The 115,343-nt window shown below is 51.2% G+C and carries 89 protein-coding genes and 1 pseudogene (1 of these 90 running past the window's edge); 38 read left to right on the forward strand and 52 right to left on the reverse strand.

Features of this window, described 5'->3' with window-relative positions; translation table 11 throughout:
- Positions 1-174: 174 nt before the first annotated feature.
- The 4 genes from AC07OI_RS00005 to hyoA form a co-directional block, all read right to left on the reverse strand.
- Positions 175-531, reverse strand: coding sequence for a hypothetical protein (locus tag AC07OI_RS00005; RefSeq protein ID WP_495255858.1), 357 nt, complete (start codon positions 529-531; stop codon positions 175-177).
- Positions 532-596: 65 nt separating this feature from the next.
- Positions 597-14,174 carry a carbohydrate-binding protein gene (locus tag AC07OI_RS00010; RefSeq protein WP_495255859.1) on the reverse strand — a complete coding sequence of 4,526 codons (13,578 nt, stop codon included), beginning with the start codon at positions 14,172-14,174 and terminating at the stop codon, positions 597-599.
- A 460-nt stretch (positions 14,175-14,634) separates the two neighbouring features.
- Positions 14,635-15,300 carry a hypothetical protein gene (locus tag AC07OI_RS00015; RefSeq protein WP_495255860.1) on the reverse strand — a complete coding sequence of 222 codons (666 nt, stop codon included), beginning with the start codon at positions 15,298-15,300 and terminating at the stop codon, positions 14,635-14,637.
- Positions 15,301-15,395: 95 nt separating this feature from the next.
- Complete coding sequence (gene hyoA, locus AC07OI_RS00020; RefSeq protein ID WP_495255861.1) at positions 15,396-19,775, reverse strand: NACHT domain-containing antiphage protein HyoA; 4,380 nt, start codon at positions 19,773-19,775, stop codon at positions 15,396-15,398.
- A 1,002-nt stretch (positions 19,776-20,777) separates the two neighbouring features.
- On the opposite strand from hyoA, the gene AC07OI_RS00025 reads away from it, so the two are divergent.
- The gene (locus tag AC07OI_RS00025; protein ID WP_495255862.1) at positions 20,778-21,098 is read left to right on the forward strand and encodes a hypothetical protein; all 321 of its coding nucleotides are present in this window, start codon (positions 20,778-20,780) and stop codon (positions 21,096-21,098) included.
- A 636-nt stretch (positions 21,099-21,734) separates the two neighbouring features.
- Here the strand turns inward: AC07OI_RS00025 and ttcA (AC07OI_RS00030) are convergent.
- Positions 21,735-22,670: a tRNA 2-thiocytidine(32) synthetase TtcA gene (gene ttcA / locus AC07OI_RS00030; protein ID WP_495255863.1), complete on the reverse strand. Its 936-nt coding sequence runs from the start codon at positions 22,668-22,670 to the stop codon at positions 21,735-21,737.
- 366 nt (positions 22,671-23,036) lie between these two features.
- Between ttcA (AC07OI_RS00030) and ttcA (AC07OI_RS00035) the strand changes: the two are divergent.
- Positions 23,037-23,786 (forward strand): annotated as a pseudogene (gene ttcA / locus AC07OI_RS00035) (tRNA 2-thiocytidine(32) synthetase TtcA); the annotation flags it as partial.
- Positions 23,787-23,844: 58 nt separating this feature from the next.
- On the opposite strand, the gene AC07OI_RS00040 reads toward ttcA (AC07OI_RS00035), so the two are convergent.
- The 7 genes from AC07OI_RS00040 to phnG are packed head-to-tail and all read right to left on the reverse strand — an operon-like array spanning position 23,845 to position 29,669.
- A complete protein-coding gene (locus AC07OI_RS00040; protein ID WP_495255864.1) occupies positions 23,845-24,990 on the reverse strand; it encodes an alpha-D-ribose 1-methylphosphonate 5-triphosphate diphosphatase in 1,146 nt (381 codons plus the stop codon).
- Complete coding sequence (phnL, locus tag AC07OI_RS00045; RefSeq protein WP_495255865.1) at positions 24,987-25,706, reverse strand: phosphonate C-P lyase system protein PhnL; 720 nt, start codon at positions 25,704-25,706, stop codon at positions 24,987-24,989. Before phnL ends, AC07OI_RS00040 begins: the two co-directional genes overlap by 4 nt.
- 7 nt (positions 25,707-25,713) lie before the next feature.
- Entirely contained in the window at positions 25,714-26,508 is a 795-nt protein-coding gene (gene phnK, locus AC07OI_RS00050; protein WP_495255866.1) for a phosphonate C-P lyase system protein PhnK, read from the reverse strand.
- On the reverse strand, positions 26,505-27,398 hold the full coding sequence (locus AC07OI_RS00055; RefSeq protein WP_495255867.1) for an alpha-D-ribose 1-methylphosphonate 5-phosphate C-P-lyase PhnJ: 894 nt from the start codon (positions 27,396-27,398) through the stop codon (positions 26,505-26,507). Before AC07OI_RS00055 ends, phnK begins: the two co-directional genes overlap by 4 nt.
- A 17-nt stretch (positions 27,399-27,415) precedes the next feature.
- Positions 27,416-28,567 carry a carbon-phosphorus lyase complex subunit gene (locus AC07OI_RS00060; RefSeq protein ID WP_495255868.1) on the reverse strand — a complete coding sequence of 384 codons (1,152 nt, stop codon included), beginning with the start codon at positions 28,565-28,567 and terminating at the stop codon, positions 27,416-27,418.
- Positions 28,558-29,205 (reverse strand): phosphonate C-P lyase system protein PhnH, encoded by a 648-nt coding sequence (gene phnH / locus AC07OI_RS00065; protein ID WP_492705114.1) that lies wholly within the window; start codon positions 29,203-29,205, stop codon positions 28,558-28,560. The genes AC07OI_RS00060 and phnH overlap by 10 nt, the downstream gene beginning before the upstream one ends.
- Positions 29,202-29,669 carry a phosphonate C-P lyase system protein PhnG gene (gene phnG, locus AC07OI_RS00070; RefSeq protein WP_495255869.1) on the reverse strand — a complete coding sequence of 156 codons (468 nt, stop codon included), beginning with the start codon at positions 29,667-29,669 and terminating at the stop codon, positions 29,202-29,204. The genes phnH and phnG overlap by 4 nt, the downstream gene beginning before the upstream one ends.
- 118 nt (positions 29,670-29,787) lie before the next feature.
- Between phnG and AC07OI_RS00075 the strand changes: the two genes are divergently transcribed.
- On the forward strand, positions 29,788-30,996 hold the full coding sequence (locus AC07OI_RS00075; RefSeq protein WP_495255870.1) for an alpha-D-ribose 1-methylphosphonate 5-triphosphate diphosphatase: 1,209 nt from the start codon (positions 29,788-29,790) through the stop codon (positions 30,994-30,996).
- Positions 30,996-32,267 (forward strand): phosphonate metabolism protein/1,5-bisphosphokinase (PRPP-forming) PhnN, encoded by a 1,272-nt coding sequence (gene phnN / locus AC07OI_RS00080; RefSeq protein WP_495255871.1) that lies wholly within the window; start codon positions 30,996-30,998, stop codon positions 32,265-32,267. Before AC07OI_RS00075 ends, phnN begins: the two co-directional genes overlap by 1 nt.
- 46 nt (positions 32,268-32,313) lie before the next feature.
- On the opposite strand, the gene AC07OI_RS00085 is transcribed toward phnN, so the two are convergent.
- From AC07OI_RS00085 to AC07OI_RS00115, 7 genes are all read right to left on the reverse strand, one after another.
- Entirely contained in the window at positions 32,314-32,892 is a 579-nt protein-coding gene (locus tag AC07OI_RS00085; RefSeq protein ID WP_495255872.1) for an HD domain-containing protein, read from the reverse strand.
- 21 nt (positions 32,893-32,913) lie between these two features.
- Positions 32,914-33,747 (reverse strand): phosphonate ABC transporter, permease protein PhnE, encoded by an 834-nt coding sequence (phnE, locus tag AC07OI_RS00090; RefSeq protein ID WP_495255873.1) that lies wholly within the window; start codon positions 33,745-33,747, stop codon positions 32,914-32,916.
- Positions 33,728-34,708: a phosphonate ABC transporter substrate-binding protein gene (phnD, locus tag AC07OI_RS00095; RefSeq protein ID WP_495255874.1), complete on the reverse strand. Its 981-nt coding sequence runs from the start codon at positions 34,706-34,708 to the stop codon at positions 33,728-33,730. Before phnD ends, phnE begins: the two co-directional genes overlap by 20 nt.
- 27 nt (positions 34,709-34,735) lie before the next feature.
- Entirely contained in the window at positions 34,736-35,581 is an 846-nt protein-coding gene (phnC, locus tag AC07OI_RS00100) for a phosphonate ABC transporter ATP-binding protein (protein WP_495255875.1), read from the reverse strand.
- Positions 35,582-35,762: 181 nt separating this feature from the next.
- Positions 35,763-36,179, reverse strand: coding sequence for a DoxX family protein (locus tag AC07OI_RS00105; protein WP_495255876.1), 417 nt, complete (start codon positions 36,177-36,179; stop codon positions 35,763-35,765).
- Positions 36,180-36,397: 218 nt separating this feature from the next.
- A complete protein-coding gene (locus tag AC07OI_RS00110) occupies positions 36,398-37,300 on the reverse strand; it encodes a pirin family protein (RefSeq protein ID WP_495255877.1) in 903 nt (300 codons plus the stop codon).
- Between the two features lie 39 nt (positions 37,301-37,339).
- Complete coding sequence (locus AC07OI_RS00115; RefSeq protein WP_495255878.1) at positions 37,340-37,942, reverse strand: FMN-dependent NADH-azoreductase; 603 nt, start codon at positions 37,940-37,942, stop codon at positions 37,340-37,342.
- 129 nt (positions 37,943-38,071) lie between these two features.
- Here AC07OI_RS00115 and AC07OI_RS00120 point away from each other — a divergent pair, with 129 nt between their 5' ends.
- On the forward strand, positions 38,072-39,034 hold the full coding sequence (locus tag AC07OI_RS00120) for a LysR family transcriptional regulator (RefSeq protein WP_492705097.1): 963 nt from the start codon (positions 38,072-38,074) through the stop codon (positions 39,032-39,034).
- Positions 39,035-39,059: 25 nt separating this feature from the next.
- Here the strand turns inward: AC07OI_RS00120 and AC07OI_RS00125 are convergent, their stop codons facing one another.
- Positions 39,060-39,707 carry a DUF4272 domain-containing protein gene (locus AC07OI_RS00125; protein ID WP_495255879.1) on the reverse strand — a complete coding sequence of 216 codons (648 nt, stop codon included), beginning with the start codon at positions 39,705-39,707 and terminating at the stop codon, positions 39,060-39,062.
- 153 nt (positions 39,708-39,860) lie between these two features.
- Here AC07OI_RS00125 and AC07OI_RS00130 point away from each other — a divergent pair, with 153 nt between their 5' ends.
- Complete coding sequence (locus AC07OI_RS00130) at positions 39,861-40,430, forward strand: GNAT family N-acetyltransferase (protein ID WP_495255880.1); 570 nt, start codon at positions 39,861-39,863, stop codon at positions 40,428-40,430.
- 466 nt (positions 40,431-40,896) lie between these two features.
- Here the strand turns inward: AC07OI_RS00130 and AC07OI_RS00135 are convergent, their stop codons facing one another.
- From AC07OI_RS00135 to AC07OI_RS00165, 7 genes are all read right to left on the reverse strand, one after another.
- A complete protein-coding gene (locus tag AC07OI_RS00135) occupies positions 40,897-41,961 on the reverse strand; it encodes a branched-chain amino acid ABC transporter permease (protein ID WP_495256339.1) in 1,065 nt (354 codons plus the stop codon).
- 12 nt (positions 41,962-41,973) lie between these two features.
- Positions 41,974-43,005 carry a branched-chain amino acid ABC transporter permease gene (locus AC07OI_RS00140; protein ID WP_492705091.1) on the reverse strand — a complete coding sequence of 344 codons (1,032 nt, stop codon included), beginning with the start codon at positions 43,003-43,005 and terminating at the stop codon, positions 41,974-41,976.
- A gap of 16 nt (positions 43,006-43,021) precedes the next feature.
- Entirely contained in the window at positions 43,022-43,747 is a 726-nt protein-coding gene (locus AC07OI_RS00145; protein ID WP_492705089.1) for an ABC transporter ATP-binding protein, read from the reverse strand.
- A complete protein-coding gene (locus AC07OI_RS00150) occupies positions 43,740-44,537 on the reverse strand; it encodes an ABC transporter ATP-binding protein (protein WP_495256340.1) in 798 nt (265 codons plus the stop codon). Before AC07OI_RS00150 ends, AC07OI_RS00145 begins: the two co-directional genes overlap by 8 nt.
- Before the next feature lie 2 nt (positions 44,538-44,539).
- Complete coding sequence (locus tag AC07OI_RS00155; RefSeq protein ID WP_495255881.1) at positions 44,540-45,739, reverse strand: substrate-binding domain-containing protein; 1,200 nt, start codon at positions 45,737-45,739, stop codon at positions 44,540-44,542.
- Between the two features lie 120 nt (positions 45,740-45,859).
- On the reverse strand, positions 45,860-46,732 hold the full coding sequence (locus AC07OI_RS00160; RefSeq protein WP_492705083.1) for an alpha/beta fold hydrolase: 873 nt from the start codon (positions 46,730-46,732) through the stop codon (positions 45,860-45,862).
- A 24-nt stretch (positions 46,733-46,756) separates the two neighbouring features.
- Complete coding sequence (locus tag AC07OI_RS00165; protein WP_492705081.1) at positions 46,757-49,051, reverse strand: TonB-dependent receptor; 2,295 nt, start codon at positions 49,049-49,051, stop codon at positions 46,757-46,759.
- 412 nt (positions 49,052-49,463) lie between these two features.
- Between AC07OI_RS00165 and AC07OI_RS00170 the strand changes: the two genes are divergently transcribed.
- The 3 genes from AC07OI_RS00170 to AC07OI_RS00180 all read left to right on the forward strand — a co-directional run bounded on the left by AC07OI_RS00170 (position 49,464) and on the right by AC07OI_RS00180 (position 51,790).
- Positions 49,464-50,372: a LysR family transcriptional regulator gene (locus AC07OI_RS00170; RefSeq protein WP_492705079.1), complete on the forward strand. Its 909-nt coding sequence runs from the start codon at positions 49,464-49,466 to the stop codon at positions 50,370-50,372.
- A gap of 99 nt (positions 50,373-50,471) precedes the next feature.
- Complete coding sequence (locus AC07OI_RS00175) at positions 50,472-51,053, forward strand: sigma-70 family RNA polymerase sigma factor (protein WP_492705077.1); 582 nt, start codon at positions 50,472-50,474, stop codon at positions 51,051-51,053.
- Positions 51,050-51,790: an anti-sigma factor gene (locus AC07OI_RS00180; RefSeq protein ID WP_495255882.1), complete on the forward strand. Its 741-nt coding sequence runs from the start codon at positions 51,050-51,052 to the stop codon at positions 51,788-51,790. Before AC07OI_RS00175 ends, AC07OI_RS00180 begins: the two co-directional genes overlap by 4 nt.
- A 491-nt stretch (positions 51,791-52,281) precedes the next feature.
- On the opposite strand, the gene fahA is transcribed toward AC07OI_RS00180, so the two are convergent.
- Both fahA and hmgA read right to left on the reverse strand, forming a co-directional pair.
- Positions 52,282-53,613: a fumarylacetoacetase gene (gene fahA, locus AC07OI_RS00185; RefSeq protein WP_495255883.1), complete on the reverse strand. Its 1,332-nt coding sequence runs from the start codon at positions 53,611-53,613 to the stop codon at positions 52,282-52,284.
- Positions 53,614-54,933 carry a homogentisate 1,2-dioxygenase gene (hmgA, locus tag AC07OI_RS00190; protein ID WP_495255884.1) on the reverse strand — a complete coding sequence of 440 codons (1,320 nt, stop codon included), beginning with the start codon at positions 54,931-54,933 and terminating at the stop codon, positions 53,614-53,616.
- Positions 54,934-55,086: 153 nt separating this feature from the next.
- On the opposite strand from hmgA, the gene AC07OI_RS00195 reads away from it, so the two are divergent.
- Both AC07OI_RS00195 and AC07OI_RS00200 read left to right on the forward strand, forming a co-directional pair.
- Complete coding sequence (locus AC07OI_RS00195; RefSeq protein ID WP_495255885.1) at positions 55,087-55,992, forward strand: LysR family transcriptional regulator; 906 nt, start codon at positions 55,087-55,089, stop codon at positions 55,990-55,992.
- 131 nt (positions 55,993-56,123) lie between these two features.
- Entirely contained in the window at positions 56,124-57,260 is a 1,137-nt protein-coding gene (locus AC07OI_RS00200) for an alpha-hydroxy acid oxidase (protein WP_495255886.1), read from the forward strand.
- A gap of 16 nt (positions 57,261-57,276) precedes the next feature.
- Here the strand turns inward: AC07OI_RS00200 and AC07OI_RS00205 are convergent, their stop codons facing one another.
- Both AC07OI_RS00205 and AC07OI_RS00210 read right to left on the reverse strand, forming a co-directional pair.
- Positions 57,277-58,554: a carbohydrate porin gene (locus AC07OI_RS00205; RefSeq protein ID WP_495255887.1), complete on the reverse strand. Its 1,278-nt coding sequence runs from the start codon at positions 58,552-58,554 to the stop codon at positions 57,277-57,279.
- A 286-nt stretch (positions 58,555-58,840) separates the two neighbouring features.
- Positions 58,841-59,323, reverse strand: a complete 483-nt coding sequence (locus AC07OI_RS00210) for an Hsp20 family protein (RefSeq protein WP_492703661.1) — start codon at positions 59,321-59,323, stop codon at positions 58,841-58,843.
- A gap of 255 nt (positions 59,324-59,578) precedes the next feature.
- On the opposite strand from AC07OI_RS00210, the gene AC07OI_RS00215 reads away from it, so the two are divergent.
- On the forward strand, positions 59,579-60,130 hold the full coding sequence (locus tag AC07OI_RS00215; protein WP_492703662.1) for a thymidine kinase: 552 nt from the start codon (positions 59,579-59,581) through the stop codon (positions 60,128-60,130).
- Positions 60,131-60,182: 52 nt separating this feature from the next.
- Here AC07OI_RS00215 and AC07OI_RS00220 read toward each other — a convergent pair whose 3' ends face one another.
- A complete protein-coding gene (locus tag AC07OI_RS00220; protein ID WP_495255888.1) occupies positions 60,183-61,781 on the reverse strand; it encodes a cytochrome C in 1,599 nt (532 codons plus the stop codon).
- Between the two features lie 256 nt (positions 61,782-62,037).
- Here AC07OI_RS00220 and AC07OI_RS00225 point away from each other — a divergent pair, with 256 nt between their 5' ends.
- The 5 genes from AC07OI_RS00225 to AC07OI_RS00245 all read left to right on the forward strand — a co-directional run bounded on the left by AC07OI_RS00225 (position 62,038) and on the right by AC07OI_RS00245 (position 66,646).
- Positions 62,038-63,549, forward strand: a complete 1,512-nt coding sequence (locus AC07OI_RS00225) for an ATP-binding protein (RefSeq protein WP_492703664.1) — start codon at positions 62,038-62,040, stop codon at positions 63,547-63,549.
- 4 nt (positions 63,550-63,553) lie between these two features.
- Positions 63,554-64,246, forward strand: coding sequence for a response regulator (locus AC07OI_RS00230; protein WP_495255889.1), 693 nt, complete (start codon positions 63,554-63,556; stop codon positions 64,244-64,246).
- A gap of 113 nt (positions 64,247-64,359) precedes the next feature.
- Positions 64,360-65,754, forward strand: a complete 1,395-nt coding sequence (locus AC07OI_RS00235; RefSeq protein WP_495255890.1) for an ABC transporter substrate-binding protein — start codon at positions 64,360-64,362, stop codon at positions 65,752-65,754.
- Positions 65,755-65,846: 92 nt separating this feature from the next.
- Positions 65,847-66,239 carry a MerR family transcriptional regulator gene (locus AC07OI_RS00240; protein ID WP_495255891.1) on the forward strand — a complete coding sequence of 131 codons (393 nt, stop codon included), beginning with the start codon at positions 65,847-65,849 and terminating at the stop codon, positions 66,237-66,239.
- Between the two features lie 2 nt (positions 66,240-66,241).
- Positions 66,242-66,646 (forward strand): carboxymuconolactone decarboxylase family protein, encoded by a 405-nt coding sequence (locus AC07OI_RS00245; protein WP_495255892.1) that lies wholly within the window; start codon positions 66,242-66,244, stop codon positions 66,644-66,646.
- On the opposite strand, the gene AC07OI_RS00250 is transcribed toward AC07OI_RS00245, so the two are convergent.
- Both AC07OI_RS00250 and AC07OI_RS00255 read right to left on the reverse strand, forming a co-directional pair.
- The gene (locus AC07OI_RS00250; protein ID WP_492703669.1) at positions 66,643-67,101 is read right to left on the reverse strand and encodes an Lrp/AsnC family transcriptional regulator; all 459 of its coding nucleotides are present in this window, start codon (positions 67,099-67,101) and stop codon (positions 66,643-66,645) included. The genes AC07OI_RS00245 and AC07OI_RS00250 overlap by 4 nt on opposite strands.
- Before the next feature lie 87 nt (positions 67,102-67,188).
- Positions 67,189-67,764 (reverse strand): DUF3455 domain-containing protein, encoded by a 576-nt coding sequence (locus tag AC07OI_RS00255; RefSeq protein WP_492703670.1) that lies wholly within the window; start codon positions 67,762-67,764, stop codon positions 67,189-67,191.
- Between the two features lie 398 nt (positions 67,765-68,162).
- Here AC07OI_RS00255 and rlmF point away from each other — a divergent pair, with 398 nt between their 5' ends.
- From rlmF to AC07OI_RS00275, 4 genes are all read left to right on the forward strand, one after another.
- Positions 68,163-69,158 carry a 23S rRNA (adenine(1618)-N(6))-methyltransferase RlmF gene (rlmF, locus tag AC07OI_RS00260; RefSeq protein WP_495255893.1) on the forward strand — a complete coding sequence of 332 codons (996 nt, stop codon included), beginning with the start codon at positions 68,163-68,165 and terminating at the stop codon, positions 69,156-69,158.
- A gap of 225 nt (positions 69,159-69,383) precedes the next feature.
- Complete coding sequence (locus AC07OI_RS00265) at positions 69,384-70,628, forward strand: nitronate monooxygenase (protein WP_492703672.1); 1,245 nt, start codon at positions 69,384-69,386, stop codon at positions 70,626-70,628.
- Positions 70,629-71,081: 453 nt separating this feature from the next.
- Positions 71,082-72,482 (forward strand): ammonium transporter, encoded by a 1,401-nt coding sequence (locus tag AC07OI_RS00270; RefSeq protein WP_495255894.1) that lies wholly within the window; start codon positions 71,082-71,084, stop codon positions 72,480-72,482.
- The gene (locus AC07OI_RS00275) at positions 72,479-72,883 is read left to right on the forward strand and encodes a hypothetical protein (RefSeq protein ID WP_495255895.1); all 405 of its coding nucleotides are present in this window, start codon (positions 72,479-72,481) and stop codon (positions 72,881-72,883) included. Before AC07OI_RS00270 ends, AC07OI_RS00275 begins: the two co-directional genes overlap by 4 nt.
- 74 nt (positions 72,884-72,957) lie before the next feature.
- On the opposite strand, the gene AC07OI_RS00280 is transcribed toward AC07OI_RS00275, so the two are convergent.
- Together AC07OI_RS00280 and AC07OI_RS00285 are read right to left on the reverse strand one after the other, a co-directional pair.
- Positions 72,958-73,968 (reverse strand): DUF2804 domain-containing protein, encoded by a 1,011-nt coding sequence (locus tag AC07OI_RS00280; protein WP_495255896.1) that lies wholly within the window; start codon positions 73,966-73,968, stop codon positions 72,958-72,960.
- Positions 73,969-74,028: 60 nt separating this feature from the next.
- Complete coding sequence (locus tag AC07OI_RS00285) at positions 74,029-74,601, reverse strand: hypothetical protein (protein ID WP_495255897.1); 573 nt, start codon at positions 74,599-74,601, stop codon at positions 74,029-74,031.
- A 242-nt stretch (positions 74,602-74,843) separates the two neighbouring features.
- On the opposite strand from AC07OI_RS00285, the gene AC07OI_RS00290 reads away from it, so the two are divergent.
- The 6 genes from AC07OI_RS00290 (at position 74,844) to AC07OI_RS00315 (ending at position 82,246) form a co-directional block, all read left to right on the forward strand.
- Positions 74,844-76,145, forward strand: a complete 1,302-nt coding sequence (locus AC07OI_RS00290; protein ID WP_492703677.1) for a TolB family protein — start codon at positions 74,844-74,846, stop codon at positions 76,143-76,145.
- A 104-nt stretch (positions 76,146-76,249) separates the two neighbouring features.
- Complete coding sequence (locus tag AC07OI_RS00295; RefSeq protein WP_495255898.1) at positions 76,250-77,023, forward strand: FadR/GntR family transcriptional regulator; 774 nt, start codon at positions 76,250-76,252, stop codon at positions 77,021-77,023.
- 284 nt (positions 77,024-77,307) lie between these two features.
- Positions 77,308-78,219 carry a 5-dehydro-4-deoxyglucarate dehydratase gene (gene kdgD / locus AC07OI_RS00300; protein WP_495255899.1) on the forward strand — a complete coding sequence of 304 codons (912 nt, stop codon included), beginning with the start codon at positions 77,308-77,310 and terminating at the stop codon, positions 78,217-78,219.
- Between the two features lie 24 nt (positions 78,220-78,243).
- A complete protein-coding gene (locus AC07OI_RS00305) occupies positions 78,244-79,821 on the forward strand; it encodes an aldehyde dehydrogenase (NADP(+)) (RefSeq protein ID WP_495255900.1) in 1,578 nt (525 codons plus the stop codon).
- 147 nt (positions 79,822-79,968) lie between these two features.
- Positions 79,969-81,342 (forward strand): MFS transporter, encoded by a 1,374-nt coding sequence (locus AC07OI_RS00310; protein WP_492703681.1) that lies wholly within the window; start codon positions 79,969-79,971, stop codon positions 81,340-81,342.
- A 1-nt stretch (position 81,343) separates the two neighbouring features.
- A complete protein-coding gene (locus AC07OI_RS00315; RefSeq protein WP_495255901.1) occupies positions 81,344-82,246 on the forward strand; it encodes an SMP-30/gluconolactonase/LRE family protein in 903 nt (300 codons plus the stop codon).
- Positions 82,247-82,349: 103 nt separating this feature from the next.
- Here the strand turns inward: AC07OI_RS00315 and AC07OI_RS00320 are convergent, their stop codons facing one another.
- The 5 genes from AC07OI_RS00320 to AC07OI_RS00340 form a co-directional block, all read right to left on the reverse strand.
- On the reverse strand, positions 82,350-84,233 hold the full coding sequence (locus AC07OI_RS00320) for a glycoside hydrolase family 28 protein (RefSeq protein ID WP_495255902.1): 1,884 nt from the start codon (positions 84,231-84,233) through the stop codon (positions 82,350-82,352).
- 33 nt (positions 84,234-84,266) lie between these two features.
- A complete protein-coding gene (locus AC07OI_RS00325) occupies positions 84,267-86,984 on the reverse strand; it encodes a pectinesterase family protein (RefSeq protein ID WP_495255903.1) in 2,718 nt (905 codons plus the stop codon).
- Positions 86,984-87,805, reverse strand: coding sequence for a rhamnogalacturonan acetylesterase (locus AC07OI_RS00330; RefSeq protein WP_495255904.1), 822 nt, complete (start codon positions 87,803-87,805; stop codon positions 86,984-86,986). The genes AC07OI_RS00325 and AC07OI_RS00330 overlap by 1 nt, the downstream gene beginning before the upstream one ends.
- 73 nt (positions 87,806-87,878) lie before the next feature.
- Positions 87,879-90,572, reverse strand: coding sequence for a TonB-dependent receptor plug domain-containing protein (locus AC07OI_RS00335; RefSeq protein ID WP_492703686.1), 2,694 nt, complete (start codon positions 90,570-90,572; stop codon positions 87,879-87,881).
- Between the two features lie 248 nt (positions 90,573-90,820).
- Positions 90,821-91,522: a FadR/GntR family transcriptional regulator gene (locus AC07OI_RS00340; protein WP_492703687.1), complete on the reverse strand. Its 702-nt coding sequence runs from the start codon at positions 91,520-91,522 to the stop codon at positions 90,821-90,823.
- A gap of 400 nt (positions 91,523-91,922) precedes the next feature.
- Between AC07OI_RS00340 and garD the strand changes: the two genes are divergently transcribed.
- Together garD and AC07OI_RS00350 are read left to right on the forward strand one after the other, a co-directional pair.
- Positions 91,923-93,500: a galactarate dehydratase gene (gene garD / locus AC07OI_RS00345; protein ID WP_495255905.1), complete on the forward strand. Its 1,578-nt coding sequence runs from the start codon at positions 91,923-91,925 to the stop codon at positions 93,498-93,500.
- 56 nt (positions 93,501-93,556) lie between these two features.
- A complete protein-coding gene (locus AC07OI_RS00350; protein ID WP_492703689.1) occupies positions 93,557-94,378 on the forward strand; it encodes an NAD-dependent epimerase/dehydratase family protein in 822 nt (273 codons plus the stop codon).
- Positions 94,379-94,428: 50 nt separating this feature from the next.
- On the opposite strand, the gene AC07OI_RS00355 is transcribed toward AC07OI_RS00350, so the two are convergent.
- The 4 genes from AC07OI_RS00355 to AC07OI_RS00370 all read right to left on the reverse strand — a co-directional run bounded on the left by AC07OI_RS00355 (position 94,429) and on the right by AC07OI_RS00370 (position 99,424).
- On the reverse strand, positions 94,429-95,463 hold the full coding sequence (locus AC07OI_RS00355; RefSeq protein ID WP_495255906.1) for a bifunctional nicotinamide-nucleotide adenylyltransferase/Nudix hydroxylase: 1,035 nt from the start codon (positions 95,461-95,463) through the stop codon (positions 94,429-94,431).
- 33 nt (positions 95,464-95,496) lie between these two features.
- Positions 95,497-97,200 (reverse strand): NAD+ synthase, encoded by a 1,704-nt coding sequence (locus AC07OI_RS00360; RefSeq protein ID WP_495255907.1) that lies wholly within the window; start codon positions 97,198-97,200, stop codon positions 95,497-95,499.
- 26 nt (positions 97,201-97,226) lie between these two features.
- The gene (gene pncB / locus AC07OI_RS00365; protein ID WP_495255908.1) at positions 97,227-98,417 is read right to left on the reverse strand and encodes a nicotinate phosphoribosyltransferase; all 1,191 of its coding nucleotides are present in this window, start codon (positions 98,415-98,417) and stop codon (positions 97,227-97,229) included.
- Between the two features lie 143 nt (positions 98,418-98,560).
- Complete coding sequence (locus AC07OI_RS00370) at positions 98,561-99,424, reverse strand: cysteine hydrolase family protein (protein WP_495255909.1); 864 nt, start codon at positions 99,422-99,424, stop codon at positions 98,561-98,563.
- A 426-nt stretch (positions 99,425-99,850) separates the two neighbouring features.
- On the opposite strand from AC07OI_RS00370, the gene AC07OI_RS00375 reads away from it, so the two are divergent.
- The 5 genes from AC07OI_RS00375 to AC07OI_RS00395 all read left to right on the forward strand — a co-directional run bounded on the left by AC07OI_RS00375 (position 99,851) and on the right by AC07OI_RS00395 (position 103,213).
- Positions 99,851-100,402 (forward strand): RNA 2'-phosphotransferase, encoded by a 552-nt coding sequence (locus tag AC07OI_RS00375; RefSeq protein ID WP_495255910.1) that lies wholly within the window; start codon positions 99,851-99,853, stop codon positions 100,400-100,402.
- Positions 100,403-100,963 (forward strand): protein-tyrosine phosphatase family protein, encoded by a 561-nt coding sequence (locus AC07OI_RS00380; RefSeq protein WP_495255911.1) that lies wholly within the window; start codon positions 100,403-100,405, stop codon positions 100,961-100,963.
- Positions 100,960-101,514, forward strand: coding sequence for a riboflavin biosynthesis intermediates N-glycosidase (gene ybiA / locus AC07OI_RS00385; RefSeq protein WP_495255912.1), 555 nt, complete (start codon positions 100,960-100,962; stop codon positions 101,512-101,514). The genes AC07OI_RS00380 and ybiA overlap by 4 nt, the downstream gene beginning before the upstream one ends.
- A gap of 172 nt (positions 101,515-101,686) precedes the next feature.
- Positions 101,687-102,568 carry a CmcJ/NvfI family oxidoreductase gene (locus AC07OI_RS00390; protein ID WP_495255913.1) on the forward strand — a complete coding sequence of 294 codons (882 nt, stop codon included), beginning with the start codon at positions 101,687-101,689 and terminating at the stop codon, positions 102,566-102,568.
- A 12-nt stretch (positions 102,569-102,580) separates the two neighbouring features.
- Positions 102,581-103,213: a 2-hydroxychromene-2-carboxylate isomerase gene (locus tag AC07OI_RS00395; RefSeq protein ID WP_492703698.1), complete on the forward strand. Its 633-nt coding sequence runs from the start codon at positions 102,581-102,583 to the stop codon at positions 103,211-103,213.
- 13 nt (positions 103,214-103,226) lie between these two features.
- Here the strand turns inward: AC07OI_RS00395 and AC07OI_RS00400 are convergent, their stop codons facing one another.
- Both AC07OI_RS00400 and AC07OI_RS00405 read right to left on the reverse strand, forming a co-directional pair.
- The gene (locus AC07OI_RS00400) at positions 103,227-104,624 is read right to left on the reverse strand and encodes an MFS transporter (RefSeq protein ID WP_495255914.1); all 1,398 of its coding nucleotides are present in this window, start codon (positions 104,622-104,624) and stop codon (positions 103,227-103,229) included.
- Positions 104,621-105,475: an alpha/beta fold hydrolase gene (locus AC07OI_RS00405; RefSeq protein WP_495255915.1), complete on the reverse strand. Its 855-nt coding sequence runs from the start codon at positions 105,473-105,475 to the stop codon at positions 104,621-104,623. Before AC07OI_RS00405 ends, AC07OI_RS00400 begins: the two co-directional genes overlap by 4 nt.
- A gap of 137 nt (positions 105,476-105,612) precedes the next feature.
- Here AC07OI_RS00405 and AC07OI_RS00410 point away from each other — a divergent pair, with 137 nt between their 5' ends.
- On the forward strand, positions 105,613-106,194 hold the full coding sequence (locus tag AC07OI_RS00410) for a TetR/AcrR family transcriptional regulator (protein WP_495255916.1): 582 nt from the start codon (positions 105,613-105,615) through the stop codon (positions 106,192-106,194).
- 76 nt (positions 106,195-106,270) lie between these two features.
- Here AC07OI_RS00410 and AC07OI_RS00415 read toward each other — a convergent pair whose 3' ends face one another.
- The 4 genes from AC07OI_RS00415 to AC07OI_RS00430 form a co-directional block, all read right to left on the reverse strand.
- Complete coding sequence (locus tag AC07OI_RS00415) at positions 106,271-108,076, reverse strand: family 2A encapsulin nanocompartment cargo protein cysteine desulfurase (RefSeq protein ID WP_495255917.1); 1,806 nt, start codon at positions 108,074-108,076, stop codon at positions 106,271-106,273.
- Complete coding sequence (locus AC07OI_RS00420; protein WP_492703703.1) at positions 108,051-108,980, reverse strand: family 2A encapsulin nanocompartment shell protein; 930 nt, start codon at positions 108,978-108,980, stop codon at positions 108,051-108,053. The genes AC07OI_RS00415 and AC07OI_RS00420 overlap by 26 nt, the downstream gene beginning before the upstream one ends.
- 108 nt (positions 108,981-109,088) lie before the next feature.
- The gene (epsC, locus tag AC07OI_RS00425; protein WP_423005480.1) at positions 109,089-110,045 is read right to left on the reverse strand and encodes a serine O-acetyltransferase EpsC; all 957 of its coding nucleotides are present in this window, start codon (positions 110,043-110,045) and stop codon (positions 109,089-109,091) included.
- A 31-nt stretch (positions 110,046-110,076) separates the two neighbouring features.
- Complete coding sequence (locus AC07OI_RS00430) at positions 110,077-110,565, reverse strand: rhodanese-like domain-containing protein (RefSeq protein WP_495255918.1); 489 nt, start codon at positions 110,563-110,565, stop codon at positions 110,077-110,079.
- Positions 110,566-110,799: 234 nt separating this feature from the next.
- Between AC07OI_RS00430 and AC07OI_RS00435 the strand changes: the two genes are divergently transcribed.
- A complete protein-coding gene (locus AC07OI_RS00435; RefSeq protein ID WP_495255919.1) occupies positions 110,800-113,109 on the forward strand; it encodes a sensor histidine kinase in 2,310 nt (769 codons plus the stop codon).
- A gap of 34 nt (positions 113,110-113,143) precedes the next feature.
- Here AC07OI_RS00435 and AC07OI_RS00440 read toward each other — a convergent pair whose 3' ends face one another.
- On the reverse strand, positions 113,144-114,415 hold the full coding sequence (locus tag AC07OI_RS00440) for an O-acetylhomoserine aminocarboxypropyltransferase/cysteine synthase family protein (RefSeq protein ID WP_110254869.1): 1,272 nt from the start codon (positions 114,413-114,415) through the stop codon (positions 113,144-113,146).
- 405 nt (positions 114,416-114,820) lie between these two features.
- Between AC07OI_RS00440 and AC07OI_RS00445 the strand changes: the two genes are divergently transcribed.
- Positions 114,821-115,300, forward strand: coding sequence for an outer membrane lipoprotein (locus tag AC07OI_RS00445; protein WP_492703706.1), 480 nt, complete (start codon positions 114,821-114,823; stop codon positions 115,298-115,300).
- Between the two features lie 18 nt (positions 115,301-115,318).
- Positions 115,319-115,343, forward strand: the 5' portion of a protein-coding gene (locus tag AC07OI_RS00450; protein WP_495255920.1) for a hypothetical protein. Its footprint extends 593 nt past the window's final position; only the first 25 of its 618 coding nucleotides appear in the window; it begins with the start codon at positions 115,319-115,321; the stop codon falls past the right edge of the window.

Consider the following 115,343-nt stretch of genomic DNA (forward strand, 5'->3'; position numbering starts at 1 on the left):
AAATTCGAACCGTTGACAATGGGCGGCTAATGGGTGACCCTGTCAGTTTGATCCACCTTCCACTTCCTGGCGAAGGCGGCCTCCCGGTCATACGACGGGGTCAATTTTCAGTGCAAACAACACACTTGACTTCGCCTCAGTCCCGGCCACCATCGTAATGACGCCCCCTCTCCCTCAGCTTTTCCCTTTCATTCCATCACGAACTTCATAAATTTCCTTTAACGTTAAATTAAAAAAAACTAGCCAGTTTGCATTTCCAGATGTACCAACAATCTCATTTTTTAACTTAACAAATGAAGAATAAGGACCATACAGTTTCAATTCTGGATTTAGAGGGGATGCTTCATGAAATTGACCTGCAAACAATTTTTGACTTGTCTCACTTTCAAGATTGGCCCAGATATCTTTCGCCTGAAGAAAAATATCTTCACGCTCGTTAACCGGAAATTCCGATAAATTAATTGATATAACCCCCCATTGAGGCTGGTTATATACTGTCAGGTCGTCGGTATCTTCGGCAGAATAAGTCATTCCGCAATTCTTGCAAGTACCAACGCCAGTCTCTATCTGGCTACCGCATATGTCGCATTGACGAATCATGAATTTGGTTTCAAAAAATAAGTTCGAGTTAAATTATACTTTTGTCGTGCTTCTTCTAATGTCATCGCACCTCCACCAATCTGTGGATCATAAAAATAAAATTTCCCATTTGGCAGTACTTGCCCATAGAGAACATGGCCTCCGTTTTCTGTTTGAGCATATACTGCGTAATTACCTACAGGTGCACCTTCAGCGGCAATAGGTGTTTTCACTGCAGTGGTGTTCGTCGCCCTCTCAATATAACTTACAGATTGACTTTCCGAAAGGGCTGCATCTCTTCCCGCGTTTGCAACTTTTAATTCAATTTGTTGTGCCGTAACTAAATCTTCTACGCCATTCTTTTCCAATTTATTTAAAACGTTTGCAGAAACACAAGCCGTACAATTATCCATACGACCTGCAGGATTAATTAAATTTGGCTTTCCTGCTCCATTTGCAGCACCAATCACTTCTTCAGCTTTAATCACTGTGTTGGAAACAGTTCTTACAACTGCCAATATTTCCGCACCTGTCTCAACAATCCTAGTAACAATCTTAATTCCACCACTGTATGCAAATGGACTAAAAATCTCACCGCCAACATTACCTAATTTTTGCGCATCATTCGCAGGATGGAACACCTCACCGTTTGTCCAATTTTTTGTAGTACTTCTCGCAATATCATATGCTTGCAATGGATCATAACCAGCATCAATCAGCGCTTGCATCTGTGCGCCTTCAGAAGTAGTTATTGCAACGCTTGCTACGAATTTAGTTGTGCCGTTGACTAGGCCTTCACCAAATCCGATACCGACATCCCCCACCTTTGACATTTGGTCTTGGTGCGTCATGTTAGAGGTGTTTGCAGTTTCCACGGTTCCATAAAAATCTCCCGATGGATTGTCAATTGGAACTGTCACCGTTTGAGCTGCATTATTGAGATTAGTGTTAATCGTACTTGTATTACCCTGGGTGGTTTGCACCTCATTTTTCGCGGCTTGCACATCTGCTTTTGTTCCAGTGTGCTCCCACCTTTGAATGGTTGTATCAACAATAACGACATTTCCTCCTGTATTGCTGCCAGTGCTGGAAACATTTTGAATTTGATCCAATCCATTATTGATCGTACTCAAACTACTTCCATCAACCTGAATATCAATCCCATTGAGCAAACTACCAATATCTCCGACATCAACTGTATCGATATCCGAGTTTTGTATCAACAATCCATTGCCACTACCACCCTCACTGTCAGTATCATCACCGCCACTATCACTATCACCACCTAATTTGCCAGCATTAATATTGCTCATTATGAGACCAGCTTCTTCTCGCGTAACAACGCCACTATCAATTAACTGTTGAATTTCCGCCGGATCACCACCTGCAATAATTCCACCAATATACAAGTCTCGACTGCCTCCCCCACCTTCCGTATATTCATCCCTCCACTCCTGGTGGAACATGTTCGTACCATCAACATCCTTTGATGAATTACCAATCTTGATGCGTATGTCTTTCAAAGCCGGGTCATTGAATCCGTCAAGTACATTATCCTTTGTCAAGGTAGTAAGCACATTCGTTTGGGCAATCGCATCCAATACGTCGCTTGCCCCGGTCACATTGCTCACATCCGTCCCACCCAACGTCGGATTAACAAAATTACGGTTTCTCTCCGCTAACATGGCATCCGTCCTGTCCTGCGCCGCATCCGCAGTCCCCAGGCTCACCGCATTCTGGTAATTGTTCACCGCATACACCGCATTCCCCGTCACATTCGCATTGGCCGCATTTTTCGCTTCCACATTTGCTTTAAGCGAAACACTAGCCACGGTTGCCGCAGCAAGCGTCCCCGCCGGTGCAGGTGGCGCCGTTGGTGTCGTCGGTTGCAAAGACGCGATCTTCGCATTGATGCTATTGATCTGCGCTTTTAAACCATCGATATAGGTCGTCCAAGCCACAAGAGTAGAAGCTGCCGTCGGATTGGACGCCGTCAGTTGCTGCAACTGCGTAGTTGCCTGTGCCAACAAACCAGCGCGGTAATTCAGTTCTGCTTGCAGCATGCCGAGGTCGTTGGAGTCAACAGCTGGAGGCAAAGCTGGTGGCTGCGGCAATGTCGGTGTTGTTGGCGTGGTCGGATTCGTCGGGTTTGTTGGATTAGTTGGATTCGTCGGATTGCCCGGATCGGTTGGCGGTGTCTCTCCCAGCAATACAGAAATCTGCGCCCTGATGCTGGTAATTTGATTTTGCAAGTCAGCAATATAGGTCTGCCACGCAGCGATTGCTACCGCCGCATTCGACGGATTGGTTTCCATGATTTGCTGTAACTGCATCGTTGCAGAGGTGTACATGCCAATGCGGAAACCCAGCGCTGTCTGCAGTGTATCCATAATCGTTGATGTGACTGGTGGCATTAAAGCCGGTGGCATCGGTGCCTCGCCTTCACCTGTGGTAGCCGCGCTATTGCTGTCCAATGGCGGTGGGCCACCATCGGTCAGTGGAGTGTTGCTTTCTGTGCTGCTCATACTCATGGCCCGCATCATCATAGGCGCAGGACTGAGGTCCTCACCATCATCTTCTGCAACCAGATTCACCTCACTGCTATCGATGACTTCAGTGACCTCACTCTCATCACCGGCCTCATCCACCGCCATCATGCTAAACATGCCGCGGGCTGCAAACAAAGCCGATGTTGTTGGTGCTGAAGCTTGCGCCGTTGGTGCCGGAGCCGGCTCCACCCACACATCCGTCTTACCCGTCCCATTCCCGCTATTGGCCGCAAAGTTATTATGGTTCGCCCCCGTCCAGCTATTAAACACCTGGCCGTTCACGATCAGGTTACTCGTCGCTGTATTGGCCTGCTCACTGATAAGGACCTGACCACGCGCATCCGTGACTTGATGCTTGTAAGACGTCACTGTCGTGTTGTTCGTGAACCTCTCTTCATGCTTGACCTGGGTTTTCTGGCCATTGACGTCATAGCTGATTTGCTGGGTGACCCAGCTATTGAGCGTCGACCAGTCACCATTGGTGTAAGTAGACTTGATCTGACTTTGCAAATACCCTTCACCCAGAATCAGGTCGAGGGCGACGTTGACGCTATTACCAGTCATGTCACTGCTGCTATAACCACGTAAGTGTCCCGCCGCATCGTAGTTACTGTAGCGGCTTGATTGTGTACTTTGTCCTTGCACGTTGTAGCTCAAGTCTCTCGTGAGCAGTCCATTGGCATCGTAATAATGCGCTTTTCTGGTGTTTGCTTCCGCAAAGGCGGCAAGCTGGATATCCTGCAAAGCCTGCAGATAGCCTTCCGTTAAATTGCCGTTAATCCCTTCCTGCAGCAAACGCCCCGCACCGTCATACATACGTTCATCCACAACCGTCGCAAAGTATTGCGGCAAACGATTCCCCTGCTGGTCATAACTGGCGACAGCCACTTTGCTAACCCGGTTCGCGACGTCATAGCTGAAGTAACGGGTAATCATGCCTTCCCGCACGATATAGGTGGTGCGGCTGGTATCTGGCTGGCCGTTGGTACCCAGCGGTATCTGGGCGACCAACTCTTTGCCCCAGGCAGTGTCGCTGGCAACATTGCCATTCTTGTCGTAAGTCAGCAGATGTCCCTGACTTGCCGTCAGACTGCTCTGGTCGGCGGTGCTGCTGGTGCCTTCGACCAGGGTCTGCCTTTGCATGCTGTCATAGGCATAGCTGTTGTTGTGGACAATGGCATTGGTTTGTACCGTTTCATGGCTGACGGTATGGCTGCTGCCACTGATGCTGACCTGGCGTGTCGTTGTCCCCGCTGTCTGTGCTACCTGGATATTGACTTCATGGCTGAGGTTACCGGCTTTGTCGTACTCAAGCACACTGGTATAGCCCTCATCCAATGCTTCGATGAGGGAAACCTGGCCCTGGGCGTTGTAGCTCAGGCGGGTGTTTTGCAGGCTGATATCAGCCTGGATAGTTTGTTCCCTCGTGTGCTTACCTGCCAGGTTATAACTGTACAGGGTGGTCTTGTCGGTAGCCAGGTCACGAATCTGGGTGACTTGCCCTGCTTCGTTGTAGTGGTAGTTGAGGTTCTGGCCACGGGTATTGGTTTGTTGCAGCAGTTGGCCAGCGCTGTCATAGCGGTAGGTGTAGGTGGCACCACCGATGTCTTTGTGGCTTTGCAGTTGGCCCTGGACATTATATTGCCAGGTGCTGATGTTGCCGATGGCATCGCGGTGGGCGATCTGGTTGCCCTGGGCATCATAGGCATACTGGTCATACTGGCCCATGGGTTTGGTCGTGAGGATGAGATTGCCACGCAGGTCGTAACCATATTTGGTGGTTTCGCCATTGGCATTGGTCTGGGCGGTAACACGTCCTGCTTCATCGTAGCTGGTGCGACTGACGAGGCTTTGGATTTTACCGGTCACATTGCCGGTCTCGGTGCTGTAGACGCCAACCAGGTCGCTGGTAGAGGTAATCAGACGGCCCAGTTTGTCATACTGGTAGCGGATGTGGTTGCCATTGGCGTCGGTCAATTGAACCTGTTTACCAAAGTTGTCGTAAGCGTGGCTGACGATGCCGCCATCAGCATGGGTTTCCTTGATCAACTGACCGCTGGCATCATAGGCCATACGGTTGACGTTGCCATTGGCATCGCGGTTGGCGATCTGGCGGCCCAGGCGGTCGTAATAGATTTCAGTAATGGCGCTGTTGACGCTTTGCTGGCCCGCCGCATCCGGGCTGATCTGGCGGATCAGCTGGTTGTTGGCATCGTACTGGAAGGTCGTGACACCGTTGTAGCCATTGAGGTCACTGCGGCTGGTGAGGTTGCCCCAGCGGTCGTAGCTTTGGCGGATGACGGGCGTTTGACCATCGCGGGTCGGCAACGTCAGGGTGACGGCACGGCCCAGGGCATCGTACTGGCTGGTGCTGCGGCGCAGACCGGCGACGCTGTCTGCCTCGTGGGCGGTACTGATGTTGGCCAGCGGGTCGCCATTGCCCAGGTTGAGGCTGGCGGTGCTGATGCCAGCGCTGCTTAAGCTAACTGTCTGACGGCCCTGTACGTCGTATTGCATGACACGGGTGACGCCACCGCTATTGGTGCGCCAGAGGTGACCAGCATTGTCATAATCGAAAGTAGCTACATCCTGGCCATTGCTGCGTTCGCGGATGGCTTCATCGAAGGCGTTGTAGATGACTTCATTGCGCACTACCGCTGCCTGGTTCTGGTTGACGGTATTGAGCTGGCTGCCGTTGGCACTGAGTTGTACATTGCTGCCTGGTGTGATGCTGGCGGTGCGGCGACCCAGGGCATCGTATTCATAGGCAGTGAACAGCGTGTGTACGCTGCCATCTGCGTTGGTCACGCCTTGCCATTGCTTGCGCAGGTGGTTTTGTGCATCGTAGGACGCAAAGTGGTTGATGCCATTGGCGTCGGCATTTTGCACGACATTGCCGCGCACATCATAACGCGCCAGGCTGATGTGGTCATCGTTGCTGATGCTGATCGAGGAATAACTATACTGGCCCACGGAACTTGCAGCATTGGCATAGTCACGCTTGGTAACGACATTGCCATAAGCATCGCGGCTGTATTCTGTCAGTGTGATCAGAGTGGCGCCAGCTTCTGTCGTAGTCCCTGGCTCTGCCACTGCTTTGAGGCGGTTGAGGACATCGTAATAGCGGTAGCTGCGGTTACCTTGAGCATCAGTGCTGCTGATGACATTGCCCAGGGCATCGTATTCAACGCTGGTCGTGACATTGCCACGGCTGCGCTGGCCGGTGCTGATATCGTTGGTACCATCACTGAACCCGACGTTGATGCGGGTCTGGCTGACCTGGCGGTTGGCCTTGTCATAGGCAAACAGTGTCGTACGGTCATCACTGCTATTGATTGGGAAGACCAGTTTGCCATCTACATTGACGCTGCCTGCATTGGCATATTCCGTGCTGCTGCTGACATTGCCCTGTGCATCGTAAGTCCTGAAGCTGACGTAGCCGAGTGCATTGATGCTGGCGGTTCTTTGGCCTTGCTTGTCATAGAAATAGCGGCTCACTGCCCAGCTGTCGTTTGCCGGATTGCTGAGTAAGGCAGTCTGTGACAGGTTACCAAACACATCGTAGCTATAGCGGGTGACTTTGGAGGCCAGTACGCTGGTTTCATTGACCCCGCCACCGTTGACCCAGGTGGCAGGTTCAGTAGTTTCTACCGCACGGCCGAGTTGGTCGTAACGGCTGGTGGTAGTCCTGTCCTGGCTATGGTCTACACCAGCCAGTGCCGTGGTGACCTGGCTGCTGACTGGTGCCTTGCCTGCCTGGCCGCTGAGCGTACTGGCACTGATGGCTGTGGCATAGCGGGTTACTGAGGTTGTGTTACCAAAGCTGTTGCGGCTATAGCCGGTGACGTTGCCAAGGGCATCAATGTCATAGCTGACGCGGCCCAACTTGTCATAAGTGCGGTAGCTGTAATTGCCAGCCACATCGCGGCTGGCAGTGACATTCCCAAAGCTGTCATAGGTGACTGAGGCTTCCAGGGTGACGGACTTTTCTGATGCGAATGCCAGGCTGTTGGCACCGTTGACTGCCAGGGTGTCACCAGCACCATCATAGACATTGGTGGTCTGGTAAATGGTCCTGGTCTGGCGGCCCAGTGCATCGTATTCAAAGCGGGTGACGCGCTGCTCTGGGCGGCCTGCTGCTTCGGTACGACTGGTGAGGTTGCCGAGTGCATCGTAGCTCATGCGGCTGACGAGGGCTGCACTGACCGTGGTGCCTATCTGCAATTTGCCACCTGCATCCAGGGTGACACTGGCCATGCTGACGACAGGCGAGGTTTCGCTCAACAAGCGGCCAGCAGCATCGTAGTCATACGTCCAGGTGGCACCGATTTTATTGCTATAGCTGATGCGGTTACCCAGGCCGTCATAACTGAAACGTTCTGTATTGTTCAATGCATCGGTATGGGCGATCAAGCGGCCATCGGCATTGTACTGGTAGGTCTGTATCTGGTCTGCCGCGTCCGTTGCCGGTACAGCATTGCCAGCATTAAGCGGTGCTGATCCATTCTGCGTGGCCGCTGGCAAGGCCTTGGCGTATTCTGTGGATCTGACCAGGCGACCGAGGGCATCATAACTATAGCCCTTGACATAACCGAGGGCATCGATGCTGAACTGCACACGACCACTGGCATCATAGACCTGGCGCTGGACATGGTCGTTGAGGGGATCGGACTGCAGTAAGCTGCGTACCGTTGCTGACGACACCACTGCTGGCAGATTGGCCGTATTGATGGTGTGGGCATAGCTGATCGTGCCAACCAGGTTGCCATTGGCGTCATAGCGGTTTTCTGCTACAGCGCCTTGGCTGTCGATCGTGAACAGGAGCCGGCCTGCACTGTCACGGGTGTAGCGCACATTGCGGTCTTGCGTGCTGTCAGCCTGCACCTGGCTGGCAATCTCGCTGCTGTTCAGTTGGGTGTTCGCATTAGGTGCGGCTATGGTATTGGCATAGGCAATACGTTGTGCCAGTTGACCATTGGCATCATAGATGTAGTGACTGACGCTACCATCGGCATTGACCTGGTAAGACAGGCGGTTGGCATCGTCGTAGCTCATCAGGGTGACGCGGTCGGCATCACTGGCTTGCACTGTTTCTGCCGCGGCGTTTGCAGCAATAGTCTTGGCGTAACTGACTTGTTTGGTGAGGTTGCCGTTCTTGTCGTAGACCAGATGGGTAACGGCACCATTGGCATCGACACTCCAGCTCAGACGGTTGGCGGCATCATAAGTACGGTGGACATGGGCGTCATGGGCTGCATCGGCCAAAGCTGCTGTGGCTGTTGCCAGCGCGCTGGCCGTCATTGGTGTATTGGCTGGCAGTGAGGCGGCGTAACTGACGACATCAACGACGTTGCCATTGGCGTCGTAGCTGGTTTTGGTGACAGTACCGGTGCCGCTGACGACGTACACTGGACGATTCAGTGCGTCGTAGACGGTTTGTACGCGCTGGTCATGGGCAATATCAGGCACCACAGTTGGCGTGGTGCCGGGAACCCAGCTTGCCAGCGAGATTTCTTTGGCGTAGCTGATGCGTTCTGTGACGTTGCCATTGGCATCATAGGTATAGCGGGTGACGCTGCCAGTGCCATCGATGCTGAAACGGACATGGCCATCTTTGTCATACACACGGCTTTGCTGGACATCGCGCAGGCTGTCTGCCTGTACTCTGGTCGCGATGTCGGCGATTGTTGCTGTCTCGCTTAAACCTGTCAGGGAAATCGCGGTGGCATAGTTGATGACGGTGGTGACGCGACCTTCCTTGTCGTAGGCGTTTTTCTGGACTGCGCCACTGGCATTGACGGTGTAGATCAGACGGTTACTGCTGTCGTAGACATAGCGGGTCAGGTTGCCATTGGCATCGCGTGCCGCCACGACATTATTATTGTCATCGTACTGATAGCTACGGGTGATGTTCTGGCCTGCCGGATCAGTGTGTTCAGCAATGCGGCGGCCCAGGGCATCGTAGTCGTACTGGACGACATTGCCTGCGGGGCTGGTGACGATCAGTACCTGGCCACGCTGGTCATAGCTGTAGTAGGTGATGGCATTGAGACCTGTTGGATCAACCACCTGGCTGATGACCTGGCCTTTGAGGTCGTAATTAGTCAGGGTGACGATGCCATTGGCGTCCGTCATACGGATTTGCTGGCCTTTGGCATCGTACTGGTAGCTGGTGGTCAGTGCCAGGCCATTGGCGTCGACTGTACGGGACAGCAGACGATTAGCGGCATCATAGTGGTAGCTGACTTTGTTGCCATTGGCGTCAGTGGTTTCGATCAGGCGGTTGGCGTGGTCATAGACATTGCTGACGCTGTTCAATTCACTGGCAGAACTCAGCAAGGCACCGTTAGTGTCGTACTGGTAACTGGTGACATGACCATTACCATCGGTGACGCTGCTGGTTTGTCCCTGACGGTTATGGATGCTGCTGACCTTGACGCCTTCTGCCGTGGTGATGGTGACACCACGGTGGACGGTGTCGTAGGTGTAGGTCACGGCATTGCCGTTGCCATCGGTCTGGCTCAGGATGCGGCCTATGGCGTCATAACTGATAGTGCGTTGTACATGGCTAGCGTCAGTGCCACCAACGGCACGGCCCAGGCGGTCATAGCTGACCAGGCGTTCATTGCCATTGCCGTCGACTGTGCGGGTGACACGGCCAAAGGCATCGTACTCGACACTGGCAACGACTGATGCACCCAATGGGTCTGTAGTGGAACCAATTTGCAGGCCACGGTGATCATAACGTGCCAGTTGGGTCAGGCTGTGATTGGCGTCAATGGCGCTGGTGCTGCTGATACGTTCACCAAAGGCATCATAGCTAAAGCTGGTGACGGCACCGAGTTGGTCGGTCACGCTGGCTATCTGGCCGGCAGCGTTATAGCTGATGCTGGCCTGGCTATCAAGGGCACTATTGGCAATGCCAGCAAGCGCTGTGCGCAGATTGCTGTCAACCAGTCCACCATTCATGCCTGCCAGGCTGGACAGACGGCTACCATACTGGACTGTGCTGATCAGTTGGTTCAACTGGTTGTATTTGCGTTCCTGCACTTCACCGAGGGCATTGATGGTGTGCGTCAGGTTGCCGCTCTGGTCATAGTAGAACAGGGTTTTATTGCCGTTCGGATCGGTCATGCTGACGCGGCGGCCAGCCGTATCATAGCCATAGCTGCTGCCATACTGGGCCCAGATGGCATCGATTTCTGACTGACTCTGGTTACCGGTCAATAGGGAACTGCCGAGGCCAGAGAGGGTGGCGATGACGCGGCCTAAGGAATCATAGCGCTGGTTGCTGATGCGGATGTCGCCTGTACCGACAGCATCGATGACTTTAACGAGGTTACCGGCGACATCGTACTGGTATTGCTTTTGCGTGCCTTCGGCATTGGTACTGGTGATGACACGGTTGAGGGCATCATAGGTCTGGCTATTGGTCTGGTCTTCTGCATGGACTGCAGGACGCAAACTGGCCAGAGTGGATGTCGCAGTGACCGGGGTTTTAGCTTTGTTGATGTAGCGTGTGCTGCTGAGGGCATTGCCATTGGCGTCGTAACGTATTTCGGTCAGATAGCCTTCGGCATCGACATTGCCTACCAGTTGGCCTTTGTTGTCGTAGATGGCGTAGCTGTGCTGGTCGGCGGCATTGGCAGACGGAATGAGGCTGGCGAAGTTGCTGCTTGTGACAGCGACGTTGACTTTAGTGGCGTAGCGGATGACTTCAACGCGGCGGCCAGCGCTGTCGTAGCGGTATTGGCTGAGATAGCCTTCGCCATCAACAGTACCTGTGACCTGGTTGTTGAGGTCATAGAAGTAGGTCACGTTTCTGTCATCGGCATGCGCGGTCACAACAACATCCTGGGCACGAGTATTGACTGTCAGTGTTGCAGTGTTGATGAGCGTAGCTCTTTGTACTGTCGCCAACAAGTTGCCTGCGCCGTCGTACTGGTATTCAGTAACAGCACCAGCAGCGCTGACTGTTTTACTCAGGTGACCAGCGGCATCATAAAAGTTGCGGCTGATGAGGTCATTGGCGGAACTGGTCAGCATGGGCAGCAGGTCGTAGAAGACGCGGGCTGGTGCTGGTGGTGTGACTGGTGGCGTCACGGGTGGGGTATCAGGTGCGACGCCTTGCTCTGCCCACACGTAGGAAGACTCTGCACCTGGTGTTTCGCCTTTGTTGAACCATTGGGCCAGCCACAGGTGGCCGTTGTAGCTGATGGTCTCGCCACCGATGTAGGTGACGCCTGCTCCCCATGGGGCATAGGTGCCAGCTTCCGGGGCCTGGGCCCAGACCTGGGTCTCACCCGGTATATCGCCATGGGTAGGCCAGCGTGGTGTCCAACGCTGTCCATCATGGATAACGATCTGGCCTTCGACATATTCAGGGCCAGCGGACCAGGGTGGATTGCTGCCAGCAGGTACTACCTGACTCCAGACATGCTCTACACCGGGTGCATAGCCAGGCGTGGTGGTCCAGTTGGCTTTCCAAAGCTGCCCATCGTGGGTAACAAGCTGGTTGACGACATACTCAACACCTGCCATCCACGGACGTACCGTGCCTGGTGCGGGTACTTGTGTCCAGACCTTGTCGACACCCGGTACATTGCCTAAGGCAGTATCCCAGCGGGCAAGATACACTTGTCCTTCAAAGCTAACGGTCTGGCCTTCCAGGTAATATTGGCTTGCTGACCAGGCTGCAACGCTGCTGGCAGGTACGACTTCCAGCCAGAGAGCATTGCTGGCCGGTTCGCTACCCTGCGTATTGCTACGTGCCTGGTACACCTTGCCGTTGTAGGCAACCTGGTCACCCATCAGATAGGCAGTGGCGACGTTCCAGTCTGGCGTACTGACTGGCTGCGAGCCTGATGCAGGTGCCGCTGGATTAGCGGGGGTTGTTGGCGCAGTCGATGTTGGTGTGCCTGGCGTGGTTGGCGTTGTTGGTGACGAAGGCTGAGTAGGTGCCGTTGCTGGTACAACCGTATCGGTGTTGCTGATCAGTTTGGCGATCTGCGCCGTATTCAACGCCACGCTATGTTGTATGGTCTGGATGCGCTGGCCGAGGGCATTGTAGACATACTGGGTGACTTTACCATCCCCATCGACCATGCCTTGCAGATTACCGGCGGCATCGTAGATATACAGTTGCTTGACACCCGTTGCATCGGTGCTGACGCTGAGGCGACCGAGGGCGTCATAGCGGTAGGTGCTTTGTGCCTGGCCACCAGCGATGACGGAGATCAACTGACCTGCTGCATCATAGACGGCGGTATCGATGCGGCCATTGGCCTGGGTCTGGGTGATGGTGTGGTTGGCATCATCATAGAGATTGATGCTGCTGTGCCCCAGGGCGTCGGTGGTCGACAGGACACGGCCTAAACCATCATAGGCATAGCTGGTCTGGTTATTGTCGGCATCGACTTTGAACAGGAGATTGCCACTGGCGTCATAGCCATAGCTGCTGGTGGATTGCTTGCCATCGACGATACCATTGCCGTTCGCATCGACAGCGCTATAGCTGGTCATGCTGGTGAGTTGACCACGGCTATTGTATTGGTAGTCAGTGCGGCTGGTCTGGGCTGGGTTTTGTGCGGCGGCCCAGGTTTCCAGTTGGGCCTGGCTCAGACTTTGGCTGGTGCTTAAGCCAGTGAGATTGTAGCCGGCTGCCGGGTAGACGATGCTGGCAATGCGCTGCCCCAGATTATTGTAGCGGAATTCGGTGACGCTGCCCTGGGCACTGACGACGAAACGCGGGTTCAGGTGGGTGTCGTAAATGGTGCGGGTGGTTTCGGGCAGGCTGGCGGCCTGGCCATTGGCCGCAGGTGTACGGTAGACCGTGGATGTCAGTACCTGGTGCTGATCACCATAGGTACGCTCGACACGGTCACCCAGGCTGTCAGTCTGGCTCAGCAGGTTGCCATGGGTATCGTAGGTGTTGACGGTGCTGTTGCCGAGGGCATCAGTCGACTGGATGAGTTTGCCCGCAGCATCATATTGGTACTGAACCTTTTGGATGACGCCATCGACAGCGGGACCGGTAATTTGGGTAAAGCGCTGTTTGTCGTCGTAGGTATAGGTATTTTTATTCCCTAAAGGATCGGTGACGGTGGTGCTGCGGGTCGCGAGATCGTAGCTGAATGTGGTGACACGACCCAGTGCATCGGTCATGCTGGCGATGCGGTCTGTGCCTTCGAGTTTGATATAGGTAAAGCTCAGTTGTGTACCATCGGTCTGGCTGATGCCATTAATCAGGTTGCTGTTGCCGACATAGCTGTAGTTGGTGACATAGATATTGCCATCGGTGATGCTGTTGTCTGCCGGGCTCAGGTCAAGCTTGACTTGGGTCAGGCGGTTTTGGGCATCGTAGCCGTAGGTGGTGTTGCTTTGGATGCTGCCGTTGGCGAGCGTGATTTTTTCTTGGGCGAGATTGGTGCCGACATAGCTGAATTCGACTTTGTCGCCATTGGGGCTGGTGATGCTACTGAGGTAGTCGCCTGTATAGGCATAGGTGGCGCTGTTGCCATTGGCGTCACTTGATGAGGTCAGACGCCATGTGTCGCCATGGGCGGCGTAGCTTTCTGTGCTTTGGCTGGCAGGATCGGTCCAGGTCCAGCTCGTGGTACCTGCATCGTACTTCAGTGTGTCAAATTTACCGGAACCGGCGCGGGCAACATATGCATTGCTGGTGGCATCAAAGTCGTAGGTCTGGACGGAGTTGTCGGCACCAATGCGCTGGATGCTGCTACCGGCCTGGTTAAGGGTGCCGGTAACATTGACGAGGCGGCGGTAGCCGTTGATCCACCAGCCGTCGGCGTTGTCGTCTGTGAATGTGCCTTGGCTGTTGTAGGTGCGGACGACCGCAAGGTCATTGCCGCGACTGGCGAGCAGGCCGTCTTTGTCTTGGAGGATGAGGTTGCCGGTGGCGATGTTGACGATGCTTTGTTCATTCGTTTTGCCCTGGCTGGCGGAACCTAAATTACCGCGTTGTCCGAGGTTGGACGAAGATGCTAAGTTCAGGCCTGTGCTGTTGCCGCTGACGATCGCTACCATGTAAATCCTTTACGTTCTGACTATGAGTATTCACACAACGACGCTAATTCTCTTACAAGCGCCGTTTCTTGAAGCAATAGTCCAAACATTCGGGAATTTGTTTAGGTGAAATCGGAAATAAATTGAAAATCCGTTTTTAATTCTTAAAACAAGCTAAACACATATGGATCGTTAATTACAAACAGAGAAAACTCAAAATAACGTTCGGCATGAAATTTAAGGAAAAGTGAGGCAACAGCACGCAGAAAGCATTGTTAATCCAATATTTAATGATGTTTAGGCACCCATCGTAAGTTGGATTGAGGCGGGGCGTATGGCGGAAGAGATGACAGTTGTGACTAGTTGCATTGGCGCGAATGAGGCGTTTGTTACGTCGCTTCGCTCCTCAGCAAACGCCTCATTCACCAAAAAAACAATAATAAAGAATGCAATTAAGATATCTAATGCAGTCATTACAGACCTATATTCTTGCAATATGGGAACTATGGGCAAGACCAGTAAGTTTTATTGATCCGGTCAATCGTCTCCGGCACAGATGGTCAACTTCACCGGAATATGCATCAAGATACGGCAATATTTGATCATCATGTTCATGCAAAACTATCACATAGGGAAACATCGACGTTTGCTTCTTGAAGATGAGGGTAAAGCCATCGCCATAAAGGTAAATACCTTTCAGACAGTGAGTCCAGCCAAATGATTTTTGCCCAAGGCCTGTGTGGCGGCAAATAAGTATATTGTCGCAAAAGGCATATTCAGCAAAATGAGGTGTAGCCCTCTTTGCCATTTTTAGCATATAACCCGCGACTTTCTGAGAAAGCCAATTCAGCAAAAAGCTTTGAGTTCTGCCTTGTTCTTGCTTTGCATTGTTGCGCCAGAACTGCCATGTCGACATGACAAAGAACGCTATACAACCAAAGTTAAGTAAATATGCGTATTTAGAGGGATTCCAACATAAAAGCAACACCGACAGTATAACGGAGGTTAAAGGAATCAAGCGACTCAGTCGAATATTTAGCCATGGTTTGCTTCGCGAAAGGTGCTCACTGAGAGCAGCACTAACGTCTGCTTCTATGTCAATGATTGCCTCGGGGTTAACTTTGCTGGTGATATGCAATTGCTTCATTGCTTCGTATGCAAGGATAGATTTGTTATGGGATTCGGCGATTCTTTTACTCGTCTCCTACCTTGCAAATAATTACCAAGGTTGAGAACTAACAGCTATTCCAATTTTTTAGGTCGCCTTGGCACTAAGTTAGATGACTCCGTTGAATTAAAGCAAGTCGTGACATCGATAAATGCGATGTCAGGTTGCGGCCCTGTGTGAGATTCACGGCGAATATTAGCGGCCATTTCACGGAGATGGCGCACAAGACCATCTACCTTTACGAACTTCTTATTTGCCAATCTCCACCCTCGCGGCCGCGGTTTCTGGTGCACAAGCAACAGAACGCCATGCCTTGCACCTTGGGCACGCAAATACTGCTTACAAAGCTGGTTAATTAGGGCGGCTTCTAGTTCTGGCAAGGTCCAACTCTCTATAACCTTGATTTCGGTTGGGACGCTTGCATTGCTAACGTTTGCTATGAAACGCAAATCTGGCTCCTTTTCTTCTGCAACATGCGGTTCACGTACTACCGAATAGACGTCTCTACCAACTTGCTTAAGTCGGTCCGCCATCCAATTCTGGACATCAACTTCTTTCGGCAGCAAACACAAAGTTTTGCCTTGCTGAAAATCTCCGTGGATAAGCTCATGTTGCATATCTTCGAGACGCCGAAGTACCAATAACTGTAATTCCTGTGACGTCTTTGGACTGGCCTCAAATTGACGTTCGACTTGGTAAGCCTCACCAGCTACCCAAGCGGAAGGTTCAGCATCTTTTGCTGCACGTTCGTATGCCAAAGCGCGTAAGCGGGACTCTTTAATCGGAAAATTTGGAGCACCTATCAGTTTCATGATTGTCTCGAATGCCACCTCACCCGGTGAATCGACCAGGGCCTTGAATACCGCCGAACGGGCTTCTTGTGCATTGTCACGTGCGTCCGGTGAGTATACACCGCGGCCAGCACGATCATGATCGTCCTCTATACGTACCGTACGGAAGGACATCAAAACAAGACGCTTCAACGATTCAAGATCAATCTTTTCGGTCTGCGGCACTACTCGCGGCCAACGTACGCCAAAAATTTGAGGTAGCGCCAGTTCAACAAGTGCAGTCTGTTCAAACTCGCTAAGTTGATCTAACTTAGAAGTCAGTGAATCTGTCGCGCCACGGGCATTAATCGCATAAGCAGTGCCCAGGTACAGTGCACAGATCTGGGGGTCATCAATATGATTGAATCTATCAACTGCTAGCGAATACAAACCACCTTTTCCGCTTTCAGACAATCCATGCACAAGAATTGGTAACAAGAAGCGAAGAACTTGATGGCTCAGGGCTATACGAGACTGTAGCTCCTGCAATAGTGTTGGTGCGATTAAATGGGCAAGGCTATCAGCGCGTCGATAGACATCTTCCAAAGTTTGATGGTGAATGCCCGGTTTAGGGTTGTTCAGCTCGCTAATGGCTTCTTTTGTAAGAACTTGCTCGACTGCTATGGGCCACGCTTCAGCAAGCGAATCAATCCAGGCTGGATAGCCGTTGATTTCGAGCGTCGCATACTCGGCTGCACGAATTGCGTGCTCCATTGTCAACTTGCTTGCCCATCCCTGTGTACAAGAAGCTTCAATGGAAATTCCTGCGATTCCGATACAATCATAGTTTTTAATATAGTTGTATTCATCTGGCGGACGCTCACTTCTAAGTGTTGGCTTCCAATTTCGCCAAGTTGCTGATAGACCAGCAGCAAACGCCTTCGTCACCTCCTGACCAAGAATTTCAGCAATCGGTGCGATGCTGGCAATCGCATAGTTTGAACTGCCTCGGGTGGACTGACGCAGAAGTCGCCAAAGATCATAAATACGATGATCAACGCTTTCAGGGGTTACCGGCGCCAACGCATAGAGACCCGCAGGAGTTGCCTGCAATTCAGAGACAAAATCTATCCATGATTGCATCTGCTGTCTTCTTCTCTCATTGTTTACGCGTGTAGCTTCGGCGAGTTCTACTTCCAACTTGATTTCTTCCGCAGATTTAATCCAAGGTTTCATCCTGTCGGCAAAAATCTCTTGCATATCGCTGTCTTTGGCAGCAACTTCAGCGATACGTGCAACGAACGCTTTGCGTTGTTCTTCTAGTGTTGGGCAGAGGCTCAGGGCTACACTAATGACCAACTGCCGCTCAGATGTGCAAGGACGTAATGGACCATCAATCAACAACCAATCAATGTCATCTACCAAAAGTCCATGTGGCCAGCCGTGGCGCCTCAACTGGTAAATATCGAGCGATGGTCTGTCAGAAGTGCTATTTCGATTGCCAAAATGCTCCACTGCACGCAAAAAAGTTGCCCTGCGACGCGCCGATGTGAGGTTCAGCAGTTGAATTGCGTTAGTCCCATCGTTACGATGTCGAGGAGGCCAATTCAATTCTTTATCACCCAGCCTAAAAACGGCATCAATAGCTGCAATGGGCGCGATATCTGGAGGGGACAAAATCAGGAGTTTTTCAGTTGCGGTCGCAAGTGACGATGCAAACTGTAAAAATTTTGATGAGTTGTCGCCCATGTCAAGGTCATTTATTTCATCTCCAAGCAGGCTCAAGAAGCCTTCAATCAACCTGGTCAAGTCGGTGGTTGTTATTAATCTTGCGACCAATTCACTTCCATACCATTCCAGATTGAACCCGCCACCTTCTCCATCTCCAAGTGCTACGATGCTTAGGATAGTAAGCAAATCTTCAACCTCAATCAGTGTAGGAAACAAGTTATCGACTGCTTCCCATACGACGGCCGGCGGTATTGATTGACAATTTTGCTTAATATAGCTGGCGTATTTTTCTTTTTGGGAATTGTTACCTATGGCAACTATCGCTCGGCCAGCAAAAATTGCAATGTAAAGATCGGAATCTTGACCGAAACAAGCAGAATCGACAATATCGATGCAATCGTTGAGTTTTCCAAGCCAAATTAAGCGCAGAACGAATCGCCGAATCTCAACATTGGTCATCTCGGCCGTCCAGATGCTAATCAACATCGGAGAAATATCTGGCTGCGCAAATCGAGTCAGACTGTGCGAGTCCAACATCGGTATCTCCATACCTTTGCGCAACTGCTCAATGAATGAACCCAGTACAGCTTGTCTGATCGGCGCAGAAAGACTTGCTGGATCACCGGCAGTTAAAAGGAGAAAAGGAGCACGCCTTACAACTTCACTCGCCACACTGTCGTCCCAAAGACTCAACCAAGCTGCGGTTTCGAGCATTGAAGGCTTGATCAATTCGATCTTGTAAGTACATGAAAATAGCAAATCATGCAGCCGGCGTTGAGGCATATTCACTTTTTGCAATCGCTGCAACCAGCGCGCAGTTAAATACGCTCTGACGACACCCTCATTGTCATTGTGTAACCTAGCCCGACCAAAGGTCGCAGGATCAAATGCCGGACGCATCAAAAGCAATTGTCGATCTTCAGGAGACCAGTCCGGTAACACATCCCTGATCGAAAGCGCTATCTGACAGTCTTCAACTGGAGATTCGTTGTCCGGTATTGCGATAATCGTTTGCCGCCCAAACACCATTGCTGCACCAATACGTTCAAGCCCTTGCCGAGCCCGTACATCATCTAAACGATCACGGCGTGCACGCGCTAAATCGTGCTCACGAACTCGATCAGCCAGGCTGGCTTCAATCATTTCTGCGAAACGGCCGAGACGGCCATTGACACGCCAATAATCGACGATCCAGTTAAGGTCGAGTGGGCGCAGCGCAAATTCCCACATATTCGCGACTTGAATTGCTTCTACAAGTTGATCGGAATTAAGTACTTTTTTTTCCGTTGCGTAGGCTTGAACTCTCTTGATATCTAGTGGCGCCATGACGACGATTAAAGAAGTCTCAGCGGGCGGTGGATCAACGAGTTTTTCATGGCCCAGAACGCCACGGATAAGAGTTTCAAGAGTAGAAACGGACTCAACTTGGGATTCAAGCGGGATTGGCAATATCTCTTTCAACCAGCGCGCGTCGCGTACGAATTCCCAATCGGTATGACGGCCGGAGAGGATGATGTGCGCCCGTCCTTCTGCACCAACTATACCATCGGCGATTTCTGACAGGGCTCTCTCAAGTCGTACGTTGTTTAGCTTTCCTTCATCAATCGAGTCAATGAAAAACCATCCTGGTTCAGTACCGCTTTGCCAAGTGACAAGCCTTCGCCGATCCGCAGGCAGTAAGGCTCTTTCTAACCCGAATTGACCAACGTTCTGAACAGTTGCGTAGAAAGCAAACTTTCCCAAAGCTGATTGCTCGCGTGCTTGCTCTGTCAATTCTTCGGTTTTACCACTTCCGGCTTCTGCCAAAATGACAACACGGCGCCTGGTAAGTAGATCCCTCCAGCCAAGCATTCCGCCGAACATCCCTGCCGTACTCCGCAGTAGCGAGTGTGCAAGGGCGTCCTCGTCTCCACTCCATTCATAAAATTGGCGATCAAGGGGAATTGTAGTCACTCAATTGTCTCTCTATCGAATTGGCCGGTGCCGTACCAAGCTACATTATCAACTATGAAATGGCGCAACGTATCAAAGATATCACCGCAAATATGCCATGGAATGTGGAAGAGCAGGATGCTTAGGTAGTAGGATATGCCTATGCCAATACCTAGACGTTTACGTAAACGAAATGTGCAACCGGACCGGGAAAATTGGCTACAACGAAATATCGACTTCCCCATCCAGGAAACGAAAGTGGAACTTTTCCTCAATAAGAGGATTTCCCAGCACTGTATGTGTTAGTTTAATGACAAACTTCTGTTTGTCGCTTGATGACGGAGTGTCCGCTGTAGTGGCAACAAGGCGAGATATAGTAGCAAGAGTGGGGCCACATGTCATTCCCGCTTGAACGTGGTGTTGGGGTTACCCAACTCAGTGATTCTGAGATTATTTCAGAACATTGCGGGCGCCGTTCCGACAATATTTCACCCAAAGCCGCTTATTCAAGCGGCTTTCTTTCTCGGCTCATATGTCACGCGCGGTCTTGTTTCCCAATTTTTTTGCCAAACTGTGAACCAAGTAAGGTCAATTTACAGTGCAAATCCACAGATTAGTACTGGAAGGATATTAGGTTTAACACCTCGAATCTGAGATCCAATAATTCTGGCATAGCAGAATTATTGTTAAAGTACGACCTTTTTCCCTCGAAAATTCTACGATAATGGAATTTAAGAAAATAGATAACTGCGTTTAAATCCGGTGCGTCGATAATAGCTTTGTGTTTTCGATGATGTCAGTACACCTGATTCACTTGCTGGGAAAGTTCGGTCATGTCGTTACCTAGATGATGACGATGGTGTCCCAAATAGGCCCAATGCAATTAGCTGGCCGCTTAGGCTAAAAGGCTGTCGCCAGACATACCTTATCGAGTACTGTCGGAAAGTGTATGTTTACGTCGATACTTCCCTCTACTTAGTCTTACGCGATGTGCCAAGGGCAAACATTTACCGAATCACCAAGATGGAAGATCACTTTTCAGCACGCTTTATAGAAGATCCTAAAGGGTTCGCTATGTTGCACGAACGATTGAAGGAAGTTGGATATGTGACTGAGGATGATGAACCCTTTCTAAATCGTCCGACCCACAACAGTCTGAATGAGGATCGATATCAAAAAATATTTGAGATGCATTACCCTTCAGACCACACAGAAATCAAAGCTGCTGCGTGGGCCTTTGACGCAGGTACAGGCTTCCCCTTTTTTTATGTCATATATGATAGAGCGAGGTTTGAAAACTTAGAATCAGTTGAGAGCGAACTTAAACAGATGGGAATTCTGTGACCTTAGCGCCGGGCAGTGTTGCGAGAGGTGCTGAGACGGTTTGAGTAGAATCTGTCACGAATGGGCCAGCGTCGAGTAATACCTAATAGTGCCAAGTCAATCACTTCCACCGCTACTCGTCAAGAAAGGTACGGTTGTGTGCTAAACGCGAGTCACAATCGATGCAAATTATCGGACAAAGGGGGTCAATTTTCACGGCAAATCAATTACATTGCTGGAGTGATCGTCAATGCCCAAGTTTCTGCTTGTCGTACGCGATGGAATGACTGAGAGCGTCGTAGAACTTGACTCTACTCATGAAATTGAAGTTACTACGAGATTCAAAATGGCATGGCTGCCAGCAATCTCTATTGGAAGCTGTGATCATACGGCGCTGGAATTCACACCTGCGAATTGACTGGGCCTATGACCAGCGGCGGAGTTCGCCTGGAAGAATGAGGTGGATCAAACTTATTTATCAATTCAGCTGACAAACGAACAACATGAGGCACAGTATTGTAAGATTGCCTGCTGAATTGATGCAAAAATTGAGGATGACAAAAATCTCCATGAGTTGAAAGTGCAGTAGCTAAAAGTAGGTACCAGCGATTCTCTGTTTAGCACATTACATTTAAAAGTTTTTTCAAATTCAAATAATTATATTAATTGAATAACTTTAGAACTGTCTGTACTTTCGTCTTTGTCGAAAAGGACATCACCTGTAAGCTCAAAATTAGTCTTCAACTTAAAATCATCAAAATCAAATAAATTCCGGTCCAACATCTGTGACGGCTTTATGTTAGACATGGCAGTCATCATACTTTTGATCCAAAGCGGATTAGTTTTTTCCCATTCGTCCAACATAGATCTCATCGCTTGTCTTTGAAGATTCGGCTGAGAACCACACAAGTTGCACGGGATTATTGGGTAGTCCATAGCTTGCGAATACTTCTTAATATCAGCTTCACGGCAATATGCCAGCGGGCGTATGACGATATTCTTGCCATCATCGGCAATTAGCTTTGCAGGCATTGTTTTTATACTTCCGCCGTAGAACATATTGAGCATAAAAGTATGCAAAATATCATCGCCGTGATGACCAAGGGCGATTTTGGTAGCACCAATTTCCTCAGCCGTCGAATATAAAATTCCTCGTCTTAACCTTGAGCAAAGTGAGCAAGTAGTCTTACCAGGCTCAATTTTAGATTTGACAATACTATAGGTATCTCGTTCGACAATTCTGTATTCTATTCCTAGCTTTTTTAAATATGTAGGAAGTACTTGTTCCGGGAAACCTGGCTGTTTCTGATCCAAGTTCACTGCAACTAATTCAAAATCAATAGGTGCAACAGATTTGAGGTAAATCAATGTATCTAACATTGTAAAGCTGTCTTTCCCTCCAGAAAGACAAACCATTATTCGGTCACCTTCTTCGATCATATTGAAGTCAGTTATGGCTTTGCCTGCTGCCCGTCTAATTTTCTTCTCAATGGAATCAAAACGTCTTGAGTGCTTTATAAGCAGTTCATTTTGCGGTTCTCCTGAAGACTCCAACTTTATCTCAGGCCTAATATTTAAAACGTCAAGTTCCATTTTGAAAAACTTTAATAGGATTAATACCAAGAAATAATGCAGAGATTCGAATTTTCATGCATCACCCAAAAGCGCATTGTCTCATGGCATACCATCAGTTCAAAATTTGAGTATGTAAATACCTTTAAAAGGCCAAAAATTGGTCATTTAATTAATTAAAGAATATAGTCGTTGTGAATTTGCAACTCATGCAAATTTTATAGAAATGCCGAATATGTAAAGATTCATTGAAACTTTAGCGAATCACGTCAATCCTTCCAGATATCAAAGTATTGTAAACTTCAATAAAGACAATTTCATATATTTTAATATGCAAAAAGCGATAATCGGGGAAAATTCCATCGAGAATCTATGCAGATATGTGTAGACAGTTATGCCCTGCTGGATATACTGATGACACTGCGCGAACGTGCCCCCATCAATTTCGATATTGTCGCGGTCAATCTCGATCAAAAGCAACCGAACTTCCCTGACCATATCCTGCCAGCCTATCTGGAAAAATTGGGCATACCCTATCATATAGAAAACCAGGATACCTATAGCATAGTCAAACGCCTGATCCCTGAGGGCAAGACGACTTGCTCACTGTGCTCACGCCTGCGCCGTGGTATTTTGTACCGAGTGGCTGATGAACTGGGGGCCACCAAGATCGCGCTTGGCCACCACCGTGACGATATCCTGGAAACTTTTTTCCTGAACATGTTCTTTGGTGGCAAACTCAAAGGCATGCCCGCCAAGCTGCAGTCTGACGACGGCAAACACATCGTCATCCGCCCTCTGGCCTATGTCAAAGAGTCGGATACTGAACGCTATGCCGAAGTAAGAAACTTCCCCATCATCCCCTGCGATTTATGCGGCTCACAAGAGAATCTGCAACGCAAGCAAATCAAGGGACTGATGCGTGAATGGGACAAAAAATTCCCTGGCCGCGTGGACAATATCTTTGCATCATTATCGACCGTCGCACCCTCACATCTGATGGACAAGAACTTGTTCAACTTCAAGGATTTGAAAATCGATGGTGAGGCGAATCCGAATGGTGACATCGCTTTTGATGATGAGCCTTGCGCGACACCGGCTGCGGGTGTGATTTCTTTGCACCTAGATCAGGATTAAGCTGTAATTTGTAAAAACACAGGCTGCTTGCTGGCAGCCTATGTTTCATTCAAAACTATCAAGCTATTCTGTTGCCCGCTTTCCATACCCCCATGACTACGGGTATGCCACTGACAACGCGTACACGCATGTAGTCAGCCCGCAATCCCACAGCAATCTCCCCTCTGTCATGCAGACCTACCATGCGCGCCGGATTGCGTGTCACGGTCGCCATAGCCTTGGGCAAGTTAAAGCCTTCATTTTGCAGCAGGAAAGCTGCATGCAAGAGGCTGGCTGGTACATAGTCTGAAGAGAGTACATCCAGCAAATCCAGCCTGGCCAGTTCTGCTGCCGATACATTGCCGGAATGTGAGCCACCACGCACCATATTTGGTGCGCCCATGATGATGCCCAGGCCCTGTTCACGGGCAGCCCTGGCAGCAGCAACGGTGGTGGGAAATTCAGATATCGTCACGCCATCATCGACGCCTTCGTCCACATGTTCCACCGTTGTGTCGTCATGCGTAGCCAGCGGTACAGGCACATCCAGTTCACGGCAACTGGCGACGATGGCGCGGCGGTTGGATGCTGCATAAGCCACTTGCCTCACCAACAAACGTTCCAACATAGAATCGACTTTTTCTTCACTCCAGCCACGCTTGCCGGATACATAGATGCGGTAATGGGTCAGGTCTGTCCATTGCCTTTGGCCTGGTGTATGGTCCATCAGGGAAACCAGCTTCAGGCGCTCGTCATGCAGATAAGGGGCGAACATGTCCAGCAAGCCTTCTTCTGCCAGCTCCAGGCGCATGTGCAGGAAGTGATCTGCACGCAAGATGCCTGAGTCTGCGGCCATGCGCAAACCCTGGGTGCATGATTCGAGAGTGTCATTGCGCAGGCTGTCTGAATCGATATCACCAACTGAAATTGCATCGAGCACAGTCGTGATGCCGGATGCAGCGATCTGGGCATCATGCGCCAAAATAGCAGGCAGTGTAGGCCAGACTACCTTGGGGCGCGGCATCAGGTGTTTTTCGAGATTGTCGGTATGCAGCTCTACCATGCCGGGCAAGAGATAATCGCCTTGCCAGTCATCTGCATCTGTGACACTGGAAGCCCGTGCGGCTTCAGTCAAATCAGCTATCCTGCCCTGCTCTACCAGCATGGAGCCAGTGATGACTTCATCGGCCAATACAATTTGTGCGTTTTCTATTCTGTTCATCATGCCGCCACCAAGGAGACTGCTGCAGGGATGGAAAAAATTCTGGTTGCTAACGCCTGACGCACCACTTCATCATGGAAGATGCCGACGACAGCAGCGCCGCGTTCGCGTGCTGCATTGATCATGTCGATAACAGTAGTGCGATTGGCTTCATCCAGTGAGGCAGTTGGTTCATCAAGCAAGAGTATGGGGTAATCGCAGATCATGGTGCGTGCAATATTCACGCGCTGTTGTTCACCACCAGAAAAAGTCGCAGGCGGGATTTGCCACAGGCGCTTGGGTATGCGCAGGCGTGACAATAATTCTTCTGCCCGTTCATAGGCAGCCTGCTTTTCCACGCCGCGCATGAGCAAGGGTTCCGCCACCAGATCGAGCGTGCTGATGCGGGGTATCACACGCAGGAACTGTGTCACGAAACCCAGGGTACTATGCCTGACTGCCAGCACCTGTTGTGCAGGTGCCGATTGCACATCGACCCAGCCACCGTCATCCGCATCACCCTTATGCCAAACATTTACGCTGCCACTGCTAGCACGGTAATTCGCATACAGGCAGCGCAGCAGGGTACTCTTGCCTGCACCTGAGGGCGCATGGATGACTACACATTCACCAGCATCCACCTGTATGTCGATTTTGGAAAGGATGGACATTTCCTGCCCGCCTTGCAGATGCAGGGTAAAGTCCTTGGAAAGACCTTCAACTACGATACGTTTCAACATGTGCTCCTCAAGCCTGCAAGACGGATGACACCAGCAACTGGGTGTAAGGATGCTGCGGATCATCGAGCACCTGATCAGTCAAACCCTCTTCGACTACCTGCCCCTGACGCATGACCATGAGACGGTGCGCCAGCAAACGTGCCACCGCCAAATCATGGGTGACGATGACAGCTGCCACCTGCAATTGCGATACCAGCTGACGCAATAAATCCAGCAGACGGGCCTGCACGGAAACATCGAGGCTGGCCGTCGGCTCATCCATGAAAATCAGACGCGGTTTGGTCACCAGGTTGCGGGCGATCTGCAAACGCTGTTGCATGCCGCCTGAAAAATCACGCGGCAAGTCATCTATGCGGGCAGCATCAATTTCCACCCTGTGCAACCAGTCCTGCGCTTCGGCGCGTATCTGGCCATAATGGCGGGCACCGACGGCCATCAGGCGCTCACCGACATTGGCACCGGCAGAGACTTCTACCCGCAAGCCATCCCTGGCACTCTGGTGGACAAAGCCCCAGTCTGTGCGTGCCAGCAAGCGGCGACGTGCCTCGCTGATGGTGAACAATTCCACCACGCCTTCATCGCGGGTATTGAACAAGACTTCGCCCCGCTCTGGCTGTAACTGGCCTGCCAGGCAATTCAGCAATGTGGATTTTCCGGAGCCGGATTCACCGACTATGCCCAGCACTTCACCCGGATACAGGCTCAGGTTGACTTGTTCGCAAGCCGTCTTGCCACCATAAAATTTACTGACATTGCGTGCCTGTAGCAGGGGCAGGACATTATTGACATCGTTATTGCTCATGCCTGTTCTTCCCTGCGAGTACGGCAATAATCAGTATCACTACAGACAAACATGCGTGACCCCTGGTCGTCGACGATGACTTCATCAAGGAAGCTGTCATTCGCATCACACATGGCACAGCGGTGATCCCAGTCTTCTATCTCGAATGGATAATCTTCAAAGTCCAAGCTCTTCACAGGCGTGTAAGGTGGCACGGCATAGATGCGTTTTTCGCGACCGGCACCGAATAATTGCAGAGCGGGATTGTTATCCATCTTGGGGTTATCAAACTTGGGTATCGGTGAAGGGCGCATCAGATAGCGCTCGTTGACGATGACAGGATAATCATAAGCAGTTTCTATCTTGCCCAGCCTGGCAATATCTTCATACAGCTTGACGCTCATGAGGCCATAGTCGGCCATCGCATGGTATTTGCGTGTCTCGGTTTCGCTGGGTTCCAGCCAGCGCAGGGGTTCAGGGATAGGTACCTGATACACCATGATCTGGCCTTCAGCTAAAGGTGTTTCCGGGATGCGGTGGCGGGTTTGTATGACGGTCGCTGCTGTGGTTTTCTCCGTCGTCGCCACACCCGTGGTGCGACGGAAGAAGCGGCGTATATTGACCGCATTGGTAGTATCGTCAGACCCCTGATCGATGACTTTCAGGACATCATCCTGACCTATGATGGCAGCAGTGACTTGTATGCCGCCTGTGCCCCAGCCATAAGGCAAGGGCATTTCGCGCCCGCCGAATGGCACCTGGTAACCGGGTATGGCAACTGACTTCAGAATCGCCCGCCTGATCATGCGCTTGGTTTGCTCATCGAGGTAGGCAAAGTTATAGCCAGCTTCAGGCTCAGCCCTGGCAGGCGCGGCTTGCTCTGTAGTCTCTTGATATTCCTGAGTTTCCATGGTGTCCATCTCCATCATCATGCAGCCTTCTTGCCGGATTTTTCAGCGACTTGTTCATCTGCTGCTTCAAGCTTGCCAGCTTCAGCAGCCTTGGCATCAATGGCTGCGCGTATGCCACGCAAGAGGCTGAGTTCGGCCTGGAAATCCACATAATGCGGCAGCTTCAGATGCTGCAAAAAGCCAGATGCTTCTACATTGTCGGCATGGTAGAGGACGAATTCTTCCATCTGTGCCGGTGCTGTGATTTCTTCTTTCAATTCACTGGCGCGCAAGGCACGATCTACCACGCCCATGGCCATGGTCTTGCGCTCGCAATGACCAAAGCCCAGGCCATAGCCGCGTGTGAACTTAGGTGCTTCATTTTGAGAACCGACGAACTGGTTCACCATCTGGCATTCGGTGATGTCGATTTCACCGATGTCTATGGCAAAACCCAGTTCTTCAGGCACGACTTGCACGCTGACCTTGCCATAACGTATCTCGCCAGCAAAGGGATGGTTGCGGGCATAACCGCGCTGGGTGGAATAGGCCAGCGCCAGCAAGAAACCTTCATCACCACGTGCCAGGCTTTGCAGGCGCAGGGCACGGCTGGCGGGGAATTGCAGAGGTTCACGTGTCAGGTCAAAAGGCTCGGGATCACCTTCAGGTATCAGTTCAGGTTCGATTAAACCTTCTGCATTCAAGAAGTCGAGTACACGCGGGCAAGCTTCTGCTGTTATGTTTTCCTGCGCCACAGGCTCAGACTCACCACTACTCATGGCTTCTGCCGTCAGTGAAAAATCGAGCAGGCGCTGTGTGTAATCATAAGTAGCCCCCAATATCTGGCCACCCGGCACATCCTTGAAAGTCGCCGAGATGCGTCTTTGTATCAGCATATTGGCGGTATCCACAGGCACGGTCGCCATCAGGCGTGGCAAGGTTGTGCGGTAGGCACGCAGCAGGAAGATGGCTTCGATCAAATCACCACTGGCTTGCTTGATGGCGAGTGCCGCCAGATCTTTGTCATACAGCGATGCCTCACCCATGACGCGGGCCACGGCCAATGACATTTGCTCACGTATCTGGGCGATGCTGAGTTCTGGTACAGCAGTATCGCCACGGCGCATTTTCGCCAGCGCTTCATAGGACTGCGCAATGGCTTTTTCGCCACCTTTGACGGCTACGTACATGGCAACTCCTCAGACTGCACTGCTGCTATCTTGCTGGTGCGTGGTAAACCCAGTACTGCGTCGCCACTGCAAAAAATCACATCCACACCTTGCGGGAAAGCGGCATGATTGATCTGCCATTTGCTGACAAAATCTGCGGGCAAGCCACTGATGCATATGCTGCGCTTATCCTTGATACCGGGGCCAGTGAGCTGGTATTCAGTACCATTGGAAAAATCATCCACTTGTATCAGCAAGGTCGCGGACTTGTCCGGGTAAGTCATGCTGCCCTGGGCAAAGCCCTGCAAATCCAGTTGCAGTAATGAGCTACCCAGTACTGCAAAATTTGCTGAGGATTTTTCATGTACCAGCGGCAGGCCACAATGGAAGCGCAGATAAGTACGCACCGCATCATTATCCAGCTCATCTGCCAACCAGGCTGTGGTTTCATAATCCATCAGGGCCAGGCAGGCTGCTGCTGTCGCCATATGCAGAGGAGCAGGGGCTTGCAGGTTCACCCTGAGTTGCTGGATAGTGCCAGGCTCTGACAAGGCTTTCAGCAAACTACGGAAAACAGTCTGCGCATCCTGAACCGTGTCTTCCCATGCGGGCAAAAGTTGCTGCATGGATGACGCTGCAGTTTCCAGTGTATATGTCATGCATCTTCTCCTCTGACCATGGTCATGAATTCCACCCTGGTGGCTTGCGCTTCAGCCTGTAATTGTTCACGCTTCCGTTGCAACAACAACTCCAGTGGCTTGATGACATTTTCTTCGACCACTGGCCTGTGCTCGCCTTGCATCAGGGCATCAAAAATCGCAGCCCATTCTGCATGACGCTGGTCGCGGCCAGCCACATAGGCCACGCCAGTTTCACCCGTCGCCAGACGCAGGGCGCAGCGCGTCACGGACATTTCACCGAGATTGAACTGGCTGCCACTGCCACCGGTTCTGGCACGCACCATCGCCAGGCCAGTCTCAGGTTTTCTTAACCATAAATAGGAAGGCAGTTCACCGAACTGGCGCGCACTGGCAGCCAGTTCTGGCGCAGGCGTTTTCGCCAGTATGGACATCCAGCGGGCACGCTCTTGCTGGGCAGAGTTGGGGGTTTGGTCAGCATTCATAGCCCCACATTACAGCAGGCTTACATGAAGTCTTGATGACATCTGAGCTAGAATTTTCTTGTCAATTTCCAGTCACATTTCGGGTTTATGATTTGTCATCGCGACCAAGGGGATCAGGATGGAAACGCATATCGCAATACAAGGTGGCAAGTATCTGCAACAAGACCAGAACGGTCACGCTGGCTGGTCTGAAGACAGCCTGTATCTGCAAGGTTTACACATTGCCAGCACAGGCAGCAATCACTTCCAACACCATGACAAGCAACAGTTTTTTGATGCCACAGGTTTGCTGATACTGCCCGGTCTGGTTGATATCCATGGTGATGCTTTTGAGCGCCAGTTACAGCCGCGCCCGGCCACCAGTTTTTCCTACGATATTGCCTTCGCCGACACAGACAGACAACTGATCAGCAATGGCATTACCACCGCCTGCCATGGCCTGACCTTTTCATGGGAAGGTGGTTTGCGCGGACGTGAAGCAGCACTGGCCACACTGGAACAAATCGCAACACAAAAGTCCCGTGTGCATGCCGATCATCTGATACATCTGCGTTTTGAAAACCACCATCTCGATGGCTTGCATGACGCATTGAACTGGATAGAATCTGGCCTGATTGCTTTCTTTGCCTTCAATGAACACCTGCCATCCATCCTGAAAAAAAGTACTTCCCCAGAAAAACTGGTGACCTATGCTGAACGCGCACGTTGTGACGTTGCAGGCTTTCTGGAACGTCTGCACAAGGCGCAATCACGCTCACCCAAAGTAGCGCAGACGATCAGCCAGTTGGCTGCAGCTTGCCGCCAACACGGCATCGCCATGGCATCGCATGATGATGAAACTCGCATGGACAGGGAGCGCTTCCAGGAACTGGGCGTCGATGTCAGTGAATTCCCCAAGACAGAAGAAGCCTTGCAGGCGGCTAAAGCCCTGGGCAACCATGTCGTCATGGGTGCGCCAAATGTCTTGCTCGGTGGCAGCCATTGCGGTGGCTTATCAGCCAGCGATGCGATACGCCGTGGCCTGTGTGACACGCTGGCATCTGACTATTACTATCCAGCCTTGCTGCATGCGCCTTTCCACCTGGAACAGGAAGATGTTTGCAGCCTGGCGCAGGCATGGCAACTGGTATCATTGAACCCTGCCCGCGTACTGGGCTTGCATGACAGGGGCAATATCGCTGCTGGCCAACGCGCCGACATTCTCATGATAGAAAAACAGGCTGATGGCAGTCCGCGTCTGATCGCCACCATCGCAGCAGGCAAGCTGGTATTTTGCGCCGAGCCGCAACGCCTGCAATATCAACAGCCTCTGGAACTGGCAGCCTGATGCGCTACGCCCTCTACTTTTCCCCGGCACCGGACAGCCCATGGTGGCAGGCCGGTGCCAACTGGTTGGGACGCGATCCCATGCACGCAGGGAAAATACCACAAGCACACATTAACGGCGTGCCAGATATCCTGCTCAGCCAGCTCACAAGTGAAGCCCGACGTTATGGTTTTCATGCGACGCTGAAAGCCCCATTCAACTTGCTCGAAGGCTTCCAGGAAGCAGACCTGATACAGATGGCCAGCGCTTTTGCCCAGGTGCAGCCCGTCATCAGCATCCGGGAAATGCAGATACGCATGATGGGTAACTTTCTGGCAATGCGCCCGCAAGGTGATGAAGCCGAAATCAATGCTCTGGCCATGCGGTGTGTCAGTTATTTTGACTTGTTACGCCGCGCCCCTGATGCGGCTTATCTGACCAAGCGCCGTCATGCCGGTCTCAGTGCAAGGCAGGAAGCGCTATTACAGCAATGGGGTTACCCATACACGGAAGAAGAATATCGCTTCCACCTCACACTCAGCGACGACTTGCTGGATGTGGATGTGGATGCCGATGCACAATACGCCTTGCGCAAGGCAGCAGAACAGCAGTTCTCGCGCCTGCTCGACAATGCACCTCTTGACATTGATGCGCTGACGATATTCCGTGAAGAGCGACCTGGTGCGCCTTTGAATTTCTGGATGCGCTTCCCCTTCCAGGCCAGGGTGCAGCAAAAATCCCTGCCTGCCGCTGGCCGCCTGTATTTCGTTGTCGGTCCTTCAGGCGCTGGCAAGGATACCCTGCTGCACTGGGTCAAAGAAAACCTGCCAGTCAATGCAGCACTGGAATTTGCGCAGCGGGCCATCACCCGCCCCGCTCACGACAGTGAAGCGCATGAAGTATTGAGTCAGGAAGCGTATTGGCAAGCCGCTGCCGCCGGTCACTTTTGCATGCAGTGGCAAGCTAATGGGCTATGCTATGGCATACGCAGGAATATCGAGGCCAAGCTCAAATGCGGCCAGGATGTCATCGTCAATGGTTCGCGTGAATACCTGCCACAATTGCGCCAGCTATTCCCGGATGCGCGCATTATCTGGATCATGGCTGACCCTGAGCAAATCAGGCAGCGCATGGAAAAACGCCAGCGTGAATCTGGTGCAGCCTTGCTGAATCGTCTTGACCGCGGACTGAAATTTACTGTGCCTGATGACCAGGATATTATCTGCATAAACAATAGCGGCCCTATACATGTGGCTGGACAGAAGCTGCTAAAGATATTTGCCAAAGAATAGTCAGAGACTATCACATGGTAGTCAACAGGCACTGCTTTAGTCTGACTTATGCTGTTTCTGTCTGGGCGAATTCCAGACTCAGCTTTTCCATCATCACGACGAAGACTTGCAAGTCCACAGTCTTTGCACCGACTATTTTTGCAGCGTCATCCCAATGCCGCAACCTGACTGCATCTTCTGCATATTCCTGGCCTATGAATTCAGTTGCTTGCGTCACTGAGTATGGACCACCCTGCCAGATCAGGCTGCGCTGTGACGCATGGGACAAACCAGACCAGTACAGGGGATCTGCCGCGCACAAGTAACGCTTGGCATCGACATGCATGCGTATGGGTTCTGTCACATCCCTGTTAAACAATTCTGCCAGCAACAACGCTGCCAGTTCGCCGTGCGGGAAGGTCTCATCCGTTTCATCGTCAGCCATATGTGCCAAGTCATGCAAAAGCGCGGCGATGACCAGGGAATCGCTTGCACCTTCTTCCATGGCCAGGCTGGCGCATTGCAAAGCATGCTCCAATTGCGTGATCGCTTCGCCGCCATACAAACCACCGGCACGGTTTTGCAACCAGTCTATGACTTGCGGGAGGTTGATCCCTTGAACAATTTGGTGTTTCTGTGTTTGCATATCAGCTATATCCGCTATATATCAGATAAAAACTTTTCTGAGACGGGAAGAAATCACATCTATCATGCTGACGGTCAGCACAATCATCAATAAAACGGCACAGGTTTGTGCATACTGAAAAGCGCGTATGACTTCCCACAAGATCACGCCTATACCACCGGCACCAACCATACCGACCACAGTGGCAGAACGTACATTTGATTCAAAGCGATACAGAGCGAACGATACCCACAGCGGCATCACCTGGGGCAGGACACCATAGACTATTTCTTCCAGCGCATGCGCACCAGTGGCACGTATGCCTTCTACTGGCTGCGGATCTATCGCCTCAACGGCTTCAGAAAACAGTTTGGACAAGATGCCGGTCGTGTGCACAAACAAGGCCAGTACACCGGCAAAAGGACCAAGGCCAACGGCCACCACAAACAGCATGGCGAATACCATTTCATTAATGGCACGCGCAGCATCCATCAGGCGCCGCACAGGCTGACTGACCCAGGCTGGTGCAATATTCGACGAACTCAGCAAACCCAAAGGAATTGCACAGACCACGGCCAGAGCTGTGCCCCAGGCCGCAATCTGTAAAGTCACCAACAGCTCTTGTAAGTAAATTCGCCATTCATGAAAATCTGGCGGAAAAAAACTGGCAGCATAAGTCAGCATATTGCCGCTGTCGCGCAACAATTCCAGGGGGCGCATATCAGCGCCCTGCCATGACATGGCAAGAATGGCGAGGACTATGCCCCAGACCAATAATTTACCGGTGTCACGCTTCGGTGCTTCCGGCAAATTCATGACGACTTGCGGGCGGGCTGTTGGTGTGCTGTTCATGCTATCAAGACTTGGCGATGTCATTCAGCTTGCGGTTGATGTCGTCAAGCTTGGCTTTCTTTTCCTCTGCGTTCAGGGCAACGTCTGCTTCAATCTTGACTTTTTCCTTGAACAACTCAAGCTGACGGATAGGTTTCAATTGAGCATTGCTGGAATCCTGAAAACCACCCAAAGTCAGCTTGTTCAGCTGCGCTTTTTCACGTGTTGCGTCAGCGCCATTCTTGCCATAGCTGATAAAGAAATCCTTGATCTTGTTTTTAACATCGGCTGGCAAGTCTTTACGCCATACCAGCGGATCAGCAGCGATCAGAGGTGATTTCCAGATCTGACGCAATTGACTGGCTGTTTCTGGCTGGCGCGCCTTGATACGATCCAGCACATCGGAACTATGGACGGCTGCGTCTACCTGTTTGTTGGCTACGGCCAGGATATTGGTTTCATGATTGGCACCACGCACAGTCTTGAAAGCTGTCTTGGGATTCACATTGTTTTGCGCAAAAACATAATAGCTGGGCACCAGGAAGCCAGAAGTAGAGTTTGGATCACCTATGCCAAAATTGAGGTTTTTGGCATTTTTCAAGACGTCTTCCACAGTTTGATAAGGGCTGTCTTTATGCACGCTGATCATGCTGTAATAACCCAAAGTACCATCGGCATTCACCGTTTGCGTAAACACTTCAGAATTGGCACGGTCAACAGCTTCGATAGCCGATTTGTTACCCACCCAGGCGAAATGCACTTTATTGAAACGCATGCCTTCGATAACGCCGGCATAGTCAGGAGCAAAGAAGGCATTGATCTTGATGCCCAGTTTTTTGCTCATATCATCCAACACTGGCTGCCAGTCTTGTTTCAGGTTTTGTGAAGACTCGGTAGAGATGATGCCAAAGTTCAAAGTCTTGACTGCATCTTCTGCCATGACAGCATTGGCAGTTGCGGCCATCACCAGGCCCAGGGTCAGACTGCGCACGAATTGACGAAACATGGAAATACTCCTGAAGAGAAAAGAAACTCAGGCGGCAGCCGCGAGAGTGGGTAAAGAGAGGGTATCGGCAACAGGTGTGGCGTTAGCAGTATTGACTGGTACAGGATTGAGCAATTCTTCTGCCTCAGCACCATACAGGTCGCGCAACATGGCCACCGTCAGTTCGCTGGATGGGCCGTCATAGACGACACGGCCACGCGAGAGTGCAACAGTGCGCGGGCAAAAACGAAAAGCCACATCAACCTGGTGCAGAGATACCACCACCGTCGTACCATCCTGGCGATTCAAATCAGCCAGGGTCTGCATGACGCGGCGTGCAGATTCAGGGTCCAGCGAGGCTATTGGTTCATCTGCCAGAATGACCTTGGCTTGCTGAACTATGGTGCGGGCAATCGCTGCACGCTGTTGCTGTCCGCCAGACAAGGCCGATGCGCGCTTGTAAGCATGTTCAGCGATACCCACACGCGCCAGCGCGGCCAGACCCAAAGCTTTTTCTTCTTTTGTAAAAATACGGAAACAACTGCGCCACAGCGGGATGCGGGCGATGCCACCAGTGAGAACATTGGTCAGCACAGGCAAACGTCCGACCAGATTGAATTGCTGGAATACAAAGCCGATTTGCGAACGCAGGTGACGTATCTGCCTGCCGACTACCCCATTCGCCTGCAAGACCTGCTCGCCGAGACGAATATCATTCTTGTCGGTATTGGCTGTGATCAGGCCAGAGATATGACGCAATAAAGTTGATTTTCCAGAACCGGAAGCACCGATGAGCGCGACCATTTCACCAGGCTTGAAAGTCAGAGCAATATTATCCAGCGCCTGATAGCCACCTTTAAAGGTTTTGGAAATCCCGTTGATTTCTATCTTCATCGCATTTACCCCGCCTGGACAATTGAGCTAATCCACGGGAGTATTGGACAAGAATATGTCAGGCGTATGAAGGCAAGATTACAGGACGATGAAACGACGACATTCCCACACAAAAAACAGCGAATTTGCCGTCAGACAAATCCGCTACTTCAACTATTGCAATTGAGAAAAATATTCCTGATCAGGCTTTGCGGCCATCCAGACTCCAGCCGTCACTACCATGTATCAGGACATACAACAGGCCACCCGCCATGGAGATATTCTTCATGAAATGTATCATCTGGTTTTGCGCCGCATCTGCTGGAACACCCCAGAAATTATGGAAGATGAAAGCTGCTGCCAGTGTGAACAAGATCATTGCCGCTGCAGCCCAGCGTGCACGCCAGCCAACGATGACCATGAGGCCACCACCCAGTTCCACCACGATGGCAGCAATTGCGCCCAACGCTGGCAAAGGCAGTCCCTTGCTGGCGATATAGCCTACGGTTTGCTCAAAGCCGGAGATCTTGCTGGCACCGGATGCCACGAAGATCAGGGCGATCAAGACGCGGGCTATGAAGGAACCGAAAACGGGTCCTATGGTTTCTGTTTGTTTCATTTTGTTTTCCTTACATGTAGATTTTTATTATCGGTAGTGAGAGCCTGGCTTCGTAGGTTGGGCTACGGTTTACCAGCCCAACACTGGGCTTTTAATAACGTATGCGTGTTTCCGGGGCCGAGTGTTGGGTTGATGAAGCGTAGCCTAGCGAGGCCTGGCCCAATCTACAAATAGCCACCGCTTCGTCAGCATGACGAGATCGTTTAAAGCAACTCTCATCAATCAACATCCACCAACTTACCCTCGCGAAAATCGCTAATCGCTTTAAAAATTTCCGCCTGACTATTCATCACAAACGGCCCATACTGCACGATGGTTTCACCCAAGGGCTGACCGGCAATTAACAACAACCTGCTATCGACTTTGGCATCAATCACCACTCCATCCACATCCGGCGATTTTTTCAATATCGCCATGCGTTGCACTGGTACCTCACGCTCGTCTATCTGCACGTCGCCTTCATACACATACACAAAGGCATTAAAACTGGCAGGCAGACTGTGACTAAAACTGCTACCGGCTGGCATATGTATATCCAGATACAGCGGTTGAGTGACTTCACGCTGCACGGCACCTGCCACGCCATGACTGCTACCGGCGATGATGCGTACCTTAATGCCAGCTGCTGTCAGCAATTCAGGGATGGTGTCGCTCTGGATGTCGCGGTACCAGGGGGCGATCATCTTGTCTTTTGCTGGCAGGTTCAACCAAAGCTGGAAGCCTGCCATGCGGCCTTCTTCCTGTTCCGGCATTTCTGAGTGAATCACGCCACGACCTGCCGTCATCCATTGCACGCCACCGTTTTGCAACAGGCCTTCATTACCTGCACTGTCGCGGTGGCGCATGCGGCCCGCCAGCATATAGGTGATGGTTTCAAAACCACGGTGCGGATGACTGGGGAAACCGGCGATGTAGTCACCTGCCTCATCACTGCCGAAAGCATCCAGCATGAGGAAGGGGTCCAGCCGGTATTGCAGTGGCTGCGTCAATACCCGTGTCAGCTTGACACCGGCACCATCTGAAGTAGGCTGCCCGGCGACCAGTTGCTCTACCGTGCGCGATTTGCTCACGATTTCAGCCTGCTGAACTGTGTTGCTTGCAACTACATCTGTCGTTTCCATGATCCATCGTCCTCGTAATTGGCCCGTTAATGTTGTCGATTAAGCAGGCAGTAAATCATTAATTTGCTGGTGTGCTGAAGCCAGTGATGCTTTTTCTGCATCCGGGCCCATGGCCAGGCCTTCTGCATAGACAAACTCTACATCGGTCATGCCCAGGAAACCAAAGAAGGTTTTCAGGTAGGGCATTTGTGTGTCATTTGGTGTATTGCGATACAGGCCGCCACGTGTCAGTACTACATACACTTTCTTGCCAGTCAGCAGACCTTCAGGGCCATTGGCGGTATAACGGAAAGTCACCTGTGCGCGGGAAATCGCATCTATCCAGTTTTTCAATTGAGCAGAAATACCAAAGTTATACATCGGTGCGCCAAGTACTACTACGTCTGCTGCCTGGATTTCAGCAATCAGGGCATCATCCAGAGCAACGCGGGCTTGCTGTTCTGCTGTGCGCTGGTCTGCCGGAGTGAACAGGGCTTGCAATGCTGTTTCATCAAGTATGGGGTGGGGTTTACTGCCCAGGTCACGTACATTCACGGTGGCACCAGAAGATGTTTCCAATAAAGCCTCAACCAGGCTATTTGCCAGTTGCGTGGAATGAGAAGCTTGAGCACGGGCGCTGGAGTTGATTTGCAGGATGTTCATTTTGTGTTCCTTTCAGATAAAGAGTTGATGGACGTACTTTAATCGTTCCAAAAATATTCCGGAAGGCGTTAAAATGGATATCATTGTTCCAAAAATAGGAAAATAGAGGATCAGTATGAGGATGCGATCATGACCCTGGAAGCCAATGACCTTTTGCTATTTGCCCGCGTGGTTGAAGAAGGCAGTTTCAGCAAGGCGGCAGAGAAGCTGGGGGTGCCCAAATCGACCTTGTCGCGCCGCATATCTGCTCTTGAAGCCGAGCTAGGTGAGCGCCTGATCTTGCGCACCACCCGCAAGCTGACGGTAACTGACTTGGGACAAAGTGTCTTGCAGCATGCACAACATGTGCAGGAAGAAGTAGATGCAACGCTGGCCCTGACCCAGCACAGGCAGGCAGAGCCGAATGGCAGACTGAAAGTATCGATGCCTGGTGATTTTGCCAATCATCAGATGGGTGAATTGTTATCTGATTTCATCAGCAAATACCCTTCCGTGAACCTGGAGCTGGATTTGTCACCACGCCGGGTGGATTTGATAGGAGAGAATTTTGATGTGGCCATCCGGGTGGGTGACCTGCCGGATGACGCTTCACTTGCAGCAAGGGGACTGGTGCGCTTCAGCATAGGCCTGTATGCCTCACCCGCCTATTTGAAATTACATGGCGCGCCCGCAGAACCAGAAGCCCTGATGGAGCATGATTGCCTGCGCCTGACGGCACGTAATGGCGAACCTTCGATCTGGCGCATGGAAAAAGATGGTGCGGTCTGGGAAGGCATACCTCCTGGCCGGGCCAGCGCCAACTCACCCGAATTGCTGACGCGCCTGGCTGTTCGCGGCAAAGGCATCATCATGCTGGCGGATCATTTCGCTGGTCAGCATGTACACAAGGGTGAGCTGGTGCCCTTGCTGGAAGACTGGAAACTGCCTGAAATCACTGTCTGGGCAGTATTCCCTGGCCGTCGTCTGATGCCTGCCCGCACACGGGTTTTCCTGGATTCCTTGCAGGCTGAATTCTCGGGCCCACGTTGCCAGAAGATGCTGGAAGAAGTCAATGATTGCAAGACTGGACGTATAAGCATCAAGTCTTATTGAGCATGCTTATTGACCAGGACTTAGGTCAAGTTTCGGTACTGACCTTGTCCCAGTCATTTTCTTCTTCATACTGGCATAGCCAGTTAGCCGCCTGGTGCCATTCGCGCACCGCATCTGCATTCAGATTGCCGGGTGCATCCCGCCCAGTGATATGTGCGTGGCGAACTGCCCAGTGCAGGCGATACAATAAGTCCGACCAGTCCAGTACCTGTCCCTTGCGGCGCGGCTTCATGGCTGCCTGTAAACGCTCGGGCGCTTCCATCGCATGCGGGAAGAATTTCAGGATTTGCTTGAGGTTTGCTACTTGCGTAGGTACCGCCAGCTTGTCGGTCAAACCCGCAGCCCATGCCAGGAAATACAGAGCTTCCTGCCTTTGCAGAAATTGCGTACGCAATTCTTCAGTGATGTTATCTGCAAACAGAAATGCGTTTTCCTGCGCTGACAAACAAGCAGCCAAACCATGCGCCTCCAGATAGGAGCGATAGTGTGCCACATCACCACCAGTAGCTACCGCAGTCACCGCCCACAAGACCAGCATGCGCTGCATCAATTCTTCAGGCGTGCGCAGTTCCACTTCTTCATCAGACTCAATCACATGCAATTGCACATTGATGCGGATACCACGTTTATGCAATTCCAGTTCGGAAGCTTCTTTGCGTTGCTCTGGGCTCATTATTTCTTCAATATTGTTAATCAATTCACTCGCTGATAACGAGCAGACGGATTATCCCAGATTTTGCTCTGTTAAGGAGTTACGGAACAGCGCAACTCCATGCCTCTACAGGCATTAGAATGTCTGATTGTTACCTGTTATTGCAAAGCTTATATGCCTGAAACCAAAACCTTCCCCGCCCTACAGACCGCCAACTACCAACTACGCCGCATCGTCGCCACCGACATGCCCGCAATTTTTCGCGGATTATCCGACCCGCGTGTTACTGAATATTATGGCATCAGCTATGACACCCTGGCATCAAGCCAGGAACAAATGGACTGGTATGAACAGGTCTGGCTGGACGGCTCAGGCCTGTGGTGGGGCATTTGCAGCAAAGAGGAACCTGAACAATTAATAGGCACTTGCGGCCTGCACGAATGGGAACAGGAACACCATTGCGCCGAAACCGGCTTCTGGCTTTCGCCCGACCACTGGGGCAAGGCTGTCATACCGGAATGCCTGGACGCCATGATCACTCACTGCTTCCAGCACCTGGGCCTGCACCGCTTGCAAGCCATGGTAGAGCCAGAGAATATCGCCAGCTGGCGCTTGATAGAAAAACTGGGGTTCCGGCTTGAAGGAGTGTTGCGAGAGTGTGAATTCAAGCATGGGCGCTATGTTGATCTTAAATGCTATTCCTTGCTGGACAGGGAGTTTGGTTTTAAGCAGGATAGCCGCTGATTTGCAAGGACGGCAGGCCAGGCTTTGTATGGGGAGTACGCAGCTGGCCTGCCGCTTGCAAAAAGCTAAGGGACAAAATCACGTGAATCGGTGGTGTTGCTTTTGGGTTTGACATTGCTGTTGCTGTTGCTGTTAGCAGTTCCCATGTGTCGATGCCGTTTGTGCTGTACAGAAAATGGATCAAGAAGGACCGCTGTTTGAGCAAAGCGAGTTTCGGGCCTTCCCATTTTTTGTATTGCACAAACGGGAACCCCGCAGGGGCGACTACGCCTGGGTCGCCTTTCTTTGAGTACTTTCTTTGGCGACCAAAGAAAGTACTTCGGCCGCCGGGCCGAGACCCGGCTTGTATCCACGTAGGGCAATCGCTTTAATCAAAGTACGGCAATACAACGAACGCCATTGGGCTCCAGCCTACGCTGGAGCGACGACATGTAGATTACAACTCATCGACATGCAATGCCACCAATCAATTCCTCTTCCCACTACCTCTCAATTTCCCCACTATCCCCACTGGAAAGAAATAAATCGACACCACAAACAATACCCCCAACCACAACATCCACCGGTCCGGATGCAAAGCACTCGCCAGCACTGGCACGTCAGCCAAAGACGACGACGCCACCCCCATCAAACTCTTCAAATAATTCTGCGCAAGTATGAACAAGGTCGCCCCAACCACCGCCCCATACATCGTCCCCATACCGCCTATCACGACAATCAATAAAATGTCTGTCATGACTTCAAAACTCAGCATAGTCTTGGGTCCTACATAGCGCAGCCACAAAGCCATCAGGGCACCCGCCATTGCCGCAACCAGCGCCGCGATGCAATTCGCCAGAATGCGGTAATACACAGTGCGGTAACCCAGTGCCTCGGCACGAAAATCATTTTCGCGTATGGCCTGCAAGACCCGGCCAAAAGGTGAATTGACAACGCGCAGCAAGAACAGGAATAACAGGGCGCAGCCTATGAACACGATGTAATAGGTAATCACCTTGCCATCGACAACGCGACCAAATATCTCAGCCTCGAACAGGCGGTAAGCAGGTGACAGCAAAGCAGGCGCGCTGAAAGTCTTGCCGTCTTCACCGCCTGTAAAATCTGACAATTGCGATGCCAGCACAGCAAAGGATGAAGCCACCGCCAGCGTGATCATGGCATAGAAAATCGCTCTTACACGCAAGGCAAACAGGCCGACGATCAGGGCCAGTACCAGCGTCACCAACAATGCTGCCAGCAAACCCAGAGCAGCCAGCCCCCATGATGGCGTGCCACTGGCCAGCGCCAGACCTATACCGTATGCGCCTATGCCAAAAAACATGGTGTGAGCAAAAGAGACTATGCCGGTGTAACCCAGCAACAGGTCATAAGATGCAACCAGGACGATGTAGACGCAGATGGTGGCAGCAGTGTTCAAAGGCCGCGCACCGCTGGTGATGAAGGGCGCGCAAGCCAGTCCGAAAAATATCGCCACCAGGATCAGCGCCAGCCAGCGGTTACGCGGAAAATCATCCGACAGGATTTGTTTCATTGCATTCATGTCTTAACGCCTTACCACGGTGTACAGGCCAGTCGGACGCCACAGCAACACGGCGATCATCAGCAAGATATTCGACACCAGCGCCAGCTTGGGCACCAGGAAGCCGGCATAATTGGCCACCAGTGCCATCAGCAAGGCGCCAATGAAACAACCACCGACCGAACCCAGGCCACCAATGATAATGACGATAAACACCATGACCATGATGTCACCGCCCATGGCTGCAGTCAGGCTCTCTTTATACAAACCCCACATGACACCACCGAGGCCAGCCAGTGCCGAACCGGCAGCAAACACCAGCACGAACAGGCGGCGTATGCGGTAACCGAGCGCTTCCACCATCTCGCCATTTTCTACCCCTGCCCGTATCAGCAGACCCAGCTTGCTGCGGTTCAACACCAGGAACATGGCAACAAATACCAGCAAGCCAACCACGACTGCAATCAGGCGGTATTTTTCTATGGCGGCATCACCCAGCAGGATGGAGCCACGCAAGCTGGTCGGCAGGGGCAGCGGGATTTGCTCTGCACCCCAGATGACATTGATCATCTGTTCTGCGACTATCATGCCGCCCATGGTGATGAGGATTTGCTTCAGATGCTGGCCATATACGGGCATGATGATAACGCGCTCGAACGCCCAGCCCAGCAGACCGGTTGCCAGCATCGCCAGCAGGATAGCCAGGCCAAGTGCCGTCAGGTTCATGAGCAGCGAATCAGCTTCCATCCAGCCATGCATGGGCAACAAAACCAGCGTGGCGACAAAGGCACCGACGGATACAAAAGCACCGTGACCAAAATTCAATACATCCATCAAGCCAAAGATCAGGGTCAGGCCGCTGGCCATGATAAAGATCATCATGCCCATGGCCAGGCCTGCGACGGTCAGGGTGATCCAGGTCGGGAAACTGCCCACCAACGGCAGCATCAGCAAGGCCAGGGCCGGCACCAGTACCAGCGGCCAGATATCGCGTGGCGCTGTCGGCAGGCTGGCAACTTCTGGCTTTGCGGTATTGTCCAGAACAGTATCTGTCATTATTCTTCCTCTTGCTTTATTGATGCGCAGCCAGTGACAGGCCCAGCAAGTGCTGTTGCAAGTCATTGTCTTCAGCCAGTGCCTGCATGCCGCCGGTATGGACGACACGGCCATCATCCATGACGGCCACAGTATCCCCCAGCTTGCGCACGAAATTGAAATTCTGCTCGACCAGCAAGATGGTGGTGTCGCTAGCTTTCAATTCATTGAAGGCGGCCATCAGGCTAAGGATGATGGCGGGTGCCAGGCCCTTGGTCGGTTCATCCACCAGTATCAATTTGCGCGGCTCAACGATGGCACGGGCAATCGCGACCATTTGTTTTTGGCCACCGGACAGATTGCCTGCCGGGTAGTTCCAGAATTTTTTCAAGGCCGGAAAAAAGCCGCATATCCATTCAACACGCTGATTATCGAGCGGACCATTGCGTGCGGCCAGCAGCAGGTTTTCCTTGACTGTCAGGTCTGAGAATATCGCCATGCTTTCAGGTACATAGGCAATGCCCAGCTGGGCAATGTCTGGCGTTGCCATGGCAGTGATATCGCGGCCATCGAAATGTATCTTGCCCTGGCTGGCTTTCCACAAGCCCATGATGGTGCGCAAAGTAGTAGTCTTGCCTGCGCCATTACGCCCCAGCAAAACCGAGAGACCGCCACGCGGCACCTGCATGTCCACGCCTTGCAGGATATGGTATTCACCGATATGGGTATGCACACCGGCCAATGTCAGTAAAGCTTCAGACATGTTGCTCTTCCTTGGTTTCCGGGGCAACGCCCAGATAGGCTTCCTGCACGATGGCCGATGCCATGACACTGACAGGTTCACCATCTGCCACCAGCGCGCCGTTATGCAGGACGATGATGCGGTCAGCGAGTGAACGTACAACATCCATCTTGTGTTCTACCAGCAAGATGGTTTTCTTGCGTTCTGCCTTGACCTGATGGATCAGGTCCAGCACTACCGGCACTTCATCAACACTCATGCCTGCCGTGGGTTCATCGAACATCATGATTTCAGGCTCCAGCGCCAGCAGGATCGCAACTTCTAATTTGCGCTTGTCGCCATGTGAGAGTGCGGCGACTTTGTCTGATTTGCGGTCTGCCAGTGCAACCTTTTGCAAATAATGCTCTGCACGTTTCAACAGGCTGGCATGGGATGACCATAGAGAAAAAATATTCAAACCCAGGCCTGCCCTGCTTTGCACAGCCAGACGCACATTTTCTATGACTGACAAATTAGGAAAGAGATTGGTCAGTTGAAAAGCCCGGCCTATACCTCTGCACGTGCGTTCAGCCGCCCCCTTGCTGGTGATGTCCACACCAAACAGATGCACGCTGCCTGCACTGGCAGGCAGTTGCCCAGACATCAGGTTGAAGTAAGTGGTTTTACCCGCACCGTTAGGGCCGACGATGACAGTCAGGGTGCCGGGATAAAAGTCTGCCGTTACCTGGTTGACGGCCACATGACCGCCAAACCTTATGCTGAGATCACGTGTAGATAGCGATGGTGCACCACTCATAGCTTCGCCTGCCATCATCAGCGCTTGTTCTTGACCGGGACTGGCAATTCGCTGGCGGGTATTTCCCTGACCAGTTCCAGCAAATCCCATTCACTCTTCTGGTCTTTCTTGATCTTGAAATGGTACATGGATTGCATGGCCTGGTGATCTTCCTTGCGGAAATTCATCTTGCCTTTAGGTGTGTCAAATTCCATGCCTTCCATTGCCGTGATGAGCTTTTCAGTATCAGTGGACTTGGCTTTATTAATCGCGGTGTACACTGCACTGGCGGCAGCAAAACCACCAGCGGTGAAGAAGTCAGGCGGTGCTTTGAAACGCTTGGTATGTTCGGCCACCAGCCAGTCATTCATCTTGTTTTTAGGGAAGTCGTAGTAGTAATAGATCGTGCCCTGGGTACCTACATAAGTCTTCCAGTTTTTCATGACGGGAAGGATATTGCCACCGGGAGCCAGAGTAATGCCGAAGCGTTCCGGCTTCATGTCAGCCAGCTTGTTCATGGGATTGGGACCCGCCCAGATGATTTGCAAGACTCGCGGTTCTGGCTTGTCTTTCAGCACATCAAAAATGCGCTGAGCCGCTGCGGTAAAGTCGGTCGTGTTTTGTGCCGCATATTCTTCATGGACTATCTTGGCCTTGGCACCGACTGCACTCAATGCATCCTTGGCTGCTTTCACGCCATCACGGCCAAAAGCATAATCCTGCGCCAGGAAGGCAATACTGCCACCGGACTTGATGGTGCTGGCAGCAGCCAGGCCATCCTGCATGGAATTGCGGCTGGTGCGGAAGATGTAGCGGTTCCATTTTTCACCTGTAATCGCATCAGCCACTGCCGGTTCTACGATGAGTACCTTTTTATATTCTTCTGCCACTGGCAGCATCGCAATCGCCGAACCAGAAGAACTGGTGCCGACTGCGATATCAGCCTTGTCATCACCAAAGGCTTCGGCCAGTGCAGTGCGTCCCAGGTCAGGCTTGCTTTGGTCATCCTTGACGATGACCTTGAGCTTGCGACCATTGATTTCCATCTTGCCGCCGGTCAGGTATTCCAGGCCCATCATGAAGCCGGTTTCGGTTTCCTTGGCATAGGCTTCCAGTGCACCGGTCTTGCCTGCGATCAGGGCAATTTTCAAATCTTGCGCCAGACTGCTGGCTGAGGCGAATACGCTGCTCAGGGCCAGACTCAGACAGACGAGTTTAAAGCTGTTTTTTTGTTGCATTTTGTCTCCTGCTAGTTTTACGTTGTGGTCACTGTGGTCACTGTCATATTACGCAGATGTTGTAGACGGCATTTTCCATGCTCTTTTTTTGACTGTGCCCATAAGCATACTGCAAATCGCCTAATCCACTGTGGCTAAAAATTCCCTGATGGCTTTTTGTGCCTGCGCTTCCATCAGCATCGGTGCGTGGCCTACGCCATTCACTTCGGCATATTGCATGTCGGGTGCCAGGTCTTGCATATAGGCGAGTTGTTCAGGTTCGACCAGATCCGACAAATCGCCGCGTATCAACAGCACAGGCCGGTTTCTGGCAAGACGGCGGAAAGCAAAATTGGCGACCCAGGATTTGCTTTTCAACTGACCGGTTTGCAAGGGCCTGGCAATATTCGGATCATATTGCAGTGCCAGCTTGCCTTCGACATTTGCCGCAAAAGCCCGTCTGGCCCACTTGCCCCATTCTTCCACACTGTTATCCGGGAAAGCAGACAGATTGACCTGACGTATATAGTGTGTAGCCTCTTCCCAGTCATTCACTTCCACTGTCTTGCCAGCAAAGCCGGCGATCCTGCCTAATCCCTTGGGAGACAAGGCTGGCCCCACATCATTGAGGATGGCGGCAGCAATCAAGTTCAATTTGCGCGCTGCCACCGTCATGGTGATGAGGCCACCCATGGAGGTACCTATAAACACTGCCCGGCCTATGCCCAGGTCACGGGCGAGCTTGATGACATCATTCGCATACATGACCGTATTGTAGTGTTCGGGGTCGGCGTCGTGCTGAGAGCGCCCGCGCCCCCTGACATCGACCGCAATCACACGCCTGCCCTGCTCTGCTATCCACGGTGCCAGCTCTTCAAAATCGCCAGAATTGCGGGTAAGGCCATGGATGCAGATGACTGCACATTTGGCCTGGCCGCCACGCGACGGATAATCCCGCGCATACAACTGCAGGCCATCGCTACTGGTAAAGCTGATGTCAGTGAAAGTAGTCACGCAATTTCCTCTCGCTGTCACAGACTAGAAGCGGTATTCAACCGTGGCCGAGACTGTCCGTGGATTGCCATAGAAGGCAGTGGTAGTGCCTTCCAAACCCAAAGTCGGGAAAAGATAACCGGCAACCTTGTATTTGGTATTGCTGAGGTTCTTGCCATGCAGGCCGGCACGCAGACGCTTGTCTGTGCTGGTCCAGACCAGGCTGGCGTCCCACAGCGAATAAGCATCCTGATCCAGCAAGGCATTCGGTGTCTCGAACTGGTTGGTCGCGCCACGGTAAGAATAGCTGGAGATCAGTGACAGTGTGCCATTCTTGCCTATCATGTTGAGCGGCCAGTCATAGCTCGCTGTCAGGTTGGCGGATTGCTTCGGCGTATTCTGGAATACTTTCTGGCTGGCGACATCGACACCGGCCACGATGAATTGCGTGTACTTGGCATCGATATAGCTGAACATACCAGACAGGCGGAAAGCGTCAGTAACACGCGCTGTCGCTTCCAGCTCAAAACCCTTGATGCGAGCCTTGCCTGCATTGGTGGTGACGCCAGCAAAATTATCATCCTTGCCGTCACCATCTGTATCCACCGCGACCGAGCCAGGTATCTGCACGTTCTTGTAATTACTGAAGAACAGTGCGGCATTGGTCATGATGCGGCCCTTGTCGAATTGCGACTTCAAGCCCAGTTCCACAGTTTCGATTTCTTCCGGCTCGTAACCCATTTTTGCCTTGGCCAGACTGATCTTGGTGCCAACCACATTCATGCGCGGATCAAAGCCACCGCCCTTGAAGCCTTGCGACCAGGATGCATACACATTGTTATCGGCATTGGCTTTCCAGTTCAGCGACAGGCGCGGGGTGAACTTGGTATCCGTACGGTCAAGATCACTCTTCGTCAGATTGGTGTCAGTGCGGAACAGCACTGCACTAGGATTGCCCATTTCAGGTGAACTCTTGGTACCCAGATACAGTTGACGCAAGACTGCGGCCTGGCGCGTATCCGAGGTATAACGGCCACCGGCAGAAACGCTGATCGTGTCCGACAAACTCATGCTGCCATCGGCAAACACCGCCCAGGCCTTGGTATCAACGTCACCCATGGTATACACCGACAGGGGCAAGGCACCATTCAGGAGGGTATCGAATTTGTTATAGGCATTGGCGTCTATGTAATACACACCGGCCACACCCTGTATCGTCTTGCCGCTATAACTGAGTTGTAATTCCTGACTGAACTGGCGGTTTTTGTAGACGGCCGGTGCTTCCAGATCAACCACAGGCAGGGAATCAAAATCGATAGGCGCATAAGATGTATCACGGCGGCTGGCAGTGATGGATTTCAAGGTCAGCTCATTATTGATCTGCCATTCAATCAGGGCAGAACCACCGCTTTGTTTTACTTGCTGCAAATGACCCAGCGCCGTCGTCAGATTGGCGCGGGTATCAAATACATTGTCGAGTATCGGTGCCTTGCTGGCATTGCTGACTGTCAGGCGATGGCCGTTCTTGGGGCTGGAATCATCCTGGCTGGTATCGGCTGATACGCGTATGAACAGGTTATTAGTTGGTGTGAATTCTGCACTCAGACGGGCAGCGGCTACGTCCTTGTCATAATTTTCTGCACCGGTCAGCAGATTTTTACCAAAGCCATTGCGCTTGAATTTTGCCAGCGATGCACCAACCCTGAGGCTGTCTGATACCGGAGTACTGGCCGTCAATACGGCATCGGTCTGGCCATATGTGCCTACCGTGGCTTTCAGGCGTACATCAGTTTCCGGGCGCAGTTTGCGTGTCACATATTTGACGGCACCACCTATGGTATTGCGACCGTACAAAGTACCCTGAGGGCCACGCAAGACTTCTATGCGTTCTACATCATAGATATCAGCCACGGCACCCTGCGGGCGGGCGATATACACATCATCCAGATAAATACCAACACCGGCTTCAAAACCGGCCAGCGGGTCTTGTTGACCAACACCGCGGATGAAGGCTGTCAGCGTTGAATTCGTCGCACGCGAAGCTTTCATGGTCGTGTTTGGCAAACTTTGTACCAGACCGACGATGTCAGGTATTGCCGTTTTAGAGAGCTGATCAGCAGAGAAAGCCGTGACGGATACTGGCACATCTTGCAGGGATTCTTCACGGCGGCGGGCAGTCACGACTACCGTGGTCGGTTCTGCATTGGCTGTTTCAGTCGTTGCCGGAGGCGTTGTTGTTTGTGCCTGGCTGATGCCACTGCCTGCAACGGTTCCTGATGCGACCAACAATGCAGCGGCGGACTGACGTAAGAATTTCTGCTTTCTCTTGCTCTGGTTCATTTATGTCTCCTGTATTTTTTATGTGCGCCTTTTAGAACGCGTTTACGATCTGTAGCGAGCGAGCGTCAGCGGGGTCGGGGTAACAAAAACGCAGCGCAAAAAGCGGAATGTACTTAAGTACATGAGCATTTTGAGCAGCGCATGAGCCCCGATCACGCACGCACAGTAAGATCGCAAACACGTTCTTACATGTTGTATGTCGCATGGCAGGCAGTGTGCACGGAAAGGAAAAACCCAGAAAGCGTATGCACGCCCACCGTTTGTGCATAAATGCACATCAGAGTGAAGTTAGCACTATTAAAACTGCCCACTTGTTGTGCAAAACCCCCAATTCTTTCATTCTTGCAAAGAAGAAATGGATTAAACCTTGCCGCTGTATGTGCTTTGTCGCACAATTGGCTGCATGAATAGCATGCCTGAATGGACTGACCTGCGTTACTTCCTGGAGCTTGCCCGTGCTGGCACGCTTTCGGGTGCATCGCGTCGGCTGGGGGTCGAACATACAACAGTGGCACGCCGCATAGACAGACTGGAAAGCCAGCTTGGCTCCACCCTGTTTGACCGCAGCCGTGAGGGCTATGAGCTGACCGAGATGGGGCATGCCCTGCTCCCCCATGCCGAAGCCATGGAAAGTGCGGCCCTGACTGCCACCGATCAATTGGGGGCTGCCAGTGTCTCAGCCCACGGCGTCGTCCGCCTGGGAGTGCCGGAAATGTTTGGCACCCTGGTCATCGCCCCTTTATTGGTACATCTGCTCAAAGACCATCCAGAACTGAGTGTGGATTTATTGGTACAACCCCGTTTCGCCAACCTGGCAACCCGCGAGGCAGACCTGGGTGTCATGCTAGACCCGCCGAATACCGGGCGCTATGTGTTTACCCGTCTGGCTACCTTTCGCCTCAACCTGTATGCCTCGCCTGATTATCTGGCGCGCCACCCGCCCATACGCAGTGAAGCTGACCTGGCTGAGCATGAATTTGTCGATTATGTGCAAGATCGCCTGGCCAGCAATGAACTCAATTTCCTTGACAAGCTGGGTTTTACGCCAAAAAGGCGCTTGTGCTGCACTGGCATGATGGCGCAATGCGAAGCGGCAGCGGCTGGCATGGGCTTGATCATGGCACCGCCGTATGCCATCCCGGCTAGCGGTACTCTGGTACCGGTTTTGCAGGACAGTTTCTTTACCGAGCGTTCTTACTGGCTGGCTGCACCCAGTGACTTGTACCGTCTGCAAAGAGTGCGTGTGGTCTGGAATCTCTTGCGTGAATATGCCGAGCAACACCCTTCCCTGTTTATGCATACGGAAAGCAACAAATCCTGATACACGCACTGTGTACAAATTGGAAATCGACTAAAATCAGCGCATCTCTACCCACGTCAGCCTTATCACTTATAGGGCCAGCCAAGATTGGATAAGCAATTGCCCACTGCCGCTCTGGATACCAGCCAGTTACAACATTGGCTAGCCGCCGTCGCCCGCAAAGACGCGCAGGCATTTAAATTACTGTATGACGCCACTTCAGCGAAACTGTTTGGCTTCGCGCTGCGTATATTAGTTAAGCGTGAGTTGGCAGAAGAGGTTTTACAAGAGAGTTTTGTCAACATCTGGAATAACGCAGGCAGTTATCAGGCCGGTTTGGCAGCACCGATGACCTGGATGACAACGATAGTACGCAATCGCGCTTTCGACCTCCTGCGCCGTGTTGATCACGATGTAGAAATAGATGCTGACAATTTTGATATGGGAATCATGCAAGCCATGGAAAGCACTGAACCGACACCAGCACAGACGCTGGAATTGACTGAGGATGCCAAAGCACTGGCGTCTTGCATGTCACGTCTGGAAGGTTTGCACAGGCAGGCAATGGCGATGGCATTTTTTCATGATCTCTCGCACAGCGAAGTGGCAGAACATATGAAACTGCCGATAGGCACAGTAAAAACCTGGATCAGGCGCGGACTCGACAAATTGCGCACCTGCCTCACACGTCTGGAGGCATGATGAATTTGCACCAGATAAAAAATAATCCGGCTTTGCAAGAAAAACTGGCCTCTGAATATGTGCTGGGCACCCTGCGCGGTGGCGCACGCCGCCGCTTTGAAGCATGGCTCAAACAGGATGCGGCCCTACGCCAGGTGGTAGGCAAATGGGAGGCACATCTGGTTCCCATGGCTGAATTTGCACCTGCTGTCACAGCACCTGCAGCCGTCTGGCCAGCACTGGAAAAGCGCCTGAACCTGAGTACCACCAAAGATCCATTTGCCTACTGGCGCAACTGGGGCAAATTGCGCGAGGATCTGGCCTTCTGGCGCGGCCTGGGCATGTTCTCAACCACTGCCGCCGTGGTGCTGGTATCAGTCTTGCTAAGCAAACAGGCGGATCAACAGCAAGCAACACCACAAGCTAATTATGTCGCCACTTTGTCGGATGACAAGGCACAAGCTATCGCAGTGATTACCGGCGACAGCAAGCGCGGCCAGTTACAGATACGTATGGTGACAGCGCAAAACATCGCTGCCGACAAGAGCCTGGAACTGTGGGCTGTGGGCAAAGACGGCAAGGTCAAGTCGCTGGGCCTGGTGGCCGACAAAGGCATCATCACCCTGCCCATGCCTAAAGACATGACCGCAGACAGCGTGCCTTTGCTGGCGGTGACGCTGGAACCAAAGGGTGGATCGGGCAATCCTGAAAAACCATCTGGGCCAATTATATTCAAGGGAAATTGGGTGCAGATTTAAAAGGACGAATGGAATCGCGATCTTTACTGGAGGGATGAATAACCGAGTCCCTGAGAAATATAAATATCGGTCGCGATGACGTTGCAGTTGCTTTGCAGTTGATTTTGACGTCGAATTCCGATGTGTCGATGCCTTTGATGCGAGGCGGAAAATGGATGAAGAAATACCGTGTTTGAGCGAAGCGAGTTTCGGGGATTTCCCATTTTTTGACTTGCAGCAAAGGGAACCCCGTTAGGGGCAGCGACGCCTCGGTCGCCTTTTCTTTGGATACTTTATTTTGGCGAAGCAAAAGAAAGTATCTCGGCTGCCGGGCCGAGACCCGGCTTGTATCCACAGAGAGTAATCGCATTAATCAGAGTACGGAGATGCAACAAACGCCACTGGGTTCCAGCCACAAGCACGCTGAAACGACGTTAATAAGAACACGGTTGATCTATCTTGTTCTATCGACGGCCAGTCTCAATCACCGAGCGCTGATTAAAAAACGGCTATCAAGTCCTGGCCGGCAACAAAGTCCCCACCACCTCACCAAACCCGATTCGCGCACAACCCTCTTTCTGTGCCCAGCCACGCATGATGATGGCATCCCCATCTTCCATGAAAATACGCTGTTCACCATTACTCAAAGTCAGTGCCTTCTTGCCACCTTCAGTGAGTTCCAGCAACGAACCAGCCTCTTCTGCCAATGGCCCAGATTGCGTACCCGACCCCAGCAAATCACCAGGATTGAGATTGCAGCCATTGACCGTATGATGGGTGATCAGTTGCGCAATCGTCCAGTATGAATGACGGAAGTTGGACAAGGACAAACGCTCGGCAGGTGCACCTGCTGCGCGCATTTTTTCTGTCTGCAACAAGACTTCAAGCTGCACATCAAAGGCACCGCTGTCACGCAAATCAGGGTCATCCAGATAGGCCATGGGCTGTGGGTCTTCTGCGTCGCGGGTCCAGGCATGGCGATACGGTGCAAGTGCTTCCAGTGACACTACCCAGGGGGAAATGGTAGAGGCAAAATTCTTGGCAAGGAATGGGCCTAGCGGCTGGTATTCCCAGGCCTGCACATCGCGGGCTGACCAGTCATTCAACAGGCACAGACCAAAGATATGCGATTCTGCCTTGTCCATATTGATGACATCGCCCAGCGCATTGCCGGGGCCGACGAAGATGCCGATTTCCATTTCATAATCCATGCGTTTGGCAGGACCAAACACCGGCGTCTCGGAAGTAGGTGGTTTGGTCTGAGCTACCGGGCGTCGGAATTGCTGACCGGAGACGCCGATAGATGACGCGCGGCCATGGTAGCCAATAGGCACCCATTTGTAATTTGGCAGCAAAGGATTATCCGGGCGGAATAATTTACCAACCGCCGTTGCATGATGGACAGAGGTATAAAAGTCAGTGTAATCACCGATCTGCGCAGGCAAGGCAAACTCTGCCACGCTTTGCGCCAGCAAGCAGGCTTGCAATGCACCTTGCAGGTTTGCACCTTCACGCAAGACACGCGACAGGGCCAGGCGCAAGGCTGACCAGACTGGCGCACCCAGGCCCATCAGGGCATTCAGGTTACTGGCATTGACGGCATTACTGAAATGCCCGCCCTGCAATTCGGTATAACCGGCAAAGGCATGGGCTGCATGCGCGGCTGCCAGATCAAGTATCTGATCACCGATGGCAATACCAATGCGAAATGCCTGGCTGCTGCCCTGGCGACGAAACACGCCATACGGCAGATTTTGCAGCGGGAAATCCGTGCCAGCCTGGTTGGCCGATGCTACCCAGCTGCGCAAGGCGACATCATGGGTTTCGTTGAGTTGTACCGTCATTTATTTTTGCTCCGGATTAAAATTTTTCTTGATACCTTGCCAGCACTGGTAATAGTCAGCCTGCAATTGCGCAGCTTCCATGGCAGCGCGGGTAGGTTTGATGATATTACGCGTTTCTATCATAAAGGCCATCGTATCATCGACTTTATGTGGTTTGCTGGTATCTGCCGCAGATGCCTTGTCAAAGGTTGGAGCATCGGGGCCATGGCCACTCATGCAATTGTGCAGGCTGGCACCGCCGGGACGGAAACCGGTAGATTTGGCATCATACTGACCATGGATAAGACCCATGAATTCACTGGCAATATTGCGGTGGAACCAAGGTGGGCGGAAAGTGTTTTCTGCCGCCAGCCAGCGTGGTGGGAAAATCACAAAGTCTATGGTATCCACACCCGGCGTATCGCTGGCTGCCTGCAAGACCAGGAAAATCGATGGATCAGGATGATCGTAACTGATGGAGCCTATGGTATTGAAGTGGCGCAAATCATATTTGTAAGGCGCGAAATTGCCGTGCCATGCCACCACATCCAGTGGTGAATGGCCTATTTTTGCCGACCACAGATTACCGCTGAACTTGGCCAGCAATTCAAAATCACCTTCCTTGTCTTCATACCAGGCAACCGGGGTCTGGAAATCACGTGGATTGGCCAAACCGTTGGAGCCGATGACGCCAAGGTCAGGCAACTTCAATATGGAACCAAAGTTTTCACAGACATAGCCACGCGCTTCACCATCTGGCAGATGCAACTGGAAGCGCACGCCACGCGGTATCACGGCAATTTCTTGCGGCTCTATGTCCAGCAAACCCATTTCGGTGCGAATGTGCAGGCGGCCTTGCTGGGGGATGATGAGCAGTTCAGCGTCAGCGTCATAAAAGAACCGTGTCGTCATGTCACGGTTGGCCGTGTAGATATGGATGGCACAACCTGTCTGGGCATCGGCAGAGCCATTGCCCGCCATGGTCATCCAACCATCGACGAAATCAGTTGCTTCTGCCGGTATCGGCATGGGGTCCCAGCGCAATTGGTTTGGCGTAGTCGGCGTCGCGCCAAAATCATTTGTCATGCAGCCATTACTGGCTTGCTGGAAGGGCTGGTGCATGGCGGCCGGGCGTATGCGGTATACCCAGGAACGACGGTTCACATGGCGCGGGGCAGTAAAGGCCGTGCCTGAAATTTGCTCGGCATACAGGCCGTAGGCACATTTCTGTGGAGAATTCTGACTCTTGGGTAAGGCATCCGGCAATGCCTCGGTTGCGAATTCATTGGCAAAACCGGTCTGGTATTGAAGCTGGACTTCTCTTGCGTCGTGCTTGCTCATGGCGTTTCCTGCAATCTGAGTTTTGTACAGATGCACTTTAATGCAAAGTCTCCTGTTTTACGATATAAATACAAAAATGTACTACATTCATAAAATCAATAGTACTGGACAATAGTACTGGACAATAATGCTGGACGATAAAAGTGGAATATTATGCTGGAACCCAAAGACATAGACTTGAACCTGCTGGTGGTCTTCCAGGAAGTCTACCAAGACCGCCAGATATCTTCTGTCGCCCGCAAACTGGGCTTGTCACAGCCTGCGGTCAGCAATGCGCTGGCGCGGCTGCGGCGCAGTTTTGATGATGAATTATTTGTGCGAACGGCAACAGGCATGCAGCCTACGGCGCTGGCAGAACAACTGGCAGAACCCGTGGCCCTGGCACTAACGCATATCACCCAGGCGCTGAACCGCCAGGAAAACTTTGACCCGGCCAGCAGCAAGCGCCATTTCACCATCGCCATGACCGATGTCGGTGAAGTGTATTTCATGCCCATACTGGCTGAGCACTTGCATACCCAGGCACCGCAAGTACAGTTATCCACTGTACGCGCCAGTGATATCGATTTAAAAACGGAAATGGAATCAGGTCGTGTTGATCTGGCGATAGGTGCGTTTGATCATTTGTCAGATGCCTGGTACCAGCGCCGCCTGTTCCGGCAAAATTATGTCTGCATGTTCCGTCAAGACCACCCGCTGGCAGCAGACAAGCTGGACATGAAGGATTTTCTGGCCGCACGTCATTTGATTGTTGCGTCCAGAGAAAACCCTTATGCCAAAGTCAATCAAAGCCTGGAGAAGGCTGGCATCAGTGCAGCCAGCCATTTACGTGTACCACATTTTGTTGCCGTTCCATACATAGTCAGTTGCAATGATTTGCTGGTCACCGTGCCACAAAAACTGGCCGAGCGTGCTGCCGTACCGTTTGGTTTGCGCTATGTCAAACCACCCTTGCGTTTGCCCGCCCTGCAAACCAATATGTTCTGGCACAGGCGCTACAATCAGGACGCAGGCAATCAATGGATGCGTAGTCTGATATCTGATCATTTTCTTGAGTGAATGAGCAGTTTTCTTGCCTGATATGAGAATGATGCTGAAAATCCTTCATCGTAAGTCTGAAAGCTTTTCCGCCATGGCGTTCTGCTTATCCTCTACACTTGCCGTATTGTTTAATTAGCCGGAGTAAACCCATGCCTGTCATTACCTGTGTAGAAGACCTGCGCCTGCTCGCCAAGAAGCGCGTCCCAAAAGCATTTTATGATTATGCAGATAGCGGCTCTTACACAGAATCGACTTACAAGGCCAATAGCAGTGACCTGGCTTCCATCAAGTTGAGGCAGCGGGTTGCCATCAATGTTGAACACCGCTCTACCCGCACCACCATGATAGGCCAGGAAGTCAGTATGCCGGTAGCAATAGCGCCAACTGGCTTGACAGGCATGCAATGGGCCAATGGTGAAATGCTGGGTGCGATAGCGGCAGAGAAATTTGGCGTGCCATTCACCTTGTCTACCATGAGCATCTGCTCGATAGAAGATGTGGCCAGCGTCACCACCAAGCCTTTCTGGTTCCAGCTGTATGTCATGCGCGACCGTGGTTTTGTGAAAGAAATGATACAACGCGCCAGGAATGCTAAATGCTCAGCCCTGATACTGACACTGGATTTGCAGATTTTGGGACAACGCCACAAAGACTTGAAAAACGGCATGTCGGTACCGCCAAAACTGACGCTGGCAAATATTCTTGATCTGGCGACCAAGCCTGCCTGGGCCTTGCGCGCCTTGTCTGGCCGCAAGACCTTTGGCAATCTGGTCGGTCATGTCAAAGGTGGCGACGGCATACTGACGCTTAGCCAATGGACTGCCAGCCAGTTTGACCCGACCCTCAGTTGGGACGACGTTGCCTGGATCAAAAAAGAATGGGGTGGCAAGCTGATCCTGAAAGGCATACTCGACGTAGAAGATGCCAGGCTGGCGGTAGCCGCCGGTGCCGATGCCATCGTCGTAAGTAACCATGGTGGTCGCCAGCTTGACGGCGCGATGTCTTCCATACAGGCCCTGCCAGCGATTGTTGATGCAGTTGGCCATCAAACTGAAGTCTGGTTTGATGGTGGCATACGAACAGGTCAAGATATCTTGAAAGCCACCGCACTCGGTGCCAAAGGCAGCATGGTAGGCCGTGCCTTTTTATATGGCCTGGGTGCCATGGGCGAAGCCGGTGTCACCAAGATGCTGGAAATCTTGCAGAAAGAGCTGGATGTCAGCATGGCTTTGACCGGTACCAGGGATATTCGTGAAGTGAATGCCTCGAACATCATACGGTCTTAAAAGCGGTCTTAAATTTTCAGAACGCCACGTCCGTCCTTAAGCTCAGTACCCAGGCTTTTTTCAGACTGGCATCCATATTCGGATTGAAGACACATTGCACCACTGGCTGTATTACCAGCCAGGGGCGCACTTGCATTTTATAAGTCGCCTCTACGATAGATTCAAAATTATCGGCCTTGTTGAGCTTGCGGTATTTTTCACTGGCACGGGCATAGGTCATTCCCAAGGCCAATTGATCCTCTGCATGTCCATCGAAAAAGCCAACATAATTCAAGCCCAGATTAACTGACCAGTCAGATTGATTGATATCTTTTTGTGCCGCACCAAAGCGCAAGAAACCTTGCAAGCCCTGGCCAGGATGGCCCGCTTTTGGCAGCAGCGTGCGTTCAGTCAAGACATACCAGCCATAATTCTTGCGTTGCAAACGCCTGCCATTTGCATCCACACTGCTGAGGTCATCAAAGCTGGTGCTGTAACGCCACATACCTATGGCAGTCTTGTTGAGCGCCTTGTCGTCACCACCAGGTTTTTCGCCAAAATGCCCTGCCTCTGCCATGAGCAGAACACCATCACCCTTGTCAAACCTGATATGGCTGCCGCGTGGATTGGCAGGGTCACCAGGCACACCATCGAGCACGGCCATTTGCACATAGCTATTCTTGTCCGCCGACCTGTAGCGCAGACGTGTACCAAAAGAAGCCATGGGGTAGATAGGCGGGCCATTCTTGCCAGTCTGCCCGACTGAGATATTCATGCCCATGGCAGGTTGCAGAAATACACCTGAACTGTCGGTGACATAAAATTCTGAATCGATGGCATATAAGCCGACCAGCACAGCCAGCCTGTCATCGAGCATGTTCTTTTCCAGCCACAGTGCAGAAAACTGGGCAGTATTGGTCCTGACTTCGATATTATCAACGCCAATGAAGCTGCCGGTTTTTTGCAGGTTTGGTTTGCCACCGAGTTCACTATGGTATTGGGTATAAGCAGTCCAGCCTTCCCATCCCATCAGTTTGTTCAGGTCAAGGCGTATCCTGGCATCGGTATACGACAGCCATCTGGTGCCGGTGGCGATACCACCATCCTGATTGCGCACGATGTCGCTACGATGCGTGAAATCCAGACTGATACCCTGGTCCAGCCAGGCCTGGCGCTGGCCATTCCAGTCGCCGGTGAGGGTAGTCAGATTCAAGTCGGTGCCGTCTTCCGCTGCATGAGCGGATATATGAATGACACAGTTCAGACATAGCAGCAGTCCCATCGAGAAAATGCCAGACTTCAGGGTCTTTCTCATAGGCAGCTCTATAAAATTATTCTGGGCATCAGGAGATCACTTTGTATGCACTTGGTCACCATCAGGTCATAAAAGTATGCTCTTTTATTTTTGATGTGACATGCGCCAAGCCCCTGATTTTCGGCGCTATTCTACCCAAAAATGAAAGACTTGCCTGTAAAAATTTTGTAAACCCTGAACGATATTTTTTTGAGGTGCAGATAATAAAAAAGCATGGGCAAGCCCATGCTTTTTTATTTCATTTTTGAGGCCAGATCCATGCATCAGCATGGATCATGTTGCCTGATTAAGCGACCTGGCGCTGCAATTGATTTTGCGCCTGGTTTTGTGACTCTACCAGTTGCAGATTATCGCCATCAATCAGGATGCGGCGTGGTTTATGTGCTTCTGGAATTTCACGTACCAGTTCGATATTCAGCAAACCATTGTCGAGACGGGCGCTGATGACTTTAACATGATCGGCAAGACGGAAACGATGTTCAAAATCGCGTGAGGCAATGCCACGGTGCAGGAAGTTACGTGTGCCTTCGGCCTTTTGACGGCGACCAACAATTTTCAGAGTATCGCGTTCGGTTTCGATGTCGATTTCGCTGCGGTCAAAACCTGCAACTGCCATGGTGATCGCATACTTATCTTCCGCAATCAGTTCAATATTGTAAGGGGGATAGCTGGGTGCAGTTTCAGCACGTTGAGCATCATCAAATAACTGGGCCAGACGGTCAAAGCCGATAGCGGAACGATACAGAGGAGCGAAGTCAAAATTACGCATGATAATATCCTTATAAATTGAAGCGATATAAATTAAAAGTTTAGAAACTATTTTTGAAAATCTTACTACGGTGATGCCTGTTACTTCTTGGTTTGCAGACCTCAGCTTCGAGCATCTGCTGAGTAGAAAATGGCGCTGGTGCCAAGAGTTTCAAGACCCCGATATCAAATTTTTTTTCTTAAATAAAATTTATTCATTTCAGATTATTCTCCGCAGCAATATTTACAACAGTCCAAAGAAAAACAGGAAACAGGCATGGCCAAGCTTTACTTCAGATATTCAGCAATGAACGCAGGAAAATCCACAGCGCTTTTACAAGTCGCCCACAACTACGAAGAGCAGGGACAAAAAGTCCGTCTCTACACAGCAGCCATCGATAACCGTTATGGCGCAGGCAAAGTCACTTCCCGTTTGGGCCCACAAAGGCAGGCTGAAGTTTTTGATGCGCATTTTGATTTTTTGGCAGAAACACCCAAGGTCAGTTGCGTGCTGGTGGATGAAGCACAATTCCTGTCGGCTGATCAGGTAAGGCAATTACATCAGTTGGCGCAAGTACGCGGTGTACCTGTTATTTGCTATGGATTGCGCAGTGATTTTCTGGGTGAGCCATTTACCGGCTCCAGTTATTTGCTGGCACTGGCGGATGACATAGAAGAATTAAAAAACATCTGCGCCTGCGGTAAAAAAGCCACGATGAATATCCGCGTTGATGAAAATGGCAGACGCATGAAAACTGGCGAGCAAATAGATATTGGTGGGAATGAGCGCTATCAACATGTATGTGGCCGCTGTTTTTACGCTGGCTAAAATAAAAGAGCAGGCCCTTGAGCCTGCTCTTTTCACCTCATCCAAACCGGCTTTACAGCACCTTCAAAAACTCCGTCAAATCATTAATTTCCTGCGGAGTAAATCCTATATTAAAACGCTTGTCATAAAACTTCACGACATCACTTATTTCTACCATGCCACCATTATGGAAATAGGGTGACCGGGCTTCTATGGCACGCAGGCTGGGTACTTTGAAGCGACCTATATCTTTCCATTTACCAGTCGCCATGGCGCTGCCGGGATCAGTGGTTTCCACTATTTCACCAGTCAGTTTATTCCTGAGCGTGTACAAGGGCATGTCTGGTGTGCGCAGGCTGGCATCTGATACACCGGTATTGAACAGACGTGGTACTGAATGCGAACCCACGTTTCCTACACTATGGCAGCTGGCACAAGTCCCACGCTGCAAGGGCAAGCGCAATTCATCATTGAAGCCAGCAACACGGGTGATATTAAAAGGCTTGTTATTAAATATTTGCTCGCCCCTGGCAATGGAACCCCTTGCAAGATTGATCGCCGTTGGTGGCTGGGGCGGCTGTGGCGGACGTCCCTGAACGGGTGGGTTAGGTGGCGTTGGCCTGTCGAGACCACGCCAGGCCGTAAACATGGTCATGACATTGCGGTCGAATGGAGCACCTGTGACATAGTCACCAACATCCAGGTCATTGATACCGAAATAGAAATTATTTTTTGCCAGTTCAACAGGGCCACCTTTGGCGCCCGCATCAGTCAGATTTCCCGCGACCAGACTGGTGATCTGCGCAGTAAATAATGTCTTTTCAAAATCGACGATGCTACGTTGTTCAGCCGCAGTCAAACCTTGTGCCGCTTGCGCATGACCAGTGACTGCGCTATTCGATTGATGCAACAAGTCAAAATCGGTGGAAGAAAAACATTGTAATGGGCGAGTATTGCGTATGCACAAATTGGATCTGGCATCGATGAAGGTTTCACGACCATCCCACATGACTGTGCTCAGGAATTTCAGGTTGGTGGTTGGCATAGGACGACGGAATAGCGATATCTCTTTGGCGCTGGCATAGCCATAAGGATCATCTACCTTGACCAGGGTAAACTCGGCATCGGCAGGCACTGGCAAGCCCACCCTGATGAGGCCTTTGGTCAGCAACATATTGTATGCCAGGCGTTTTTGATCTATGGTTGCCACCAGGGCATTGGGTGAGTTCGCACCATCCACCAATCTGAAAACTGGATCATCACCATTGGTCTGTGCGAATCTGTCTTTTAAATTGTCAGGACTGATACTCCAGCCCTGGCTTTCCTGATGACAAGTGGCACAACTGCGGCCATTGCCAAAGGCTTTGAAGAAGGCGTTATTTTTATCTATGCTGCCAGTGGTGGAAACGGTCAGAACTGCGCCCTCCTCATTCGCGAAAGGCACCAGCGAAGGCGGATCAGCAGGCGGTGCTGCTGGCGCAGGTGTAATAAGACTTGATGATGTGGCAAGCAGCGGTACAGCTTGCACCGCTGCGCTATTGTTCGACCCTGCCGTGCTGGTATCACCGCCACAGGCAGCCAGACTCATCAGGACGAATATGGCGCCACTTATCTGCACCCTGCGATACATTCCATGCATGTCTGGCAAATTCAATTCTGTATATGATTTCATTTGAAGTCCCTCTTGGAGTTTGATTTTTTCTACTCTGGAAGCCCGGCATTCTCTGCACTAAGTTCTGAGACTGGATAGAGGATGATTTTTGAATGTGAAGAAAAAATGAAGAAAAGGGCTTTTTTAAAAATAGCTGGCACAAAATTCACAAAAATATTTTTTTTAATGATTCTCGTCTTTACTTCATGATTCCTCCATAATTGGCTGGCATCATGGCAAATCAATACAATTCAATACAGTCTGGGAGCCTTGAAGTATGCGTCTGACCATCGCCCGCAAGCTTGCTTTGGCAATTACGGCAATTGTGATTATCAGCATAGGCACGCTGGCCTGGGTCACCAGTCAAAACCTGAAAAGTGGCTTTATTGCCTATCTCAGTGATCTGGAGCGGCAAGACCTGGTCAGGCTCAGTAATTTGCTGGCAGACGATTATCGTCAATATGGCAATTTTGACCGCTTCCAGGCTAACCGCCGCCCCATGCGTGACTTGCTGGATCAGATACGCAGCAAGCCACGTCCAGAAAATGAGGATGCACCTCCGCCACCACCACCGAGAAGAAGACAACGTGAAGGCGAAGCTGAAGATCACAATGACCAGCGCCCGCCTCCCCCGCCACGGAGCCAGGACAGACCGCCACGTGATGCACCACCTGAACAAAGACCGCCAATAGATCCGATGAACTTTGGGCAAAGACTGTCACTGATCGATAAGGATGGACATGCACTGATAGGCCCAGGCGACGCTCCTGGTGGCAGCATCGTGCCTATCATGCTAGGCAATGAGAGAATAGGGATGCTGAGGCTTGCCCCCTTGCGACAAATCTCAAATGCCAGCGCCATGGATTTTGTCAGTGTGCAAATACGTCATACCTTATGGCTGGCGCTGACGTTGATACTGGTATCGCTGATATTTTCGCTATGGCTGGCGAGACATTTATTACGGCCTTTAAAATCGCTGCATCAGGTGACTGCAAAAATTTCCAAGGGTCAGCTCGACGCCAGGGCAGAAATGATCAGTCAGGATGAACTCGGTGACCTGGCGCGTGATATCAACAGCATGGCGCAAAATCTGGAAAGGAATGAAGCACAAAGAAGCAAGATGCTGGCTGATATCTCACATGAATTGCGTACCCCGCTGACCGTGATCCAGGGTGAGATAGAGGCGCTGATGGATGGGGTGCGCCATATCACGCCTGCGGCACTGGAATCTTTGCATGCGGAGGTACGTCACCTGAACAAGCTTGTGGATGATCTGCGTCAGTTAACTTTAGCCGATGCCGGTGACCTGCACTATCAATTCCAGGCCATGGATTTGCGCCCCATGCTGGCAGACTTGTTGCAGCGCTTTGGCTTGCGCATAGAGCAAGCAGGTCTGCGCCTGGAAAGCCAGTTGGGTGACATGCCAGCCTGGATCAATGCCGATGGTGGCCGCCTGACCCAGGTACTTAGTAATTTGCTGGAAAACAGCATACGCTATACCGATAGTGGTGGTGTTATTTTATGTACGCTGATACGCAATGGTGCCTTACTGGAGCTACGCCTGGAAGACAGTGCACCTGGTGTACCAGATGCCAGCCATGCCCTGTTATTTGACCGTTTATACAGGGCCGACAGTGCGCGTGACCGCGCCAGTGGCGGCAGCGGTCTGGGGTTGGCGATTTGCAAGGTCATCGTTGAAGCACATGGTGGACGTATCAGCGCCTCTGCCTCACAATTGGGTGGTGTGAAAATACTCATGCAATTGCCTTTTATCAAGACACCAAACTAATCCCATGGATACCAAGGCCCACATATTCATTGTTGAAGATGACTTGAAAATCGCTGCCCTGCTCAAGGATTATTTGCTGGTAGCTGGATATCAGGTCAGCCATGAAACCAATGGCAGACTGGCGCTGGAACAGCTGCGACTGTCAGCACCCAACCTGATCTTGCTTGACCTGATGCTGCCTGAACTGGATGGCATCAGCATTTGCAATGAAGTGCGCAAATTCAGCCAGGTGCCCATCATCATGCTGACTGCGCGCGTTGAAGAAGTGGATCGCTTGCTGGGCCTGGAAACCGGGGCAGACGACTATGTCTGCAAACCCTTCAGTCCGCGTGAAGTGGTGGCGCGTGTCAAAGTACATTTGCGCCGCAGCATGGCTGGTCAGGATAAGCAGTCCACTGCTTCGCAGTCACGTTTTTCTATCGACAAACAACAACTGCGCATACTGGTGGATGCCCAGCCCTTGAATCTGACACCAGTAGAATATCGCTTGCTGGCCGAATTCATCAGCCATCCTGAACGTGTGTTCTCACGCCAGCAATTACTGGACTTTGCCCATGAAGACCAGCGCGACATCAATGACAGGACAGTAGATACGCACATCAAGAACATACGCAAGAAGATACAGGGAAAACTGCCGGGTAATGAATGCCTGCATTCTGTGTATGGCGTGGGTTATCGCTTTGAACTGCCGCTGTAAATTATTCTGAACACTCAAAAAGAGGCAAAGCGGCGTTTTTGCGAGCCAATACGCCGCTTGCCTGCATGATGGAAAAGCGAGAATAATGTTTTGACTGTTACCCTTGTTAAAACATGACTCTGCACATCGTCACCTTAAAAAAACTCTTCCATATCGACCCGGCCAGGACTAATGCGGTCTGTCATCCGCTGAGTTCCCTGTTGTATCAAACCCTGTTACGCATCAATCGTTCAGGTGATAGCCCTGTTGCTGACCTGGCCAGCAGTTGGGCACATTCTGCCGATTACAGAATATGGTCGTTTGCCATGGCACCTGCCTGCTTCCGTGATGGCAGCCCGCTACAGGCTTCGCATGTAGTGAACAGCTTTGCCCGTCACATCTGGCCATCATCCACCTCCATCTTTGCCGGGTTGTTGCGTGACTTGATTGTGGGTGCCGCAGATTGCAAGGAAGGTGACATCCCGGCGGGCCTGCATGCCGATGATGAGCAGCATCGTGTACTCATACAATTAAAACAGCCCTATTGCCCTTTACTGGAAATCATCGCTCATCCCGCCATGGGGATTTGCCTTTCAAGTGACAGCAATGAAATGACAGGATCTGGCCCTTTGTCTATATCGTCCGCCAGCAGTACAGAAATACAGCTGGAACCTAATCCTGCTTATGCAGGTCTGCGCAAATTGCCAGAGCGAATCTGCATACAGCTTCATGATAAATTTGATGATGTGCTGCTTGCCATGCAAAACGGTAAAGTGAATGCAACCTTACTTGAACGCAAGCATCAACTCAGACTCGATACCATGCCAAGCATGCATTCCACCAGATTGCGTGACCGCTGGTCAGGCATGTTGATCCTGAACGCGGCAGGCGTATTCAATGAGCAGGCCATGCGCAAGGATTTTCATGCACTGGTACAAAAACAAGCACAAGAAAAGCTTGGCAATTTTTACTACACTGACTTTATTCCAAATGACATTTTGGATGTGCCTGCGGCACCAGTTAGCAACATAACGCGGGAAGAATTTCACCAGCGCTGGGCCGGGCGTTTTGCCGCAAAGCCAGTCCGCATCCTGTATGCCACCGGGCGTGGGGCCTTGACCATAGCACTTGATTGCGCCATTGAGGTATTGAAAGCCTGTGGCATACACTGTGAATTGATACATACGACAAATGCGGAGCAAGTCTATGATTTCGTTGCCAAAGGCGCGTTTGATATAGTCGCACGCGGCTGGATACAAGACTTTGATGATGCTGACGAGTATTTTGGTGTCTATAAAAAACAAGCGCCGCAAGTTGAGGCACAGGCTGCTTATCAGCGCTTTTACGACACTGTAGCGGCGAATCGGCACTTGGCAGATGTGCATGCCAGATCAACTGCCTACGCGCAAGCTGTAAAAGCACTGGATGAAGAGTATCTGTGCATCACAGTGTGCCGCGATCATCACCGGATTTTTCATGACAGCAATCTGCATTTGCAGGCGCTTTGCCGCGATCCTTTCGATTTATAAGTTGCAGCCATCATTCCTGCTTGAAGATCACGTCCAAAAAATAAATCCTGTATGCTTGACTTGGAGTGCACTCTAACTTCTATGATCAAACCGTGACCAAACAATTTATTTCCATAAGCGAACTGGCTGCCCTGATAGGCTTGTCTGCGTATACCTTGCGCTTCTATGAAAAAGCCGGGGTATTGCAGGCCGCAAAAAGGGCAGATAACGGCCACAGACGTTACAACAGCCAGGATGTCTTGTGGCTGGAGTTTGTCCTGCGCCTGAAGCGAACCGGCATGCCGCTTGCGGACATACGTGAGTATGCACAGCTCAGGGCAGATGGGGAAATGAGTTTGCAACAGCGGCTGACGATGCTGGAGCTCCATCGTCAGCGCCTGGCCACCACCATGTCTGAGCTTGCAGCAAATGCCAGCGCCCTGGATGACAAGATTCAGGTTTATCAGGAAATGATACGCAAGTCTGGCAAGAAAAAGAGAGTCTGATCATGGATCAAAACAGAAATGAACTTACTAGTGAACGTTACCGGCGCGGCTGGGAGAAATTGAGAGAGATAGATGGCGAAGCAGGAGAAAAAGTCATTGCATCACTGGCTGATATCGCCCCCGACTTTGCCCGTTACGTGATTGAATTCCCATTCGGGGATATTTATTCACGCCCACAACTGGATTTGAAATCACGAGAAATTGCCGTGGTAGCAGCGCTGACGGCACTGGGAAATGCTACTCCTCAGCTCAAGGTGCATATACAGGCAGCCTTGAATGTGGGATGTACGCGGGATGAAGTGATTGAGGTCATCATGCAGATGGCGGTGTATGCTGGCTTTCCAGCCGCCTTGAATGGCTTGTTTGCAGCGAAAGAAGTGTTTGCTGCGCTGGATACAGTCGATTAAATCGGCAGACAATAGCTTTGCTTGACGGTATCCATGACGACCGTGGTGTGGAACTTGAGGATATTGTCGTTAGTGAAAAACACGGCGCGGGTGAAGCGCTCATAGGCAGCCATGTCTGTGGTTTGCACGATGAGCATGAAGTCAAATTCACCCGCCAGATAAAAACATTGTTGGACCTCTGTCAGGGCTTGCATGTCTTGTTTAAAGCTGTCAATGACATCGCCCAGGCCTTTTTTGAAAGCCACTTCAACCATGACGGTCAAAGGATAACCAACCGCCTGGGGGCTGACTATCGCGACTTCAGCGCTGATCACGCCTTCATCGCGCATTTTGCGTATGCGCCGCTGCACGGCCGTGGCAGACAAGCCTATGTCTGCCCCTATCAGCTCTGCTGAATGGCGGCTATTCTTTTGCAGGTAGCGCAAAATGGCGAGATCAAAGCCATCCAGTATCATTGCTTGAGGATAACAAGTTCATAAAGGGAGACCTATTATGAACCCATATGGAAATCAAATCCTTAACTGGCAGCAATAAAGCGGCAATTAATTTGCTTTAAAGAAATAATATGTGGCTTTATAAGGCGTACGTGTTTCTGCGCCGATCTGGAAATCCGAGCATCCCGTCAAAGGAGCTTTGCCGCCGACAGTGACTACACGCTGTATGCTCGTCACCTTGGAAAAAGTCCCCGTTGCAGAGCTGGACTTCGCTTTCAACAGTAACCAGGGAATGGCGTTGGTATCAACGCTGTCACTCTTGGCGACCACTTCAGCCACTACCTTGCTGCCATCAGCAGCTTCCCAGGTTGGACCTTCATAGTGTTTGCCCAGTTTAGGGCTGGTCGGGTCGTGGCTGGCGTACAGCTCGGCTTCTGGTGAGCGGAATACCCATTCAAACTTCTTGGGGCCGCCTTTATTGGCTCTGCAGTCATAAATCTGCACGCCGGTTGCCGCCATTTGAAAGGCCAGCACTTCACCAGCAGGCGCTTTCAGACTGACTGGCACGCTAACGACCTGCACAGCAGGCACCACAGGGCCAGCGGTATGTTTGACAGGCGCGGTCGAGCAGGCTGACAGGATGGCGGCAGTGGTAATGCTGCCAACGATAGCGATTTTCTTCATTTCTTATACCTTTCAATAAGATGTTCAAGGCGCTCACTCACCGCGATCAACAGATAATTTGATATATCCAGGTGCTCAGGCTTGCATCAAGCACTCGCACGATCATACTCTGCAATGGAACATGCCATTGCTATCATTAGCTGCTGGGGGGAGTGTAAATCTGGATCGGGCAGATTTTAGCAATGCTGTTTTAAAATAAATAAAACACTTACTGAATTTTACATCCTCGTCACAGGAGCACCAGCCCTACTTAAGTATGGCTCGCCATAATGCTGTTTATTCTTGCTCCATATAAATTTGCCTTATGGTTTAACAAACAGCAATGCGTCCTTCATGGGACAATAGGGCTTAGATACCCTGCCTGCATCAGGCATGACGAATTTGTGGATTCAGGCTTCATGAGCAACAAAAACAAGAAGGAAACAAGAAATCAGGGTGGCAGGCCATTGCTGCATGCGCGCAATCGCCATCAGGGGCGCTATGATTTTCCTGCCCTGATCAAGGCAGAGCCAGCGCTTGAGCACGTCCTCATCACCAATCCTGCTGGTGAGACAAGTATCAATTTTGCCGACCCGCTGGCAGTCAGGCTGCTCAACAAGGCGTTATTGCAAAGTAGTTATGGCGTGTGCGATTGGGATATTCCCCCGGAAAATCTTTGCCCACCGGTGCCGGGTCGTGCTGATTATCTGCATTATCTGGCTGATTTGCTGGCTGGCAGCAACCAGGGACGTGTACCGAAGGGTAAGCAGATACTGGCTTTGGATATTGGTACAGGTGCCAGTTGCATCTATCCCTTACTCGGTATCAGTGAATACGGCTGGTCATTTTGCGCCAGCGACATTAACCAGGCTTCTTTGGCAAATGCCCAGAACATACTAGACCGCAACCCCAGCCTGGGCAAACAGATCCAATTGCGTCATCAGACGAATGAATTATCCCTGTTCAAAGGCATAGTAGCTGATGATGAATGGTTTGATGTCAGCCTATGCAATCCACCATTTCATGCATCCGCCGAAGAAGCAAGGGCGGGCAGCATACGCAAATGGGAGAATCTGAATAAAAACGGCAAGCCAGAGCAAACTGAACCGGTGCTGAACTTCAGTGGTCAGGCGGCAGAACTCTGGTGTAAAGGTGGGGAGCTGGCTTTTATCGAGAAAATGATCAGGGAAAGTGCAGCTATACCCACAAAAGTCTTATGGTTTTCTACCCTGGTATCAAAATCAGCCAATTTGCCCGCAATCCATACGGCATTGAAGCAAGTCAAAGTCTGTGATGAGAAAACCATTATCATGAGCCAGGGTAATAAAGAGAGTCGTCTGGTCGCCTGGACTTTCTTGAATGCAAGCCAACAAGCTGCCTGGGTTAAATTACGTTGGTCAAATGGCAAGAGATAAGGCCTGCACCTGGGTATTTGCCTCTCTTACAGAATATAATCTTAGCTATAGCGCCTAGCCCTGGCTTACAATCTCGTTCGACTGCCGGTTTGCAGCCTGGAATCAACAAGAAATAACAAGAAGTATGCAATATGTATCTGTAGAGTAAGAGTACTACGAGTATTGAGAGAGTACTAAATATAGCGTCGCGTGATTTACTTTTGAGCAAATGTGTCAAGGATAACAATGAAACGTGTAGATGATTTCCGCCTGAAGCTGGGCAAAGATGAGCTGGTTCCTATCATGATCGGTGGCATGGGCGTCGATATTTCCACTGCTGAACTGGCACTGGTTGCTGCACGTCTTGGCGGGGTTGGTCATATTTCTGATGCCATGGTGCAGGATGTCTCTGACCGTCGTTTTGACACCAGCTTTGTCAAGGAAAAAACCAAATTCTACAAATACAATATTAACAACTCTGACAAGACTGACGTCAAGTTCAACCTCGAGCAACTGGCAGAAGCAACCCGACTGCACATAGGCAAGACCATGGAAGCCAAGCAAGGCAAGGGCATGATCTTTGTCAATTGCATGGAAAAACTGACCATGAACGGCCCGCGCGAAACCCTGAAGGTGCGTCTGGAGTCTTCACTCGATGCTGGTATTGATGGCATCACCATGAGCGCTGGTTTGCATCTGGGTTCTTTTGGCCTGATTGCTGATCACCCGCGCTTCCGCGATGCCAAGCTGGGCATCATCGTTTCTTCAGTACGTGCGCTGCAGTTGTTCCTGCGCAAGAATTCCCGCCTGAATCGCCTTCCTGACTACGTCATCGTCGAAGGGCCGCTGGCTGGGGGCCATCTTGGTTTTGGCATGGACTGGGCAGAATATGATCTGCAAACCATCATTACTGAAATTGTACAGTTCCTGAAGGCAGAAAACCTGGATATTCCACTGATTGCCGCTGGTGGTATTTTCACCGGTAGCGATGCCGTGTCCTTTCTGGAAAACGGCGCTGCCGGGGTACAGGTAGCAACCCGCTTTACCGTCACCAATGAGTGCGGCTTACCAGCCAATGTGAAGCAGGAATATTTCAAGGCCAGTGAAGGCGACATCGAAGTCAATAATATCTCGCCTACAGGCTACCCTATGCGCATGCTGAAGAATACGCCAGCGATAGGTGATGGCATACGCCCAGGTTGTGAATCTTATGGCTACCTGCTCGATGGCAATGGCAACTGCGCCTACATCACATCGTATAACCGTGAAGTGGCAGCACACCCTGATGCCAAGAAAATCTCAGTCATGGACAAGACTTGCCTGTGCACCCATATGCGTAACTTCAATTGCTGGACTTGTGGGCAAATGACTTACCGTCTGAAAGACACGACCCGCAAACTGCCGGATGGCACTTATGAATTGCTAAGCGCAGAACATGTGTTCCGCGATTACCAGTTCAGTGTAGATCACCAGATTGCCTTGCCAGTGTAATCTGGCAAGCTGAAAACAAGACGCCGCTTTAGCCTTTGCGCAAAGCGGTGTTTTTTTATGGATAGCACAAATTGCTTAAAACTGGTTTAGCACCCAGTCCGTGCAAACTCATGCCGCACGGTAATATTTGCTTACATTTTGGTGCGTCCATTTCCCCTGACTGGTATCACAAGCAATATATTTCCCTTTAATAGCCCGCAGTTACACAAATCCACTGATATCAGCCTTGGCATGAAAAATGCTGCATTGCACATGCCAGTGAACCGTCACAGTGGAGTCGAGAGTGAGGGACATGTGCCCGGCGAATCAGGGCAAGGCACAAAGCACAGCGATAGCGGGGCTATCGCGAGCATTTGCCACGCCGCCATGATCGCTCTGCGCACATGGCAGGCACTCCGATTTTCACTGTGACAGTCCACGTCATTGACGATGTTTTTTGAAAAGGCTAGCTTGATGAAAATACGCGTGCTCTCCAGCTTATTGCTCTTCCTCTCTTTCAGTCTCTTGCTGTGCAGTGGCACTTGCAATGCGCAGGCAGAATCCCCCGTGACTGCGTCGGTGAGTGCAGCAACTACAACTGCGCCTGTGCTTGCTGCAGTAGCCCCGCCGGCCATGAGCAAGCCTGGCATGATCGCCGCAGACAAGATCAGCGCTGGCGACACCGCGTGGATGCTGACCTCGACTGCACTGGTATTACTGATGACCATACCCGGCCTGGCCCTGTTTTACACCGGCATGGTGCGCAAGAAAAATGCCCTGGGCACGATGGCACATAGCCTTGCGACCACCTGCATCGTCACGGTCTTGTGGGTAGTGCTGGGTTACAGTCTGGTATTCACTGCGGGTTCGCCTTATCTGGGCAGCATGGACAGGTTCATGCTACATGGCGTGAGCTTCTTGAAAGAAGCCGGGCAGCTCAGCGTACATCAACTGGCACCGACGATACCGGAAAGCGTGTTCCTGATGTTCCAGATGACGTTCGCCATTATCACCCCTGCGCTGATTACCGGTGCCTTTGCTGAACGCATGAAATTTTCTGCGCTGCTACTGTTCATTACGCTATGGTCATTGCTGGTATATGTGCCAGTCGCACACTGGGTGTGGGAACCGGCAGGCTGGCTGGCAGCGCGCGGCGTGCTGGATTTTGCTGGCGGAACTGTCGTGCATATCAATGCTGGTGTATCTGGCCTGGTAGCTGCCCTGATCATCGGACCACGCCTGGGTTTTGGTAAAGAACCCATGCCACCGCATAATTTATTGCTGACTGCGATTGGCGCATCGCTGCTGTGGGTGGGCTGGTTTGGTTTCAATGCAGGTTCTGCGGGTGCAGCAGATGGCCGCGCCGGTTTGGCCATGCTGGTGACACAGGTAGCAACAGCGATGTCCGCGTTGGCATGGATGATCGTGGAGTGGCTGCGCCGTGGCAAACCATCGGTGCTGGGCATAGTCTCTGGTGCGGTCGCCGGTCTGGTGGCAATCACACCTGCATCCGGTTTTGTCGATCTGACGGGTGCGCTGGTGATAGGCGCAGTGGCTGGCGTAGCATGTTACTGGGGTGCGACCTCTCTCAAATCCATGGGGGGCTACGATGATTCACTGGATGTATTTGGCGTGCATGCCATTGGTGGCATAGTCGGCGCGCTGCTGACAGGTGTATTCGCATTGAAGAGCATAGGCGGTGTCGACGGCAGCCTGGTGACCCAGGCCTTTGGTGTCATCGTCACGGTGATTTATTCTGGCGCTATGACTGCCCTGATTTTGTGGCTGGTCAAAGTGAGCATAGGCTTGCGCGTCACCAATGAGCAGGAAAGAGAAGGACTTGATCTTGAACTTCACGGGGAGCATATCTTATGAGTACCAGCAGCCAGATACAGAATGCGATGTCGGATAATCTTGCCTTCTCCCTCATGGCAAGACTGCACGTGATTTTACGGCGGCAAAATGGCCGCGTCACTGACATAGAATACATGCGCGTTAATCCTGGCTATTGCCGCGCCATACTGGATCTGGCGCTGGAACTACCGAATCAGGACTTGCATGAAATCTGCCAAAAGCTTGATGAAATCTATTTTGGTGAAGATGGCCTGTTCGTCGCGCCACCACCAGCCGATCCGCTAATCAACAGACTGGTCGTCAGAAAACAGGTCAGCAACAGGCTGAACGATAGTCCCATGCTTAATATAGCCAATGTGCCCGCGCCAGTACTGGATCACAATGCCATGGTCGACCAGACTTATATAGGTCGATTGCGCTAGCAGGCCAACAGTATATTCAGGCGGTGGATAACTCTGGAATTGCGGGATGATCCAAAAGTGTTAAGACCCGACGACTACCATTTGGAAAAGTGGTCTTCCGTTACGCCCACCAGGTTTTCTATCTGCCGCTTGGGTGCATCCAAGCTGGCCCTGACCCAGCCACTAAAGACACCTATGGGTTGCAGGTAACGGCTGCTGGCGATGATGAGGTTTTTGTTTTCTGCGCGAAAACCTTCGGGATGGAAATGCACATCCAGCAAACCATCATCGGTATGGATATGCCAGTCAGCCATGGCCTGAGTGGCATCAAAGTCAAATTGTGCCGCGCCAAGTGGAATAATCTTTCCATCCAGCCACAGGGCATTTTCATGACTGGAAAAATATCCTGCCTGCAAATTAAAACCTATGTCCAGCGCATGTGCTGATGCCCAGCGCCAGCCTGTTTCGCGTGCCAGAAATCCATTGCTATGGTCATAGCTGCCAACACCATTTTGCAGACTGAAGCTACGGCTACCAACACGTACTTCGCCGGTCAATTGCATGCCTGCCGATTTGACGGTTGCATGCACAGTGCCACCCAGCACCTCACCCACCGCCAGCAAGGAAGGCGCAGCAGGTCTGGCATCCAGCAGAGTATTGATGTTGAATGAACCGCATTGCAGTTGCAATTCATATTGCCTGCTTGCAGGCAAATGTTGAAAGCGAATGTGCTTGCCGAAAAATCGAAACTCCGAACTTGCCTGCTCTGCCGGATGTGCATTCAGTTTTGCAGTCAATCCCGGCAAGCCATCCTGGGAATAACTGGCAATGAGCTTGCCTGCCAGCCTATCGAACACATAGGCAAAGGCAGTGTTAGTCCATCCCACATCGACAACGGCGATGCCGCAAAATATTTCGTCTGTCGCCAGTGCCACGTAATGCCAGTGTTTATGGTGCAAGGCTTGCCATAGCTTGCCACGCCTATGCGGGATGGCCAGCGCCGACCAGTCTATGACTTCAGGTGCACCGGCATATTTGCCAAATCGTACCTGACCGTCAGGATGCAGGACTTGTGTTGGAGCAGGTGGCAGAAAATTGGCTGGCATAGTGTCTTCATTGTTTTTATATGCCAGCGATTCTGCAGTAAATCAGTTAGAGGGTCTATTTCAAACTACACTCATATTCTGCACTACCGGAATACCCATGAGTTTCAACAGAGCATAGCCCCATAACAACAGGCCCGCCCCCAGGCAGCCATAAGGATCAGCAGCACCTTGGGAAAGCACGAAGGGATAGCTAAGCGCAAACAGACTCATCACCAGGCCGAACCAGAAATGCCCGGGAGCATTAAACAATTTCGCTAACGGCAAAAAATGCAGACCAACTACCAGCATGGCAAAGGGGATGACCCAATCAGCCAGACCCATATTCGCCAGTACATTTCCACCGACCAGGATGGTGATCCATTGAGCGGCATTAATCAAATGGAACAAACGCCCTGCTCTTTGTGCGCCTGGACTATCGTCGTCAGCGTAGGCCTTGTAGTGATGATGACGCTGCACGGCCAACCCCGCGAGAGTCAATCCCAGAACAGCGATGACCAGATAGACCAGCCAGTTGCCATGCATGCCACGCTGATTCCATAAAGCCAGCCAGGCAGCACCAAAAACAGCAAAGAACATCGCGCCCTTGGCACGGGCAGCGTGAGAAGAAAATGTGGCAGCGTTGATTTCAGACATGATGGACACTCCTTGTTGAACTGTTGCCAGTATGGCGAAAGAGAGTCAGCGATATCAGAGCAAAGTGTCAGGACTTGCGAATGACAAATGTCACGTCTGCGAGTGTGATGTCTGTTTTGGGGTTCAAAATACGGAATTAGCATGGTTGGTACGACTTGCATGCATAATATTGCTTTTGCAATTGCTTGCAGAATTGTTTGCAATGCGGTCCGCGCAGGCGACAAAGGACAGGAGATTCTTAAGTGCACTTACTCATTATTATCATTGCCTTGTTGGCCCTGGCCTATTTTTTGAATCAGGCCATGCAAAAAAACAAGTCAACGCAGGACGGAAAGCCTCTGCCCACAGCTGGCCATGATGCCGCGCATCAAAGCCATCTTGACCGTGCTGCAAGTGCGCAGGCGGTTGCTTTTATCTCGGAAGGCAAATTGTTTTACCGTGCTGCCCATGGCGAAACCAGGCAATTGCACAGTCCGTATGTGCAAGAGATGCTGGACAAGATGGAAAAACACAGGGAAAGGCATGCCTGGAAACAAAACACCAGCTTTGGTGTTTCTGCCTCAGGTGCCTGGCGCCAGTTTGACGGCGAAGCTGCGCAGATTAATGCAACGGCCATGCAATTTGATGAGCAGGGTCGCATCCTGTATTTTTTGCAGGACGCAGGCATGGGTGGCCTGTTTTCATATGATCTGGAAACTGGCACCGAAAAGCGCATATTGCACAGGCAAAACCTGGCACTGACAGACATGCATCTGGACCAGAGCAGTGGCAAATTGCTGGCCTCATCAATGAACAAAACCGGCATCGCCAACCTGGTCATGTGCAATCGTGAAGGTGATGAATACCGCGAATTGACGGGTGGCGATACCCTGGACACCAGCCCCTGCTGGATACCGGATGCAGAAAAGCAGATCCTGTATCAATCAACCGGTATCGCCCGCAATCAAAGTGGTGTCACACTGGCTTATGGCAATGCCAGCATACAGATGCTGGATATTAAAAACGGCGCTGTCACGCCAGTGCTCGATGATCCACAATATGATTTCCTGCATCCACGTGTCTGCCCGCAAGGTAATCTGCATTTCATCCGGCGCCCCTATGAAGTCCCCAGGTACGACACCAGCAATGCGCTGCTGGATACCTTGTTTTTTCCTTTCCGTTTATTGCGTGCGGTGTTTCATTATCTGAATTTTTTCTCCATGATGTATAGCCGCAAGCCTTTGACCAGTGCATCCGGCCCGGCCTTGAATGCAGACTTGAAAGAAATCATCCTCAAGGGCAAACGCATAGATGCTGAAAAAGCCCTGAAAAAAGAAAGCATGGTCAATGGTGTACCCTCACTGGTACCGGCTTCATGGCAGCTGGTGAGCCGCAACCGTCAGGGCAGTGAAACTATCCTGGCGACCAATGTGGCCGCTTATGATATGCGTGCTGACGGCAGTATTGTTTACTCGAATGGACGTGGTGTGTTCTTATTGGGTAGCGGCAGACAATCAAGTCTGATATTGAAAAGTGAGCTGATTGCCGACGTTATCTCACAATAAAGGCCAGAGAAACACGTTATATGTTGTCATACAACTTTGCACTGACTTTTTAAGTTAAAATCAGTCTATAGCCATCAATCACTCTTCAGTACAATACCCGCTTCATGGAAACTCAAGACTACGCCAACGCTCTACCGGCCAAAAGACGGCATAAAAGCCTGTCACAGGGGCTGGTAGAAAGTATTAGCAATAACATCAAGAACGGTATCCTGAAGCCGGGTGAAAAACTGCCCACTGAGTCTGCCATTATGACTTTATATGATGTCAGCCGTACCGTAGTGCGGGAAGCCATATCGCATTTGCAGGCAGCAGGGCTGGTGCAAACCCGTCATGGCATAGGTACTTTCATCCTCGAACCTAGCCAGGCGGCCAGCACAGGCATGTTGCGCGAAGCCATCGTCACTGTCAGGGACGTGCTGGATATACTGGAACTCAGGATCAGTCTGGAAACTGAGGCAGCCTGGCTGGCCGCCTCACGCCGCACTGAAGAACAGGCGGTGGCGCTGGGTAAGGCATTGGAAGATATTCTGGCGAACAAGACGGAAGAGAATGCCTCTGTGAATGCCGATGTGCGTTTTCACTTGCTGATCGCCCAGTCCACTGGCAACCGTTACTTTGTTGACATCCTCAGCAACCTGGGTACCACCATTATCCCGCGGGCCAGATTAAAGTCTGCCATGCTGACGCTTGAAGGTAGCAATAGTAATAACTCAAGCACCAGCTACCTGGAAAGGGTCAACCGCGAGCATGAGGATATCTACCTTGCCATCCAGCGCAAAGACCCGGAAGCAGCCCGTGCTGCCATGCGCACCCACCTGAGCAATAGCAGGGAAAGATTACGTCAGGCACAACAGCGTATAGAGGCACCCACAGTTTAGTCCCGGCTCTTCAGCTTAAATAGGACTTACGCGAAATTGTCCCAGCAAGGCGTACAGTACTTTTATAGTACGGTTAGGAGCTGCAACGCAGCTGGGGCGGTTTTGCGTAAGTCCAACCAAATTCAAATTTTTTAAAAGTGTGCTTGTCTTCTCTTATTTTAAGTTGTACGATGACGTATGACTTAAAGAAACAATGACGCAAAACAATTACTTAGTACTTACTTTTTTAAAACACGATCAAACCTGGTCATGACGCACGCCAGGTTTCCATTTCCGGAGCTACCATGCATCCTCAAGAACTGAAACAAATCCTGTCCTCTGGCCTGCTGTCTTTCCCTCTGACTGACTTTGACGCGGCTGGCGACTTCAATGCCAAGACTTATGCAGAACGCCTTGAGTGGCTGGCACCCTATGGCGCTAGTGCCTTGTTTGCTGCAGGTGGCACGGGTGAATTTTTCTCGCTGACTGGCAGTGAATATTCCGACATCATCAAGGTCGCGGTAGACACTTGCCGTGGCAAAGTACCTATCCTGGCTGGTGCCGGTGGCCCTACCCGCCAGGCAATTGCCTATGCACAGGAAGCAGAACGCCTGGGTGCACACGGTATCTTGTTGCTGCCACATTACCTGACCGAAGCCAGCCAGGACGGCCTGATCCGTCACGTAGAAGAAGTTTGCTCTTCCGTTAAATTTGGCGTGGTTGTGTATAACCGTGGCAATTCCCGCCTGACTGCCGATTCCCTTGAAAAACTGGCAGCACGCTGCCCCAACCTGATCGGCTTTAAAGACGGTATAGGTGATATCGAATTGATGGTATCGATCTGGCGTCGTATGGGTGACCGTTTCAGTTACCTCGGTGGTCTGCCTACCGCAGAAGTTTATGCTGCAGCTTATAAGGCATTGGGTACACCGGTTTATTCTTCAGCCGTGTTCAACTTCGTACCAAAACTGGCAATGGACTTTTATCACGCCATTGCAGCAGATGACCATGCCACATCAAATCGCCTGCTGGACCAATTCTTCCTGCCTTATCTGGAAATCCGTAACCGCAAAGCTGGCTATGCAGTGAGTATCGTCAAAGCTGGCGCGCGTCTGGTTGGTCATAGCGCAGGCCCGGTCCGCGCACCGCTGACTGACCTGACTGAGGAAGAAGATGCCATGTTGCACAAATTGATTTTGGCGCAAGGTCCACAATAAATTCAGAAGCAAAGGGAGTACAGAATGCAAATCACCGGGCAAATGCTGATCGGTAAAAAAACGGTTTTTGGTTTGGCAGGCAATGTCAAAGCCATAGACCCATCCACCAATCAGGAAATCGAGCCTGTTTTTGGCTTCGCCACGAAAGATGAAGTTGAGCAGGCTTGCCAACTGGCTGAGCAGGCATTTGACAGCTACCGCACGACCAGCCTGGAACAAAGGGCGCGTTTTCTGGAAGCAATAGCCACAGGCATCATGGATCTGGGCCCTGCACTGATAGAACGTGCAGCGCAGGAAACTGGCTTGCCCATCGCCCGTCTGGAAGGCGAACGTGGCCGTACCGTCAATCAATTGCGCCTCTTTGCCAAGGTAGTACGTGATGGAAACTGGCTGGATGCGACCATAGATAGCGCCCTGCCAGAACGCGCACCACCACGCCCGGATTTGCGCTTGCAAAAAATTGCCCTGGGCCCGGTTGCCGTATTTGGTGCAAGTAATTTTCCGCTGGCGTTTTCAGTGGCTGGTGGTGACACGGCATCTGCCCTGGCTGCTGGTTGCCCGGTCATCGTCAAGGTACACAATGCACACCTGGGCACAGCCGAACTGGTTGGTCGTGTCATACAAAGAGCAGTGGCAGACTGCGCGCTGCATGAAGGTGTGTTCTCCATGCTGGTCGGTGCTGGTAGCCAGGTAGGCCAGCAACTGGTTGATCACCCATCCATCAAGGCGGTGGGCTTTACGGGTTCACGTTCAGGTGGCCTGGCACTGGTTAAAACTGCCGGTCTGAGAAAAGAGCCCATCCCCGTATATGCAGAGATGAGCAGTATCAATCCGGTATTTTTGCTGGATCATGCACTGGCTGCACAAACCACGACACTGGCGAAAAACTTTGTTGATTCATTGGCATTGGGTGCTGGCCAGTTCTGTACCAACCCTGGTTTGGTGATCGCCATAGAAAGTCCAACAGCACGTCAATTCTTGCAAGATGCCGCCAGAGCACTGGAAGATAAACATGCGGCAACCATGCTGACACCTGGCATACACCAGGCCTATGTCAAAGGCACCACGCATCTGGCTGACATCGCGCAATTGCAATTGGTGGCCAAAGGGCAGCAGGCAGAATCCCCATGTGCAGCACAAGCAATGTTGTCTGTCTGTTCAGGTACTACCTTTCTGAATACACCCGCCTTGCAGGAAGAAATTTTTGGTCCTTCTTCCATCGCCATCTTGTGCAAGGACTTTGATGAAGTAGTCGCCGTCGCATCATCACTGGAAGGACAATTGACAGCAACCGTGCATGCCGTGGCCGACGATCATGCCCAGGCCAGGAAGCTGTTACCAGTGCTGGAAAGAAAAGCTGGACGCATCTTGTTCAATGGCTTTCCTACTGGCGTAGAAGTGGCACATGCCATGGTACATGGTGGCCCTTTCCCGGCAACTTCAGATAGCCGCAGCACTTCAGTTGGTGCCGCAGCAATCGAGCGTTTCTTGCGCCCGGTTTGTTATCAGGGCTTCCCGGCAGATTTGTTGCCAACGGCGCTGCAGGATAGCAATCCCCTGCAACTTGCACGTATGATGGATGGAAAATTGACACTCGCTTAAACAGAGTCGAAGAGTCGAAGAGTTGAAGCGTTGAAGTTTTGGAATGGCCCGGGCATGCCCGGGCTGTTCTGCAAAATAAGCACATGTACACAGCACACAAAAGAGGTGCAGACATGGCGACAAAAATCATGATCAGGAGACGCTCGCATGAGCCAGCAAACTATAGGAAAATACCGGTGGACTATCTGTGCCCTGTTATTTTTTGCCACTACCGTTAATTATCTGGACCGCCAGGTACTCAGTTTATTGGCACCGGATCTATCGAAAGAATTTGGCTGGACCAATACTGACTACGCCAATATCACGGCTGTATTCCAGTTTGTCTACGCTATTTCCATGCTGCTGGCTGGCCGCTTCATCGACAAGATAGGCACCAAGAAAGCCTACCTGATCGCTATTGCAGTCTGGTCGGTCGGTGCGGTCATGCATGCCTACTCCATCATGCTTGGCGATGGCATGGTCAGTGCCTTGACAGCGCTGGGCATCGCTGCGGTTCCGGTATCAGTCGCAGGCTTCATGATTTCACGTGCAGTACTGGCAATAGGTGAAGCCGGTAACTTCCCGGCAGCGATCAAGGCCACGGCAGAATATTTCCCCAAGCATGAACGTTCTTTCGCCACTGGCATTTTTAATTCAGGTGCCAACATCGGTGCGATTCTTGCGCCTTTGACTGTCCCTTTGATTGCAGCTCAATGGGGCTGGCAGGCAGCGTTTATCGTCATCGGTGCGATTGGCTTTGTCTGGATGATTTTCTGGCAGATGTTCTATGACAAACCCGAACAGCAAAAATACCTGTCAGCAGCAGAGCTCGCTTACATCAACAGTGGTGACATACAAACAGCAGAGACAGCAGCCACAACTAACGATGCCGGTAAAAAAGTATCCTGGTTCAAACTACTGTCTTACAAACAAACCTGGGCCTTTGTCATCGGCAAGTTCATGACTGACGGTGTCTGGTGGTTCTTCCTGTTCTGGTTGCCAAAATATCTGGAAGCACAGTACAAGATGCAAAAAACAGAAATCGTCGTGCCACTGGCAGTCTTGTACAGCATGACCATGATAGGCAGTATAGGAGGCGGTTATTTCCCCAGCTATTTCATGCGCCGTGGTGACAGTGCCTACAATGGTCGCATGAAAGCCATGTTGGTGATTGCCCTGTTCCCCCTGGTGGTCTTGCTGGCACAGCCATTTGGATACCTCGGCTTCTGGGTACCGGTATTACTGATCGGCGTAGGCACTTCTGCCCACCAGGCCTGGTCTGCAAATATCTTCACTACCGTATCTGATATGTTCCCGAAAAAATCGGTGGCATCCATCGTCGGCATAGGTGGCATGGCAGGTGGTCTCGGTGGTGTACTGGTCTCCAAAACGGGTGGCTGGCTGTTTGATTATTACGGCCAGCTGGGTCATATACAAACTGGCTACACCATCATGTTTACTTTCTGTGCAGTGGCTTATCTGCTGGCATGGGGCATGATGAAGGCTCTGGTGCCGACACATAAAGAAATCACTGACCTGTAAGATGACTGAATTTTCCTATATAGAGTCGATACCAGCTGTGAACTGCACAGTCGGTGAAAGCCCTCTGTGGTATGCGGAGCAGGCGGCCTGGTATTGGGTCGACATACCGGCGAAAACCATCTGGAAACTCGATACCAGGAATGGTCAACTGACATCCTGGCTGACCACGGAAATGGTCGCCTGCATCGCCCTTAAACAGGATGGCGATTTCATTGCAGGAATGGAAAGCGGTATTTTCAACCTGCATCTGGGTGACGGCCCGCGTGCCTTGCAAACCCGTCTGGCAGTACCTGCAGAACTGGCAGAGTTGGGGGCTGGGATGCGCTTCAATGATGGCCGTTGCGACCGTCAGGGGCGTTTCTGGAGTGGTACCATGTTCATGGACATGGCTGCCGCGAAAGCGATAGGCAATCTGTATCGCTATACCGAGGAGCAAGGCTTGTCAGCACCTGCCGTCAGTAATCTGCTGACCCAGAATGGTCTGGCCTGGTCACCTGATGGCAAGACCATGTATTTGTCTGATTCTCATCCTGCCAGTCAGACTATCTGGACATTTGATTATGATGTGGAAGAAGGCGTGCCACATAATAAACGCGTCTTTGCTGACATGAAACCCATGGCGGGTCGTCCTGATGGCGCGGCCATGGATGTCGATGGCTGTTACTGGATATGTGGCAACGATGGTGCCTGCGTACTGCGCTTCACGCCTGCCGGCAAGCTCGACAGGACGATAGCCCTGCCCATGAATAAACCCGCCATGTGTACTTTTGGTGGGCCGGACATGAGTACCTTGCTGGTGAGTTCTATCGGCGCTGGCAAGGCCGAACATGATCAGTGGGCGGGCAGCCTGGTGCTGGTCAGACCAGGGGTGGCGGGAGTCCCAGAAACAAGATTTTCCAATTGAATTTGCATCAATCCATGAATACCTGAAAGCGCAGCGGTACTTGAGCGCATAAGAGAGACCTTTCTCTTATGCGCATTTTTTTGCCCGGCTTATTCTGCCAGGATTATGCTGAGAGTTGACTGTTGTGCAGCTTGTCACCTATCTGCACATTTTTCAATTCCAGACCCTGCACGTTATACAGATACAAAGGACTGGCGGCATTTACCGGTGTGCCAAACTGGCAATCACTGATGGTCACGTTGGTGACCGGGAAGATCATGGGATTTTTCTCGTCGCCGTTATAGTCCGACGCTACCGGACCAAGAATAACGATGGCCTGGAAACAGGAGAACTTGCCATTTTTGGTCGTGACATTACCCACTTTGACATTCGAGATATGCACATTCGTCACTACTGGCGGCCTGGTCCTGACGTTGTCGCTGACCGGTGCGTAATCGCAATCAAAAGTAATCACGGCTCCAGCTGCCGTAGCCACCGTTTTTGACTGTATCGGCGAGCCAGGCAGAGAAGTGTAGAAGGACGGGCTGGTCTGTACACCATTCGGTATGTTGATATTGCGTACAAAGAAATTCTTAAGGTAACCGCCACGGTTCATATTTGTCTTCAGGCGTATCGCCGTATTAAGCGGATTAGTAGCCCAGTTGATATTCTCAAACAAGAGATTTTGCGCATACACATTCTGTATGCCTCCCGCCATTTCACTACCCAGTGTCACAGCACCATGACCACTTTGCATGGTGCAATTCTGGATGACGATATTTTGCGAAGGCCCATACTGTGTGTCCAGATTCTTGCCCGCCTTGATGGCTATGCAGTCATCACCAGAATCAAAAGTACAGGATTCAACCAGCACATGGTCACATGCCTCAGGATCAAAGCCATCGCTGTTGGGGCCATGACTCTTCGCCAGGACATTGCGTATCACGACATTACGGCAGTGCACAGGGTGATGCTGCCAGAACGGCGTATGATTCACCTGATAGCCTTGCATCAACACATTCGTGCAGCTGATGAACTGTATCATCGGTGGACGCAGATTATGCCCCATGCCAAAGATACGCTTGCCCACGGGTACGCCCGCTTCAGACAAGGATGGCAGGTAATTGGCATCGGCACGCCATTTATCATTGTCGCCCTGTATGCGCAGCCTTTGTTTTTCATCCAGTTGTGGTGCAATTTTTTCCAAGCTGGTGGCATTCAGGTCATTCGCGGTATTTTCTGAACGCTTGCCATGCTTGTAATTGGGCGTAGTATTTTGCCCGACTGAATTGATGGTTTTTTGTTTGCCTTTCCAGGTCCACCAGCAATCGCCATTGTCATCAAAGGGGACGCCGCCCTGACCATCGAGTATGCTGCTCCAGTCATCACCAGTCAGCGCAATATTGTCCTGACCATAGGCATACACCATGGGTGAGAAATTCAGGCAGTCATTACTTTGCCAGCGCGAAATCACCAGCTTGCCGTTAGGCCCGCAATCGAAGCTGCCATATCTGGCATAGTCTTCGGGGTTATTACTGAAATAAATATGCGCACCCTTTTGCAAATGCACATTCACGTTCGACAATAAAACAATGGGGCCAGCACAATACCAGTTCCCGGCGGGAACCAGCACACGGCCACCACCGGCTTCATGGCAAGTCTTGATAGCCTTGGTAATGGCAGGATGGATATCCCTGGAATTTGCCGCTGGCGTGGACAAGTTATCCTGTTCTTCAAAAGAGATCCAGGACTTGACCTTTTTCAACTCACAAGTGACCGCACCAAAATCGGTGATGCGGTAATCAGCACTGCGAAATTTCAAAGGTTTGGAAAGACGATCAACGATATCCTGGGCTTTTTGCCATGGGTCTTCTATCAATGTTGCTGCAAGCGCATTGCCTAAGGGTAGCGCGCTGCCAGCAGTGGCAGACAATCCCGTCAGCGACATTTTCTTCATAAAACTGCGGCGCGCAGTCTGGCCCGCGAATGTATTTTTTTCTTGTTTCATCTCGTCTCTCTTTTTCTGTTGCCAGCTACAGGCTCATTCTTCAGTGTTATTAAATTCAGCCAGGAATATACGGACGGGCGAAAACGGACCCGCATATCCCATCTGATTTATCGGATCAATCTTTGCGGCCAGTAAATTCGCCCAGTAATCATCGCTGGAAAATTGTGCAGGGCGATAAGGCAAGGTGCCTTTCTTGTTCCAGTCTGACCAGGGTTGCTTTTTATTGATATGCGCGCCGATGACAGAGTTCATGACCACCATCTTGCCTACTGTTTCCAGCGTCTGTCTCCTGATCGTGCCTGTCGGAGAATTGAATACGTCCACATCGCCTATCTGGCAATCATATCCAGGGACAGGCACGGGCGCATACGGCGTGCAGCGTTCGTTGGAGAACCACTGACGGGCGAGGCTGAATTTCCCCGCCAGGGCATTGCTGCTGCCGTCGTGGGTGAAGCGGCAATGATCAAACACAAAACCATAGCGTGTCTTCACATTGGTGCTGGGTGCGCCGACATATGCTGAGTTACGGTCACCCAGGGTCTTGATTTCGGTCTCCAGAAAAAAGGCTGTGGCATCACCAAAAATAAAATCCACATCTCCTTCTACGTAGGAGCGCTGGAAAAAATTCCTGGCAGTCTGACCATCCTTGCCTGATTTCATATACAAGGTATCCTGAAAGCCCAGCATGCGCACACTGTCAAAATGGATTTTGTCTGCACCGTCAAGCATGACGGCAAGCGCCTGATGATGGACCATCTGGCTACGCGCATAGATGCCATTTTCATCGGGACAATTACCTGGCTGGCAATCTGCCCTGGCATTACCCCTGTCCTTATTGTATGCATTTTCTATGGTCAGGTTTTTTGCCTGAAAGCCGGGGCTCTTGACCCATAAAACGGCAGTACCAAAAGTACCCAGCGCTGGCCGGTCTTTGAGGCTGTTGTACATGGCAGCGATATTGCTGTGCACGCCCGTAAATTGTGCAGAAAATTGCGTAATGTAAGTGCTGCCTGTCGTTGCTGCATCAAGATTGGCGCTGATGCGTGTCGTAGCGGCATCGCTACCATACAGGGTGATGGGAATAGTGCTATCAGGTACATACACCAGTTCACGGTAAGTACCAGGTTTGATGAAGATGTGAATACGCTGTTTGTTTCCCTTGCCTTTGTCTATATCGCTAACAGCCTGATTGACTGCAGCCTGCACTTGCCTGAATAAGCTGACGCCATCGGGCGCAGCATTGGCATCGACGATATAGTCAGGTGTTAATTGCGGGTCGGCTGCAACAGGTTCAGACAAGGGATCCCAGGGTGCAACCTGTTCCTTACCCGGAAAACCTGCATATTTCAAGACTTCGGCATAGGCAAAGTCTTTGGCTGCCCGCGCATCGAGTTGTGGACGTTTGTTATTGTTCCCCACGACATAAGCATCTGGATAAGCGGCAAATGCCTGCTCACATTGCCGGGGATTAGCTGCAACAGCATTGAAGACAATTTTTTCATTTCCTGCCAATTGTACATGCTCAAACTGGCTGTTACTTTTATCAGCCAGACTGACATCTTTCATATTCAGTTCTATGGGATGTGCGGCATCGTAGCCTTGTAAAATGATCTTGCCTGGTGTCAGTGACTGCACATGTTCAAGCGTGATATTGCGGTAATGTGGTATCAGATTGCCGGTCGCAGTCTTACCATAATGAGTATCAAAATCGATGGGGGCTTTGACATTGCGTATGCAAACATTGCGGTAACTGATGTTTTGCACCAGGCCGCCGCGTGAGACATCGCTCTTGATGCGCAGGCCAGAAGTCGTACCGTCCATGCTGAGATTTTCTACCAGCACATTGCTGACACCGCCATTGGTTTCACTACCTATGGACATACCGTGACCAGAATAAAAATGGCTATTGCGTATGCTGATATTTTCGGTAGGACCATTATTGCCAGCCTTGATGGCGACGTTGTCGTCACCGGTGCGGATATAACTATTGGCGATGGTAATATTGCGTGAAGAAATCGGGTCTATGCCATCGGTATTCCTGGCGTTAGCAGGTGTATCTATGCGCACACCCCAGGCAGTGAAGCCATCAACCTGATTCAACGTGACATGGAAGTTCGGCGAGTTTCGCAGAGTAATATTATGCAAGGTGAAGTCCGTTGATTGCGCGACCTCAATTAGCCTGGGTACATTCTGGCGATTATTTTCTTTCTGGGCGCGCCGGGCAATCTGCCACCATGTTTCTTCTTTACCGCTGATGCGCTCCCCACCCTGACCATCAATGACACCCTCGCCATAGATGCCACTGCCTTTGGCACGATCAACTGTGATGAAAGGCTTGCAACCTCTGCCCTTGTCATCATTCGTGCCACAAATACCTGAGCCGCGGTCATAGTCCAGCGGATGTGTGGATGCATACAGGGTCACACCGGCATCAAGCAATAGCGAAACACCGCTACGCAATTGCAAGGCACCGGATAAGAATGCAGCCTTGCCATTACGGCTGCGCAAACGTACTGCCTGCCCAGGGTGGCAGGCATCTATTGCCGCCTGCAGGGCCTGGGTATCGGGTGCCCTGCCCGCTGTTGCATCTTGTCTGCCACTATCCCGTTGTGCTGCAAGCACGCTGCAGATTGCAGGTATCTGGGGTTCTTTTACCTGGCGGCTGTCTTGCGCATATATGGTGTTGGCAAACAACAAACCTGATATCGCAACAGCCAGGCGAATTGCCGGCAAGTCTTTTTCCCTGTCCATTATCTACTCTCCGCATTCACACGTGTTTGCAAGGAGGGCGCGGCCATCAGTAGTTCTTTCAATACCATGGCAGAGAAATAAGCTGCACCTTTGCTACCCAGATGGGTACGGTCAAAAGCAGATTTTGCAGCACCCGCTCTTTCAGTCTTGGTCAGGTCAGTTGTTGCAGCCGGTTGTACAGCAGGTGGTGGTGCCATTGCCAGCGTATCAGCTTCAGCCTCACCCATGGCTTGTACAGCGCTGTAACTGATGGCATTCAAATCTATCATGGGCACATGCTTGTCCGCTGCTACTTTTATGCTGGCTTCTGCCCACGGACGCAAGTCATTTTGCAATTGCGTGCCTTTGAAGCTGCGCCTGGTCAATGGCGTTACCAGCACGGCTTGCGCACCCGCTGCCTGTAAGTCGTCAATATAGCCTGCCATATTGACGGGAAATTCTGTCGCCAGATCAGTAGATCGCCCTGGCTTGCCGGGCTGGTCATTATGCCCGAACTGTATCAGTACCAGGGTCTGGCTGAATTGTGCATTGCTTGCCATTAATTTCTGTACTATTTCCCATGAACCCTCGGCACGATAGCTGCCAGAGCTACGCCCGCCTTTTGCCAGATTCAGGCAGGTTACATCAGGCTCGAAGCGCTGGCACAAGGCATCACCATAACCACTTTTGGGTGCCATGGTAGAGTCGCCGACGAGTATGATACGGCTAGCTTTTGTGGCCAGGGCTGGAGTCTGGGATTCAGCCTGTTTTGGTTGACTGCAAGCGCAAAACAACAGTGCGCTGATCCCGGTCATGGCGATAGTGCGGAGTATAGGTTTCATGGGATTTCTGAATTCTTAAAAAAAACAGGGTCTGCGAACAAACCCTGTCTCTGTCAAATAACTACATCTACACTTAGAAGTTATACGTCATACGTGCATTGAAAGCGCGACCGATAGGGCTGGCTGCACTGCTCAGGTAACCGTAGGTATAACCACTATGATTGGTGACAGGTGGTTTGGCATCCAGCAAGTTGGTGATACCAGCTGACAAAGTCAGATTTTTGAAACCACGATAACTTGCTGTCAGATTCCAGACCTGGTATGGCTCGATGTCCCTGAAGTATTCAGCCGCAATCAAATTCTGGTCATGGTAGCCAGTGTTATAGTTTTGCGTCAGTTGAGAACTCCAGTTACCATAATTCCATGCCATCGTCAGTGTATGTTTCCAGCGGAAGGTAATGATAGGCAAGCTGCTGGTCGTACCATTGCTGGCTACACCAAAACGACCCACGTTGGAGACATAGGCGCTGTCCTTTTCCAGTTGGTTATCGAACTGCGTCAGGTAAGTACCATTCAACTCAAACTTGAAATTACCCAAGGATGTTTTAGGAATGGAATAGGCCAGGGCAAGGTCAATACCAGAAGCTTTTTGACCACCCAGATTCATCGTGATGTTCTTGATGTAAGCCAGTGAGCCATCAGCATTACGCACAAACAGGTCTGCATACTTGGTTGGGTTCAGGAAGTAGACTTGCTCAGGCAGGTTAGCCAGCATGTCCTTCATCTCTATATGCCAGTAATCCGCAGATACTGTCAGATTTTGCACTGGTTCAGCAGCGATACCCAGAGTAAAGCCCTTTGAAGTTTCTGGCTTCAGATCAGGGTTACTACCGGTTTGACGTGGCAGAGATACATTACATACCGCTGACGCCACCAGACCAGGCAAGGCTTTACCGGTGCCCGCTACGCCAGGCGTGCCGCCTGGACATTGCAGAGGATCATCCCATTTGGCAGCAGTGGTGGTGTTCGCACCTGCTACGCGATAACCATAGCGGTCAAACAATGTCGGTGCACGGAAACCGGTATTGGCAGAACCACGGAACATCAAAGACTTCATGGGCTGATAGCGGAAGCTGGCCTTGGGATTGATGGTATTGCCAAAATCACTGAAATGATCGTCACGTACGGCCACGTTGAAATTCAATTCCTTGGTGACAGGAATTTCCATTTCAGCATAAAGCGCCGCAACATTGCGTGCACCCTGACCATGCGATGGCCCAGAAGCTGCATAGGTAACAACAGAGGTGATATCGGTCTTGGTATCTTCTGTTGTATCCCTGTGCAGATCAGCACCCAAAGCAAGTGTCAACGGTCCGCCAGCGAGTGTAGTCAATTCGGTGGAGGCCGTCAGGTCTATGCCTGTAAATGTACTGATGGAGTGGCGATTCAATGCGCCGTCTACCGAGATACTTGCCAGGTAAGCTTTACCGGCAGCATCTTGCAAACCGAAAGGATTGAGTGTGCCATTGGCAAGACCGGTCAACAGGCCAGGACCATTCACATAACCTGCTTCGTAATAATTATCACGCTGGCTGTGTCCGTAGACAAAACCGGCTTTGTAATCCCAGTTACCAAAACGGCCTTCATCATTCACGCTGATTCGTTGGTTGACTTGTACGTCCTTGGTGGTGGCTTCGGCCAGGTCTGCCGCACTCCAGGTAACGGTCAGCGGCTCCCCCTTCAAGCCAGCAACTGCGGGTACGCCACCACTACCACCGGGGTACCATTTACTGGTCGATGGCAATAAGGCAGCAACGCCATTTGCAGCCAGGCTGGTAGTCGGATTTTTTGTGCCGAGTATGTGTTCCTGACCGCGCATGTAATCAATAGTCAGGATATGGTCGTCACTGAATTTCTTCGTGCCCTTGGCATAGAAAGTAACCTGTTCGTTACCGTACAGTGCCGTGCCGTAGTAAGCCGCGTTCAGGATGCAAGTATTTTTTGCACCTTGTATGCTGTATGGGCCCTGGCAACCAGTTGCATAGTAAGGATTGGCAGCAGTTTTATTGGTGGCTGTGGTGAAGTTGGCAGGCATGGCATAGCCACCGCTGCCCAGTGTCGGTGCACGGCCTATACTGGTCAGTATTTCTGTTGTACTCAGTTCGGCGCGGTCAGAAGCCAGCAAGCGGCTGCGGCGATGTGCATCTACCGTACCATACAAATTCCAGCCATCTTTTTGCAGATCACCGACACCAACCGTAGCGCTAACGCGCTGCTCATCACCGCCACCAGATTTCTGTGGTTTGACATATTGTGCAGATACGGAATTACCGACGACGGTACGCTTGGTGATAAAGTTAACCACACCACCGATAGCATCAGATCCATAAATTGAAGAAGCACCGTCGCGCAGGATCTCTACCCTGGCGATCGCACTCATCGGGATGACATCCAGATTGGCATAGCCATCGGCAATCGCTTCATTGGCGAGGCGACGGCCATTCAGCAAAACCAGAGTACGGTTGACGCCCAGACCACGCAGATTGATATTGGTACCGGAACCGGCATTCGATGGTGCCAGTGAGCTTGACTCAGGCAAGGACATCATCAAATCAGCCAGAGTGGTCATGCCGCGTTTTTCCAGCTCTTCACCAGTTACCATGGTGACCGGCAGTGATGCTTCTGATGCCAGACGCTTGATGGATGAACCTGTTACTTCCACCCTTTGTATTTCTTGTGCCTGTGCCTGATTGACCATAGTCAGCACTGCCAGGGCAATGGATGACAGTACAAACATAGGTCTTTGGAATTTCTTATCGTGTTTCATTATGCAGTCTCCTCCAGTTTTCATAGAATTCTCGCGTCCATGCCTCGTGGGACATGGAGCACTAGTTGGAGCACCTCGCGTACTCTGTGCCACTGCGACGAAGATGGGCGCAAAAAGCCCCGCCGGGGTCGCAGCCGGTCAAAAAATATAAAACCCGATTACTGCAGATAGAGTCGCAAATGTTTTCTTTGCTTTATGACTGACCTGCTTATTTGTATATGCACTTGGGCGCTTGTGCGCTTATTTGCTCATCCGCGTGAGAAAGTCCTTGTTACCCTTTCCAGATGCGCACGCATCGCTTTGCGTGCAGCTGCCGGATCATGAGAGGCAATCGCCTCCAAAATATTTCTATGATCAGTCAGTGTTTCCTGCCGCAAGTCTTCTGTCTGGAAATGCTCCTTCAATTTGTGCCACAAACGGCCCCGCTGATTCCACAGATACTCCACCGTACCTACCAGTGCGCTATTACCTGTCGCCCTGGCGATGGCCAGATGAAAATTCCTGTCAGCGTTTTCATTACTGGAGTAATTGGCATGATGCTTTTCCATCTCCAGTACTGCCTTCAAAATCTCATCAATCGCAGAGTCAGTTGCCACTCTCGCTGCAATTGCCGCTACTTCTGCTTCTATCAAACGCCGGGCCGAAAGTACCTCAAATGGCCCCGGCCCTGCTTCAGGCACATTAGCCTGCGCTTCTGGCAGTTCACTGACATATACACCTGAACCACCACGTACCTCAATCACACCACCCAGCTCCAACGCAATCAGTGCTTCACGTAAAGATGCACGGCTGACACTGAGCTTGGTCGCCAGATCGCGTTCGGACGGCAAGCGCTCTCCAGCTGCAATATTCTCTTCAGCGATCAGGGCTTGAATCCTGTCTGCCACCACGCGGTACAACCTTGGCTCATGTGGTGGCTGTTCGTTCTGTGAACTATTTTTTTTCATCATGGTGTTTGCTACTCATAGAAAAGCTTAATAAAAGCAATTCGGTCAGGCCATTCTAATGTGGTCAGACCAAATTTGCAATGTGGACTAGCCAGATTTTTTATTTGGTGGCATACTCGCCACAAATGATACGAGAGGGATTATAGCGGACTCTGCATTTCCTCCCGTAAAAAAAGAAAAATCTGACGGTATAAAAAAACGGATTTTCATAGGAGAAACTGGTTTCTTGGTAGTAACGATACAAATTACCAACGCGGCCACAAGTCTCTTTGTAAATGTTCAAGTCAAAACCTTTTTGGTATGACCAATTTCATGAAAATCAGATTTCTCGACAAAAATAATTATGCGCAGCTCAACTCTTTGTGCATTGAAAGCCACAATTGGCAAAGAAGGGGAAAAGAAAATGACGATATCCAGCACCAGCCTGCCTGTCAGTTCACCACTGTATATACGCATGCATGGTAATGACAACGTTGCCATTGTTGCCAATGATGGCGGCTTACCTGCAGCCACGGTTTTCCCCTGTGGCCTGAAATTGCTGGAGCACGTCCCCCAGGGCCACAAACTGGCCTTGCAAGACATAGTAGAAGGCACAGCAATCACCCGTTACAACGTCACCATAGGTTATGCGGTGCGCAACATCCCCCAAGGCAGCTGGGTAGAAGAATCCTTGATACGCATGCCTGCCGCCAGAGAGCTGGTGGATCTGCCTATCGCTACCGTATCGGCCCCTGAAACCGAGCCACTGGAAGGCTATACCTTCATGGGCTATAAGAATGCGGACGGCAGTGTAGGCACACGCAATATCCTGGCCATTACGACGACAGTGCAATGCGTATCCGGTGTGGTGGAACATGCTGTCAAACGCATCAAGGAAGAGCTTTTGCCCAAATACCCCCACGTCGACGACGTGATCGGTCTGGAACATACTTATGGCTGTGGCGTTGCCATTGATGCACCAAATGCCAATATCCCGATACGCACTGTGCGTAATATAAGCCTGAACCCGAATTTTGGCGGGCAAGCCATGGTGGTCAGCCTGGGCTGTGAAAAACTGCAACCAACACGCTTATTCCCAAAGGGCAGCATTCCTATTAAAAAGGGAGATGAAGGCAGCGGCGAACCTGCGCTGGTATGTCTGCAGGATCAGGCACACGTGGGTTTTAATTCCATGATCGCCTCCATCATGCGCACGGCAGAAAAACAGCTGGCAGAACTGGACAAGCGCCGCCGTGAACCCTGCCCCGCATCAGAGCTGGTTGTGGGCGTGCAATGTGGTGGCAGTGATGCATTCTCAGGTGTGACAGCCAACCCGGCAGTCGGTTTTGCAACCGATCTGCTGGTGCGTGCTGGTGCGACAGTGATGTTTTCTGAGGTGACAGAAGTACGCGATGGCATAGACCAGTTGACTTCACGCGCCGCCAATCCGGAAGTGGCAGCAGCCATGATCAGGGAAATGGCCTGGTATGACGAATACCTGAAACGTGGCGGCGTCGACCGCAGCGCAAATACCACACCGGGCAATAAAAAAGGCGGGCTGTCAAATATCGTTGAAAAAGCCATGGGCTCTATTGTCAAGTCTGGCAGCTCCACCATTTCTGGTGTCCTGTCGCCGGGTGATAAGCTGACACAAAAAGGCCTGATCTATGCCGCTACGCCTGCCAGTGATTTTGTCTGTGGTACCTTGCAACTGGCTGCAGGCATGAACTTGCACGTATTCACCACTGGACGCGGCACACCCTATGGCCTGGCGGCAGTCCCCGTCATTAAAGTCGCTACCAGAAATGACCTGGCCAGACGCTGGAATGATCTGATGGATATCAATGCCGGCAAAATCGCCAGCGGCGAAGCCACGATAGCGGATGTAGGCTGGGAGTTATTCCAGATGTTGCTGGATGTCGCCAGTGGCAAGGAAACCTGGGCCGAACACTGGAAATTGCATAATGCACTGGTCTTGTTTAACCCGGCACCGATCACCTGATAGCCTGGCCTGAGCATAGTTGCGCATCAAGAATTCAATAGAAGAGAAGGAATCCCATGAATACCAATATTACTGAAAAACCATTTAACCGCATCTTACTGACTGGTGCTGCGGGTGGCCTTGGCAAGATTTTGCGTGAACGTATCAAGGCCTGGGCCAACATCGTGCGCCTTAGCGATATTGCCGATCTTGGTCCTGCAGGCGAAGGCGAAGAGGTCGTACAGTGTGATCTGGCCGACAAAGCTGCTGTGCTGGCATTGATGGAAGGTGTGGATGTGGTACTGCATTTTGGCGGCATTTCTACCGAAGCCAATTTTGAAGCCATCATGCATGCGAATATTCAGGGCACTTACAATATCTATGAAGCAGTGCACAAGCACAAGGTAAAACGCGTCGTGTTTGCCAGCTCGAATCATGCCGTTGGTTTTTACCGTACTACGGATTACATCGATGCAGACATGCCTACCCGCCCTGACGGCATGTATGGCATCAGCAAATGTTTTGGCGAATCACTGTCCCGTTTTTACTATGACAGGTTTGGCATAGAAACCGTCTGCATACGCATAGGTTCATCCTTCCCTGTGCCAACTACACGCCGTATGCTGGTGACTTATTTCAGTTACGATGATCTGGTTGAAATGCTGCGCTGTTCTATCTTTGCCCAGCGTGTGGGTCACACCATCGCCTTTGGTGTTTCTGAGAATCCGGGCAAGTGGTGGGACAATAAAAAAGCCGCACATCTGGGCTATAAGGCAAAAGACAGCTCCACGGTGTTTTCTCACCTGTACCCAGACAGTAGTGAGTATCCTGAAAAAGACGACATCACCACCATCTACCAGGGTGGTGGTTTCTTGCTGACTACCCCACAGTACAAGTAAGCGGGGGCTTAAATCAAAAAGGCAGACACTTTATCGTGCCTGCCTTTTCTTTATTCACCAGCCGTCAGATTAAGAAACTGATCAAGGATATGGAAATGATCGTCAAAGAATAATTCCTCCATCCCTTCTAACTTGTCTATGCTGACCCAGGCTGCCTGGGCAGCATCGTCAGCGGCGCGGATATCGGGCAAGTGATCAGTCTGCAAATCAAAATAATGTGCATGGGTAATGGTACGACCACGCAGGCTGCGGCCTGGATGGTCAAACACTTTGACATCGACCAAAGAATGTTCAAGCGTAGAGGCCAGCACCGCCAGATTGGTTTCTTCAAACAATTCGCGTATCGCCCCCTGGAACAGGCGTTCATTCTGGTCAAGGAAGCCACCAGGCAACGCCCACAAGCCCTTGCCAGGGAAACCGCCGCGCTGGACCAGCAAGATATGACCAGCCGCCTTGACCACTGCATCCAGTGTGACGAACATGGGGGCGTAAGGTGCCGGTTTCCACGCGGCCTGGTAAGCCAGCAATTGTGCATGTTCTTTCACCAGCACGGCATAATGCGGCAAGATGCTCCAGGCTTTCAGATATTGTCGTATGCTCAGTGGCAGGTAATGGGCAATCACATCGAGTGACACGCGCATGTCTTCCGCCTCGAACAATACCCGGCGTATGACTGTGGCATCAATCGCCAGCAACTGCTCTGCCGCGACCAACTGCCATTGCGGGAAGCGGTTCAGGTAATAGCTGGAAGCATCCTTGAAGTGGCCTATCAAAGCGATGCGCTTTGCGTAAGGGAAGTGTCTTTCCACCTTGCCACGCACTGCTGTTGCCCAGCGTGCATCATCATAATAATCACGTACGGCAATATACGATACCCTGTCACGCTCTGCGGGTGTGAGCGTTGCATTGATCATGTCTGCCCGCTCTTGCCAGGTGAAAGGGTTCTTGGTACTGCGTGCATGGAAGGATGAACCAAGTATCACGACCACTTCTTCGGCAGTTTCCAGTGCCAGCTGCAAGAGCGTGGCATGGCCATTATGAAAAGGTTGAAAGCGTCCTATCAGTACTGCAACGTCGATTTGCATGGATGACTTCATAAAATAAAACTTTGATTAATCTTAATTGCTGTACTTTGCCGCAATCGGCATCTGGCGTCCACTACCAAAAGCACGGGCACGTACGCGGATAATGGGTGGCGCCTGGCGGCGCTTATATTCATTGCGCGCTACCATGCCTATTATGCGGCTCAGGCTTTTCTGGCCAACTTCTGTCTTTTGTAATTGTTCTACAAAAGCCTGCGCTTTGGCAAACTCAAGGGCAGGCAGGCGCTTGCCTTCTATATGCCATTTCAGCATTTCATCGAGCTCATCATACGGTGGCAAGCTATCCGTATCAAGCTGGTCAGGTGCCAGCTCTGCTGAAGGTGGTTTGGTCAATACATCTTGCGGGATAATCTCGCGCCCGGCGGCATTGTTGACATGTTGCGACAAAGCATACACTTCTGTCTTGTACAAGTCGCCGATCAAACCCAGGCCACCATTGGTGTCGCCGTACAAAGTACAATAGCCGACCGAGATCTCGCTCTTGTTACCCGTCGTCAGCAAAAGTGCGCCAAAAGCGTTTGAGTATTCCATGAGGATGGTGCCGCGTATGCGTGCCTGCAAATTCTCTTGCGTCAGGCCGCGCAAAGGCGAGGCAAACGCATCCTCAAAACCCTTGGCATATTGCTCTACCAGACTGAGTATAGGATGCGTATGCAGTTTGACTTGCAGGTTGTCGCATAATTTGACTGAGTCAGATACTGAGCCTGTACTTGAATACGCTGATGGCATGGTGATGGCGATAACGTTTTCTGCACCCAGTGCCTGTACTGCCAGGGCGATCGTCAATGCCGAGTCAATACCACCTGAAGAACCAACGACGACCTGCTTGAAACCACAACGGCGCGCATAATCTTGCAGACCCAGGACGATCTGGCGGCGGGTAAATTCTGGTACGGATAAACCTGTGCTATCCGGCTTGGCTAATGCTGCGCCATCAATTGCGGTGAAATGGAGGTCTGAAAATCCCAGCAACTGAAAGTCCTCTTCAAAACGTGCTGCCTCAAAAGTCACCCCATGATCAGGTGTGACCGCAAATGAAGCGCCATCAAACACCAGTTGATCTTGTCCGCCTACCTGGTTCACATACAGCAGGGGTAGTAGATGATGCGCTGCCGCCTTGGCAAACATCGCATGTCTTTGCTGGCGCTTGCCTATATCCGAAGGACTGGCATTGATACTGATGATCAGATCCACCTTGGCTGCTGTCAATGCGTTGAAGGGATTAACCTGGTAATCATGTTCTTCATCATTCCAGCCATCTTCACAAACCATGAAACCCAGCTTGAAACCAGCCACATCCAGTGTGCTGGCAACTTCCTGCCCCGGTTCAAAGTGGCGGCGCTCATCAAAGATGCCGTAAGTGGGCAGCAATTGCTTGTAGTATTCAGCAACGATCTCACCATTGCGTATCGCCAGCAAGGCATTATGCAAAGCTTTGCCCTGAGCTTTGTTTGGACGCACGGTACCAATCACGCTGACGAGATCGGGGTTCTCTCTGGAAGCCTGCATGATGCTGGTCAATGCCTGCTCAGCCTTCGCAAGGAAAGCACTGTCTTCGAGTAAATCACCGGGGTAATAGCCACAAACACAAAGTTCACTAAACACTGCAACATCGGCATTTGCCGCCGCAGCTTTTTGCATATGCATGATGATCGCTGCAGTATTGCCAGCAAAGTCACCAACCATATAATTTAATTGTGCAACTGCCAGTTTCAACATGATGATATTCCTGGATACAACTTCATTTACATTACGGGATGATTGAAAACCTGACGCATATAAGCAAGGAAGGTTTCATCCGTGCACAAGGTCTTGCCAGCAGAGTCAGATAATTTTGCTACTGGCTGTCCATTGCATGACTTGAGTTTCATGACGATATTCAGCGCCTTGATACCAGTATCATTCGTCAGATTGGTGCCTATGCCAAAACCTGTCATGGTGCGGTCAGCAAAATGGCGGTACAGGCTAAATGCAGTTTCCAGATCCAGCCCATCAGAAAACACCAGGCGTTTGGTATGCGCATCGATACGCAATTTGGCATAATGCGCCAGGGCTTTTTCACCCCAGACCACAGGATCACCAGAGTCGTGTCGCAAGCCATCAAACAGTTTGGCAAAGTAGAGATCAAAGTCAGACAGGAAGGCATCCATGCCAACAACGTCTGTCAAGGCAGTACCCAGGTCGCCACGGTATTCCTGCACCCAGTCTTCCAGCGCCGCTTTCTGGAAATCACGCAGACGCACGCCAAAAGACTGATAAGACTGCAGGTACTCATGTGCCATCGTACCGATGGGCACCAGCTTGTGTTTCTTGGCCAGGTACACATTCGATGTGCCCTTGAAGAATTGTGGCACTTCACGCGCCAGCGTGGCGACGACTTCATCATGCCATTCGCCAGAGAAACGCCTGCGCAAGCCAAAATCAAAGAATTCAAATGGATGGGCTTTGGGTGCTTCTTTTCCAAATTCACGGATTTGTTCTATCTTTGCTGCCAGCCTGCGCCTGCCTTCGTCCAGAGTATCTGCTGTTTGCAAGCGGCGGAAATATAACTCATTGACGATATGCAGTACAAAAATTTCAAAGCCCATGACATGCACTTGTGGGCCTGTTGCCACAATTTGCAAATTGTCGCCATCGGCACTGACCTTGATGAATTTACGCTGGAAATGAAAGACCGTCAAAAAGTCAGTAAAGTCACTTTTGATGAAGCGCAAGGAACGCAGATAATCGAGTTCATCTTCCGTAAAATTAAGCGCGCACAAATGATCGATTTCACGCTCAACATCTTGCTTTAATTCTGCCAGCGGATAAGCCGTAGAATTGCGGCAAACGAAAGCATACTCAGTCTGGGTATTTGGATGGCTATGCAGCAATGCCTGCCACATGGTGAATTTGTATAAATCAGTTTCCAGCAAACTTTGAACTACGGGTTTCATATTTTTCTTTTCTAGTATCACTTAAGTAGGGTGCGCCATGCGCACCATTGTTTGACGCACCAACAAACAATCATCAGCTCGCAATTTTTTGACAAAAGGGTGAAGCGCACGGCGTACCCTACACATTTATCTTTTTTCGGCCTCTATGCATTCGCCAATAACTCAGGCAATACATCTGCCATCTTCGCAATCTGCACGCCCCTGGCTGCCATGTCGCGTACAAAGCCTTCGAACTGGGCATCAAAACCAGTGACTGCACTCATGCAATCAGTTACCAATACCAGCTTGTGTAAATCGGCTGCGGCAAAATTTTCTACCAGATGTTCAGTGGTCGCTTTTACGCAGTGGCTGCCTGCTTCGCCAGTAATATACACGCGGTCAGCTTTACTCAGTTCAGTAATCAATTGCTGATTCAGTTGCGTATCCGGGTCACTGGCATCCGGCACTTCTGCTTTGACTGCCGAATAATGCTCAGTCCAGGGGTTGGAACCCTTGTTGATCTTGTTGACCACACCCAGCTGTTTTTCTTCCCAGGCATTATAGGCTGCACGCACATCTGCATGCACATTCTGCCCCCATGAACCAATTTCACAGTGCACTGGCCATATCATCAACTGATAACGGCCTTCAGCTTCCAGTGCATCCAGGTAGGCCAGCGCACGTGGCAAGGCTTCAGGCTGGCGTGGCTGATATTCGCCAGCGCGTACTGCCTCTGCAGAGATGCTGGTGAAAGGAGCCACTGCCGCGCCCTGCCCTTTCATCCAGAAAGTGGGATGGGCAATGTCATAGCGATGATGTGCGTCCAGAGTGATGCTGATACCGCTGATGCCATCTGCGCCTTTATTGATAAGTTCAGCCACGCGCAACATGTCGGCATGGGCACCAGGCACAGGCAATGCCGGCGATAATGGCTCTGCGCTATGCACATCCCTTGCCAGATAAGCTGGCGGCAAATCACAGAAATCATTTTGCGGATCAATGATAAGGACTTGCAAATTGCGTTTCATGATATTTCCTTTTTCTTGTGAGGCTGATTCCATTGTAGGCTACTTAGTTATTTTTCGCAACTAAGTGGCCGTATATTCTTTTATTTCATTAATCGGTGTCAAAGACGCTGCTCGCAGTCAAGAATAAGTTATTATTTTCAATAACTTAGCATAAATCGCTAGTTTCGCTCTGCGCCTGCATCTCGCCTCTAGTGATTACAATTTCTTGCAAATTCGAAAAATGCAATAAATACATACTCAATGTATTTACCTTCCAATGCCGCTTAATTGTGATCGGCTATTTACTTCCATCTCAAACATGCGCGAAAACAACAAATGGGCAATCTTAGTTACATTACGAAACTATCTTAGTTGATTTATATAACTAACTTGATTTATAGTGCGCTTAATCCTGCAAGACAGGTAACTCATAAAAAGAAAAATAAAATGCAAATAACTCAATCTCAAAAAAACTTCAGCAAATTCCTCAGCTACGTACTGCGCCACCAGCCCGACTCCATAGGCATCACTCTGGATGCACAAGGCTGGACAGAAATATCCACACTAATGAGCCAGGCCGCGAAGCATGGCAAACGCTTCAAGCTGGAAGACTTGCATGAAGCAGTGCGCATTTCTGACAAGCAGCGCTTTGCCATCAGTGAAGATGGTTTGCGCATACGTGCAAACCAGGGGCATTCGGTAACGGTGGATCTGGCCTTGCCTGTGACAGTGCCGCCAGACGTTTTATATCATGGTACGGCCAGCCGTTTCATTGCTTCCATCATGAAAGATGGACTGCGCCCGGGTTCGCGTCATCATGTCCATCTTTCGGCAAATACGACAACGGCGCATACCGTTGGTGCGCGGCACGGCACGCCGGTTATCTTGCAGGTCATGGCAAAACAGATGCAGGAAGATGGCTTCCATTTTTTTGTATCGGCGAATGGCGTATGGTTATGCGACAGCGTGCCACCAACATATTTGATCAGGATGAATTGAATGATGATGACAACCAAGCGACCACATCAGAATACTTACTGGGTAAGGCCAGGACAGTTACTGGCAGGCGAATACCCGGGTGCACTGGATGAAAAAACGGCAGCACAAAGACTGGGGCAATATCTCGATTGCGGCGTCGATTATTTTATCGACCTGACAGAAGAAGATGAACTGGCCCCTTATGCACCGCTGCTGATGAAGCTGGCGAAAGAACGCGGCATGCAGGCCCAGCACCGCCGCTTTGCCATACCAGACCGACATACACCATCGTCGCTAGGGCAGATGCAGGAAATCCTGCGAGTACTGCACGAAGCAATTGCAAAGCAGCATACCGTGTATGTGCATTGCTTTGGCGGCATTGGCCGCACCGGCACGGTCATAGGTTGCTATCTGGCAGAGCAACATCAGAACAGTAAGGCAGGCTTGCAGGAACTGGCGCAATTATGGCAGCAGATGGAAAAGAAACGCTACTGGCCAGAGACACCTCAAACCACAGAACAGCATGCCTGGGTACTAACTTGGCCTGTGGACAGCATTCCAGACAGTACAGGAAAGACATGAATACGCTAGAAGAATTATTAAAGCAGATAGGCGCGGGAAGGCAATTCGACTATCTGCATTTCTGGGGTCATAAGCAACGCGGCCTGCAAGCAGACAGGGCCTGTTTCAGTCAATGGTTTGTTGCGCCGTTCCAGATCGATGGCATCACTTACCCTACTGCTGAACATTACATGATGGCTGGCAAGGCCAGATTGTTCGACGACAAGGTCGTGCTTAAGGAAATCCTGGCGACCAATGATCCGGATATGGTGAAACGCCTGGGCAGGAAAGTGAAGAATTATGAAGAGACATTGTGGGTAGAACATCGCTTCCAGATAGTAGTCGATGGTAACTATGCGAAGTTTTTACAAAACCCAAAACTGAAGCAGTACCTGTTAAGTATCGGTGACAAGATCATCGTCGAAGCCAGTCCGCTGGATAAAATCTGGGGCATAGGTCTGGCACAAGACCATCCTGACAGCAATAGCCCGCATCTTTGGCAGGGATTGAATCTGCTGGGCTTTGCCTTGATGGAAGTCAGGAGCAGACTACTCGCAGAAAACAGTCGTTAATATTTTTAGCATCTCACAGACTTAAGTATGCATTCGCATGCATTTCAAGCATGCGAATGGCGCAAAAATCTCGTTTGAATATCAGTCTCACATCCGTTTAAATATCCATAGACGACAGCCCTGAACTTACCATCCGGAAGCCCGGCTTCGTCACAATATGGCCGGAGGCAATATGGATGTCTTTACTGAGCATCAAAGGGAATTTTCACTACCAGTATCAATGCCAGGCAGCAGCTACGTGCTGGCGCCGATGAGCTATGTCCTGCCTGGCGAGCAGCGCCCTGTCAGCTATACCTTTGAACCACCCACTGGCATCCCATGGGAGAACGCCACTTATGATTTGCGTGAAGTGGCGATACATGATGCGCGGCAGGTAGAACAGGAACCGCAGCTTGAACGCGAAGGTTTTGAATTATGGGATGCGCCTACGTCCGTGAAAAATTTCATGGATCACGAAGAGGTCAGGTCTGATTATTATCAGGAAGCGCGTGAACTGGCGCTGGCAGTTACTGGTGGCAGACAGGCTTATGTCTTCGATCATCTGGTCAGAAGGCGCGAACCCAGAGAAACCACTTTATCCTTCGGCAAGCGGGCAGAGAATGGCCTGGCAGCAGCCAATGGGCGCATACACAATGACTACACCGAGCAATCAGGGCAAAAGCGCCTGGCGCTTGTTGTCAGAGATATGGAAGTGATGGCTGAGATACGGCGCTATTGCATCATCAATATCTGGCGCCCTACCCACAATACCGTGCTGGATACACCGCTGGCGGTGTGTGATGCGCGCACGGTCAGGCAATCCCACTTGCTGGCTTGCGATGTCAAGTACCCTAACCGCACCGGTGAAATTTACCTATCCAGATTTTCACCAGGACATCGTTGGTCTTATTTCGCCGAAATGCAACCGCATGAGGCGCTGATTTTCAAGCAGTATGACAGCCAGTTCAATGGCGTTTCGCGCTTTACGCCACATGCTGCATTTGATCATCCACATGCACCAAATGATGCACCGCCAAGGGAAAGCATAGAGCTGCGTTGCCTTGTTGTATTTTGAAAAGGAGTCACGATGGATACGCCCGTCACCACCATGCCCGTCATCGATTTTTGGTTTGAATTTGGCAGCAACTACAGTTACCTGAGCGTCATGCGTATAGAGCAGGATGCAGCCAGGGCTGGTGTCAGGGTGCGCTGGCAACCATTCTTGCTTGGCCCCATATTTCAGGCTTTTGGCTGGAACACTTCGCCCTTTGTTTTGCAAAAGGCCAAGGGTGATTATGTCTGGCTGGACATGGAAAGACAATGCCGCAAGTATGACCTGCCCTGGAAAAGGCCTGGCAATTTCCCGCGTTCTGCCATCTTACCATTGAGGGTCGCTGTGTTGGGTGCGGAACAAAGCTGGATAGCGGAATATTGCCGTCGCATGATGCAAATGAATTTTGCGTATGATCGCGATATTGACAACAAGGATGTCGTGACTGCTGTGTTAAACGACATGGGCTTGCCGGCAATTGAGATCATTGAGCAAGCGCTGAGCGATGAAAACAAATTGAAGCTGCGCAAGCAAACTGAGCTGGCCATGCACAAAGGCATATTTGGTGCGCCTACTTTCTTTGTTGGCGAGCAGATGTACTGGGGCAATGACAGACTGGATGACGCCCTTGCCCATGCTCGTGATCTTTTGATTTATCCTGATGCATGATTTGGTGTCCGGATCAGGCTATTATTGGCACATCGGCCTGTATCTCAGGTTTTTGCACAGCTTGCGTCCTGATGAACATACTTAGCAAAGAAGTCAATACACCACCCGCAACCAAAAAGAGATAAACATAGCGGAATTGCTGCAGATTCTGCACCTGTCCCCCCAGTATGGTCACTGTGAACGCCACACCCAGAGCAGAACCAAACTGGCGGATTGCCTGATTGACTGCACTACCCACACCAAAACGTTTTGCAGGCAAACGCGCCACGGCTGCACCTGAAAGCGATGGCAGCACCAGCCCTACGCCTATGCCACTAAGCAGCATGCCAGGCAACCAGACCGTAAGATAATCAGCTGTCAGACTGGTGTTCAGGTAAAACCATAAGCCGCTCAGGGCATAGATCAATCCACCTGCTACCAACAAAGGTTTATGACCAAAGCGGGCGACACAACGGCCAGAGATAATTGCCACTGGCATGACCATCAAAGGGCCAGGTGTGATACCAAAACCAGCCTTGGTGAGACCGTAATGCCAGATCGCCGTCATGAATAAAAAGAAGCTCAGGAACATGGCGGTAAAAGCTGCACCAAATACCAGGGTGGCAGCATTCACAAAGCGATAATTCCTGTCCTCGAACAAACTCAAATCCACCGCTGCATGTGGCCTGCCTTTAGCCCAATAAATAAAGACAAGAAGTATTGCTACGCCAACGCTGATGGTGGCAAGAGTCGCCGGTGCCTGCCAGCCCCAACTGTCGGACTGGACTATGCCCAGTATCAGCAAGCCACTCCCTGCAATGAGCAAGAATACACCTGGCCAGTCAAAACGATGGCCGGTTTCCAGGTTGCGCGATTCTGACAGGCTTAGCGCCGCCCTGATCATGGCGATGATGCCTATAGGGACATTGATCAAAAATGCCCACTGCCAGTTGATGCTCTCTATAATGAGCGCACCTGCACTTGGCCCGACTGCCGCTGCCAGCGCAGCAACCGCACCCCACAGGCTGACGGCAATGGCACGTTTCTCGATAGGGAAAGCCTGCAATACCAGCGCCAAAGAAGTTGGCGTCAGCAAGGCCGCGCCTACAGCTTGCAAGACACGGAAGAAGATCAGCATGCCCGTGCTGCCAGCCACACCGCACAAACCAGATGCCAGGGTGAACACGCCTACACCAAGTATGAACAAACGCTTGCGCCCCAATAAGTCTGCCAGGCGACCGGCGGGTACCAGTAATGCAGCATAAACGATGGTATAGGCATTCAACACCCAGGACAGCTCACTGGGCCGTACATCCGGGAAGGCGTGGCGCAATGCGGGAAAGACAGCGAAGCCTATGGTGGCATCAAGCGACACCAGAAATACAGCAACGCTGGCCAGGGCAAAGGTTGGCCAGGGACTGATATTTTTCATGATGTCTCTCCGGCTTCTATCACTCGTTCAACAATATCAGCGGCAAGTTTGTTGATGATGAAGCTGACTGCTGCCGCATGTATCTCTGGCGTGCGCAAGATGCGCCTGTGTCCGGTTCCTGCACTTGCCACCAGACTGGCTTGCGGCCAGGCAGCCGCCAGTGCCTGGCTTTCGGAGTAGGGTATTTCTTTATCTTCAGGGTCATGCAGGATCAGGGCGGGGTGATGCATGCCATGCTGCAACTGGGACAAATCCATGGATGGCAGCGGTGCACCTATGCTGCTTGCCAGCATATCTTCCAGCTGCTGCCTGGCTGCCTCATCCAGGCCACCTGCCCTGGCTGCATGCTGGAATACGCGTGTTAGCGAAGCCGGGCCGCACAGATGCACACTGGCCTTGACTTGTACGCCTTGAGCAAATGCATGCAGACTGGCGGCTGAGCCTACTGAATGGGAGATCGTGGCGGTGAGTGCTCCCAGATGCTTTGCTACTGCGACAACGGCCTTGCCATAGTCGAGTACATTGGTCGTTTCGCCTTGCGATGCACCGTGTGCCGGTGCATCCAGCGCAGTCACGCTAAAACCTGCCCGCAGCAAAGGGGCGACAAAACCTGCCATGTGGCTGGCACGGCTTTCCCAGCCATGCAGGAGCAGGACTTGCGGCCCCTGCCCCCAGGTCCAGGCACGCAATTCCAGCCCTGCATAAGGAATACTGACGGGTCGCGCCTGCGCCAGTGCCTTTTTATCATCTTCAGTTTCTGCCTGCCTTTGCGGCCGGGTGAATGCCTGCAAGATCATGTCCATGATGGGCTTATTTGTTGCATTATTTATTGCTCTGGCTGGTGTATTCATACTTCCCCCGAAATTAGATGACGAATATAATCCAGTAGATGTTGATTATCATCTAAAATAGAGATTCATGTCAAACCTGATTAAAACCAGTATTAAAATGAAAACTCTGGTTGGCAGATTTTTTAGGAATAGAGCAAATGAGAACTACCCGCGAACAAGCCGCGCAAACCCGTGAGCGCATAGTGGAAACCGCTGCCCGCCTGTATCGTGAATATGGCATCAATGGCATAGGTGTGGCCGACCTGATGAAAGAAGCCGGGCTCACGCATGGCGGTTTTTACAAACACTTTGAATCCAAGGAAGCCCTGATTGCCGAAGCCTGCAGTGCCGCGCTGGAAAGCACGCGCTCAGAACTGCTGCGTAAGACAGAGCTGGTCAGCGACGAAGAAGCCATCGCCAGCCTCGTGCATAGCTACCTGAGCCGGGCGCATAGTGAACATCCTGGCCATGGTTGCGCGATTGCGGCAATGGGGGCAGAAGCCGCGCGCGGCGAGACAGCAAGCAAGGAAGTGATGGCGCAAGGGGTTGATCAATTGCTGGCCATTATCAGCAAACAATTACAGCGTTCAGGTGTCAAGGATGATGCTGCTACCGCGCACGGCGTCTTGTCTTCGCTGATAGGTGGCTTACTGTTGTCGCGCATGATGGACAAGCCAGCAAACGCCAAGGCAGTATTGCGTGACACCAGCGATTTTGTATTGAAGGCAGTACAGAAATAATAATGAAGTAAAAAAACTGCCCGTTATTTCTAACGGGCAGATAGTGCATCAAATTCAATTACCTCACTTACTAATTTCACTTGCGATTATTCGCCAGCCTGCGTACGACAGCCAGCAAGCGATCTATCTCTTCACAGGTATTGTAGAAAGCAAATGAAGGCCGTACCGTTGCTTCTACTCCAAAGCGACGCAAGATGGGTTGGGCGCAATGATGGCCGGAACGTACCGCGATTCCCTCTTCATTGAGCGCCTTGCCCACTTCTGCCGTTTCATAACCCGCCAGCACGAAAGAAGCAACACTGGCTTTTTCATGCGCCGTACCGATCAGGCGCACACCAGGTATGCTCTTCAGCCCATGCGTTGCGTATTCCAGCAAGGCATGTTCGTACAGGGCGATATTTTCCAGACCTATGCGTTCGACATAATCAATCGCCGCACCAAGGCCAACTGCATCGGCGATATTGCCAGTACCGGCTTCAAAGCGGGCCGGTGCTGGCTGATAACGGGTGTGCTCGAAAGTCACATCTGCAATCATATTGCCACCACCCTGCCAGGGTGGCAGTTGTTCCAGCAAAGCCTTCTTGCCATACACCACACCTATGCCAGTCGGACCAAATATCTTGTGACCTGAGAAGACATAAAAGTCAGCATCCAGCGCCTGCACATTGACGCGCAGATGTGACACGGCTTGCGCCCCGTCTATCAGCACGCGGGCACCAGCGGCATGGGCCAGAGCCGCGATCTCATGCACAGGGGCGATAGTACCCAGGGCATTTGACACTTGCGTTACTGCCACCAGACGGGTCTTGCTGTTCAAGAGTTTGCGGTACTCGTCGAGCAAGACCTGGCCACTGTCATCGACAGGAATGACACGTATGACTGCCCCCTTCTCTGCCGCCAGTTGTTGCCAGGGCACGATATTGGCATGATGTTCAAGCTCAGAGACAATGATCTCGTCACCAGCACCGATGAACTTCTTGCCGAAGGTTTGCGCGATCAGATTGATACCTTCAGTCGCACCGCGTACGAAAATGATTTCCTGTTCAGTGGCAGCACCAAGAAACCTGGCGACCTTTTTACGCGCAAACTCATAAGCATCGCTGGCACGTGCTGCCAGTTCATGTGCCGCTCTATGTATATTTGAGTTTTCATGCTCATAGAAATAACTGATACGGTCTATCACAGCCTTTGGCTTGTGCGTGGTGGCGGCATTATCAAACCACACCAGTTGCTTGCCATTGACACGCTCGGCCAGGATAGGAAAGTCCCTGCGCACAGCATTGATGTCGAAGGGTGCTGCCAGTGATGGATTAGCTGCCCTTGGTGCCTGATCCCAGTAGTCTTGTTCCCCTTGCTGGAAATAATAAGCCGGGTGCGCAGCACTACCACCAGATTGCTGCGCTGGTGCAGACGTGGCCGGATACAGTTCACCCAGTATGCGTTGCAATTGCTCTTGCCCCGGCACGTTGAAAGCATTGGCCCCGGATTGCTTACCCGTTCCCTGTGCCGCCAGGCTGTCAAGATTATTGTCAGCAACCGGATAGCCGTGTTCTTGCCCGACAAAATAATAGGGCGTGCTGGAACTGGCTCCACCGGCTTGTGGACGCGAAGGTGCAATGCTGCTACCACCATTTTGTGGCACGCCACTGACAGAGACAGAAGGCTGGCTTTGCACCGAACTGCTATCGTGCACAGGTGTACGCGCTGAAGGCGGTGCTTCAGGCGTACTGCCCTGGCTAAAGCCCGGCAAGAATTGCGCAGCGGCTTGCGCCGCACCGGGCACCAGCGCAAAAAATTCTGATGCCATGCGATTCAATGCAGCCTCATCCGGCAAACCGGAGTTTGCCGAGCCCGCATTATTTGTAGGTGTCAGGATAGTCATGGTATTTACCGATCTCTACGTCGTCCAGAACAGCCACTGCATCATCCGTCAATACTGCCAGCGAGCAGTACAGGGAGATGAGGTAAGAGGCAATCGCATTGCGGTTGATGCCCATGAAGCGCACGGACAAACCAGGGCTTTGTTCACCCGCCAGGCCAGGCTGGAACAAGCCAACCACACCCTGGCGTTTTTCACCAACGCGCAACAAAATTATTTTTGTCTTGCCATCTTCGATCGGCAATTTGTCAGACGGTACCAGCGGTACACCGCGCCATGTCAGGAATTGCGAACCGAACAGGCTGACTGTTGGTGGTGGTACACCACGGCGTGTGCACTCACGGCCAAAAGCGGCAATCGCCAATGGGTGGGCGAGGAAGAAGCCAGGTTCTTTCCAGACCTTGGTCAGCAAATCATCAAGGTCATCCGGTGTAGGTGCACCTGTCAGGGTGGAGATACGCTGATCGTCATGCACATTTGCCAGCAAACCATAATCAGGATTATTGATGAGTTCACTTTCCTGTCTTTCCTTGATAGTTTCTACCGTCAGGCGCAATTGTTCCTTGATCTGGTCATGCGGACTGCTGTACAGATCAGAAATGCGCGTATGCACGTCCAGCACAGTAGCTACCGCATTGAGGAAATATTCGCGCGGCTGCTCGTCATAATCGACAAAGGTTTGCGGCAATTCAGACTCATCACGCTGCGAGCAGGCTACCCGCACGTCCTTGGGATTTTTTACCTTGTTGAGGCGATAGATACCTGCCTCTACCGGCAACCATTGCAGCAGGTGCACCAGCCAGCGTGGCGAGATGGTGGATAACTGCGGGACGGTCTTGGTCGCGTTCGCTAACTGCCTGGCGGCGTTGTCGCTAAGCGCAAAATTACTGGAAGTGACATCTGTCATTACTCTACTCCATTAAAGTCAGTGCATCGAAAAAATAAACATGAACAGGCGTGCGAGAATAAGGTGCCCGGTATCAGATACCGGGCACCTTATTTGAAGCTCACTTATTCAAACCAAAGAAACGGGATTTTGCTGTTCGTGCCGCAAGCTGGCCTGGCTGACATGGCTGCCTGCAGCGACATCGCTGGTGACCCAGACATTGCCACCGACGATGGCACCGCGGCCTATGGTGACGCGGCCCAGCACAGTAGCTCCGGCATAGATCACCACATCATCTTCAACAATGGGGTGGCGCGGCAAACCTTTTTGCAGCTTGCCATCATCATCGCTGGGGAAACGTTTTGCACCCAGCGTGACAGCCTGGTAAATACGCACACGCTGGCCGATGACAGCGGTCTCACCTATCACCACACCAGTACCATGATCGATAAAAAAACCTGCTCCTATGCTGGCGCCGGGGTGGATATCTATACCCGTCTGACCATGGGCAATCTCGGCAACAATACGTGCCAACAGCGGCACACCGAGCTGGTAAAGTTGATGCGCAATACGGTGATGTATCATCGCCAGTATGCCGGGGTAGCACAGCAAGACTTCATCGACAGTGCGTGCTGCCGGGTCACCCTGATAGGCTGAGATGACATCGCTATCCAGCAGTGAACGTATGCCTGGCAAGGCACGTGAAAATTCGCGCACTATCGTCAGGGCACGGTCATCTATATGCAGGCCCTCTTCTTCGTGATAGCGCGAGGCATAGCTGAGTTCCAGCCTGACCTGGCTCAGCAGAGAATGCAGGACAGTATCAAGCGTATGGCCGACATAGAAATCTTCACTCTCTTGCCGCAATTCAGGCGGCCCCAGGCGCATGGGGAACAAGGCTCCACGCAAGTCATTGAGGATTTTTGCCAGTGCATCGCGCGATGGCAACTCACGCCCGCCAGGTTCCGCCGATCTTTGCTGACGCCGCCGCCAGGCATGGCGCACTACTGCCAGTTCGCTGACAACCTGTTCTATACCGAATAGCGAAGCGCGTATCTCTTTAGTCTGTTGCAATGCCTGTCCCATGATGCTCTGCCTTTTCAATTCTTCAATTATTTCAATCCTGCACCCAGGGCAACTTATGAAAGCGCCAGCCACCGTTATGCCCACGCTGCAACGCTTCATCCAGGTCACCTTCAAAACCCTGTTCTATATTGAAGACATTTGGCAAACCCGCCTTGCTGGCCGCTTCGGCTGCCAGTGCCGAGCGTTTACCACTTCGACACAGAAGCAAGACCACGGCCTGCTTATCCTTGAGCTTACCTTCCAGTTCCTTGACAAAACGCGGGTTGCGCGTCAGTGCCGTGCCCGTCGCCCAGGCTACATGCAGGCTGTCCGGCAGGTGGCCAACAAATTTGCGCTCTTCATTGGTGCGCACGTCAACAATCACTGCCAGTCCTTGCTGATGTAATTGCCAGGCGTCTATAGGAGAAACGCTGCCAGCAAATGTCAGGCTGGCGTCGGTGGCACGCTGACGGGCTACAGCAAGCAGAGGATGCTCAACAGACTGCAGGATTGAGGATGCAATTAATGTGGTAGCTGTCATACACGTTCTCTGTATTCATGTTTTTCGTCACAGAGATTGAATGTACAGAAAATACCTAAGACAGAAAACGAATAAAAATGAAGTTAATTATCCGAATTTCAAATATGCTGTGATTAGTGCCACTTACTAACTCAAGGCAGATACTTGCTGCGGTGCGCAAAATATCGCATCGCGGCTCGTTAAGCGTATGATGTTAATGAGCAAGTTTAAAGACCCGACTACATTATCGCTACTATGGTTACAGATAAATCTACTTCGTATCCTCGACTGGCGACTTTACTGACCCTGGGGGTCAGTGCCGTAGTTCTGATTACTGTTTTATCTGCCCTGTTGCTGGTAGACCATTTTGCCAAAAATTACGCACAGAAAGAAGCAGAGCAAAGACTGCAGCAAGTGGCATGGCAAATGCGTGATGCTCTTGATCAGGTCATGCAAAAATCCGTCAGTGATGTGCAATTACTGTCGCAACTCAATGAAATCAAGGATGGCAAAGACCCGGCTGATGCACGCCGCATCCTTGATCATCTGCAGCACAACTTTTCCGACTATGCCTGGATAGGCCTGGCCGACCCTGAGGGTAAAGTGCTGGCGTCCACCAAGGGTATGCTGGAAGGCCAGGACGTCAGTAAACGGCCCTGGTTTATAGAAGGGAAAAAAGCCCTGTATGCAGGTGATTACCATCCTGCCCTGCTGTTGCAAAAACTGCTGCCTTACAGCGTGGACCCCTGGCGTTTTGTGGACGTATCTATTCCCGTATATACCTCGGACGGCAAGCTGCGCGGTGTGCTTGGTGTACATCTGAGCTGGAACTGGACACGTAATCTGGTACAAAACATACTGGCTCCAGCAGATAAACAATATGCGGCAGAAGTCCTGGTGGCGCGTGAAGATGGTACCGTCCTGCTCGGTCCACTGAAGATGGAGGAAAGCAAAATAACAGCGAACAGCCTGAAGTTGTCACGTTCAGGCAAGAGTGGTGTTACCGAAGAAGTTTGGGAAGGCAGCCAAAAGTATCTGACCGCCTATACCATGACAGGTCAGGCACGCAATTATCCAGCCTTGCAATGGAGCATACTGGTGCGTCAGCCCAAAGACGTTGCCATGGCAGCCTTGCGTAATCTGCAGCGCGAAATCATGATATCTGGCGGCATACTGTGCGTTGTACTGGCACTGCTGGCGTCATTGATGGCGCGCCGCATGTCATCCTCATTGATCAAACTCAGCTCCTTCATGGAACAGCGTAGCCAAACCCGTAACGCTCAGACAGTGCAAGCCAGCCTGCCCGTGGTTCACGGATTTCATGAAGCCCATCTGCTGTCGGCAACAATAGCCGGAATGCTTAAAAAAGAAGAACAATACCTGACCAAGATCGAGCGCAGCAACCAGGACCTGGAAGCCACGGTGATCGCACGCACCCGCGAAATTGAGCTGAAAGCCAGCCAGTTGGAACATGCCTTGCAAGAACAACGCAGCGTGCAAAGCCGCCTGCAGGCAATAGCCGACAATCTGCCCTGCATCATCACTTTCATGGACAGACAGGAACGCTATTTATTCGTGAATGCTTTCGTGACGACGGAATTTGGCGTCAAGCCCGAACATCTTTTAGGCAAGACCTTGCGTGAAGTCGTCGGCGATGAATTCTATAAAGCCCATGCGCCACAAGTGCAAGCAGTGCTGGCAGGCGAGCGGGTCAGCTTCGAAGGCGAGGGCAAATTAAACAAGCGCACTTACTATTATCAGTCTGTGTATGTACCTGCTTATGACGATACCGGGCAAGTCACTGGTTTTTATGCCATGAGCTTTGACATCGCTGACCGCAAACGGGTAGAGATGATGATGAATGAATTCGTCTCCATGGTCAGCCATGAACTGCGCACACCACTGACATCCATCAATGGTGCCCTGCGTCTGGTAGCAGCCGGTGTAACCGGGCAGGTTCCAGAGAAAGCCCATGAATTGATCACGGTGGCAATGCGCAATGGTGACCGTCTGCTACATCTGATTAATGATATTCTCGATCTTGAAAAAATCGCCTCGGGCAAAATGGAATTCAATTTCCAGATCAGCCAGATTGGACCATTGATCCAGGATGCCATCAGTGCCAACAAGTCTTATGCCGATGAATATGGGGTCAGCATCAACTGGCATGAGGCCTATGCCGGGATGATGGTGAATGTAGACCGCCACCGCGTCGCCCAGGTACTGGCCAATTTACTGTCAAACGCCATCAAGTTCTCGAACAAGGGTGGCGAAGTGGAAGTAACGGTAGAAATGAACTTGCCAAAACAAAGGATCAAGGTCATCGTCACCGACCATGGCTGCGGCATTCCGCCTAATTTCCATAGCAAGATATTCCAGAAATTCAGCCAGGTTGATGGCTCCAATACCCGTAAAAAAGGTGGTACTGGCCTGGGCCTGAATATCTGCAAAACCATCATAGAAAAAATGGAGGGCAGCATAGGCTTCACCTCCACTGTGGATGTTGGCAGCCAGTTCTTTTTTGAATTGCCGTTGGCTGGCACCGCTACAATTGATGACAACTAATGACAGTGAATGCTGCCAGCCTTATTTAAGGGAATCAAGCTGCTGCCAGTGCCTGTTCCAGGTCAGCAATCAAGTCATCGACGTGCTCTATGCCTATCGACAAACGCACGGTGTCTTCAGTGACACCGGCTTTTGCCAGTTCATCAGGATTCAATTGACGGTGCGTGGTACTGGCCGGATGGCAAGCCAGGGATTTGGCATCGCCGATATTCACCAGACGGGTAAATAACTGCAAGGCATCCTGGAAGCGACCACCGGCATCACGTCCGCCTTCCAGGCCAAAGGTCAGGATGCCGGAAGGTTTTCCACCCAGGTATTTTTGCGCCAACGCATGATCTTTGTGCTCAGGCAGGCCAGCGTAATTAACCCACTTCACCTTCGCATGCTTGTCCAGATAATGGGCAATCTTGATGGTGTTGTCGGTGATTCTATCCAGACGCAAGGCCAGGGTTTCTATGCCCTGCAAGATCAGGAAGGCATTGAAGGGCGACAAGGCTGCACCAGTATTACGCAAAGGTACGACGCGGGCACGGCCTATATAAGCAGCTGCACCCAGTGCTTCGGTATACACCACGCCATGATAAGACACGTCAGGCTCGTTCAGGCGTTTGAATCTCTCTTTATGCTCAGCCCAGGGGAATTTGCCTGAATCAACAATGATGCCGCCTATGGAATTGCCATGTCCGCCCAGGTATTTGGTCAGCGAATGAACCACGATGTCGGCACCGAACTCTATGGGCCGCAACAGATAGGGCGACGGTACCGTATTATCGACTATCAGCGGCACGCCGTGCCTGTGAGCTACCTTGGCAATCGCTTCGATATCAGTAATATTGCCGAGCGGATTACCTATCGATTCAACAAACACCGCCTTGGTCTTGCCGTCAATCAGTTTTGCAAAGGATTCAGGATCACGGTAATCAGCAAAGCGGGTCTCTATGCCGAATTGCGGAAGTGTATGGGCAAACAGATTGTAAGTACCGCCGTACAGGGTAGAAGCAGAGACGATATTGTCCCCTGCCTCAGCAATGGTTTGTATCGCATAGGTAATTGCTGCCTGACCTGAAGCCAGCGCCAGACCAGCAATGCCGCCTTCCAGTTCAGCCACGCGTTTTTCCAGCACATCATTGGTAGGGTTCATGATGCGTGAATAGATATTGCCTTGCACTTTCAGATCAAACAGATCAGCGCCATGCTGGGTATTATCAAAGGCATAGGCGACTGTCTGGTAGATAGGCACGGCAACTGCGCGCGTAGTCGGATCAGGCGTATAGCCACCGTGTACAGCTATGGTTTCCAGCTTCATCAAAATGTCCTTTTGTTTGTAAGTGCGTTTGGAAGTGAGTTTGAATAATGAAATTGATCATAAAAATACTGCCTTTAAATAACAAGGAAGCATTTCGAGTTTGCATATTAAGAAAATTCAAGAAAATGAAGCTGACATCACTCTGGCTGTGAGTTGCCCTTCAGGCAAAGTTTATAAAGAGCAGTTGATGCCATCACCGCCCCCTATTCAGCAAAATGCATCGTCAAAAAAATGATTTATATTACAATAATATCATTATAAAAAAGTTCATTAATCATGAATTTGAAATACAAACTTACAATATAAAACGACAATTATTTATAGTTTGATATTTATAATAGCTTGGAAAAACACAATCAAATTTCCATGAAATCCCATGAAATCCTGTATAAGGCTGCTATATAAATGAAAAAATATATCCCGCTGGCAATGTTTATTCTCGCTGCATCGGCTTGTACAACTACGCCTGCACAAAATGAACCCCGCAATGTCAGGGCGGGGGGGTTTCAAGATCAGCAGGCTGGCGAAGTAGGCGACATCCAGGACATGCGCAGGACTACACTGCAAAAACAAGGCAGGACTGGTGCCACTGGCGCCGTAGTAGGTGCAGTGACAGGAGCAGCACTGGGCAATCAGATTGGCAAGGGTAACGGCAAAAAAGTCAGCACTGTATTAGGTGGTGTCGTTGGTGGTGTAGTTGGTAATGCCATCGCAGAGCAAAATTCCATGGTGAACGTACCAGGACTGGAAATTGTGGTCCGCCTCCGCAGCAACGGCAGCCTGATCACTGTCACCCAGGAACAACAGGGGCGCGATTCCTATTACATAGGTCAGCCAGTGCGGGTAATCTACACGCAAAATATGGCGCAAGTTCTGCCCATGTAAAACACCCAAGGTAGCGCGATGATTCTGAACTTATTCAAAAGCC

Source organism: Undibacterium sp. GW821-FHT07F11 (genome assembly GCF_059418665.1).

Bases quoted from the DNA above. Each gene is read 5' to 3' on its own strand.
- AC07OI_RS00265 (WP_492703672.1), top strand. From the start codon at position 69,384: ATGAAACGTGTAGATGATTTCCGCCTGAAGCTGGGCAAAGATGAGCTG.
- hmgA (WP_495255884.1), bottom strand. From the start codon at position 54,933: ATGAGCAAGCACGACGCAAGAGAAGTCCAGCTTCAATACCAGACCGGT.
- AC07OI_RS00340 (WP_492703687.1), bottom strand. From the start codon at position 91,522: ATGATGAAAAAAAATAGTTCACAGAACGAACAGCCACCACATGAGCCA.
- AC07OI_RS00075 (WP_495255870.1), top strand. From the start codon at position 29,788: ATGGAAACGCATATCGCAATACAAGGTGGCAAGTATCTGCAACAAGAC.
- AC07OI_RS00150 (WP_495256340.1), bottom strand. From the start codon at position 44,537: ATGGCAGGCGAAGCTATGAGTGGTGCACCATCGCTATCTACACGTGAT.
- AC07OI_RS00205 (WP_495255887.1), bottom strand. From the start codon at position 58,554: ATGAGAAAGACCCTGAAGTCTGGCATTTTCTCGATGGGACTGCTGCTA.
- AC07OI_RS00140 (WP_492705091.1), bottom strand. From the start codon at position 43,005: ATGACAGATACTGTTCTGGACAATACCGCAAAGCCAGAAGTTGCCAGC.
- AC07OI_RS00275 (WP_495255895.1), top strand. From the start codon at position 72,479: ATGAGTACCAGCAGCCAGATACAGAATGCGATGTCGGATAATCTTGCC.
- AC07OI_RS00380 (WP_495255911.1), top strand. From the start codon at position 100,403: ATGATGATGACAACCAAGCGACCACATCAGAATACTTACTGGGTAAGG.
- phnE (WP_495255873.1), bottom strand. From the start codon at position 33,747: ATGACATCGCCAAGTCTTGATAGCATGAACAGCACACCAACAGCCCGC.
- AC07OI_RS00410 (WP_495255916.1), top strand. From the start codon at position 105,613: ATGAGAACTACCCGCGAACAAGCCGCGCAAACCCGTGAGCGCATAGTG.
- AC07OI_RS00115 (WP_495255878.1), bottom strand. From the start codon at position 37,942: ATGAACATCCTGCAAATCAACTCCAGCGCCCGTGCTCAAGCTTCTCAT.
- AC07OI_RS00295 (WP_495255898.1), top strand. From the start codon at position 76,250: ATGGAAACTCAAGACTACGCCAACGCTCTACCGGCCAAAAGACGGCAT.
- AC07OI_RS00235 (WP_495255890.1), top strand. From the start codon at position 64,360: ATGACTCTGCACATCGTCACCTTAAAAAAACTCTTCCATATCGACCCG.
- AC07OI_RS00435 (WP_495255919.1), top strand. From the start codon at position 110,800: ATGGTTACAGATAAATCTACTTCGTATCCTCGACTGGCGACTTTACTG.
- AC07OI_RS00430 (WP_495255918.1), bottom strand. From the start codon at position 110,565: ATGACAGCTACCACATTAATTGCATCCTCAATCCTGCAGTCTGTTGAG.
- phnK (WP_495255866.1), bottom strand. From the start codon at position 26,508: ATGAGCAATAACGATGTCAATAATGTCCTGCCCCTGCTACAGGCACGC.
- AC07OI_RS00445 (WP_492703706.1), top strand. From the start codon at position 114,821: ATGAAAAAATATATCCCGCTGGCAATGTTTATTCTCGCTGCATCGGCT.
- AC07OI_RS00310 (WP_492703681.1), top strand. From the start codon at position 79,969: ATGAGCCAGCAAACTATAGGAAAATACCGGTGGACTATCTGTGCCCTG.
- AC07OI_RS00440 (WP_110254869.1), bottom strand. From the start codon at position 114,415: ATGAAGCTGGAAACCATAGCTGTACACGGTGGCTATACGCCTGATCCG.
- AC07OI_RS00025 (WP_495255862.1), top strand. From the start codon at position 20,778: ATGGAAGATCACTTTTCAGCACGCTTTATAGAAGATCCTAAAGGGTTC.
- epsC (WP_423005480.1), bottom strand. From the start codon at position 110,045: ATGGGACAGGCATTGCAACAGACTAAAGAGATACGCGCTTCGCTATTC.
- AC07OI_RS00200 (WP_495255886.1), top strand. From the start codon at position 56,124: ATGCCTGTCATTACCTGTGTAGAAGACCTGCGCCTGCTCGCCAAGAAG.
- phnH (WP_492705114.1), bottom strand. From the start codon at position 29,205: ATGACATATACACTGGAAACTGCAGCGTCATCCATGCAGCAACTTTTG.
- AC07OI_RS00180 (WP_495255882.1), top strand. From the start codon at position 51,050: ATGATGAATTTGCACCAGATAAAAAATAATCCGGCTTTGCAAGAAAAA.
- AC07OI_RS00155 (WP_495255881.1), bottom strand. From the start codon at position 45,739: ATGCAACAAAAAAACAGCTTTAAACTCGTCTGTCTGAGTCTGGCCCTG.
- AC07OI_RS00350 (WP_492703689.1), top strand. From the start codon at position 93,557: ATGAATACCAATATTACTGAAAAACCATTTAACCGCATCTTACTGACT.
- AC07OI_RS00195 (WP_495255885.1), top strand. From the start codon at position 55,087: ATGCTGGAACCCAAAGACATAGACTTGAACCTGCTGGTGGTCTTCCAG.
- phnL (WP_495255865.1), bottom strand. From the start codon at position 25,706: ATGTTGAAACGTATCGTAGTTGAAGGTCTTTCCAAGGACTTTACCCTG.
- AC07OI_RS00280 (WP_495255896.1), bottom strand. From the start codon at position 73,968: ATGCCAGCCAATTTTCTGCCACCTGCTCCAACACAAGTCCTGCATCCT.
- AC07OI_RS00335 (WP_492703686.1), bottom strand. From the start codon at position 90,572: ATGAAACACGATAAGAAATTCCAAAGACCTATGTTTGTACTGTCATCC.
- fahA (WP_495255883.1), bottom strand. From the start codon at position 53,613: ATGACGGTACAACTCAACGAAACCCATGATGTCGCCTTGCGCAGCTGG.
- AC07OI_RS00105 (WP_495255876.1), bottom strand. From the start codon at position 36,179: ATGAAACAAACAGAAACCATAGGACCCGTTTTCGGTTCCTTCATAGCC.
- AC07OI_RS00255 (WP_492703670.1), bottom strand. From the start codon at position 67,764: ATGAAGAAAATCGCTATCGTTGGCAGCATTACCACTGCCGCCATCCTG.
- AC07OI_RS00370 (WP_495255909.1), bottom strand. From the start codon at position 99,424: ATGAAACGCAATTTGCAAGTCCTTATCATTGATCCGCAAAATGATTTC.
- AC07OI_RS00270 (WP_495255894.1), top strand. From the start codon at position 71,082: ATGAAAATACGCGTGCTCTCCAGCTTATTGCTCTTCCTCTCTTTCAGT.
- AC07OI_RS00415 (WP_495255917.1), bottom strand. From the start codon at position 108,076: ATGACTATCCTGACACCTACAAATAATGCGGGCTCGGCAAACTCCGGT.
- rlmF (WP_495255893.1), top strand. From the start codon at position 68,163: ATGAGCAACAAAAACAAGAAGGAAACAAGAAATCAGGGTGGCAGGCCA.
- AC07OI_RS00145 (WP_492705089.1), bottom strand. From the start codon at position 43,747: ATGTCTGAAGCTTTACTGACATTGGCCGGTGTGCATACCCATATCGGT.
- AC07OI_RS00170 (WP_492705079.1), top strand. From the start codon at position 49,464: ATGCCTGAATGGACTGACCTGCGTTACTTCCTGGAGCTTGCCCGTGCT.
- AC07OI_RS00330 (WP_495255904.1), bottom strand. From the start codon at position 87,805: ATGAAACCTATACTCCGCACTATCGCCATGACCGGGATCAGCGCACTG.
- AC07OI_RS00085 (WP_495255872.1), bottom strand. From the start codon at position 32,892: ATGCAAACACAGAAACACCAAATTGTTCAAGGGATCAACCTCCCGCAA.
- phnG (WP_495255869.1), bottom strand. From the start codon at position 29,669: ATGAATGCTGACCAAACCCCCAACTCTGCCCAGCAAGAGCGTGCCCGC.
- AC07OI_RS00040 (WP_495255864.1), bottom strand. From the start codon at position 24,990: ATGATGAACAGAATAGAAAACGCACAAATTGTATTGGCCGATGAAGTC.
- AC07OI_RS00230 (WP_495255889.1), top strand. From the start codon at position 63,554: ATGGATACCAAGGCCCACATATTCATTGTTGAAGATGACTTGAAAATC.
- AC07OI_RS00015 (WP_495255860.1), bottom strand. From the start codon at position 15,300: ATGAAGCAATTGCATATCACCAGCAAAGTTAACCCCGAGGCAATCATT.
- AC07OI_RS00390 (WP_495255913.1), top strand. From the start codon at position 101,687: ATGGATGTCTTTACTGAGCATCAAAGGGAATTTTCACTACCAGTATCA.
- AC07OI_RS00215 (WP_492703662.1), top strand. From the start codon at position 59,579: ATGGCCAAGCTTTACTTCAGATATTCAGCAATGAACGCAGGAAAATCC.
- AC07OI_RS00005 (WP_495255858.1), bottom strand. From the start codon at position 531: ATGACTTATTCTGCCGAAGATACCGACGACCTGACAGTATATAACCAG.
- AC07OI_RS00315 (WP_495255901.1), top strand. From the start codon at position 81,344: ATGACTGAATTTTCCTATATAGAGTCGATACCAGCTGTGAACTGCACA.
- AC07OI_RS00250 (WP_492703669.1), bottom strand. From the start codon at position 67,101: ATGATACTGGATGGCTTTGATCTCGCCATTTTGCGCTACCTGCAAAAG.
- AC07OI_RS00220 (WP_495255888.1), bottom strand. From the start codon at position 61,781: ATGAAATCATATACAGAATTGAATTTGCCAGACATGCATGGAATGTAT.
- AC07OI_RS00210 (WP_492703661.1), bottom strand. From the start codon at position 59,323: ATGCGTAATTTTGACTTCGCTCCTCTGTATCGTTCCGCTATCGGCTTT.
- phnC (WP_495255875.1), bottom strand. From the start codon at position 35,581: ATGAAGATAGAAATCAACGGGATTTCCAAAACCTTTAAAGGTGGCTAT.
- AC07OI_RS00360 (WP_495255907.1), bottom strand. From the start codon at position 97,200: ATGTTGAAACTGGCAGTTGCACAATTAAATTATATGGTTGGTGACTTT.
- phnD (WP_495255874.1), bottom strand. From the start codon at position 34,708: ATGTTTCGTCAATTCGTGCGCAGTCTGACCCTGGGCCTGGTGATGGCC.
- AC07OI_RS00245 (WP_495255892.1), top strand. From the start codon at position 66,242: ATGGATCAAAACAGAAATGAACTTACTAGTGAACGTTACCGGCGCGGC.
- AC07OI_RS00375 (WP_495255910.1), top strand. From the start codon at position 99,851: ATGCAAATAACTCAATCTCAAAAAAACTTCAGCAAATTCCTCAGCTAC.
- AC07OI_RS00120 (WP_492705097.1), top strand. From the start codon at position 38,072: ATGACCCTGGAAGCCAATGACCTTTTGCTATTTGCCCGCGTGGTTGAA.
- AC07OI_RS00225 (WP_492703664.1), top strand. From the start codon at position 62,038: ATGCGTCTGACCATCGCCCGCAAGCTTGCTTTGGCAATTACGGCAATT.
- kdgD (WP_495255899.1), top strand. From the start codon at position 77,308: ATGCATCCTCAAGAACTGAAACAAATCCTGTCCTCTGGCCTGCTGTCT.
- AC07OI_RS00400 (WP_495255914.1), bottom strand. From the start codon at position 104,624: ATGAAAAATATCAGTCCCTGGCCAACCTTTGCCCTGGCCAGCGTTGCT.
- AC07OI_RS00285 (WP_495255897.1), bottom strand. From the start codon at position 74,601: ATGTCTGAAATCAACGCTGCCACATTTTCTTCTCACGCTGCCCGTGCC.
- AC07OI_RS00405 (WP_495255915.1), bottom strand. From the start codon at position 105,475: ATGAATACACCAGCCAGAGCAATAAATAATGCAACAAATAAGCCCATC.
- AC07OI_RS00355 (WP_495255906.1), bottom strand. From the start codon at position 95,463: ATGCAAATCGACGTTGCAGTACTGATAGGACGCTTTCAACCTTTTCAT.
- AC07OI_RS00060 (WP_495255868.1), bottom strand. From the start codon at position 28,567: ATGTACGTAGCCGTCAAAGGTGGCGAAAAAGCCATTGCGCAGTCCTAT.
- phnN (WP_495255871.1), top strand. From the start codon at position 30,996: ATGCGCTACGCCCTCTACTTTTCCCCGGCACCGGACAGCCCATGGTGG.
- AC07OI_RS00055 (WP_495255867.1), bottom strand. From the start codon at position 27,398: ATGGAAACTCAGGAATATCAAGAGACTACAGAGCAAGCCGCGCCTGCC.
- AC07OI_RS00395 (WP_492703698.1), top strand. From the start codon at position 102,581: ATGGATACGCCCGTCACCACCATGCCCGTCATCGATTTTTGGTTTGAA.
- AC07OI_RS00305 (WP_495255900.1), top strand. From the start codon at position 78,244: ATGCAAATCACCGGGCAAATGCTGATCGGTAAAAAAACGGTTTTTGGT.
- AC07OI_RS00010 (WP_495255859.1), bottom strand. From the start codon at position 14,174: ATGGTAGCGATCGTCAGCGGCAACAGCACAGGCCTGAACTTAGCATCT.
- AC07OI_RS00125 (WP_495255879.1), bottom strand. From the start codon at position 39,707: ATGAGCCCAGAGCAACGCAAAGAAGCTTCCGAACTGGAATTGCATAAA.
- AC07OI_RS00130 (WP_495255880.1), top strand. From the start codon at position 39,861: ATGCCTGAAACCAAAACCTTCCCCGCCCTACAGACCGCCAACTACCAA.
- AC07OI_RS00320 (WP_495255902.1), bottom strand. From the start codon at position 84,233: ATGAAACAAGAAAAAAATACATTCGCGGGCCAGACTGCGCGCCGCAGT.
- ttcA (WP_495255863.1), bottom strand. From the start codon at position 22,670: ATGGAACTTGACGTTTTAAATATTAGGCCTGAGATAAAGTTGGAGTCT.
- AC07OI_RS00420 (WP_492703703.1), bottom strand. From the start codon at position 108,980: ATGACAGATGTCACTTCCAGTAATTTTGCGCTTAGCGACAACGCCGCC.
- AC07OI_RS00135 (WP_495256339.1), bottom strand. From the start codon at position 41,961: ATGAAACAAATCCTGTCGGATGATTTTCCGCGTAACCGCTGGCTGGCG.
- AC07OI_RS00325 (WP_495255903.1), bottom strand. From the start codon at position 86,984: ATGGACAGGGAAAAAGACTTGCCGGCAATTCGCCTGGCTGTTGCGATA.
- ybiA (WP_495255912.1), top strand. From the start codon at position 100,960: ATGAATACGCTAGAAGAATTATTAAAGCAGATAGGCGCGGGAAGGCAA.
- AC07OI_RS00110 (WP_495255877.1), bottom strand. From the start codon at position 37,300: ATGGAAACGACAGATGTAGTTGCAAGCAACACAGTTCAGCAGGCTGAA.
- AC07OI_RS00165 (WP_492705081.1), bottom strand. From the start codon at position 49,051: ATGAACCAGAGCAAGAGAAAGCAGAAATTCTTACGTCAGTCCGCCGCT.
- pncB (WP_495255908.1), bottom strand. From the start codon at position 98,417: ATGAAACCCGTAGTTCAAAGTTTGCTGGAAACTGATTTATACAAATTC.
- garD (WP_495255905.1), top strand. From the start codon at position 91,923: ATGACGATATCCAGCACCAGCCTGCCTGTCAGTTCACCACTGTATATA.